Here is a 112751-nt window from a genome sequence, read left to right as displayed (position 1 = left end):
CTACGTGCTGAATGTATTCGGCAGCTGGTGCGCCGAATGCGTGCACGAACATCCGGTGTTGATGGCCCAGGCCAGCCGGCTTGGCGTGCCGCTGATCGGCTACAACTACAAGGACGTGCCCGCCGATGCCACCGCCTGGCTCGCGCGCCTTGGCAACCCGTATGCAGTGGTGATCGCCGATGAAGCCGGCCAGACCGCCATCGACTTTGGCGTCTACGGTGCACCGGAAACGTTCCTGATCGATGCCCAAGGCATGATCCGCTACAAGCACATCGGCGTGCTGACCCCGGATGCCATCGACGACGAGTTGCTGCCGGCCATCGCCGCGCTGCGCAAGGGCACACCGTGATGGCCTCGGCGCTTCAAACACGCGTGTTGCATTGGCGCTGGCATTGGCGCGCGCACGGCCGCCGTGTGCGTTTGTTGCTGGTGTTGTTGCTTGGCATGCTGCTGGCGCCCTCGCTGGCGGCGCAGGCCGTGGACCCGCTGCCGTTCAAGAACCGCAGCGAAGAAGCACGCTTCCAGCGCTTGACCGCGCAACTGCGCTGCCTGGTCTGCCAGAACGAAAACCTGGCCGATTCCAACGCCAGCCTGGCGCGCGATCTGCGGCATCAGGTGTTCGCGCAACTGCAGGCCGGCAAGAGTGATGCGCAGATCAAGCAGTACATGGTCGATCGCTATTCGGATTTCGTGTTGTACGACCCACCGGTCAAACGCGGCACCTGGCTGCTGTGGTTCGGGCCGGCGCTGATGTTGGCTGCAGGTGCCGGCGTGGTCGTCCACACCATGCGTCACCGTGCGCGTGCCGGGACGCCGGTGGCGCCGCAAGGGGAGGAAGAATGGTGATGGCGGGTTTTTATATCGCAAGTGCCGTGCTGGTGGCGCTGGCCTTGCTGCTGTTGCTGGCACCACTGCTGCGCCGCCCCACCGGCAGCGGTGATGCATGCTACCGCTGGGCAATTCTGCTGGGACTGGGCGTGCCGCTGGCCACGGCGGGCTTGTATCGGCTGGTGGGCGCGCCGGAGGCGATCGTGACGCAGGTGTATGCAGCGCAGCCAGCCCACATCGTCCCACTGCCACCGTCTGCGGCTGCGGGGCAGGCGCAATCGGCAAGCACCACTGCCGATGCGCAGGCGCAGGCGCTGGATCGCTTCATGCAGCAAGCCAAGACATTCGAGCAGAACGACCGACCCGCCGAAGCGCGCGAGGCGTATGCACAAGCGCTCAAGATCGCTCCCGATATCAGCGCCGCCATTGTGGGCTGGGTGGCGGCGGACATGGCCACGCGCAACGATTTCGCCATCGACGCCGCATCGCGCACACGCTTGCAGCAGGTGATCGCACGCGAGCCGGACAACCAGCGTGGGCTCTGGTTGCTGGGCATCAGCGATTTTCAACAGCAGGACTTCGCCGCAGCCACTGCGCACTGGCGGCATCTGCACGGTTTGCTGGAAACCGGATCGCCGATGCAGAAGGCGGTGGCAGACAAGATCGCGGTGGCCGAATCGATGGCCAGCGCGCGGCAGTCCGCGCGTGGCACGCGCTGAGCAACGCCCCCTGCGTGCTGCGGTCTGATTGCGATGGCCGCAACGCAGTGCAATTGCACAGCGCGTGCAGCATGCCAAGCAGCCGGGTCACGCGATAGACGCGGCACCTGGCGCAAACACTCCGCCTCAGCGCATCGCACAATCAAGCGCGACGCATCGTGCCGTGCAGTGGCGGCAAATCGCCGTCATCGCATTGCAGTGTCTCGCGCAACCTTGCCAGCTGGAATGCAGCCACCGAAAGGCCGTGCAATTGCGAGACAAGCAGCGCGTGACCCGAGAGCGAAAGCGACCACTCGTACACGTCGCTCCCATGCAGCATCCACGCTCAACTGGTTCGCCACATCGCGCCAGCCGTGCTCAGACCGAAGGCCCCAGCACATCGTGCAGCTTTCCGCTGAACTCGCCCAGCGTGAATGGCTTGGCGATCATGCTCATGCCTTCGCCGAGAAATTCGCCACGGTCGCGCGCCGTTTCCGCGTAGCCGGTCATGAAGATCACCGGCAGATCGCGCCGCGACTGCCGCGCGATCTCGGCCAATTGGCGTCCGTTGAGTCCCGGCAGGCCGACATCGGTGACCAGCAGGTCGATCCGGCGTGGCGAGGCAAGAATCGGCAGCGCCGCGTCCGCGTCGGCCACCACGTCGGCCTGGTAACCCAGCTCACTGAGCAGCTCGGTGACCAGCAGCCGCACCTGCTCGTCGTCTTCCACCACCAGCACCTGCTGGCCCTGCCCTGCCAGCACCGCATCGCTCTGCGTCTGCGGCGCTGCGGTCTGCGCCGCAACCCCGGCGGGCAGATACAGGCTGACCGTGGTGCCCGTGCCCGGCTGCGACTCCACCCACACCTGGCCGTTGGACTGCTGCATGAAGCCGTAGATCATCGACATGCCCAGGCCGGTGCCCTGGCCGATCGGCTTGGTGGTATAGAACGGTTCGAACACGCGTTCAAGCACGTCGGCGGGCATGCCGGTCCCGGTGTCTGCGACCGACACCACCACGTAATTCCCAGGCGCCAAGGCGATGCCACGCCCGAGTTCCAGCGGCTGATCTTCCACCTGCAGCTGCCGGGTTGCGATACGCAGCTGCCCACCGTCGGGCATGGCGTCGCGCGCGTTGATGGCCAGGTTGATCAGTGCGCTTTCCAGCTGGTTTTCGTCCACGTACGCCTGCGGCAGCTCCGCACAGAGATCGATCTCCAGACGCACCGATTCGCCCAGCGTGCGCGCCAGCAACTCCTGCAGCGACACCACCAGATCGTTCAACTGCAGATCCCGCGCCTGTAGCGACTGACGCCGCGAGAAGGCCAGCAGGCGCTGGGTAAGCGCAGCTGCGCGCAATGCCGAGGCGGAAGCCACATCCAGAAAGCGGCCCAGCCCTTCGGTGCGCCCCTGGTCGATGCGCAGCCGTGCCAGATCCAGCGCAGACAAGATGCCGGTGAGCATGTTGTTGAAATCGTGTGCGATGCCGCCGGTGAGCTGGCCGACCGCTTCCATCTTCTGCGCCTGGCGCAGTGCCGCTTCGCTGGATTCGCGCGCCAGCATCTGCTGCTGCAACTCGGCGGTCCGTTCGGCCACCTTGGCTTCCAGCAGGTTGGCCTGTTGCTGGATCGATTCCAGCGCCAGCGCACGCGTGGTCACATCGGTGGCGAACACATGGAATCCATCTACCTTGCCGTCTGCATCAAAGCGCGGCATGTAGCGGATTTCCGCATCGCGGCGCCGGCCATCGGCATGCGGCCAGCTGGTTTCGATGGTCAGGGTCTGCCCGGCCAGCGCGGCCTCGATCCAGGCGCGGCGCTGTTCGACCACCGCAGGCCCCACCACATCCACCAGCGGCCGTCCGATCACATTGGCAGGCGGCACCCCAATCCAGTCCTCGTAGGAACGGTTGGCAAAGCGGTACACCAGGTTCTTGTCGATGAAAGCGATCAGCACCGGCAGCGCATCGGTCACACGGCGCAGTTCGGCCTCGCTCTGCGCCAGCGCGGCGCGGCTTTCGGCCAACTGGGCCAGCTGGTCGCGGATGACGAACTGCTTCTGCCGTGCGCGCAACGCGGTGGAGATGGCGCTCAGCAACGAGGCCGAGCTCAGCGGCCGCTCCAACTCGATGACGTTGGTCATGTCGGCCGGCAGCCGCACCTGCCGGCGGTTGTGCGTACCACGCGGCGTACGCAACAACACGAACGGAATGTCCGACCAGGCCTGCTGGCCTTGCAGGATGTTCGACAGCGCATGCAGGTCGCCACGGATGGCTTCTTCGGTCAGCACCACCACGCCGGAGCCATCGTGCAGGTCGCCTGCCAGCGCGCCCAGCGTGGCATGGACCCGGCATATCAGTCCGCGTTCGCCAACGATGCTGGCAATGCTGTGCGCATCGCGGCCGAACGGCGCGACGATATGGACGATGGAGCCGTCCGCGTCACAGATAGTCAAGGGGACGATCCAGCAATGGGCCGTCGTCTCCGACAAACTGCGGTGTACCGGTCAACACGCCGTGGAATTTCTCCAGCGGCTCGCTCAGCTGCAGACCGCTGTTGCCGATGCGCAGTTCGCGGATCGCATCTTCGTGTGCGCCGCTGCGATTCTTGATCACCGACAACGCCTTGCGAATGCGTCCTTTCGCCTCGAAAAAGCGCAGCAAGACGACGGTGTCGGCCATGTAGGAGACATTGAGGGTGCTGCTGGTGCCCATGCTGCCGACCAGCCCCTGCTGCGGGTTGATCAGGAACGTGGTCACACCGCTCTGGTTGAGATACGACAGCAGCTCGTGCATCTGCAACATCAGCTGCTTTTCCTGCGGCATCGAGGCCAGATACCCGTTGAGGCTGTCGATCACCAGAATGCGGCATGCGCGCTCCTCCACGCTGCCACGCACCGTCCAGGCAAACTCGCCCGGCGTGACTTCGGCCGGATCCATCTGATGCAACTCCAGCAGACCCGCATCCATATATTTGCGCAGATCCATGCCCAGGCCTTCGGCACGCTTCAACAAGGTGCCGGTGCGCTCGTCGAACTCCAGCACGCAGCAATGCTCGCCGCGCTCGCACGCGGCAACCACGAACTGCAGGGCCAGATTGGTCTTGCCCGAGCCGGCTGGCCCGGTCACCAGCGTGCTGGTCCCGCGCAACGGGCCGCCGTGCAGCAATGCATCGATGCGCTCAACGCCGCTCGGTACCGGCTCGCCGACAAATGGCCGGTGGTGGTCGGAGGCGATCAACCGTGGATAGATCCGCATGCCGCCGGTGACGATGGCCAGGTCGTGATAGCCGGCGATGAAATCCACGCCACGCAATTTCTGCACCTGCATGCGGCGCCGCGCCGCGCCGAACTCCAGCGTCGTGCGCTCCAGCGAAATCACCCCGTGACACAGGCTGTGCAAATGCGCATCCCGCTCGCCGTGCTCGCCAGTGAGATCGTCCACCAGAAATACCGTGATGTTGCGCGGCGCGAAATATTGCTTGAACGCAAGCACCTGTCGACGATAGCGCAGCGAATCCTGCGCGAGCAGGCGCAACTCGGACAACGAATCGAACACCACCCGCATCGGCTTCACCCGGTCCACTTCGGCCTGGATGAGCTTGATGGTGCCATCCAGTTCCATTTCCCACGGATGCAGGATGGATTGCTGCCGCCCTTCGCCAAGGAACGCCTCTGCAGATGCCAGTTCGAAAATATGCAAGGACTCCAACGACCAATCGTGCGAGGCAGCCACTTCCGTGAGCTCGTCGATGGTTTCCGACAAGGTCACATACAGGCAACTCTCGCCCCTGGCCGCGCCATCCAGCAAGAACTGCAGTGCGAGCGTCGTCTTGCCGGCACCAGGCTGGCCTTCAAGCAGGTACAAGCGGTTGGCAGGCAGCCCACCTCGCAAAATAGTGTCGAGCCCGGTGCTGCCAGTGGTGATGCGGTTTGCGATCATTGGCGTCACGTTCTTCATAGAACTGAATTTAACACGTGCGTGGTAATCGCCGGTGGGCGCGACTGAATTGATCAGCTTGCTTTACTTGACGCGATTCACGGCATCGCTGCCGCAGGTATCGCAAATCACCACGTTTGCCGTGTCTTTTGATCATTCGCCGACGTGGCACATGACGTTGGCAGCGATGATGAATCCAACGTAGCTCAGCATCCCACGCCGCCGTCACGCGGGCGCGCCTAACGTGCGTCTGGAAGCATCGCAGCGTTGCGATCGCTCGAGGACCGCAGTGGCTCACGCATCACCCAACGCACGCATCCTGTTGGTCGAAGACGACGACGCAATCCGCGAAATGGCTGCAGACATCCTTGGCGACGAGGGCTACCACGTGGTGGCGTCCGCCGATGCCGAACATGCGCTCACGCAACTCACCAGGGCATGTCCGTTCGATCTGCTGCTATCGGACATCTGCCTGCCTGGCATGAACGGGCGCGACCTTGCCGACCAGGCGCGCAGGCTCTACCCCGCGCTGCCCATTGTCTTCATGACTGGCTACGCGGGCGAAATCGCCAGACGTGCCGACTTTCTGGATACCGGCATGCGTCTGTTGACCAAGCCATTTTCCCTGCGCGATCTGCTGGGCATCGTACACACGGCGCTCTAGGCAGGCCCAACCGCGCACGCATGCAGCATCGTTGCGCCGTGTTCGCCGCGACATGCATGTTGCAAGCCTCGATGCCGGTGCAGCCGACGACCCGCAGCACCGGCACCGATTAGCGCGCGCGCCGCTCCAGCAATTGCGCCACCCGCCGCTCCAGCTCGATGGCCTGGAAGGGCTTGGTCAACACCTCCATGCCATCGTCCAGCTGGCCCGCGTTCACCGCGGCACTGGCCGCATAGCCGGTGACGAACAGCACCGGCAGTGCAGGACGCGATTGCCGCCCGGCATCGGCAACCTGGCGCCCGTTGAGGCCGCCGGTGAGGCCGACGTCGGTCACCAGCACATCGATGTGCTCTTGCGAGCGCAAGCGCTCCACCGCCGCACTGCCCTCGGCGGTTTCGATCACCCGGTAGCCGGCCTCGGTGAGCACTTCGGAGATCAAGACACGAATCGCGGTCTCGTCCTCCACCAACAGCACCGTGCGACTGTGCGCAGCACTGCGCTGCAGCGGCGCATCCGCAGGTGCCACCTCGCCCTGCGCCAGCACGCCGGTGAAGCGCGGCAGGTACAAGGCCATGGTGGTGCCTACACCCACCTCCGAATCGATGCGTACATGCCCGCCGGATTGGCGGGTGAACCCATAGATCATCGACAGGCCCAACCCGGTGCCCTGGCCGATGGGCTTGGTGGTGAAAAACGGTTCGAACACCTTGGACATGACTTCTGCAGTCATGCCGGTTCCGGTGTCCTGCACGCTCAGGCACACGTAATCGCCAGGCGGCAGATCCAGCTGCTGGGCAGCGGCGGCATCCAGCGCGCGGTTGTGCAGACTGATGGTGAGCTGCCCACCATCGGGCATGGCATCGCGCGCGTTGATGCAGAGATTGAGCAGCGCGTTTTCCAGCTGCGGCGCATCCACCAGCACCTGCCACGCCTGGTCCGCCGGATGCAGCTGCAGCGCGATCGACGGTCCCAGCGTGCGCGCAATGATGTCGTGCATGCCGCGCACCAGCGCCTCCACATCCAGTGCGGTGGGCGCCAACGTCTGCCGGCGCGAAAACGCCAGCAGCCGCTGGGTCAGTGCGGTGGCGCGCGCCGCGCTGGATTGCGCCATTTCCACATAGCGCTCCAGCCGGTCGTACTTGCCCTGTTCGATGCGCGTCTGCAGCAGTTCCAGGCCGACACTGATGGCGGTGAGCAGATTGTTGAAATCGTGCGCCAGCCCGCCGGTCAGCTGCCCCACCGCCTCCATCTTTTGGCTTTGACGCAGCTTCTCTTCGGCCAGCAACAACGCCGCGCTGCGTTCGCGCACGCTCTTCCAGCGTCTCGGTGAGTTGCCGCAGCTGCTCTTCGGCCACGCGTTTGTCGGTGATGTCGGCAGAGGTGCCGAACCATTCGGCGATCTGCTCGCGCTCATCCAGCAACGGAATCGCGCGCATCAAGGTCCAGCCCACCTGCCCATCTGCGCCGAGCACCCGGTATTCCACATCCACACCGGACTTGGCGGCAGTCGCCTGCGCAAGCGCTTGCGCCAATCGCGCGCGGTCGTCCGGGTGCACCATCGCCTGCCAGTCGGGCGTGGCCGACACCGCGTCGCTCAGCACGCCGTCGCCCACCAATTGGCGCAAGTCGCGCCAGTGGGCACTGGCGGAAAAAATCGATTGCGATGACGCGCGTACCAGTGCGTCCAGGCGCCGCTCGCTCTTTTGCAGCGCCTCGCTGGCCAGCCGCTCGGCGGTACGGTCGCGCAACACCTTGACGAACCCGATCGCCTCGCCGGTTTCTTCGCGCAACACCATCAGCGAGCCATTGGCCCAAAACCGCTCGCCGGATTTGCGCACGTGCCAACGCTCGTCCATGCCGCTGCCGCTTTCCAGTGCGGCAGCGGCCTCGATCAGCATCTGCCGCTGCTCGACGTCTTCCGGGGTAAAGGTACGTTGCAGCGTTTCCCCGAGCATCTCGGCCTCGCTCCAGCCCAGGATGCGCCGCGCGCCTTCGTTCCACGACGTCACCCGCCCGTGCATATCGGTGGCGATGATGGCGTAGTCCATCACGCTGTCCAGGATCTGCCGGTTGCGCACTTCGGCTTCGCGCACCGCGCGTTCCAGGCTGATGCGGTCGGTGATGTCCAGGCCCTGCACGAAGATGCCGGAGATGGTGCCATCGGCGCCTGCGATCGGCTGATAGACCAGATCCAGCAAGCGCCGCTCGGTGGGACCACCGGGCACGGCTTGCACGTTGTACGGCAGCGCATTGGCCGAAAACGCGCGCCCGGACCGGTACACCTCGTCCAGTCGGCGCACATGTCCCTGTTCCACCGCATCCGGCAGCGCCTCGGCCAACGGCCGCCCGATGACGTCGCGGTGGCCGATCAGACGCGAATAACACGGGTTGGCGAACTCCACCCGATGCTGCGGCCCGCTCAGGAAGGCCATGAACATCGGCGCCTGCTCGAACAGGCGGATCAGGCGCTCGTGTTCGTCGGCCAGCCGCGCCTGCGCCAGCTTGCGCGCGGTGACTTCATTGGTGACGCAGAAGGCGCCGCCCACCCGGCCATCGTCCAGATAGATCGGCGAGAACGAGAACGTCCACCAGGTCTGCTCCGGCACGCCGTAGCGGTTCATGCCGATCGGCACTTCCTCAAAGCGCGATGCCTGGCCGACGAATGCCGCCTCGATCGGCTCGCGCACCGCTTCCCAGGCATCGGCCCACAACACACGCAACGGCGCGCCCAGCGCCTGCGCCTGGCGCGGCCCCAGGATCGGCGTGTAGGCGTCGTTGTAGAAAAAGGTCAGCGCATCGCCCCACACCACATACATGCTTTCGGGCGAACCCAGCATCAGATCGACCGCGTTGCGCAATGGCGATGGCCACTGAGCGGTGGGTCCCAGCGGGCTGGCCGCCCAGTCGTGGCTGCGCACCGCCTGCGCCATGACGCTGTTGCCGTGCGGAAATTCCGTATTCATGCAGGACGTCCCTGCATTGCGGCCACACGCAGGTCGCCGTTCCAGCACGCACCATGCACGACCGCGAGGTCGCCTGCTGCGCGCTTCTCCATCACCCATCCGTACATCATGTCCAACCGTTGAAAAGACCAGATCGCCGCAACCCATGACGCATCGGCAACACAGGAGCCGCGCGTCCTCGCCCATCATCTGGCCTATGGCAGGTGGCGTCCAGCCACTCCCGGAGGCGGCGACTGAACCAGGCAGCTTCCACGCCTGCGTGTGCGGCAGCGCGCAGCCTACGCCACGGCCGGTACGGCCGTCGACCTGCGCGCAAGGGGTTTTGCCGTCATCGGGCTGCACAGCAGCGCGGGATCGCCCTGGCAGCCAGGCCGCCGGGCGCGCGCGTTGCCGCGCAGCATCGAGCGCCATGCCGCACTGCAGGAGACGTAACATTGCCCGATGGCTCCAGGGCAACGCACGGTCTTACAGATGCTTGATCAGAATGAACTCATCCATCCGCAGGCTGCGGTCGCGCCGGGGTATCTGGCCAACCATGCGGCGCGGGTCTTCAACCGTTTGGTCGACGCCGAACTGCGGCCGCACGGCGTGTCGCTGGCGCTGATTGCTCCGATCATGCTGCTGTCCTGGAAAGGCCCGATGCTGCAGCGCGACCTGGTCATCGCCTCGGCCGTGAAGCAGCCGGCCATGGTGGCACTGCTGGACAAGCTGGAGGGACTGAAGCTCATCAAGCGCACCCCGACCCCGCAGGATCGCCGCGCCGCGCTGGTGGCGCTCACCGCCCGCGGGCGCAAGATTGCCGAACTAGGCGGCCGTGCGCTGCTGGGGATGAACGCAGTGGCGCTGGAAGGCTTTTCCGCCGACGAGGTGCAGCAGACCGTCGCACTGATGCATCGGCTGATCGCGAACATGGAGCGTCACGGCCAGGACGTGTAATATCACGCCTGATATTTCATGCCCTGGGTGACTGCAATGCCGCGTCGCATCCTCATCACCGGCGCCAGCATCGCCGGCAACACTGCCGCCTGGACACTCGCCCATCGTGGCTTCGATGTCACCGTGGTGGAACGCGCCAGCCGGTTTCGCGATGGCGGCCAGAACATCGATGTGCGTGGTGTCGGCCGAGAGGTGCTGCAACGCATGGGCCTGGAACAGGCCGCGCTGGCCCAGGGAACCGGCGAAGAAGGCACCGCCTGGATCGATGCGCAGGGCCAGGCCGTCGCCACCTTCAAGACCGAAGACGTCGATGGCGATGGCCCCACCGCCGAACTGGAGATCCTGCGCGGCGATCTGGCCCGCCTGCTCTACGATGCCGCGCGCAGCCATGTGGCATACCGTTTCGGCGACCGCATCGCCAGCATCCAAGACGCTGCCGGCAGCGATGCCGCAACCGTCACCTTCGAAAGCGGATGCAGCGAACGCTTCGACGCAGTGATCGTCGCCGAAGGCGTGGGCTCTTCGACGCGCGAACGGGTCTTCCCCGGGGAAAACGATCCGCGCTGGATGGACCTGACCATCGCCTACTTCACCATCCCGCGCAGCGCCGACGACGACCGGTTGTGGCGTTGGTACCACACCACCGGCGGGCGCAGCATCTCGTTGCGCCCCGACCGGCACGGCACCACGCGCGCCATGCTCTCGCTGCAGAAACCACCCGAAGGCGAACAGGGCTGGAGCATCGACGCCCAGAAGGCCTACCTGCACGAGCGCTTTGCCGATGCCGGGTGGCAGGCGGCGCGCGTGCTCGATGGCATGCACGGCACCGACGATTTCTACTTCGATGCCCTGCGCCAGGTACGCATGCCGCGCTGGCACAGCGGCCGCACCGTGCTTACCGGCGATGCGGCCTGGTGCGCGACGCCATTGGCCGGGATCGGGGCCACCCTGGCAGTGACCGGCGCGTATGTGCTGGCCAACGAAATCGTCCAGGCCGACACTCTGGACGCAGCCTTCGCTGCCTACGCCAGCGCCATGCGTCCGATGGTCGACCAGGCACAGGGCGTGCCGAAGATCGGCCCGCGCCTGATGAACCCGCATAGCCGGCTCGGCATCCATCTGCTGCATGGCGCGCTCAAACTCGCCAGCCAGCCAAGCGTGCAGAACCTCGCTGCAAAGTGGATGACGCCGGCGATCAAGGCGCCGGATCTCTCGCGTTACCCCTAAGCGCCCTTGACACGTACCGGTGCGCCAAGCGCGGCAGCACGGCACGCGCGCGCGAGGAGATCGCGCGGCACGCATCGAAAGCCCCACGGCACCTGAACCGGCAGACGCTGCGGCTTCAGTTTCAAAGCTAGAGGTCGCTAACGAACACGCCGAGACACCACTGCAGGGGCGGGCGTTGCGCTGGCTCCTGCGGTGTCGCGTGCGTATTCGTCTCCCTGCAGTTGCCGGGACTCCCCCGCTCTTCCGCCAGTCGGAACACCGATCGAACCCCTATGCATTTCTTCCCGAATCTGCGCATTGGACAGCGCCTGGCCCTTGGCTTTCTCGCGATCATCCTGTTGATGGTGATCCTGACCGTGGTCGGCATCCAACGCGTTCGCAGCATCGACCAGCAACTCACCGCCATCAACGAGGTCAACAGCGTCAAGCAACGCTATGCGATCAACTTCCGTGGCAGCGTCCACGACCGCGCGATCGCTCTGCGCGATGTCGTGCTGATGGACGACCCCGCGAACCGCCACGCCGCCGAACAATCGATCGACAAGCTCGCGGCCGATTACGCCCGCGCTGCGCAACCGCTGGACGACATGATCGCCAACTCGACCGATGCGAAAGAGAAGGACATTCTCCAGCAGATCAAGGCCATCGAGCAACGCACCCTGCCGCTGATCGCGCAAGTGCGCGCGTTCCGCGATGCGGCCGACAAGGCGCAGGCAGAACAGCACCTGCTGCAGCAAGCGCGCCCGGCCTTCATCGCCTGGCTGGCCAGCATCAATGCCTTCATCGACCTGCAGGAAACCAAAAATCGCCAAGCCGCGAAGCAGGCCGTTGCCACCGCGCGCGGCTTCGCGATGTTGATGGTGATGTCCACCGTCATCGCCCTGCTGTTGGGCGCCGGCATCGCGTTCCAGCTCACACGCAGTGTGGTGCTGCCGCTGCGCCAGTCGCTGCGCCTTGCCCAGCGCATCAACGACGGCGACCTGCGCAGTCAGGACGCAACGACCGGCAACGACGAATCCGGGCAACTGCTGCGCGCCATGCAGCAGATGCAGCGGCGCCTGCAGGAGGTGATCTCCGCGCAACGCAGCATGGCCGCGCGCCACGACGCCGGCGAAATCAGCTATCGCACCGACGCGCAGCTTTTTCCCGGCGAGTACGGCGACATGGTGCAAGACACCAACGCACTCGTGCACGCCCACGTGCAGACCCAGTTGCGCATGACCGAGGTCATGGGCAACTACGCGATCGGCGATCTTACCCAGGACATCGAGCAGTATCCCGGCGAAAAATCCGCCATCACCGCCACCATGCAGCAGGTCAAGCGCAACCTGCAGGCCATCAGCGCGCAGATCCAGGAACTGACCCAGGCCGCCTGCGCCGGCGACTTCGCGCAACGCGGTCAGCCGAAAAAGTTCGAGCACGATTTTCGCCTGATGGTGGAAAACCTCAACACCATGATGGCCACCTCCGACACCAACCTGGCCAGCTTCTCCGAGCTGCTGCGTGCGATCGCCGAGGGCGACCTGACCGTGCGCATGTCCGGCAACTTCCACGGCGTGTTCGCCTCCGTGCGTGACGATGCCAACAGCACCGTGCACCGCCTCACCGACATCGTCACCCGCATCCAGACAACCTCCAACAGCATCAGTTTCGCCGCAGAAGATATCGCCAGCGGCAATCAGGAGCTGGCGCAGCGTAGCGAACAACAGGCCGCCAGCCTCGAAGAAACTGCCGCCTCGATGGAAGAGCTGACTTCTACCGTCAGGCAGAATGCCGAGCACGCCACGCGCGCCAACCAGCTCGCGCGCGGCGCCGCCGCCATCGCCTCGGACGGTCGCGACGTGGTCGGCCAGGTGATTGAACAGATGTCCGGCATCGAGGCCTCGTCCAGGCGCATCGCCGACATCATTTCGGTCATCGACGGCATCGCCTTCCAGACCAACATCCTGGCCCTCAACGCCGCGGTCGAAGCTGCGCGCGCCGGCGAACAGGGCCGCGGCTTCGCCGTCGTCGCATCGGAAGTACGCACGCTCTCGCACCGCTCCTCGGATGCAGCAAAAGAAATCAAGCGGCTCATCGAGGACTCCGTACAACGCGTCGCCGAGGGCTCCACCCTCGTGCGCACCGCCGGCACCACCATGGGCGAAGTCGTCACCAGCGTCCAACATGTCACCGACATCATGGCCCACATCTCCGCCGCCTCGCAGGAACAGGCCGGCGGTATCGAACAGGTCAATCGCACCATTGCGCAGATGGACGAGACCACACAACACAATGTGCGCCTGGTCGAAGCCGCCAGCACCGCTGCGCATGCGTTGGAGCAGCACTCCACGCAACTCACCCGCGCAGTGGAAGTCTTCAAGGTCAAAGCAACGCTGCTGTGAGCCCGCACGAATAGGGTTCGATGCACACACAGCGGTTGCGGCGATCGTCTGGGCTTGGACTTAGCGCAGGCGCCTATTTGGCGGAAAACAGGCCATCCTGCCGCGGCGGATAGATCAGATCGCGCCCAGCCGGGCGCGCATCGGCGTTCAACTGATGCGGCTGCACCGCGGTGTCGCCAAGAATGTGCAGCACCTGGGTAATCCCCCCGCCCATTAGCAGACGCCAGAAGTGGAATTTTCTCGTCCCCTTTCCCGAGGAGGTTCCATGAAGAAGTCCCGCTTTACCGACAGCCAGATCATCGCCGTGCTCAAGCAGGCCCAGGCCGGTGCGCCCGTGCCGGAGCTGTGCCGCGAGCACGGCATCAGCTCGGCCACGTTCTACAAGTGGCGCAGCAAGTTCGGCGGCATGGACGTGTCCATGGTCGCGCGCATGAAGGAGCTGGAGGAGGAGAACCGCCGGCTCAAGAAGATGTACGCCGAGGCGCAGCTCAGTACCGACCTGCTGAAGGAAGCGCTCGCAAAAAAATGGTGAGGCCATCTCAGCGACGCGAGATGGCCCAATCGGCGGTCACGAGCGGGCGCACGAACATCCGCCACGCCTGCCAGACCTTCGCGGTGAGCCAGACCTGCTTCCGCTACCAGGCCAAGGCCAGCGAGGAGAACGCCCGGATCGCCGACTGGCTGATCCGCCTGACGACCGCCCATCGCGACTGGGGCTTTGGCCTGTGCTACCTGTACCTGCGCAACGTGAAGGGCTTTGGCTGGAATCACAAGCGGGTCTACCGGATCTACCGCGAGCTGGAGTTGAACCTGCGGATCAAGCCGAGGAAGCGGCTGGTGCGTGAGCGGCCCGAGCCTCTGGCGGTGCCGGAGGCTATCAACCAGGTCTGGTCGATGGACTTCATGCACGACCAGTTGGCCGACGGCCGCAGCTTCCGGCTGTTCAATGTGCTCGACGACTTCAATCGCGAGGGGCTGGGGATCGAGGTGGATCTGTCGCTGCCGTCAGCCCGTGTGATCCGATCGCTGGAGCAGATCATCGAGTGGCGCGGCAAGCCCGCCGTGATCCGCTGCGACAACGGCCCTGAATACATCAGTGGCGCGTTGCTGTCCTGGGCGCAGCGGCATGGCATCCGGGTCGAGCACATCCAGCCGGGCAAGCCACAGCAGAACGCCTACGTTGAACGCTACAACCGCACCATCCGCTACGCTTGGCTCGCCCAAACCCTGTTCGACACCATCGACCAGGTGCAGGACAAAGCCACCCGCTGGCTATGGACGTACAACCACGAGCGTCCGAATATGGCGCTCGGCGGCATCACGCCTGCCATGAAGTTGGCGATGGCCGCTTAGCTCCACTTCTGGCGACCGCTAAAAGTGGGGGGATTACCACCTCACCGCTAGAGCCTGGGCTAAAGATCACGTATGAAATAGGCAGGCCAGCGACCGGCCTTCCTTTCTCATCAAGAATCTGGAGAGAGCAGACCGCGATTTTATTATCGCTATCGAAATACTCCGGAATGCACGAAGTTATAAAATTCACATTCTCTGATCGCACATCTTGCGGATCTCGTTCAGTTGCAGGCGGGGATCGAACGCTACGACCACTAATCCAATCTTCCATTTCGCGCGCCGATGGAACGACGGCAAACCCACCGAAAGTGTCATGTGTCTTATCGAAGTCCCCAACTACATCGTAAACTACGCCAGGAGTGGACCAACTAACCGCGCGGACGCCGTAATCCACAGTCCACTGACCATTAGCATCGAGACCCTTCACTCTGCAGATAAGTATCATTTCTTGCAATCCTCTGATCCAAAGGTTCGACCCACAACCCTTCCATTCCTCAGCAAGCCTGGCTGAGATTTTTAGTCGAGACCAAATCCTAACCTTCTAAGGCCCGCAGATGATCCCTCCAAGCCCTCCAGCTTTTCACGCACTGTAAAGTCGCGGCTATAGGTTGAATGATGCTCGTCATCGAGCTCGTGACCGACGATCTGCGCCCTCAACTCGGACACCACGCCAGCGCCCTGCAACTCCTGAATAAAAGTCTTCCTGAGCGAATGGAACCCGCGCTTGGCTGGCTCCCAGCCCTTGCCCACCTCAGCCAGATGCCGACTGAACGCTTTGGTGATCCAGTTGCCTTGGCCATTCACGGCATTTGCCTTGGCAGCCGGGAACAACCTGGTTTCACCGGCCTTGTGCTTTCCACCAACCCACCCAAGGAAGCCCATTTCGAGCAGTTCGGGATGGAGGGGAACCGTGCGAAGACTCACTTCAGTCTTCACTTTTTGGTGCTCGCCCTCGTCGGACACGCGGATGCACGGGATGCCGTCTTCTTCAAACACGTCTTTGATCAGAAGCTGGCCAACTTCCGAGGCCCGCGCTCCCGTGTAAAGTCCAAGCAGCGACGCCCAGCGCGCGGACTCTGACAGCTTGGCCAAGGCTTCGGGCGCGAACAAGGCCTGGATCTGCGCCCTGTCATAGGCTTTGAAACCGAGCTTCTTCCGGGCCCGCTTCTCACGCTGTGAATAGCTGACGTGGCCACTGGCCGGATTGTCGCCCTTCGGGTAGTGGCCCGACGCCATGGCCCACTCGAAGAAGCCACCTTTGCCACCGATGTAGCTCTGCTTGTTCGTGAGCGTTGGAGTGGAAGCGCCCTTCTCACGCATGTCTTGATACCACCGCGCCAAATCTGAGCGAGTGATGGCATGGACCTTTGCCTTCGACCCCAAGAAGCTCACCAGGGATTCAACCGCCGTCTTCTTGATCGTGAAAGTTTTGGGCAGCGTCGAACCCTTGAGGGTGGCAAGGAACGCGTCCCGAGCCTTACCCAGCGTCATCGTTTCGATAGCCGGCGCAGATGATTGCCGAGCCGGGGTGGTCTGATGCGACGTTCCGAATGTGTTGAACGCGGCAACTGGGAGCCGCGGTTGAGCGGTCGCCGCACCTCTGGCTTCCAGCTCCATCAACTGGCGATACAACTTCAGGTCTCTTGGGCTGTCGATCTGCCACTGCTCGGTCACCGTCCCATCCGGTTGGCGGGTACGGCTGAGCGTCAGCTCCTGGAGGTTCTCGGCGCTCGTCAGTCGAGCAATAAGCAGGTCAGCGTCCGATTTGCTGATCTTGGACACACGTTGATCCGTCAGCTGTGCGAAGAGTCGAGCATAGCCCGCCCCCAGCACCACCGCACGCACATGCGCCTGCGCCAAGTCCTTCGTTTGCAGGGTGCGTTTGATAAGTCGGCAGCCCATCACGGTTTGCAAATCGATGGGCACACGTTGGACGAACGACCAGCGGCCAGTGGACGACCGGCTCAAATGATGAGGGATGCGCATGCGAGTGTTTCCTCTGCATGCTTCCTGCCTTCCAATCGAACCAAATCAGATTTTTATATTAAAAATCAATGACTTGGAAGAGACTGGCGGAGAGAGTGGGATTCGAACCCACGGAAGGTTTGACCCTTCGCCGGTTTTCAAGACCGGTGCCTTAAACCGCTCGGCCATCTCTCCGATGCTGCTGCGCGTGACCGCCGAAGGGATCGGATGTCACGCGGGCGCCCCGCCTTGCGCGGGTGGCCCTGGCTATCGCCGCACGAACATCCTGTGCGGCTCATTCTTCCCAGGATCGCTCCCGGGCGCGCATTCTCGCATGCCCGGGCGCGTTTTGCTCAGTGACACTACCGCAGTTGGCTGGCGCAGCGTATCGGGCCGCTCATGGTGCTCGGCCGCTACACGGTGCGGTCGGCCGAAGACACCTGAGCAGACAGGCAGCCTGCCGAACATTTGCAGCGAACTGGCTACCCGCAGCTAGCGGACTGCCAACGTATATGCCGGACAGCCTCCGCGGCCAACCCAGGCCTTGGCAGGCTTCGCCGCAGACGCTCAGCCCGCTTCGGCCACCACCAAGCGCGGCGCCGTGCCGGCGGCACGCTTGAGCTTTTCCGCTAACTCGGCGCAATTGCCGCCGCAATCCAGGCGCGAGCGTTCGATCTCCTGCGGCAGGTGTTCGGCCAGGAAGTCGATGAACACCCGCACCGCCGGCAGCAAACCGCGACGCGAGGCGAACACGGCATGGCAGATGCCCTGCGGCAGCGACCAGTGCGGCAACACCACTTCCAGCTCGCCACTGCGCACCGCTTCGGCGCACACGGTTTCCGGCAGCATGGTGATGCCGAAGCCGTCGCGCGCCATCGACTGCAGCAGCGGGAAGTCAAAGCCGGCCAGGCGTGGCTGCAGGTCGACGCGGCGCATTTCGCCGTTCGGGCCGTGCAGCTCCCAGCGCTGGTGCGCTTCGTCTTCGCTGGTGCTCATGGTGGTGTGGTTGGCCAGCTCGCTGGGGTCCTTAGGGCGCCCGGCGCGATCCAGGTATTTGGGGCTGGCAACCAGCAGTTCCTGCACCTGGCCGAAGCTGCGCATCACCAGGCTGCCATCGTCGTCCAGGCGCGAGCGCACGCGTAGCGCTATGTCGTAGCCCTCGTTGATGACATCGACGCGGCGATTGCTGATATTGAGCTGCAGCCGCACCTTGGGATACTTGGCCAGGAATTCCGGCAACAACTTGGGCAACTGGATCTGCGCAAGCGAGACAGGAACGCTCACACGTACAAGACCGCGCGGCTCGGCGCTGAGACGATCCACCACCTCGCGCGCGGCCTGGGCCTCGGCGAGCATGGTTTGCGCATGCCGGTGCACGCTGGTGCCGACGTCGGTCACCGCGAAACGGCGCGTGGAGCGCTGCAACAGGCGCACGCCCAGGTCGGTCTCGAGCTGGCTGATGCGTCGGCTCAGGCGCGATTTGGGGATGCCAAGCGCGCGCTCGGCAGCGGCAAAGCCACCGTGATCCACCACCATCGCAAAGTAATACAGGTCATTCAGGTCGTGCATGGCGCAGGTATCCATGGATAGAACGATACGTGATATTTAATCACCTTTATTCCAACAGAGCAACGACCTAGCCTGCACACCTCCGCGGCGCTGCCGCTTGCCACAGGTCACTGCCATGAAACTGCTGCACCTCGATTCCAGCGCACTGGGCGCCAATTCCGTCAGCCGCGTGCTCAGCGCCGCCGTCGTGGAGCAGCAGCGCCGGCTTCATCCCGAGGTGGACGTGGCGTATCGCGACCTCGACCGCGACCCGATTCCGCATCTGAGCGCGCAGACGCTGGCGCAGGCCGATCCGGCAGAGGCCGCGGCCGCCGAAGCGGTGATGCAGCAGTTCCTGCAGGCCGACGTCATCGTGATTGGCGCACCCATGTACAACTTCGCCATCCCCTCCACACTCAAGGCCTGGATCGATCGCATCGCAGTCGCCGGGCGCACCTTCCATTACACCGCCAATGGTCCGGAAGGCCTGGCCGGCGGAAAGCGCGTCATCATCGCCAGCGCGCGTGGTGGCATCTATGCCGAGCCGACCAACGATTTTCAGGAGCCGTATCTGCGCCAGGTGTTGGGCTTCCTGGGCATTAACGACATCAGCTTCGTGCGTGCAGAGGGCGTGGCGTATTCGCCGCAGCATCGCGCCGATGCGCTGGCCTCGGCGCTGGCCGGGCTGGGTGAGGAAGAAGAGGCTGTTGTGGGCGCGTAAGCCTGGGGAGCGACGCGTTGACGCGTCGAAAGGTCGTCATGAATGCGACATGCCGACAACGAAAAACGGGACCATCGCTGGTCCCGTTTTTTTCGCGTCAGTATCCAGTAGCCAGGGAGCTCGCACTCACGCGCTCCCGAACGCTGTGCGCCAATCGCACACGGCACTCGACACTCGCATTTGTGGCGGCTACCAACGGGCAGCGCGCGCGCAAGATGGACGTGGATCTGGCCGGGCAGCCGCAGTGCCCGAATGCTCTAAGCACACCGGACACCGCCCACACCGCCTGGTGATGAGCGCCGTCTTCCCGTCAGCCGCACTCAGCCGATGCGCTCGAGCCCGCCCATGTACGGACGCAGCACCTGCGGCACATCGATCGAGCCATCGGCGTTCTGGTAGTTCTCCATGACCGCGATCATCGCGCGGCCCACGGCAGTGCCGGAACCGTTGAGCGTGTGCAGCAACTCCGGCTTGCCGCTGACCGGGTTGCGCCAGCGCGCCTGCATGCGCCGCGCCTGGAAATCGCCGCAATTAGAACAGGACGAAATTTCGCGATAGGTGTTCTGCGACGGCAACCAGACCTCCAGATCGTAGGTCTTGATCGCGGAAAAGCCCATGTCGCCGGTGCACAGCAACACCTTGCGATACGGCAGGCCGAGTTGTTCCAGCACCACTTCGGCGCAGCGCGTCATGCGCTGATGCTCGGCATCGCTGTCTTCCGGCGCGCAGGCGGTGACCAGCTCCACCTTCTCGAACTGGTGCTGGCGGATCATGCCGCGCGTATCGCGGCCACCGCTGCCGGCTTCGGCGCGGAAACACATCGAATGCGCGGTCATGCGCAATGGCAGACGCTCGGCATCGATGATCTCCTCGCGCACGATGTTGGTCAGCGGCACTTCGGAGGTGGGGATGAGATAACGGCGCGACTCGCCCACTTCGGTCTGGAACAGATCGTCTTCGAATTTCGGCAGCTGACCGGTGCCACGCATCGAATCGGCATTGACCAGCAGCGGCACGTTGGTTTCTTCGTAGCCGTGCTCTCCCACATGCAGGTCCAGCATGAACTGCGCCAAGGCACGGTGCAGACGCGCGATAGGACCACGCAGCACGGTGAACCGCGCGCCCGACAATTTGGCTGCCGTTTCGCCATCCAGCCAACCGTGCGGCGCGCCGAGTTCCACATGGTCCTCGACGGCGAAATCGAATTGACGCGGCGTGCCCCAACGCGATTGCTCGACGTTCTCGCTTTCGTCCTTGCCAAGCGGCACATCCTCGGCCGGCAGATTGGGCAGGCCAAGCGCGATGCCCTCGAGCTTGGCGCGAATCGCATCCAGCTGATCTTCGGACGCCTTAAGCTCATCGCCGAACCCAGCCACTTCGGCCATCAGCGCGGCCACATCTTCGCCCTTGGCCTTGGCCTGCCCGATCGCCTTGGACTTGGAATTGCGCTGACTCTGCAGTTCCTGCGTGCGCACCTGGATACGCTTGCGCTCGCTCTCCAGCGACTCCAGTTCCGCAGTGTCCAGGGAGAAGCTGCGCGTGCTGCGCAGGCGCTCGGCAAGGTCGGCGGGGTGTTGGCGAAGCAGGGCCGGATCTAGCATCGGAATATGGGCGTCAGTGGAATAGCGCGAGATTATCGCCTGTTCCGCCAGCTGCTGCGATCGATTCACTACGGCTATGCAAGAATTGCGACGATTCTTCAGGTGAGCCCTATGCCCGCGCCCCGTCCTGCGTCCGATCGCCCTATCGTGCTGCGTCTGCCCCGCCATACGCTGAAAATCGCCGGCATCGCCTTCGTTGCCGGCCTGCTGTTGTTCCTGCTGGTCTGGGCCACCGGCCGCAAGGACGACTTCTATAAAGCCTCGCCGGCGCAGCCGACCGCAGGCGCGCAGGCCGACGACACCATCGCGCCGCTGCCGGCGCCGTTGCCCGCGCAGGACGGTGCCAGCGACATGCCGCAGGCCAAGCCGCCAGCTGAAACACCCACCCTCGTGGACACCGCGCCACCGTCCCCACCTGCACCGACGCCGCTGCCGGAAAATGCGGCACCCGGTGCGCCAGGTGCCGCTGGAAGCGCCGCGCCGGTCAACGCGCCGGTCGCTGGCGGCGACCGCCCGGTACCGATCCAGGGCCAGATGCCGCCGCCCCGCTATCCGTCGGCTGCGCTGCGTCGCGGCGATGCTGGCGATGTGGTGGTGCGGGTCGACGTGGATGCCGCCGGCAATCCCGGTGGCGTGACCCTGGTGCAGCGCAGCGGCTCGCGCGATCTGGACCGTGCTGCGATGGAAGCGGTGCGGCACTGGCGCTTCCACCCGGCGCAGCGCAATGGCCAGCCGGTGGCTGGCAGCATGGACATCCCATTCGAGTTCAAGCCTGCGCAATAAGCGGAACTAACCCTCGGGCATGTTGCGTGTCGCCGGATCGCGAGTGCCCGAGCCTGGCGCAGCAAGCCTTGGTTAACGCTACGCAGCACACACACCATGTGGTTTTAACTGCGCCGCAATGTCAGCTTGACTAAGCTGAACATCCAGCAAGCACCAGCGTTTCATCCGCTGGCCGCCTTAGCTGTCCCTCAGGTAGCGCCAACCAGACTGGTCACGTCATCCGCAGATGCGCCAGGAGGTCGGCCATGTCCGTCACTTCGAATCCTTCATCCGCTCACCCATCGTCGCTACCGCAACACGGCCGGCGCTCCGTGGAGCGGCCCCAGGACGTGGCGAGCGACGGCGCTTCGCCCTGGATGTGGGCAACGCTGGTTGCCTTGCTCATCGTGGTCCCCAGCTGGTGGTGGGCGCGCCATAGCGACGAGTCGTTCGCTACCGACACGCGGCCGCTGCCGGCGGCGAGTCGGCAAATCCTGCCGACGACCGATGGCCCGCGCGCGATGACGATGGTGGCGCACCAGCCTGCTCGCCCAGCCGTCAGCAGCGTTGAGGCCAAGCCGCTTCCGGGCAACGCAATGCCGAGCTACCCGGTTAGCGTGGCACGCGCCGGCATTCAAGGCAGCCGCACCGCACGTTTGCAATTGGATGTGCAGGGCCGAGTCAGCGATGTGACCATCGTCGACCGTAGCGGCAGCGACGACCCGCGGCTGGATGCAGCGGTGATGGAGAGCTTGCGTCGGTGGCGCTTCGAGCCCGCCACGCGCGACGGCCATGCAGTGGTGAGCACTGTGCAGGTGCCGGTGGAATTCACCGCGCAGCGTTGAAGATCTGCAGCGCGGCGACTTCTTTGCGGCACGTGAGAGAAGTCGCGGCGCGTTTTCTGGCTGCTGACTCGCCGGCAGAACGTTCTGCGCATCCTTGCGGATGGGCACGCGCTAGCCTGCACATCACCGGCGGTCCTGGTTTCGACCCACGTCGCGCCTCCAAGCAAGCGTGTCGCTGATGAATGATGCAAGAGCGGCACATCACGCATGCAGTGGAAGCGCTACACCATGCGGGCTATCCCCAGCCCCGCGAGCGGCCGCGTTCCTATGCCAGCCGTGCGAACCGTGAGATCCAAGCAATCGAACCGTGAGATCCAATCAATTCTGCGACGGACAAAGCGTTAGCGGTGCCCGGCGGTTTCCAGACCGAATCCGGCGCCCTGTGCCAGGGTGTCGAAGCCCGGGAACGAGGTCGCCACGTTCGCCACGTCGTTCACCTGCACCTGGCCCGTGGACAGCTGGCCGGCAATGGCGAACGCCATGGCGATGCGATGGTCGCCGTGACTTTCGATCACGCCGCTGCCGATACTGCCGCCGTGGATGGTGGCACCATCCGGCGTTTCGTCGACCCGCACGCCGAGCGTGCGCAAGCCGGTAGCCATCGCCGCCAGGCGGTCGGACTCCTTGACCCGCAATTCGGCAGCGCCGGTCACCACGGTCTGCCCGCTCGCCGCAGCGGCAGCGACGAACAAGGCCGGGAACTCGTCGATCATGTCCGGCACCAGCGCTTCGGGAATCTCCGCGCCACGCAATGGCGCGTAACGCACGCGCAGATCGGCGACCGGCTCACCGCCGTGTTCGGCATGGTTTTCTTCGCCAATATCCGCGCCCATCAGGCGCAACGCGGCCAGCAGCCCGGTGCGGCGTGGATTCAGTCCGACCGCACGCAGCACGACTTCCGAGCCAGGCACAACACTGGCTGCGACGATGAAGAACGCAGCCGACGAAAAATCCGCAGGTACCGCGATATCTTTCGCGCGCAGACGCTGTCCACCGCGCAAACGGGCCTGACCGGGCGAAAAATCGATCTCCACGCCGAACGCCGACAACATGCGTTCGGTGTAGTCGCGGGTGGGATGCGGCTCGGTCACCGAGGTCTCGCCCTGCGCATAGAGACCGGCCAGCAGCACCGCAGACTTGACCTGCGCACTGGCAACCGGCGAGACGAAATCGATGCCGTGCAGCGCCTGCCCACCGTGCACGTGCAATGGCGGCGTGCCGTCGTCCTGCGTCTGGATCCGCGCGCCCATCTGCGCCAGCGGGCCGGTCACGCGCCGCATCGGCCGCTTGGATAACGACTCGTCTCCCACCAGCACGCTGTCGAAGCGCTGCGCAGCCAACAGGCCGGCCAGCAGACGCATCCCGGTGCCGGCATTGCCGCAATCCAGTGCCTCGGTCGGCGGCTGCAGACCATCCACACCCACACCGTGCACGATGCGCCGCGACGCCGACGGCGTTTCGATGCGCACGCCCAGCTTGGCGAAAATGGCAGCGGTGGAGCGCGTGTCTTCGCCTTCCAGAAACCCATCGATCTGCGAAACGCCGTCGGCGAGCGCGGCGAACATGACCGCGCGGTGCGAAACCGATTTATCGCCCGGAATGGCCAGGCTGCCCTGCAGTGCGGTGCCGCGTCGGGCGATCCAGTGATGCGTGCTGCTGCTCATGCATGTGATCCGATGGCTACGGCATCGCCAACGCTGACGATGCGCTTTGAAGAAGGTTGCGGCGCTGCAGCCAATACAAGGTTGCGGCGCGCCAGCATGGACTGTGGAAGCGAGCGTCGACGCTCAGGGAATGGCCACCGGATACGAACCCAGCACCTTGATCTGTGCTGAGTGCGCTTTCAGCTCGGCCAGCGCCTGCTTCATCGCATCGTCTTCGACATGGCCGATCAGATCGATGAAGAAGCCGTATTCCCACTTGGCCTGATGCGAAGGCCGCGACTCGATGCGGTTCATGCTGATGCCGTGGCGTGCGAACGGGCTGAGCACGTCGAACAACGCACCCGGCTTGTCGTGGATGAACACCAGCACCGAAGTGCGATCGTGTCCGGACGAAGGAAAGATCTGCCGCCCGATCACCAGGAAACGCGTGGTGTTGTCGTCGTCGTCCTCGATCGACTTCATGATGACTTTCTTCAAGCCATACACGTGCGCTGCGCTTTCGCCGCCGATGGCCGCGGCATCTTCGGCATTGCGTGCACGGCGAGCGCCCTCGGCGTTGCTGGACACCGCGATCTTCTCCACCTTGGGCAGATGCGAGCGCAACCAACCTGCAGTCTGCGCGAAGGATTGCGAATGCGCATAGATGCGTTCGATATCTTCCAGCCGACCGTTGCGCGAGAGCAGGTACTGATGCACGCGCAGCTCGACTTCGCCGCAGATTTTCAGGTTGGAGGTCAGGAACATGTCCAGGGTGACCTGGATGGTGCCCTGCCCCGAATTTTCCACCGGCACGACGCCGAAATCGGCATTGCCGGCTTCCACTTCCTGGAACACTTCTTCGATGGTCGCCATCGGCAAGCCCACCGCCGAGCGACCGAAATGCTTGAGCACCGCCTGCTGGCTGAAGGTGCCTTCCGGGCCGAGATAACCGATCTTCAGCGGCTCCTGCTGGGCCAGGCATGCCGACATGATTTCGCGGTAGACGTGCACCAGCACTTCGTCGCTGAGCGGGCCTTCGTTGCGGTCCACCACCATGCGCAGCACCTGCGCCTCGCGCTCGGGGCGGTAGTAATCCACCGCCGCTGCAAGCTTGCCCTTGGCCTTGCCGACCTGATGGGCGAAGTTGGCGCGCTCGGCAATCAGCGCCTGGATATTGCGGTCGATCTCGTCGATCTTGGCACGCACATCGGCCAGCACCGGTGCTGCGGTCTTGATCGCAGCCTTTTCAGCCGGCGCGTTTGCAGGCTTGCTGTCTGAAGCACGCACCGATGTCTTGGTCGGCTTTTTCTTGCCGCCTGTGGCGGCCGTGGGCTTGTTGGACTTGGGGGCCATCGCGGGGCATTCCTAAAAATGGCGGCGCATGTGCGCTGTCAGCGCATGCGCCTGCGCGGCAGACGCCGCAGGTAGATAAAGACTCAGCAGTGACGCTGCTGGAAGTCGTGCATGAACGCGGCCAGCGCTTGCGCGCCGGCCACCGGCATCGCGTTGTACAGCGACGCCCGAATGCCACCGACCGCCTTGTGGCCCTTCAACGCGAGTAACCCGGCTGCCTTGGATTCGCTGACGAACAGCGCATCCAGCTGCTCGTCCGGCAGAAAGAACGGGATGTTCATGCGCGAACGCACTGCCGGTTTGATCAGGTTGCGATAGAAGCCGCCGGAGCCGTCGATGGCGCCATACACCAGCGCGGCCTTCTCGGCATTGCGACGCGCGAACTCCTGCACCCCGCCCTGTTCCAGCATCCACTTCACGGTCAGCCCGAGCAGGTACCAATTCCAGGTCGGCGGCGTGTTGAGCATCGAATCGCGCGCGGCATGCGAGGCGTAATTGAAGATGTCCGCACGCGGCTGCCCCGCGCGCTCCAGCAGATCGCGCCGCACGATCACCACGGAAATGCCGACCGGACCGAGATTCTTCTGTGCGCCGGCGTAGATCAGCCCGTAGCGCGAAATATCCAGCGGCTCGGAGGCGATCGACGAACTGAAGTCGGCAAACAACGGCAACGTGCCCACGTCCGGCGTGTCGCGAAACTCCACGCCATGGATGGTTTCGTTGGCGGTGATGTGCACATAGGCCGAATGCGGCGACAGGGTCCAGCTGCCCGCAGGGGGAATGTCGACGAAGCCATCGGCCTGCGCGTCGGCGGCGATGCGCGCGTCCACGGACGTGGCCGCCTGCTTGATCGCGGTCTTGCCCCAATGCCCGGTGATCACGTAGTCGGCCGCCTGGCCGGGCGCGGCAAAATTCAGCGGCAGCAGCGCCTGAATGGTGGTGGCGCCACCGGCGGTGAACAGGACTGCATAGTCGTCGGGAATCGACAACAAACTGCGCAGATCGGCTTCGGCAGCAGCGGCCACCGCCATGAAATCGGCGCTGCGGTGGCTGATTTCCACGATCGAGGCGCCGACGCCGTTCCACTCGACCATCTCTGCCTGCGCCTGCCGCAGGACCGATTCCGGCAATGTCGCAGGGCCGGCACTGAAATTGAACGCGCGTGTCATGGCACACCTTGGTCGAGCTAGCCTTCTAGTATGCCGCAGCGCATCGGGCTTGGCAGCGGACAAAAAAGTTGCAGCTGCATCCTTTTGACTGAGCCTGACGTAACGTAGACAGGTGCCAAGGCGAACTTTTGTCCCGGTTCGTTACTCTCACGTTGCAGCCACTGCCGGAGCCTGCCATGTCGTTTCGCGATGCTTTCAACTTGCCGTCCAGCGAGATCACCGATGAGGCCGTTTACCGCGACCGCCGCCGGCTGCTGCAGTTATTTGCGTTGACGCCCGCGCTGGGCGTGGCCGGCTGTGCCGAGGCCGACCCGCCCCCGCCCCCCAAGACCGTGGTGACGCCGGCGCAGGCGCGCAGCGGGTTTCGCACGGCCGAGGAACTGACCCGGCTGGAAGACGTCACCAGCTACAACAACTTCTACGAGTTCGGTACCGACAAGACCGATCCGTCCAAGGCGGCCAAGACCCTGAAGCTGTCGCCTTGGACAGTGAAGGTGGGCGGCGAATGCGAGAAGCCCGGCAGCCTGTCGCTGGATGAGCTGCTCAAGGGCATCGCGCCGGAAGAACGGATCTACCGGCTGCGCTGCGTGGAAGGCTGGTCGATGGTGATCCCGTGGACGGGCGTGCCGCTGGGCGAGGTACTCAAGCGCTTCGCGCCGACCTCCAAGGCCAAGTACGTCGCATTCACCACCCTGGCCGACCCGCAACAGATGCCGGGCGTGCGCTACCGTTCGATCAACTGGCCGTATCGTGAAGGCCTGCGCATCGACGAGGCGATGCATCCGCTGACCCTGCTGGCCACCGGTTTGTACGGCAAGCCGCTGCCGCAACAGAACGGCGCGCCATTGCGCCTGGTGGTGCCGTGGAAGTACGGCTTCAAGAGCATCAAGTCGATCGTGGAAATCCGTTTCGTCGAAAAAATGCCCGAGACCGCCTGGCACGATCTGCAGCCGTCCGAATACGGCTTCTTTTCCAACGTCAATCCGGCTGTGGACCACCCGCGCTGGAGCCAGAAGACCGAGCGCCGCATTGCCGGTACCGCCAGCAAGCTGTTTGCCGAGCGGATTGCGACCAAGCCCTTCAATGGCTACGCCGAGCAGGTCGCCTCGCTGTATGCGGGGATGGACCTGAAGAAGTGGTTCTAGGCAACGCACACTCTGACATCGACCCGGTATAGGAGCGCGCCCGGGCGCGGCTGGCTTTATTGGTCATGCCAGTCGCGCCCGAGTGCGCTCCTACGCTTCAGCCTCGTTTCCTTCTTCGAGATCGCATGGCCAAGACATCCACTTCCGTGATCGCCGCCAAGGCCCTGGTGCATGCCGCGGCGCTGGCGCCGATCGCCCTGCTCGGCTGGCAATTCTGGCAGGTGTGGCAAAGCGGCAGCGATGCGTTGGGCGCCGACCCGGTGGCCGAGATCGAACACCGCACCGGACTGTGGGCACTGCGTTTCTTGCTGATCACGCTGGCGATCACGCCGTTGCGCCAACTTACCGGGCAGGCCGTGGTGATCCGCTTCCGCCGCATGCTGGGCCTGTACGCGTTCTTCTACGCCAGCGTGCATCTGGCGGCTTACCTCACGCTGGACCTGCACGGCTTCTGGACGCAGATTTTCGAGGAGATCCTCAAGCGCCCCTACATCACGGTGGGGTTTGCGGCGTGGTTGTTGCTGATGCCGCTGGCGATCACCTCCACCCAGGGGTGGATGCGCCGGCTCAAGCGCAACTGGGGCCGCCTGCACATGCTGATCTACCCGATCGGCCTGCTGGCGGTGCTGCATTTCTGGTGGCTGGTGAAATCCGACATCCGCGAGCCGGCCCTGTATGCCGGCATTCTTGGAGTCTTGCTGGGCTGGCGCGTCTGGAAAAAACTCAGCGCGCGCCGAACCACAGCAAGGCGCTCAACGCCGCCGCCAGCAACACCGCGCTGAGCAGCAACCAGGGCCAGCGGGCCACCTTCACCGGTGCGCGCGTCGGCTCTGCAGCCGCACGCGGCGGCGGCAGGGGTTCGGTATCGGGCAGATCCCAGGTGGTGCTGTGGTGCGTCCGCGGCACCTCCACCACGAAGCGGTGGCGCGCATCGAACACGACCTGATCGCCAGCCTGCAGCCAGCCGTCGCGCACCTGGACGCCATTGATCCAACTCCCCTCTTCCGAGCCCAGATCGCGGATCAGCACACGGTCGCCGTGCCGTTCCAGACGCGCGTGCTGCGCCGCGAATGCCGGGTCGTCGATGACGATATCGGCGGCGGCATCGCTGCCGACCAGACGCGCGCGATCCAGGGTGAAACTGCGCCCGTGATGGCGGCCGCCTATGCCGCGCAACAGCAGGCAGACCTCGCCGAGGCTGGCCGCGTCGTCGTGGATATCGTTGGCCGGCGCACTGGATGGGGCACTGCGCAACAGCATTTCCACGCCATCGGCATAGATCGCATCGCCCGCACGCAGCAGCGCCATGCGGCGCACCGGGCGCCCATTGACGTGGATACCGCGGATTCCGTTGGCGACCTGCAGCCACAGGCCGCGTTGGTCCAGGCAAAACTGCGCCAACAGCAACGCGCCCTGCGCATCGCCGACCACCCGCACGCTGCCGGAGGGATGACGGACGATCCGGTGGACGCCGGGCTTGAGGGAATGATCCGGCTGCTGCCGGTGGGTGAAATGAACTTGCAGGTCGCGCACCGGCCGCAGCCTAGCAGGTTTGTCCCCATGCGCGGCCATCGGTCCTGATCGGAGCGTGCTGGATCGCGGGCGCGGGCGCCAGGGCCGCGCTGCTGCCGGCTGAGCAGGCGCCATGGCAGCGCAGCTCGCAGACCTGCATTTCCGACCTCGACAACACCACCGCACACGGCCGCACTTGGAGCCAAGCCCCGGCATGCGCACAATGCGCCCTCACTTTTCGCATGACCCATCGCCCCCATGTCCAGCATCGATATCCGCCACGACCATTCCTTGACGCCGGCCCAGGCCCGCGCGGCCATCGACGAGGCGGCGCGCAAGCTGGCCGATCGCTACGGCGTTGCTTCGCATTGGGAAGGCGACACCTTGCGCATCGCACGTGCGGGCGTGGACGGAGCAATCGCGCTGCTCCCGCAGCAAGTGCACGTCACCGCCGAGCTCGGCTTTTTGCTGTCGGCGATGCAGCCGATGGTGGAATCGGAAATCCGTCGCTTGCTGGCCGAGAAACTGGCCTGACGGAGCGACTGGGTCTGCGCTGCTTCAGCGTCAAGTCACCTGCCCGGGCGCCTGCGGGTAGATGCTTTCAGCTCGCCTGATCGGGCACTGTTTCACCTGCCCGATGCAGGGTCGGCACTAGGGTGAATGCAATGTCACGTTGGCAACCTACAGGAGCATCGCATGACGACCGGATACGATCAGAACGGTAACCGCGGCAACGCGGCCCAGGGCTTCCAGGCGCAGGCGGAACAGATCTCGCGCCGGCTTGGCGAATCGGCTCAGACCGTGTGGCTTGCCGGCCTGGGCGCGCTCGGGCGCGTGCAGAACGAAGGCAGCAAGCTGTTCGACTCGTTGGTACGCGAGGGCGCCGCCTATGAGCGCACCGGCCAGCGCAGGGCAGCCGAGAGCGTCGACGAATTGCGCGAAGAGGTGGAAACCCAGTTCGAGCAGGCACGCGATACCGCGGTGCGCGGCTGGGACAAACTGGGCAAGGCCTTCGACGAACGCGTGAAGGGTGTCCTGCGCACGCTCAACATCCCCGAGCAGGAAGAATTGGAAAACCTGCGGCGCGAGGTGGAGTCGCTAAAAGCCCAGGTCCGCGCCAATACGGCGGCCACCAAGCGTGCCAACCGTACCGCCAACCAAGCGGCGCAGGCCGCCAGCGAGACGACCGGCGCTGGCGGCGCGGGTGCCGGGGCGGCATCGTCGTCCGGCAACCCCTCTGCGTTCGACCCGGAATAGGCACCACGGCGAAGCAGCCGCGCTGTCACGAGGCGGCGCGGCTGTTGCCCGAGGCGAAGAGCGTCATCGCCGAGGTGCAGGTGCAAGTGCGCGCTACACGTCTGCCCACCGGCCAGCGCCTAGCACTCGCCACCTTGAGCGGTGTCACTGTCTGTTCCCCCTGCGGCGGTGCGTACAACGACCCTGAGTGGTGTGTTCGGCAGGCCGCAGCCAGGCATTGGCGATGGAACGGCATAGGATGCGGCGTTGCTGAAGGGTGATTTGGACTCGTGCAGCCTTTGTGAATCAAGGCCTTAGCACTTCAAAGCAGCCCCGCCTCCCGATGTTGCAAAGCAGCATGATTTTTTGGACAATCGGGGACGACCCGCCAGTCCTGCGTTACGAAGTCCGTTTGCTCCCCTCCCCTCACGGCTTCGGACTGGCGGGTCTTTCGCTATCTGGATCACGGCTCGCGATATCACCGCGCACGATCCATTGACGAATCTTTCGCGAAGGATTCTTCTACACGCACGATTCGTTATACGCGCCATTGCTTGATGCTCATGCCTTACTGGATTCTGGCGCCCTTGGCCGCACTGCTGCTCTGGCTGGCGGTGTCTGCCTACCTGTGGCTAGTGCGACGACGCGCCAATGAAGTGCATGAAGGCGTACGCGCGCTGGCCATCATGCACTGGCGCGATTTTTCCGCCGTGGTGCTGCGCGTTCTGCAGGATCAACGTGGATGGCAGCCCACGCAGTTGCCGCAGGATGGCCTGCCCACCGCCGATTTCATGATGCAGACCGAGCATGGCACCCGGCTGGTGGCCTGCAAGCACGGGCGCGGTTATCGCATCGGCGTGGCGGCAGTGAACGAGCTGGGCGCGATGGCGCGGCTGGCCGGTGCCAACGGCGGCGTGATGGTGACCGAAGGCCGTATGGAGCGCGAAGGCATCGCCGCCGCGGAGAAGCAATCGATCGAAGTGCTGGACGGTGTGCGTCTGTGGCCGCTGCTCAAACCCTATCTGCCTGGCGATGTGGAAGCCGGCGTGGTCGGTGCGGCGCGCCGCCGCGCGATCCGCCACAGCATCATTGCCGGTGCCGCACTGGCGACGCTGGCAGTCATGGCGGTGCTGACGCTGCGCCCGCCGGCGCCGACGCCGACGCCGGCCACATCGCGCACCGCGGCGTCTTCGCCTGTTCCTGCACCGGCCCGCGTGGTCGCGGCACCTACCGCCTCCGCCAGTCCCGCCCAGCCGACGCCCTCACCCACTCCTGCGACCCCGGCCGCGCCGGCAGCCGGCGCAGAACCGGATGCGGCCACCATCCAGGGCTATCAGCGGGACGTCTCCAAGGCCTTGGCGCAGACACCGGGACTGGTGCGCGGCATCTGGCTGACCCAGGCAACCCTGGTGGTGGATCGGACGGTGGAAGACAGCGCGGCATGGCCGCTGATTTGCCGCGAGCTGCAACGCTACCCGTACCTGCGCACGGTGCGCGTGCAGCTCAACCCCCGCCCGGGAACCGCTGAGCCGGTACGCTGGCGTCAGTGCAGCACGATTTGATACTGAGACCTTGGCTGCGGTCTTGGTGAAGCGTCGCTGCGCTTGCTCAACCGGGCACATGCCTGCGAACGCGCAGTCGCCGCCATCTCGGCGTAAAGCGACTGCAACACGGCCGATGACAATTCAGCCAACAACCGCAGTGACTCGAGCGCTGCGGTACCGCGCCCTTCGCCCGCCGACATCAGCTCAGCGCAGTCCTGGCGCGAACCGCGCCACCAGATCGTACGAACCGCCCAAGAACATCTGGCGCACGTAGGTGACCGGCAGCTCGCCGCGCCAGGTGTGGCGGTCGATCACCAGGCAGGCCGCGCCATCGTCCGCCTGGAGCTGCTTGGCCTGCGCGGCGTCGGCACTGGCAGCGCTGATGCGGTGCTCGGCACGCGTCCATGGCACGTTGCGCAATAACCAGCTGCCCGGCGCCACCTCCGTGAACGGCTGGTCCAATGCGTCGGGCACGGTGGTGATGTCGATCACCCGGCGCTCCAGCGCAAACGGGCGGCCGTCGGCCAGGTGCACGCTTTGCAATTCCAGCACCTTGCCGGTACTGCCAAGCGCACGTTCCTGCGGCACGCGCTGCCGCACGTTGCGCAGCTGCCGCGACAACAAGGAGAACCGATACGCATGGCCGCGCGTGGTCATTTCCACTTCGATGTCCGGGATCGAAAGCGCCACCTGTTCCAGATGCGGGTGCTGCCGTGCCACGAACGAGCCCGTACGGCGGCGGCGTTCGATCATGCCGGCATCGGCCAGCAAGCCGAGCACCTTGTTCACTGTCATGCGCGAACAGCCGTATTGCGCCATCAACTCGTGCTCGGGCGGCACGCGGTGCCCGGGCGGCCAGTCGCCGCTATGGATGCGTTGTTCCAGATCCTGGCGGATGCGCTGATGCAAGGTGCCAGGCACGATGGTGGTGGTGGCGGTCAAAGCACGGGTCTCCGGAAAGAGCGGCGATTCAATCGGCATGCCGCAGGGTCGGCAGCGTGCGCCAGCTGCACGTTGCGGCATGCACCATGCACGCCGCAGGGACGAGGGCACTGCGTGCACCTGCTGTGGCGACGCAGCTGCGTCTGCGCCGGCTCCAGGAGCGGCACTGCGCGCGCACCCGCTTGGAGCGATTCAGGCGCAGCCACTGGCCGTTGCGGCCGGGGCCGGTAATCGGCGGGTGTGAAGCGTACACCACGACTCCGGCGCGCCGCTGGGCATCCACCTGACCGCTCTTGCCGCCGTGCGATGGCCAATGTCACTGACCCAGCAGGCTGCGCAACACCGCGGCAAACCGTGTGGCGATACGGGCGCGGTCGACATGTTGCCCGTTGCGCACCACCCAGCGCCCGCCGCGCCAGACATTGCGCACCGCGTTGCCACGCGCGGCAAACAGCCAGCTGTCCAGCCATGCATCGTCGCTGCGCGCCTGCAGGGCCGGATGCGCCGTGTCCAATTCGATCAGATCGGCCGCTGCGCCGACACCGATGCCGGTCTGCGCAAGGCCCAGCGCCTGCGCGGCACCCAGGCCGGCCTGGTCGTAGAGCCAACGCCCGCTCGACACAGGCCCCTGCGCCAAGACATTGCGCGCCCGCAGCGTCAGGCGCTGGCCGTACTCGAGCAGGCGCAGTTCTTCGGCAGCATCGATCAGCACGTTCGAATCCGAACCCACGCCAAACCGCCCGCCCGCGGCAGCAAAGGCCTGCATCGGGAACACGCCATCGCCCAGGTTCGCCTCGGTGATCGGGCATAGACCCACCACCGCGCCGCTGGCGACAATCGCATCCAGTTCGTGTGCATCCACATGCGTGGCGTGCACCAGACACCAGCGCGCGTCCACCGGCGCGTTGGCCAGCAGCCACTGCACCGGGCGCTGCTTGGACCAGGCCAGGCAGGCGTCCACTTCACGCTGTTGCTCGGCGATATGCAGATGGATGGGGCCATCGGTAAGCGGCACCAGCGCTGCCAGTTGCTGCGGAGTCACCGCGCGCAGGCTGTGTGGCGCCAGCCCGAGCACCGCATCCGGCAGCGCTTTCAGGCTGTGCCTGCAGTGGTCCAGCAAGCGCGCAAAGCCGTCGATGTCGTGAATCAGACGGCGCTGCGCCGGGCTGGGGGCAGCACCACCGAAATCCGAGTGCGCATAGAACACCGGCAACAGGCTGAGCCCGATGCCGGTGTTGGCGGCAGCGGCGGCAATGCGCTCGGACATTTCGCCGGCCTGCGCATACGGCGCACCGCTCGCCGCGTGATGCAGGTAATGGAATTCGCCGACCCGGGTGAAGCCGCTTTCGAGCATCTCCGCATAGGCCTGCTCGGCGATCGCCTGCAGGCTCTCCGGGTCGAGCCGGTCGACGAAGCGGTACATCAGCTCGCGCCAGCTCCAGAAGCTGTCGCCGCTGCGCCCGCCCACTTCGGTCAACCCTGCCATGCCACGCTGAAAGGCATGGCTATGCAGGTTGCCCAGGCCAGGCAGCACTACCTCGCAACGCGTGTCGGCGGGGGCGGCAGGCGCATCGACCTGCACCGCGCCGATGCGGCCCTGTGACAGCGTGATCCGCACGCCGCTCGCCCAGCCGTCGGGCAACAAGGCCCGGGCTGCCCAGAACACCTGCGCCTGTTGGTCTGCCACTGGACACCCTCGATCGCCGAACTTATTGTATATACATATCAGACACCACGAGCCTGCGCCATGCATTGCGACGTTTTGTGGCACAACGCGCAACTGATGACCCTGGATGCGGCCGATGGCGGCCTGGGCATCGTGGACGATGGCATCGTCGCCTGCCGGCACGGCCATATCGTCTACGCCGGCGCGGCCGCACAGGCGCCGGCGCTGCAGTCCGACAGTGCGCACGACTGCCAGCGCCGCTGGATCAGCCCCGGCCTGATCGATTGCCACACGCATCTGGTGTACGCCGGCAATCGCGCCAATGAGTTCGAGCAACGCCTGCGCGGCGCCAGCTATGCCGACATCGCCGCAGCCGGCGGCGGCATCGTGGCAACGGTGCGCGCCACCCGCGCCGCCGATGATGCGGCACTCCTGGCCGCCAGCCTGCCGCGCCTGGATGCGCTGCTCGCCGAAGGCGTGACCACGCTGGAAATCAAATCCGGCTACGGGCTCACGCTGGACGATGAAATCAAGCAGCTGCGCGTGGCGCGCCAACTCGCCGCGCTGCGCAAGGTGGAAGTGGTGCCGACCTTCCTGGGCGCGCATGCCGTGCCGCCTGGCGGGCAGGCGCAGCACTACATCGACCAGGTCTGCACGCAGATGATTCCGGCGATCGCCGCGCAAGGGCTTGCCGAGGCGGTGGACGTGTTCTGCGAGCATCTGGCGTTCTCGCAGGCGCAGGCCGAACAGGTCTTCCTTGCGGCGCAAGCGCATGGCTTGCGCATCAAGATCCACGCCGAACAGCTGAGCAACCAGCACGGCGCGGAACTGGCCGCACGCTACGGCGCGTTGTCGGCCGACCACATCGAGTACCTGGACCCGGCCGGCGTTGCAGAGATGGCCGCCGCCGGCACGGTGGCAGTGCTGTTGCCAGGCGCGTTCTACTTCACCCGCGATACCCAGCTGCCGCCGATTGCCGCGCTGCGCACGGCCGGCGTGCCGCTGGCGCTGGCCACCGACTGCAATCCGGGCACCTCGCCACTGACCAGCCCGCTGCTGGCGATGAACATGGCGGCGACGTTGTTCCGCATGACCGTGGACGAATGCATCGCCGGGTTCACCCGCCAGGCGGCGCGTGCGCTCGGGCGTAGCGAGCGCCTGGGCCAGCTGCGCGCCGGCATGGACTGCGACCTGGCGATCTGGAATATCGATGCGCCGGCCGATCTGGTCTACCGCATGGGCTTCAATCCTCTTCATGCCCGCGTCTGGCGCGGGCATCTGTGCTGAATCCGGAGTCGTCATGAGTGTTTCTGTTGTCTTGCAACCCGGCCAGGTCACGCTGGCGCAATGGCGTGCGCTGTACCGCGGTGCCGACGTCGCGTTGGACGATGCATGCGCTGCTGCGGTGTTGCGCAGTGCGCAAACGGTGGAGGCCATCGTCGCGCGTGGCGAGCCGGTGTATGGCGTCAACACCGGCTTCGGCAAGCTGGCCAGCGTGCGCATCGAGCGCGAGGATCTGCAGACCCTGCAGCGCAATATCGTGCTCTCGCACGCCGCTGGCGTCGGCGAGCCCACGCCGGTGCCGGTGGTGCGGCTGATGATGGCACTCAAGCTCACCAGCCTGGCCCAGGGTGCGTCCGGCGTGCAGCCGGACACGCTGGCGTTGCTGGAAGCGATGCTGCGCGCCGGCATCACGCCGGTGGTGCCGTGCCAGGGCTCGGTAGGCGCGTCCGGCGATCTGGCACCGCTGTCGCATCTGGCCGCGGTGATGATCGGCGTTGGCGAAGCCTTCGTCGGCGCGCAGCGCCTGCCTGCTGCCGACGCGCTTGCACGCGCGCAGCTGCAGCCGCGCGTGCTGGGTGCAAAGGAAGGCTTGGCCCTGCTCAACGGCACCCAGTTTTCCACCGCCTGCGCCCTGGCCGGTCTGTTCGAAATCGAAACCGTGTTGCAGGCCGCGCTGGTCACCGGTGCGTTGTCGGTGGAAGCGGCCAAGGGCTCGGACACGCCCTTCGATGCGCGCATCCACGCGCTGCGCGGGCAACCCGGGCAGATCGCCACTGCGGCGGCATTGCGCGCCCTGATGGCCGATTCGGCCATTCGCGAATCGCATCGGCTGGGCGATGTGCGCGTGCAGGACCCCTACTGCCTGCGCTGCCAGCCGCAGGTGATGGGCGCGGCGCTGGATGTGATGCGTCAGGCCGCGCGCACCCTGGAGATCGAAGCCAATGGCGTTTCCGATAACCCGCTGGTCTTCAGCGATACCGGCGAAGCGCTGTCTGGCGGCAACTTCCACGCCGAGCCGGTGGCCTTTGCCGCGGACATGCTGGCGCTGGCGGTGTGCGAAATCGGCTCGATCAGCGAACGCCGCACCGCGATGCTGGTCGACCCGGCACTGTCCGGCCTGCCCGCCTTTCTCACCCCGCGCCCGGGCTTGAACTCCGGCTTCATGATTCCGCAGGTGACCGCTGCCGCGCTGGTATCGGAAAACAAGCAGCGCGCATATCCGGCCAGCGTGGATTCGATTCCGACCTCGGCCAATCAGGAAGATCACGTGTCGATGGCGGCGCACGGTGCGCGCCGCTTGCTGGCGATGGCCGAGAACGCCGCACACGTGATCGGAATCGAGCTGCTGGCCGCCGTGCAGGGCTGCGACTTCCACGCGCCGCCGCGCTCCAGCACCGCGCTGGAAGCGGCGCGTGCCCTGTTGCGCGCGCAGGTGCCGACACTGCAGGACGACCGCTATTTTCATCCGGATCTGCTGGCTGCCAGCGCATTGGTGCGCTCGGGCGCGTTGGCGCAGGCGGTAGCGATCCCATTGCCGGGTGTGGAGCAGGACGTATGAGTCGGCAGCGCTTCTGCATCGAATCAATCGCTGCATCGTCGCGGCCGCAGCTGCAGTCTTTGGCGATCTTTTCGAACACACACACCAACGGTGACGCGGCAGCGCGCACGCGACGCATCCGCAATGCACAGCAGCGCAACGCATGCCGCACGCTCGCAGCACGCTTACAGGGAGCGCAGCGATGAACGCCCTGCCCGGCTGGCTGGAACTGCACCGCGGCGACGCGCCATTGATCATCAGTTTTCCGCATACCGGCACCGAGTTACCGGAGGACGTGGCCGACCAGTTCGTGTCGCCGTGGCTGGCGCGCCGCGATACCGATTGGTGGATACACCAGCTTTACGACTTCGCGCAATCGCTGGGCGCCACCACGCTGCGGACTGCCATCTCGCGCTCGGTCATCGACGTCAATCGCGACCCGAGCGGGGCTTCGCTGTATCCGGGCCAGAACACCACCGGCCTGTGCCCGCTCACCACCTTCGACAACCAGCCGCTGTATGCCGATGGCGCGGCACCGGATCAGGCGCAGATCGCGTTGCGTCGCACGCGCTGGTTCGACCCCTACCACGCCGCGCTTGCCGAGGAAATTGCGCGCCTGCGCGCGCAGCACGCCAAGATCGTGGTCTACGACGCGCATTCGATCCGCTCGTTCATCCCGCATCTGTTCGATGGCGAATTGCCGCAATTCAATATCGGCAGCAACGAGGACCGCAGCTGCGACCGGCGCCTGGTGGATGCGGTGGAGCGCCTGTGCCGCAGCAGCGGCTCCAGCACGGTGCGCAACGGGCGTTTCAAGGGCGGCTGGATCACCCGCCACTACGCGCAGCCCGAGCACGGCGTGCACACCTTGCAGATGGAACTGGCCTGCCGCGGCTACATGCGCGAGCCGGACAGCCTGACTCCCGAAAACTGGCCAACGCCGTGGCAGCCGGTACACGCCGTGGTGCTGCGCGCAGTCCTGCGCCACGTGCTGCAGGCCTGCCTGCACTTCGCCAATGCGCCCTCTTCCGACACCGCGCCACCTGTGGCCACCCGTTGATTGCAAGGAACCTGGCATGACCCGTCACGATGCAACCCGCGTCATCCGCGCCGCCACCGGCACCAGGCTCACCGCCAAGAGCTGGCTGACCGAAGCGCCGCTACGCATGCTGATGAACAACCTGGACCCGGACGTGGCCGAGCGCCCGCAGGAACTGGTGGTCTATGGCGGCATCGGCCGCGCCGCGCGCGACTGGGAATCCTTCGACGCCATCGTTGCTGCGCTCACGCGTCTGGACGAGGACCAGACCTTGCTGGTGCAGTCCGGCAAACCGGTGGGCGTGTTCCGCACCCATGCCGATGCGCCGCGCGTGCTGATCGCCAATTCCAACCTGGTGCCGCGCTGGGCCAACTGGGACCACTTCAACGAACTCGATCAAAAGGGCCTGGCCATGTACGGCCAGATGACCGCCGGCAGCTGGATCTACATCGGCGCGCAAGGCATCGTGCAGGGCACCTACGAAACCTTCGTGGAAATGGGCCGCCAGCACTACGCCGGCAACCTGGCCGGCAAGTGGCTGTTCACCGGCGGTCTCGGCGGCATGGGCGGCGCGCAACCGCTGGCGGCGGTAATGGCCGGCGCCTCCTGCCTGGCAGTGGAATGCCGCCGCTCCAGCATCGACATGCGCCTGCGCACCGGGTATCTGGATACGTGGACCGACTCACTGGACGAGGCGCTGCGCCTGATCGAGGAGTCGTGCACCGCGAAGAAGCCGCTGTCGGTCGGCCTGCTCGGCAATGTTGCCGACGTGCTGGACGAACTGCTGCTGCGCGGGATCAAGCCGGATCTGTTGACCGACCAGACCTCCGCACACGACCCGGTCAACGGCTACCTGCCGCAGGGCTGGAGCGTGGAAGAGTGGGATGCAAAGCGCGTAAGTGCGCCCAAGGAAGTGGAAGCGGCGGCGCGCGAGTCGATGGCCAACCACATCCGCGCCATGCTCACCTTCCACGCACTGGGCGTGCCCACCGTCGATTACGGCAACAACCTGCGCCAGATGGCGCTGGAGGCCGGCATCGACAACGCGTTCGATTTCCCTGGCTTCGTGCCCGCCTACATCCGTCCGCTGTTCTGCCGCGGCATCGGCCCGTTCCGCTGGGTCGCGCTCAGCGGCGACCCGGACGACATCGCCAAGACCGACGCCAAGGTCAAGGAACTCATCCCCGACGATGCGCACCTGCATCGCTGGCTCGACATGGCAGCCGAAAAGATCGCCTTCCAGGGCCTGCCTGCGCGTATCTGCTGGGTGGGCCTGGGCGATCGCCACCGGCTGGGCCTGGCCTTCAACGCCATGGTGCGCAGCGGCGAGCTGAAGGCGCCGGTGGTGATCGGCCGCGACCATCTGGATTCGGGCAGCGTGGCCTCGCCCAATCGCGAAACCGAAGCGATGGCCGACGGCTCGGACGCGGTCTCCGACTGGCCGCTGCTCAATGCCCTGCTCAACACCGCCAGCGGCGCCACCTGGGTGTCGCTGCACCACGGCGGCGGCGTCGGCATGGGCTTTTCGCAGCACGCCGGCATGGTCATCGTCTGCGACGGCAGCGAGGCCGCCGACAAGCGCATCGAACGCGTGCTCTGGAACGACCCGGCCACCGGCGTGATGCGCCACGCCGATGCCGGTTACGCCATTGCAACCGATTGCGCAAAGGAAAAAGGGCTGGATTTGCCGGGGATTCTGGGCTGATCCAGCCCAACGGCGTCACGCTTGGCAGCACCGCTGCAGCAGCAGGGCTGCCCCGCCCGAAACTCGCTTCGTGCAGTCGCCACCCGCAGGCGCCCGCTGTCGGGCCTCTGCCGGCTACCACTTCCCGCTTCAGATCCTGTGCGCCGGCAAGCAGGCAGTTGCGGCGTCTGAGCTCGATGTCGCGGATCAGGGCATGCACCAAGGATCAGCCTCAAGTCTGCGCGTTGCAGGCCGACAAGATATGCAACGTTTCGAGGAATCCCCATGGGCATCCTGATCTACCTGGTGCCTGCCTTCGCACTCTGGGCGCTGATCGCTACCGGGCTGGCGTTCGTGCGTGGCCGCCAGCTGCGTGCCGAATCCGGCGAGCTTGCCAGCACGCAGGACAGCCTTGGCCGCTACCAGGCGGCGCTGTCGCAACTGAAGGCGCGTGCGGCGGCCACCACGCTGGAACTGGAATCGCTGCAGCGCAGTTATGCCGTGCTCAAGCAATCGCTGGACCAGCATGAGCAGAACGCCTCCGAACAGCAGGCAGCCGCGGCCGGCCAGGTGATTCCCATGGTGCTGGTGCAGCGGCTGGATATCGCCAGCGAGATCGGCACGCTGTTCGCGCATGTGGCGCGCGTGGCACGCAGCCTGCGTCGCTACAGCGCCTACAGCCGCGGCCACAACGCACCCGAGCCTGCCACCGCGCGCTACGACCTGCACTGGCTTGCCGATTGCCTGCACAGCTTCGATCAGGTTGGCCATGCGCTGGTGCGTGGCAATGTCGCTGCGCTGATCACCGCCTGCCAGGATCTGCTGTCGATGTACGAGCATTACCTGAAGGATGGCTCCGGCTACAACAGCCGCGACACCTTCCAGCGCCTGAGCAACGATGTGCCGCTGTCCGAAGCCACCGACGCAATTCGCTCCATCATCGTCAAGGCGACGCTGGCGCAGGATGTGCGCGATGCGGTGCAGGATGATGAGGTGGCGGCGAACGTTGGATGATTCGGGAATCGGGAATCGGGAATCGGGAATCGGGAAAGCGTGCGGCCTGATGCATCATGTGGGCAAGCGCTGGGCAGATCAGCGTTGTCTTGCCGAGATAGCTGAGCGCCTGACAGATGTGCTTCAAGAAAAAAGCGCACCGCTTGCGGTGCGCTTTTTCGTGCTTCAACGGTCCTGAGTCACTGACGAATGGTGCGATCCCTCGTTAGCTGCCGGCGGACGACGCGCGGGCGAAATCAGCATGTCTGCCTGCATTGCACACTCCGACTCCGGACACCAACCACGTGGCATGGCGTTTGCGTACGCGCCTGTCTTTAGCAGTCGCCCCCGCTCGTCTCCGACATCATTGCGCTTTCTGCGGTAACGCGTAGGCGATCAATGCATCGCCTGCCGGGGTCTCCATGAAGTGGTGCCCGCCGGCCATGATGACCAGATATTCGCGGCCACCGTATTCGTACACCATCGGGTTGGCCTGGCCGCCGGCCGGCAACTTGGCGTGCCACAGCTCCTTGCCGGTGGCCAGATCGATCGCGCGGATCAGGTCGTCGGTGGCTGCGGCAATGAAGATCAAACCGCTTGCCGTCACCACCGCGCCACCATTGTTCGGTGTCCCGATTTCGATCGGCAGGCCGGAACGGATGCCGAACGGGCCGTTGCCGCGCGCACTGCCGAAGGGGCGGTCCCACAGCGTCTTGCCGCTGGCCAGATCGATGGCGCGGATGCCGCCGTACGGCGGTTCCTTGCACAACAGCTTGGTGAACGGCAGACGCCAGCCGGCATTGACGTTGACCGCATAGGGCGTGCCGGACTGCGGGTCGCCTGCGCCTTCTGCACCGCCCGCATCGCCACGCACCTCATCGCGCGGTGCCCAACCCAGCTTGTCGGCCTTGGCGCGCGGCACCAGCAGGTTGTAGTTGGGCATGTCGTTGTAGTTGGCCACGATCACGCCGCGCCGCGGGTCCACTGCCACGCTGCCCCAATCCGAGCCGCCGTTGTAGCCGGGGTACTCGATCGAATGCCGGTCCGCTTCCGGCGGCGTATAGATGCCCTTGTAGCTGGCGGTGCGGAACTGGATACGGCACACCAACTGATCGATCGGGGTCATGCCCCACATGTCGCGCTCGGTCAGATCCGGCTTGCGCAGCGTGTGATACAGCGAGAACGGCTGCGTCTTGGCACGCATCTGCGGCTCCACGCCACCGCCTGGCACCGCTCGCTCTTCCACGCCCACCAGCGGCTTGCCGGTGCGCCGATCCAGGACGTACAGCTCGCCCTGCTTGCTCGGCAACAGCACCGCCGGCACGTTGACGCCGTCCTTGGGGAAGTCGATCAGGCTCGGTTGCGAGCCCAGGTCGTAATCCCATGCATCGATGTGGGTGGTCTGGAAATTCCATACCGGCTTGCCGGTGGCGACATCCAGCGCCACCAGCGAGGTCGCGTAACGGTTCTCCTGCGGCGTGCGCGAGCTGCTCCAGTAATCGGCGGTGGAATTGCCCATCGGCAGATAGACATAACCCAACTGCTCATCGGCTGCGGCGGTGGTCCACATATTGGGTGTGCCGCGCGTCCAGCTCTGCCCCGGCGGCGGTGCGCCGTTCCATTCCGGATGGGTCATATCCCAGGCCCAGCGCAACTTGCCGGTCACCGCATCGAAGCCTTCGATCACACCGGAAGGCTCGTAACGCTTCTGTCCGTCCAGCACCTGATGCCCGGTGACCACCACGCCGCGCACGATGGCCGGCGGCGAATTGATCGACACATAGCCCGGCGGCGTCTCGCCCATACCGACAGTGATATCGACCTGACCGTTGCTGCCGAAATCCGGGCACGGCGTGCCGCTGCGTGCATCCAGCGCGATCAAGCGCCCGTCGAGCGTACCTTCGATCACGCGCGTGCCGCATAGCTGCGCCGATGAGGTTGCAGCTGTTTCAGCATCCGCAGCGTTGGCAGCCGCCGGCACTTCGTAATACGAGACCCCTCGGCATGCCGCCGTGTACGGAATCGCCTCGTCCTTGACCTTGGGGTCGTAGCGCCAGCGCTGCTTGCCGCTGGCGGCGTCCAGCGCAATCACCTGGTTGCGTGCAGTACACAGGTAGAGGCTGTCGCCCACCTTCAGCGGCGTGGTTTCCGCACCCCAGCGCTTGGTGGGCAGATCGCCGGTGTGGAAAAGCCAGGCTTGCTGCAGCTGCGCCACGTTGTCGCGATTGATCTGCTGCAACGGCGAATAGCGCTGGCCAGCCTGGCTGCGTCCGTACGCGGCCCAATCGCCATCGGCAGGTGCGTTGGCCGGCTGTGCGCCGGACGCCGCGACCGGGGCGGATGTGTCGCGGGTGACCAGGCCACCGAGCACGCCTGCCGCATGCGCCAGCGCGCCGTCGGCTTCCATCACGCCATGCGGCAGGAACGCCAATGCAAACGCCACCACAAATACCACCGCCAGCGCACCGGCCAGGCTGCGCGATACGGTGCGCGACACGGGGCGCTGCAGTTTCGGCAGCAACAGCGCGAGCACCAATGCCAGGCCCACGATCAGGCCCAGACGCGGCACCCAGCGCCAGTAATCGCTGCCCGATTCCCACCACGTCCAAAGCAACGAAACCGCCACCACGCCGGCAAACCACCAGGCGCCCGCATTGCGGCCACGAAACAGCAGCGCGCCGGCAACGAGCATCGCCGCACCGGCCGGTGCGTAGTACCAGGAGCCCCCTAACGCAGCCAGCCACACGCCACCGGCAAGCAGTACCGCACCCAGTAATGCAATCACGCCTCCCAAGGTCGCCAGCGCCCAATGGCCGCGACCGGAAGGAATGGCCGCGACCGGAAGGACGATCCAGAATCGTCATCAGTTGTTCCTCTTCGAACCAGCGGCGACGCAACGCCGCCGCACCACCCGCAACCTTCGACCCGTGCCAGTGAAAGAGCTGCGATCTTTGCGGCGAACGCATGAAGACACTGCGTTGCAGATGTCAGCGCACGCCATAAAGCGTGACGCCCCAGAAACGTCGCGCATAAAAAAACGCCGGTTTTCACCGGCGTTTCTGGTCAAGTGCATGGCAGCGGCAATGCGATCACGCGTCGGCTGGCGGCGCGTCGCTCACGCTTGCGCTTGCTTCGTCCACCACCTCATCCACTTCATCCAGCGACGCATCCAGGCGTTCGACCGCCTGCAACTTTTCGCCCTTGGACAAGCGGATCAGCGTGACGCCCTGCGTGTTACGGCCCACGCGCGAGATCTCCGAACCACGTGTCCGCACCAGCGTGCCGCCATCGGAAATCAGCAGCACTTCATCGGTGGCGCCCAGCAGCACCGCACGCACCAGCTTGCCGTTGCGCTCGGTGGTCTGGATGCCGATCACGCCCTGGGTGCCACGCCCCTTGCGTGGGTATTCGGTCAGCGGGGTGCGCTTGCCGTAGCCGTTCTCGGTGGCCGTCAGGATGTAGGCCACGTTGCCGTCGTCGGCGACCTCGATCACCGCAGACTCGCCGGCATCGGTGGCTTCCACCACGTCATCGACCTCCTCGCCTTCGATGTCTTCTTCCACGCCGCCGGCACGCTCGGCCACGATCAGGCTGACCACTTCCTCGCCCTTGGTCAGACGGATACCGCGCACGCCGGTGGCGGTACGACCCATCGAACGCACGGTGGATTCGCCAAAGCGCACGGTCTTGCCGTTGGAGGCGAACAGCAACACGTCGCGGTCGCCATCGGTCAAGGCCACGCCGACCAGCGCATCGCCCTCGTCCAAATTGATGGCGATCTTGCCGCGCGCCAGGCGGAAGGCGAATTCGCTCAACGGCGTCTTCTTGACCGTGCCGTTGCGCGTGGCAAAGAACACGTAGCGGTTGTCGGCGTATTCGCGCACCGGCAGCACCGCCTGCACACGCTCGCCAGCTTCCAGCGGAATCCAGTTGATGATCGGGCGGCCACGCGCATTGGAGCCGGCTTCCGGCAACTGGTGCACCGGCAGCCAGAACACCTTGCCGCTGCTGGTGAAGGTCAGCAGCGTGTCGTGCGTGTTGACCAGCCACAGCTGGTCGATGAAATCTTCTTCCTTGGTCGCTGCGGCAGAGCGACCACGGCCACCACGGCGCTGCGCGCGATACGCGCTCACCGGCTGGCGCTTGGCATAGCCGGCGTGCGACAGCGTCACCACCACGTCTTCCGGCGCGATCAGATCCAGGATGTCCAGGTCTTCCTCGCTGTGACGGATCTCGGTGCGGCGTTCGTCGCCGTATTCTTCGCGGATATTGATCAGCTCGTCGCGGATCACCTGCAGCAGCACGTCCGGGTTTTCCAGGATGCGGATCAGGCCTTCGATGACGCCGAGCAATTGCTTGTACTCGTCGGTCAGCTTTTCCTGTTCCAACCCGGTCAGGCGATGCAGACGCATTTCCAGGATCTGCGAGGCCTGCACTTCGCTGAGCTGGTAGAAGCCCTGGATCAGGCCCACGCCCGGCGGCAGATCTTCCGGCTTGGAGGCTTCGGCACCGGCCGCGCCCAGCAACGCGCCCACCAGGCCCGGTTGCCAGGTCTTGGCCAGCATGCGCTCGCGCGCTTCCTGCGGATTGGCCGAGGTCTTGATCAACTCGATCATTTCATCGATGTTGGCCAACGCAACGGTCAGGCCTTCCAGCACGTGCGCACGCGCACGCGCCTTGCGCAGTTCGAAAATGGTGCGACGGGTGACCACCTCGCGGCGGTGGCGGATGAACGCCTCCAGCATCTGCTTGAGGTTCATCAACTGCGGGCGGCCGTCGATCAGCGCCACCATGTTGATGCCGAACACCGCCTCCATCTGGGTCTGCTGGTACAGGTTGTTGAGCACAACCTCGGCCGATTCGCCGCGCTTGACCTCGATGTAGATGCGCATGCCGTCCTTGTCGGACTCATCGCGCAGCTCGCTGATGCCTTCGAGCTTCTTTTCCTTGACCAGCTCGGCGATCTTCTCGATCAGCCGCGCCTTGTTGACCTGGTACGGGATCTCGGTAACGACGATCGCCTCGCGGCCGTTGTCGGCCACTTCCACATCGGCCTTGGCGCGGATGCGCACGCGGCCACGGCCGGTGCGATAGCCGGCGGCGATGCCGGCGGTGCCGTTGATGATGCCGGCGGTGGGGAAGTCCGGGCCCGGGATGTATTCCATCAGGCCTTCGACGTCCAGCTCGGGCGTGTCGATCAGCGCGATGCAGGCATTGATCGCTTCGGTCAGGTTATGCGGCGGGATATTGGTGGCCATGCCCACCGCGATACCGGCCGAGCCATTGACCAGCAGGCTCGGGAACCGGGTCGGCATGACCGTCGGCTCCTGTTCCTTTTCGTCGTAATTGGGCTGGAAATCGACGGTTTCCTTGTCGATGTCGGCCATCAGCTCATGCGCCAGCCGCGACATGCGCGACTCGGTGTAACGCATCGCCGCAGCAGAGTCGCCGTCGACCGAACCGAAGTTACCCTGGCCGTCCACCATCATGTAGCGCAGCGAGAACGGCTGCGCCATGCGCACCAGCGTGTCGTACACCGACTGGTCGCCGTGCGGGTGGTACTTACCAATGACGTCGCCGACGATACGCGCCGACTTGAAGTAGGCCTTGTTGCTGTGGGCGCCCAGCTCGTGCATCGCGTACAGCACGCGCCGGTGCACAGGCTTGAGGCCATCACGGGCATCGGGGAGTGCGCGGCCCACGATCACGCTCATCGCGTAATCGAGATAGCTCTTGCGCATCTCGTCTTCCAGGTTGACCTGGATGATTTCCTTGGCGGTTTCTGCCATTCGGGTTCCGTATGTGAGGTGGCGGGCGAGCCGGAAAGCCGCGTCGGGAGCGCCCTTGCATCAGGCTGCCGACCCCACGCTCCCGCCGATCGATTCAAGCGCCGGATTGTACCACGGCAGGGCCTCCCGACGCCTCCGCTTTACCAGCCAGAAACAAGCACTTGCAGGGAGTTTTGGCGGTGTTGGCAGCCGGGCGGGCGGCCCCGGGCTCAGCTGCCGAAGGCGGCCTGCATCCGCGCCAGGTCCGGCTGCGCGATCACGCCGCGTTCGGTGACGATTGCGTCGATCAGATCGCCCGGAGTGACGTCGAAGACCGGGTTCCAGGCATGGATGCCGTCGGCCACCGTCCTGACCCCGCCCACGCCGAACAGCTCGCCGGGATCGCGTTGCTCGATCTCGATCTGGTTCCCGTTGGCCGTTGCCATATCCACCGTGGACGAGGGCGCTACCACCATGAACTTCACGCCATGGTGGCGCGCGGCGATGGCCAGCTGGTAGGTGCCGATCTTGTTGGCGGTATCGCCATTGGCGCAGATGCGATCGGCGCCGACGATCACCCATTGCACCAGCCCGGATTTCATCAGATGCGAGGCCGCCGAATCGGCGATCAAGGTGGCGTCGATACCGTCCTGCTGCAGCTCCCACACGGTCAGGCGGGCGCCCTGCAGCCACGGCCGGGTCTCGCCGGCAAACACCTTGGCAATGCGTTGTTGCGCCATGCCGGCGCGGATCACGCCCAGTGCGGTGCCGAATCCGGCGGTGGCCAGCGAGCCGGTGTTGCAATGGGTGAGCACGCCGCTGCCTGGGGCGATCAGCGCGGCGCCAAGCGCGCCCATGTGGCGGTTGGCGGCCAGGTCTTCATCGGCGATGGCCTGCGCTTCGCGCGCGAGCACCTCGCGCCAGTCGGCGCCGGCCGCGCCCAGCACCCGGCGCATGCGCATCAGTGCCCAGGCCAGGTTGACGGCAGTCGGACGCGCCGCGTTGAGCCGCAGCAGCGCCGGCTCGAGCTTCTGCAGCGCAGCGCTGCCGTCGTCGGCAGCGATGTCGCGCGCGGCCAGCACCACGCCCCAACCTGCCGCAATGCCGATCGCCGGCGCACCGCGCACGGCCAGCGAATGGATCGCCTCGGCCACCGCATCGCTGCTGTCGCAACGCACATGCGCCACCTCGAAGGGCAGCTTGCGTTGGTCGAGCAGTTCAAGGGCATCGCCGGTCCACAACAGTGGCCGGATGTGGTCGTAGCGGGCGTAATCGATATGGGCGCTGTCGTTCATGCGTCCATTGTAAGGCGCGCGCAGCGCCTGCGCTGTTGCACGAACGCGCGGTCTTGGCGCGGCGAACAACACCACTGCACAGCCGGCAGGCGGGCGCGGCCGGTGCTCGTACCACGGGTACACCGGCGCTTGCTGCGCGTCGCCCCTGCCAACCGGACGACCGCACGCGATGTCGTGTTGGCTGCTCTCAGTCGACGATGAACTCGGCGCGGCAGCCGTCGTTCACCCACACCCCATCGCGGCTCCAGCCCCAGGTCTGGCCTTCCACGCATGGCGTCTTGGACATCTGCCGGCCCAGGCGCACCGCGCGTTCCACCGACACGCCGCAGGTGCGGCGCGCGCTTTTCTTCGATTCGCAGGTGACCATGCGCGGCACCGCGACGAAGCCGGAGCCGTCTTCTGCGCCCACCTCGAATTCGCCATCGCATCCACGCGAGACCCAGATTTCGTTACGGCGAACGCCCCAGGTGCGCCCTTCCTTGCACGGCCACATCGAGCGTTGCCGCAGCAGCCGCACCGGCGCGCCACGCAGTACTACCGGGCATGCCACGGTGCCCCCATTGGAATCGCAGCGCACCACGCGGCGCATCACCGTTGCGGTCTGCGCACGGGTTGCGGCGAATTCGGCGCGGCAGCCTTGTTCGACCCACACGCCATCGCGTTCGACATCCCATTCGCTACCGCGGATGCAGCTGGTTTCGGAGAGCTGGCGCACCAGTTGCACGCCTTGGGCGGTCTCCATCGCGCAGTGCACGCGCGCCAGGTCCTTGGACTCGCAGCGCACCACGCCGGCTGCGCGGTCGGACGCGCGCGCATCGGCGAGCAGCAGCAGCGGCAAGCACCACAAACCGCATAAGCTGACCAGCCACTTCATGCCGACAATCCTCACCCCGAACGATCTTCGCCGCGCCCCCGTGGACGTGAAGATGAGAGCATCATCGATGTGAAGATAGCAATACGGCGCCGATGACAGCCAGATGACTCAGGCGTGGGCGAAGTCGAACGCCAGCACGTCGGCAATCTGCGTGGTGTCGCGCAAGGCCATCAACAGGCGATCCACGCCCACCGCCACACCGGCGCAGTCGGGCAACTGCGACAACACCGCCAGCAGGCGCTCGTCCAGTGGCAGCTGCGGCAATCCACGTGCCGCACGCACGGCGTTGTCGCGCTCAAACCGCGCACGCTGCTCCTGCGCATCGTTCAGTTCGTGATAGCCATTGGCCACCTCGAAACTGCCCAGATACAGCTCGAAGCGCTCGGCCACCGGCGGGTCATCGTGGCGGATCCGAGCCAACGCACATTGACTGGCCGGCCAATCGTGCACCACCGTCAGGGTGTCGCTGGCAAAGCCCGGCTGGATGCGATGGGTCATCAGCAGGTCCAGCCAATCGTCGCGGGTCAGGCCCACGGGATCGATGGCGACGTCATGCAAGCCAGCGCGTAGCCTTTCGAGCGGGTCGCACACGGGGTCGATGCCCAACGTCTGCACAAAGAGCGCGCGATAGGTCAGCACCTGCACCCTCGCCTGGCGCCCGACCAGCGCCAGCGCGCGACGCACCAGTTCGATGGTCTCCTGCGCCAGACTGCGATCGTTCCAGCCTACCCGATACCATTCGAGCATGCTGAACTCGGGATTGTGACGGCCACCGGCTTCGCCATTGCGAAACACCCGCCCCAGCTCGTAGCAATCGCCCAGGCCGGCGGCAAGCAGGCGCTTGAGCGGATATTCCGGCGAGGTACGCAACCAGCGCAGCGGGGCGCCGGCATCGACATGGCCGGTGAAGCGCGTACTGAAACTTTCGATATTCGGCTCGGTATTGCCGGCCTCCGAAAGCACCGGCGTTTCCACTTCCAGCACGCCGCGTTCGGCGAAAAACTCGCGGATCGTGGCGTTGAGCCGCGCCCGCAACTGCAGCGCGGCCAGATCCAGCTGCGCCGTGTTCATGGCTGTTGGCCGTGCTCGCCCAGGAAGGCCAGCAGACGCGCTTCGTCCCAGATCTCCACGCCCAACGACTGCGCCTTGTCGAGCTTGGAACCGGCTTCTTCGCCGGCCACCAGGAAGGCGGTCTTCTTCGACACGCTACCGGCAACCTTGGCGCCCAATGCTTCGAGCCGCTGCTTGGCCGCATCGCGGGTCAATGCAGCCAGGGTCCCGGTGATGACCACGGTCTGGCCATCGAGCGGGCCGGTCTTTTCCTCGCCGGCCTCCGGCAGCACCGCCAGCAGCTCGGAAAGCTTTTTCTGTGCCCTGACCGCAAGCTCGTCGTTGGCCGATACCAACAGCCAGGCCGCGAGCGATTCGGCTACCGGCTGCGGTAAGCCCGCTTCTAGGAGAGGCTCAGGACCGCCGTTGCGCAGACCATCGATCGAACCGAACGCGTTCGCGATCTGTACGGCGCGGATTGGCGTGACCTTGGGAATCTCCAGATCCTCTAGCAAATTGGCAAAACTCAGCGCCTCGCGCAGCTTGGGCGAAGGCGGATGCGTATCGCCGATGCGCACGCCACGCTGCAGCAGGTCATTGATGGCCTGCTGATTGCCGGCCTGATCGAAGAAGTGCCCAAGCGAACGCGCCACTTCGCCGCCGATGTCCGGCACGCGCTTGAACAGCGGCCACGGCAGATGCCGGATCCGTTCCAGATCGCCGAACCAGACCGACAAGGCCTTGGCCGTGCTTTCGCCCACATGTTCGATGCCCAGCGCAAACAGGAAACGCTCCAGCGTGGTGTCGCGCGATGTCTCGATCGCCTCGATCAGATTCTCCGCCCACTTGGTGGCGATCTTCTTGCGATTCCAGTCGAAGCTCGGCAAGCCTGCGCGCAGCAGATCGGCCTGCCAGGTCTGCGGCACCTCGCGCTCGCCGGCCAGGTCCACGCCGATGCCGACCACGCTGGTTTCCAGCTGCGCATATGCGCCGCTGGCCAGATGGTCGCGCGCCTCGCGCAGAAACGCGTGCGGGCTCTCGGCGGTGCTGATCAGGCGCAATTGCAGCAGCTGATCCACGCTGAGCAGATACAGGTCGGCCACGCCTTTCACCAGGCCGCTATCCACCAGCACTTCGATGAATTTTTCGCCCAGACCGTCCACATCCATCGCGCGCCGCGAGACGAAATGCCGGAACGCCTCCTTGCGCTGCGCCGGGCAGGTCAATTCGCCGGAACAGCGCCAGACCGCCTGGCCTTCTTCGCGCACGATCTGCGAACCGCACACCGGGCATTGGGTCGGCATCTGCCAGGCCTGGGTACCGGGCGGGCGCTGGTCGGCCACCACAGCGGCCACTTCAGGAATGACATCGCCGGCGCGGCGCACGATCACGGTGTCGCCCACGCGCACATCCAGCCGCGCGATCTGGTCGGCGTTGTGCAGCGTGGCGTTGGTGACGATCACCCCGGCTACATGCACCGGCTTCAGTCGCGCCACCGGCGTGGCCGCACCGGTGCGGCCGATCTGGATCTCGATCGCCTCCACCGTGGTGGACTGCTCCTGTGCGGGGAACTTGTGTGCAATCGCCCAACGCGGTGCGCGCGAGACGAAGCCCATTTCGCGCTGCCCGGCCAGATCGTCGAGCTTGTACACCACGCCATCGATATCGAAGGCCAGCCCGTCGCGCGCCTCACCGATGCGCTGGTAATACGCCAGCAAACCGTCGCTGCCCTGCACCACCTCCACCAGCGCGCTGACCGGAAAGCCCCACGCGCGCAACTGCGCCAGGATCGCCGAATGTGTCTGCGGCAGTGCGCCTTCGCTCACTTCGCCGACGCCGTAGGCAAAGAAACTCAACGGGCGCTGCGCGGTGATGCGTGCATCCAGCTGCCGCAGCGAGCCGGCCGCGCCATTGCGCGGGTTGGCCAGCACCTTGCCGCCCTGCGCACGCATCTGTGCGTTGTAGGCTTCGAACGCGGCGCGCGGCATGTAGACCTCGCCGCGCACTTCCAGCACTTGCGGCCAGCCCTCGCCACGCAGCCGCAACGGAATCGCCTTGACGGTGCGCAGGTTGGCGCTGACATCCTCGCCGGTGGCGCCATCGCCGCGCGTGGCGCCCTGCACGAACTCGCCATTCTCGTAGCGCAGGCTGATCGCCAGGCCATCGAGCTTGGGTTCGGCCGAAAACAGCGGTTGCTTGACCTCCAGCCGCTCGCTGATGCGCCGCACGAACTCGGTCACTTCCTCATCGCTGAAGGCATTGCCCAACGACAGCATCGGCAAGGCATGACGCACTTCGGCAAACCGCGAGGCGGCCAGATGGCCGACGCGCTGGGTTGGCGAATCGGCACTGGCCAATTCCGGGTGCGCGCGCTCCAAGGCCTCCAGCTCACGCATCAGCTTGTCGTAATCGGCATCGGCCATCTGCGGCTCGTCGAGCACGTGATACCGGTAGTTGGCGTCTTCGATGCGACGGCGCAGTGCATCGATGCGCTGAGCGGGATCCGGGCTGGCAGTCATACGATCGCAGGGCTGGCTCTGGGCCGCCCATTCTAACGGGCGATGCCGATGCCAAGGTCAGCGGCGCGGATACCGTTCGTGATGATTGAGCGATGGATGAAGTCGTTTGCGTCGAGACGCACCAGGTGCCCCCGCACCCATCGGCATCCGGGCCGACAGCGAGCCCGGCAGGCGCCCGGTCATCGCCGCCAGCTGCCGTCGCGCCACTTGCCCTCTGCCCTCCAACGCCTGCAAGCGCGTGTCGAACCAGTTTTATGGCAATTCCCCGATAGGCAGACAGACACAAACCGGCTAGCGTGGCGCCCTCTTTGCCCGCCGCCTCTGGAGTTCGCCCGTGTCGTTGCCCGTCTCGCGCCGTTCGTTTCTCAGCCTCGCTACCACCGGCGTGGCGGTTTCCGCACTGGGGCTGGCACCCGCGGCCGGGGCGGCCCGCAAGCGCGCCGCGGCGCCGGCCACGCCCGGCGTGGCCGCGGCGGCCGGCACGGTCTACCTCAACCTCAACGAGCATCCGCTCGGGCCTGCCCCGGCCGCCTTGGACGCTGCCACGCGTTCGCTGGCACGCGCGGGCCGCTACCTGGTCGAGATGGAGCAGGATCTGCGCAACCTGATGACCGGCGAACTGCAGCTGCCCAACGATCATCTGTCGTTGTTCCCCGGTTCGCGGGACGCGCTGAACCGGGCCGGCAGCCTGTTGACGTCCGCGCGTGCAGGGCTGGTGGTGGCCGACCCGAGCTTCGACCCGCTGATCGAAAGCGCCACCGCCCGCGGCGTGGCCGTGCGCAAGGTGCCGCTGCGTGCCGACGGCGCACACGACGTCAAGGCGATGGCCAAGGCCGATCCGACTGCCGGCATGCTGTATCTGTGCAACCCCGGCAACGCCACCGGCGCCATCACCCCGCGCGCCGACATCGAATGGTTGCTGGCCAACAAGCCGGCCAGCGCCGTGCTGGTGGTCGACGAGGCGTACATCCACTACAGCAACGAGCCCTCGGTGGCCGATCTGGTGCGTCAGCGCCAGGATCTGATCGTGCTGCGCAGCTTCTCCAAGCTCTACGGCCTGGCCGGCCTGCGCCTGGGTGCCGCCCTGGCCCCGCCTGGCTTGCAGACCAAACTTGCCGCCTTTGGCAGCAACCCGTTGTCGGTTCCGGCGATGGCCGCCGGCATCGCCAGCCTGCGCGACCCGCTGCTGGTGCAGACCCGCCGCGCCGAGAACTCCCGCGTACGCGAGGAGACCATCGCCTGGCTCAAGGGCAAGGGCTACACCTGCCTGCCCTCGCAAGCCAACTGCTTCCTACTGGACGTCAAACGCGATGCGAGCGTGTTCGCCGATTCGATGCAAAAGCAGGGCGTTATCGTCGGCCGCAGCTGGCCGATCTGGCCCAAGCGCGTGCGCGTCAGCGTGGGGACCGAAGCGGAAATGCTGCGCTTCCGTGAGGCATTCGGCAAAGCCAAGCGTTGAGCACCAAGCACTGAAGGGTAAATCCTTCTTCCCTCGGAACATTGTCCTCCTTCATGGGGGAGAAGGTGCCCCGAAGGTGGATGAGGGTGCGCACGAAGCCTGGCGTTGTCCGGCTGCACGAGGGCTTCGCCCCGTACCCTCACCCACCCCTCTGGCGCAGGAGAGGGGCTTTAAGTTCCTAGCGATCCAACACCTCAGGCTCCGGTGCGCGCAGCGTACGGCGGATCCAGAGATAGCTGATGACGAAGGTCAACGCCATCGAGCCCGCGTTCCACAGCAGCAGCTCGTGCAGCATCGGCGGGCCTTGCAGGATGTGCAGGTAATAGCGGCGATCCAGCAGTGCGATGGCGTGCGGCATGAACACGCTGACGAAAGGCGTTGGCACCGGCGCGACCAGCAGCGTGATCGCGGCTGCAAAGCCCACCACCAGCCAGGGCGAATGGCGCGGCCTTTTGCGCAGGCGCGCGGCGATCCTGGTGAAGATCCACAACAACGGCATCGCCAAGATCGCCCACAGCACCAGCAGCAACGCCACCGCCAACACGCCCTGCAGGCTCAACATGTCAACTCACCAGCGTGGCGACTTGGTCAGCGGCGGTGCCTGGTGCTGGCGATCGTAGGCGCGGAGCTCGTCGCGGATATGCGCAACACGCTGGCGACCCAACGCATTGCGGCTGTCGTCCAACACCACGCCATCCAGCAGTTCGGCCATGCGCTGCACGGTGGGCAGCATTTTTTCCCAGGCATCCAACGCAGTCATCGGCGCCGGCAACGTGAGGAAGAACGCAATCGCCGGCGTCTGCATCTCGCGGATATTGGCCATGTCGAAACTGCCGGGCTTGAGGATGCTGGCCATGCTGAAGATCGGTCCGCGCTCCGGGTGGCCTTCCACCAGGCGGTGGAATACGTTCATGTGACCGAACACCAGCCCGGTCTTCTCGGCGGCCACCACCACATCTTCGCCGCGCAGCACCTGGCCTGCCTTGGCGGCCACGAACAACGACACGATCTTGTCGAAATCCTGGTTCGGGCGCTTGCCCACCTCGTTGCCGCCGGCCGCATCCTGCCCTTCCAGGTTGAGCTCGCTCTGCTCGACGCCTTCTGCGCGCTGCGCAGTTTCATCATCCACGCCGAACTCGCTGGAAATTACCGGTTCGCGCCGTTCGCGCGGCTGGCCCTCGTCCTTGTCGACCCGGCGCCCTTGCGGCGATTTCTTCGGGCGACCAAACAGGAAGATGGCCGCGACCAGCAGCAGTCCAGCGATCAGGATCCCGATCCGGATCATGGCCATGTCGGACATTCAGCGTGCCTCCGCATAAGAGTGACAGGTGTCGATATTCCAACAAGCATGGCACGTCATGCCGCACCCGCCAAACGTGCGGCCTCTTCCAGGTCCACGCTGACCAGGCGGCTGACGCCCGGCTCGCGCATGGTCACGCCGGAGAGCTGGCGCGCGGCTTCCATCGTGGCCTTGTTGTGGCTGACGAACAGGAACTGCACCTTCTCGCTCATCTCGCGCACCATGTTGGCAAGACGGCCGACATTGGCTTCGTCCAGCGGCGCGTCCACCTCGTCGAGCAGACAGAACGGCGCCGGGTTGAGCTGGAAGATCGCAAATACCAGCGCCACCGCGGTCATTGCCTTCTCGCCGCCGGACAGCAGCGAAATGCTCGACACGCGCTTGCCCGGCGGGCGCGCCATGATGGTGACGCCGGTATCGAGCAGGTCTTCGCCGGTGAGTTCCAGATACGCATGGCCGCCACCGAACAGGCGCGGGTACAGCGCCTGCACCCCGGAATTGACGCGGTCGAAGGTGTCCTTGAAGCGGCCGCGGGTCTCGCGATCGATCTTGCGAATGGCCTCTTCCAGCGTTTCCAGCGCAGTGTTGAGATCCAGGTTCTGCGCGTCCAGGTATTCCGAGCGTTGTGCGGCCTCGCCGTATTCCTGGATGGCGGCCAGGTTCACCGGCTCCAGGCGACGCATGCGCGCGTCGATCTGGCCAACGGCCGCTTCCCATTCGGCCACGTTGGCCGCCTCGGGCAACCCGTTGACGACGTCTTCCAGCACGAAGCCGGCCTTGACCACCGCCGCTTCCAGTTGCTCGGCGTTGAGCACCAGCGCCTGTTGATCGAGCTTGCGTTGGGAAATGCGCTCGCGCTGCGCCAGCGCCTGTTCGTCGCGCTGCTGGCGGGTCTGTTCGAAGCTGCGCAGCTCGCTGTCGATGCTGTCGAGCAGGGTGCGCGCTTCGCCCAGCGCGCGCTCGGTGCGCACGCGTTCGCTCAACGCGGCCTGATGTTCGTGTTCCAGCGTTTCCACCGGCGAATCGCCTTCGCTCAGCTGGGCGACCAGATCTTCCAGGCGCGTATCGAGCTGCCCGCGCTGGCTGTCCATGCGTTCCAGGGTCTGGCTCAGCGATGCGATCTGGGTGCGCTGCGACTCCAGCGTCAGCGCCAAGGCATGCATTGCATCGCGCACGCCGCGCGCGGCATCGCGCGCCTGATCGCGTGCATCGGTGAGCTGGCGGCGCTCGCTTTCCAGCGCTTCGCGCGTGCCTTGCAGATCGCCCATCAAGGTGACCGCATCTTCGAGTTTGGCGCGCGCCTCGCGTGCCTGCTCACGGCTGGTATCGAGCGTTTCCAGTAGTTGCGCCAGCTCGGTTTCGATGCGCTCGATGCGCGTGCGCGCGGCATCGACCTTGCCCTGCTGACTCTGCAATTGCCCAGCCAGTTCGGAAACGCTGCGGTGCGCCATGTACAGCTGCCGCTGCGCGTCTTCACGCTGCTGCTCTGCCGCCAGCAGTTGTTCGCGGAAGCTGGAGAGCTGGTGCTCAAGCTCGGCTTCGCGCTCCTGCAAGGTTTCGATCTGCGTACGGAGCTCTTGAATCTCGCGCTCGCGCAGCAACGCGCCCTGCTTGGCCGCGCCCGAGCGCGAGACACGCACCCAGCCTTCGCCCAGCCGCTCGCCAGTGCGGGTGATCACCGAATCGCCTTCGGGCAGGCTGCGTTGCAGCGTGCGCGCAGCGTCCAGGTCCTCGGCGGTGTGCAGACGCGCAAGCAGCCGACGGATCGCGATGGGCCCCTGCACTTTGGTGGCCAGCGAGGTCGGCGCGAAGCTCGCATCGTCAGTCGCACTGGACACCAGCGCGATGCGGCCATCGCCCAACTCGCCCAGCGCGTCGACCAATTGTTCCGGCGCTTCCACCAGCACGCCTTCGATCAACTGCCCCAAGGCGCCTTCGACCGCGTTTTCCCAGCCACTCTCGACGCTGATGCGCTCGCCCACGCGCGCGGCCGAATCCAGTCCGCGCGACTTCAGCCACGCCACTGCGGCGCCCTGCTCCTGGCCAAGCGCGGCCTGTTGCAAGGTTTCCAGCGACGACAGCCGGCCACGCGCCGCCTGCGCCTGCTTGCGCACTTCGGCCAGCTCGCCCTGGCTGGCGCGTTGCTGTTCCTGCAGCCCGGCAAGCGCGTGCTTGCGCGCCTCGACCTGCTCGGTCAGGCCGTCCAGCGAGGTTTTCTGGGTTTCGTGGCGCAGTTCGATCTGCTCGAACGCCTCGGCCAATGCGTCCAGGTCCAGCCCGGCACGCTCGTTGACCAACGCTTCGCGGCGGCGGTCGGCTTCCAGCGCCTGGCGGTCCAGATAATCGACGCGCGTGCGCTCCACTTCACCGGCACGCGAGGCCTCGCCGGTGTCGCGGTTATGGGTTTCCCAGCGCTGCTGCCAGTCGGCCAGCCGCGCTTCTGCTTCGCGCAGCGACTCCTGGCGGAATTCGTGGTCTTCGCGCAGTTGCTCCAATTGCGGTTCGGCAGACGCCACCGCTTCGCGCAGCACGCTCAATTTGGCCGAGTCGCCGCTGATGTGCTGGGTCAATTCCTGCAGCTGGCTCTGCGCCTCATCGCGCGCCTTGTGCAAGCGATGCGAGAGTTCGCGTTGGTGCTGGATCTGCTGCTCGATCCGTGCCAACGCGCCACCGACCTGGTAGACATCGGCTTGTGCCTTGGCCACCGCTTCGGCGGCTTCTTCGCGGCGCACCCGGCCGGTTTCGATGCGTGCTTCGGCATCGCGTTGCTCGGCAATCAATTGCTGCAGGCGCGTCTCTTCCTGATTCAACTTCTCGCGCAGGCCCTGCAGCCGACCATCCAGGCCACGGTATTCCAGCGCCTTCCACTCGGCATCCTTGATCCGGCGCTCTTCCTGCAATGCCTGGTACTGCTCTGCCTGCCGCGCCTGGCGCTGCAGATGCGCCAGTTGCTTGGTGATTTCTTCGCGCAGATCGCTCAGACGGTCGAGGTTTTCGCGCGTATGCCGAATACGCGTTTCGGTTTCCTTGCGGCGTTCCTTGTACTTGGAAATGCCGGCGGCTTCTTCCAGATACACGCGCAGGTCTTCCGGGCGCGCTTCGATGATCTGGCTGATCATGCCCTGCTCGATGATCGAGTAGCTGCGCGGCCCAAGGCCGGTGCCCAGGAACAGATCGGTGATGTCGCGGCGCCGGCACTTGGTGCCGTTGAGGTAGTAGGCGCTATTGCCGTCGCGGCTGACCAGGCGCTTGACCGAGATCTCGTTGAACGAGGCGAACTCGCCACTGATGGTGTGGTCGGAGTTGTCGAAGATCAGCTCCACCGTCGCCTGCGACACCGGCTTGCGCGCCGAAGAGCCGGAAAAGATCACGTCGGTCAACGAATCGCCGCGCAGGCGGCTGGCCGAACTTTCGCCCATCACCCAGCGCACCGCGTCGATGATGTTGGACTTGCCGCAACCATTGGGGCCGACGATGCCGGTCATGTTGGTGGGCAGGTGCAACGTGGTCGGGTCGACGAACGACTTGAAACCGGACAACTTGATCGTGGACAGGCGCATGGGGGCTGGAGATTCCGGGCACCGCGCGGACGAGGCCGGCAGGCACTTTTCCTGTGAAGCCAGCGCCCAAGCCCTTGATCCATAAGATCTGCAGGCCGTGGAACCGGCAATGGGGCATGAGTATAACGGGCATGCCAGTGCTGGCGGCGGCGCCCCAAAAACGAAGGGCGCCTAACAAGGCGCCCTTCGGGTGACACATGCGGCCTGGATCAGGCGTCGGACTCGACGATGACCTTGACCGTGGTTTCCACATCGGCGTGCAGGTGCAGCACAACGTCGTATTCGCCGACATTGCGGAATGCGCCTTCGCCCAGGATCACTTCGCTCTTTTCCAGCGGCAGGCCGGCGGCAGTGAACGCCTCGGCGATGTCGCGCGGGCCAACCGAGCCGTACAGCTTGCCTTCGGTCGACGCATGCGCACCGATGGTGACGCTGGCGCCTTCGAACTTGGTGGCGCGGCTCTGTGCCTCGGCCAGGATGCTGTTGGCCTTGGCTTCGTACTCGGCGCGCTTGGTTTCGAACGCTTCAACGTTGGCAGCGGTGGCCGGCACGGCCTTGCCCTGCGGCACGAGGAAGTTGCGGCCGTAACCCGGCTTGACGCTGACCTTGTCGCCCAGGTTGCCCAGGTTGGTCACTTTCTGCAGAAGAATCAGATCCATGGTGGTACTCCGTTATTCGTTAGCGCCGGCATGTGGCCGGCGCAACGGGTGCTGTCCGAAAAGACGGGATTCGGGAATCGGGATTTGGGAATCGCAAAAGCACGATCAACACCGCATCTCCAATCACCAGGCGTCTATCAATTTAATCACCCGCACATGGATGTGCGGGCTCTTCCGAGGGACTCGGATTAAACGTCGTGGTTGTCCGTGTACGGGATCAGCGCCAGGAAACGCGCGCGCTTGACGGCCGTGGCCAACTGACGCTGGTACTTGGACTTGGTACCGGTCACGCGGCTCGGCACGATCTTGCCGTTCTCGGTGAGGTACTGACGCAGGGTGTTGAGATCCTTGTAGTCGATCTCTTTGACGCCCTCGGCGGTGAACTTGCAGAACTTGCGACGACGGAAGAACTTGGACATGACAGCGCTCCTTAAGCGGCTTCGGCGTTGTCGCCGTCGTTATCGTTGGCGGCGGGCGCTTCGCCCTCTTCGTCGTCACGACGACGACGCTCGCTACGCTCGGGCTTGTCGCCCTTCTCGTCCTTGCTCTTCATGATCAGCGACTGCTCGGTGTCGGCGCCATCGCGCTTGACGACCAGGTGACGCAGCACCGCATCGTTGAAGCGGAAGCTTTCCACCAGCTCGCTCAGCACGGCCTGGTCGACTTCGATATTGAGCAGTACGTAGTGCGCCTTCACCAGGTTCTGGATCGGATAGGCCAGCTGACGACGGCCCCAGTCTTCCAGACGGTGGATGGTGCCGTTACCGCCCTCGATCAGCGACTTGTAGCGCTCGATCATGGCCGGGACCTGCTCGCTCTGGTCCGGATGGACCAGGAACACGACTTCGTAATGACGACTCATGTTGTTTTACCTTTCGGATGTGGCCACGTGGGCCGGACAGCTCCCCGGTGGTCCGCGCAAGCGGCCGGTGGAGCAAGGGTTCCCGCCCGGAATCGGGCAGGAAGCAGGAAAGTATGGCAGTTCAGGCCTTTAGCCGCAACCAGCCGCCTGGCAAGGACATTCCAAAGCCCCTCTCCCGCCGTGGCGAGAAGGCACGGCTTACGCGCCACTGGGGCGTGTGCCTTGGGGCACCCGCGCCTCGCGCGCGGGCCGGGCCGCGGAGGCGGGGGTTGAGGTGAGGGTCCGGGCGAGGCAGCGGAGCAGTCGGTGATTCAATTCTGACGGCGCGTGGCGACGCGTTTGCCATGACAGACGCTGACAGGTTCCGAGGCGCACCCTCATCCGCCCTTCGGGCACCTTCTCCCCATGAAGGGGGACAATGTCCGATGGGAGAAGGAATAACGCGCGCGGCCGGCTCAGCGATGCTCGTCTGCAGTCGTGAAGCTCTCACCGCAGCCGCATTCGGCCGTGGCGTTGGGGTTGCTGAAGGTGAAGGTTTCGCTCAGGCCGTGCTTGCCGAAGTCGATGCAGGTGCCATCCACCAGCGGCAGGCTGGCAGGGTCGACGAAGATGCGTACCCCGCCCTGCTCGAAGACCACGTCGTCGTCACGCGCCTCGCGTGCCAGGTCGGTGACATGGCCCCAGCCGGAACAACCGGTCTTGGTCACGCCAAAGCGCAGACCCAATGCACCCGGGGTCTGCTGCACGAAACGCTGCACGCGCTCCAGCGCGGCGGGGGTGAGGCTGACGGCCATGAGGGCACTCCAAAACGATGGTGGCAAGTATAGCGAGGGCGCAACAACCAGGCGGAATGCTCAGTGGCGGCGTCCGCAACAGATGGGGGCAGCACGCGCCTGCAACAAGCGCCGCGCCCGGCAAGCGGTTCAGATGCTCGCGCCGGCGCAGCCGCAGCCAGTAAACTCGCAGGCCATTCAAGGTCGCTACGGCGAGGAACAGTCATGACGGTGGTCAGCGTTGAACATGCGCTTGCGGGCAAGCTCCCGGAAGGCGGCGAAGTCACGGTACGGGGGTGGGTGCGCACCTTGCGCGGATCTGCCGGACTGGCCTTCATCAACGTGACCGACGGCTCGTGCTTCGCTCCGATCCAGGTGGTGGCCAACGACACCCTGCCCAATTTCGATGAGATCAAGCGGCTGACCAGCGGCTGCTCGCTGATCGCCAAGGGCGTGCTGGTCAAGTCGCAGGGAAAGGGCCAGTCGTTCGAGATCCAGGCCAGCGGCGTGGACATCGTCGGCTGGGTCGAAGACCCGCTGACCTACCCGATCCAGCCCAAGCCGATGACCCCGGAATTCCTGCGTGAAGTGGCGCACCTGCGCCCGCGCACCAACCTGTTCGGTGCGGTGACCCGCATCCGCAACTGCCTGGCGCAGGCGGTGCACCGCTTCTTCCACCAGAACGGCTTCAACTGGATCAGCACACCGATCATCACCACCTCCGATGCGGAAGGCGCCGGGCAGATGTTCCGCGTCTCCACGCTGGACATGGTCAACCTGCCACGCGATGCCAGCGGCAATGTGGATTTCAGCCGCGACTTCTTCGGCAAGGAAACCTTCCTCACCGTGTCCGGCCAGCTCAACGTGGAGGCGTATTGCCTGGCGCTGAGCAAGGTCTACACGTTCGGCCCGACCTTCCGTGCCGAGAACAGCCACACCACGCGCCACCTGGCCGAGTTCTGGATGATCGAACCGGAAATCGCCTTCGCGGACCTGGCCGAAGACGCGCGCCTGGCCGAACAGTTCCTCAAATACCTGTTCCGCGCGGTGCTCGATGAGCGCGGCGATGACCTGGCGTTCCTGGCCGAGCGCGTGGACAAGAACGCGATCACCAAGCTCGAAGCGTTCATCAATGCGCCGTTCGAGCAGATCGACTACACCGACGCAGTGAAGCTACTGCAGAACGCCGGCAAGAAGTTCGACTTTCCGGTCGAATGGGGCCTGGACCTGCAGACCGAGCACGAGCGCTGGCTCACCGAAGAACACATCGGCCGCCCGGTGGTGGTGACCAATTACCCCGAGCACATCAAGGCGTTTTATATGCGCTTGAACGACGACGGCAAGACCGTCGCGGCGATGGACGTGCTGGCGCCGGGCATCGGCGAAATCATCGGCGGCAGCCAGCGCGAAGAGCGCCTGGATGTGCTCGACGCGCGCATGGCGCAGTTCGGCCTGGATAAGGAGCACTACAGCTGGTACCGCGATTTCCGTCGCTACGGCTCGGTGCCGCACGCCGGCTTCGGCCTGGGCTTCGAGCGGCTGGTGGTGTACGTGTGCGGGTTGAGCAACATTCGCGACGCGATCCCCTACCCGCGTGCGCCAGGCAGCGCGGAGTTCTAAGGTGACGACCGCGCAGGCCACGGTCACGATGTACCGCCCGCTGGGGCCGGAGGAATACGCATTGGTGCGCGATTCCGGCTTCCGACGCTGGCCGCCGCGGTTGCCGGAGCAACCGATCTTCTATCCAGTCACCAACCAGCGCTACGCCGAGGAAATCGCGTCGCGCTGGAACGTCAAGGACAGCGGGGTTGGCTATGTTGCGCAGTTCGAGGTACGCGCAGCGTTTGTCGAACAGTACGCCATTCAAAAAGTCGGCGGCGCGCACCACACCGAGTGGTGGATTCCTGCCGAAGCCCTGGATGCGTTGAACGACAATAGCGTTGGCCTCATCGACATCATCGGTCACTACGATGCCCCGCCTGCGGAGCACAGTGCATGACGCTGTTTTTCGCACTGTGTTTTGTCGGTGTCGCCGTTGCAGGCCTCACCGCACTGCTGATCTTCTGGCCGCTGACCCTGGTGCACATGCGCGACCGCCACCCGGAGGCGTTGGCCAGCTTCGGCGAAACGGCCTTCATCAGTCCCGTGGCGTTGCGCTGGTTGTTGGCGCGCCGTTACCGCAGCTATCGCGACAGTGCACTGTCCGGTCTGGCCACACCCGCCTGGCTCTCGCTGCTCACCATCTTTTTCGGCCTGGGCATGGCGGCCCTGCTCGGCCTGCTTTCCAAGGTAATGCAATGACGAACTACGACGACACCCTGCAGGGCGCCCGCGACTCCTGGTGGCTGGCCACGATCGGCCGCACGCTGATCTGGGCACGCCTGCGCGTCAACGAAGCCGGCACCGCCGAGGTACTGGACAGCGACGGCAAGCCGCTGCCCTACGACAGCGAAGACAGCGCACGCGCAGCCTTGTTCGATGCCGAATTCGTGGCACTGGACGGGCTGGACGAAGAAGACGCGCTCATCCGCGGTTTCTCGCTGCATGAAGTCTCGCCGCCCCAAGGTAACGAAGATGCCGAGCTGCGTGCGCGCATGGTCGTGAACATGGGCGGCCGCGCCTGACATGTACGCCCCGCGCGCATTCGCGCAGACCGATCTGGCCCTGCTGGACTGGCTGTTCGCGCGCGATGCATTTGTCACCCTGATCAGCCAGGGCGAGGATGGGCAGCCGGTGATCTCGCACCTGCCGGTGCTGTATCGGCGCGATGACCAGGATGTCGTGATCGAAGGCCATTGGGCACGCCCCAATCCGCAGGCACGCACTTTCGGCGATGCGGTCATGGTGTTGCAGGGCCCGCATGCCTATGTCTCGCCCACCTGGTACTTGGACAAGGACGCAGCTGCGCGCGTGCCCACCTGGAATTACGCGGTTGCGCACCTGCATGGACGCTGCAGCCAGGTGAGCGATGAAGACGCGTTGGGCAGTTTGATTGCGCGCATGAGCGCGCACTTCGAGCAGCGCGTGGGCAGCGATTGGCAGTTCGAAATGGAGCGCGACAGTCATCGCCGACAATTGCGCGGGCTGGTCGGCTTCCGCTTCGTTCCAAGCCGCATCGAGCTCACCTTCAAGCTGAGCCAGAACCATCCGGCCGGCAATCAACGCAGTGTCGCCCAGTTCCTGACGCAGCAAGCCGACCAAGACGCGCACGCGATCGCAGCATTGATGCAGGCGGCGATTGACGCCGATACGACGCGCTGAGGCGGCCGCATTTACACCTCGAACGGCCAGTCACCAAACGGCTGGGGCGCGTCGGCCACACGGCCGACCGACGCCTGCATCGGCCCGCGCACAGGTCATTGCAGGTGTCCCCCACTTCGCCAGAAATCGCCCTTCGCGACGCTCATGGCATGAGCAGTAGTTTGCCGGCCCGGTCATGTCGAGCATTCGCTCCAGCCATCGAATCGACTCCAGACTGCCGCCTTGCGCGCCGGCAACGGCATCTTTCGACATACTCATCTGCAGCGCCTGCACTGCGCCCTTCGCGTTCGAATGCGAGCCTGTTCTCGTACATGTTCACCAAAACCGATAGCTCTCCAAGAGCAGCTAAAAAAGCGTAGCGAGCAGCCGTCAGGTGGGCGCGGACGGCGCGCTCAGAACCCCAGTGTACGAGTGGCACACGCCGATCCCGAGCACCAGCCGCGCCCGCCTAGTGGCTACGCAGTGGTTTTGTCAGCTGCTCTAAATCGACGTGCTTTTGCGCGAAGACTGCCTGCATCGCGCGTTCGATCGGCTCAGAACGCGCGGCCTCGCAGATCAGACACCACGCTCAGCCAGTCGTTCATGGCGGCCTTGCCATTGCCGGCCCTGGAGAGCGCGCCAGCCGAATCGGCGCTTTTGGCGCTCAGAAATGTGTCCACGCCGATGTACCGCAGTGCATTGCCAGGACGCCTCAGCCAGCACGGCGCATGTGCTGCGCTACGCATCCCTCGGATGACTCGCCGCTACCGTCGATCGCTGCTTCAAGCGGAGAAAGGCCCTGCGCGATCGCATAACGGGTCAACTGCGCGATGCTTTGGATATTGAGCTTCAACATGCAGTTTTCGCGATGCGTCCCCACCGTCTTCACGCTCAGATGCAAGCGGTTGGCGATCTGCCTGGTGGACAGACCCTCCGAATAGAGCTGCACGATTTCCCGCTCGCGTGAGGTCAGTCGGGTGTAGGCAGAATCGGCCTTGGCAGCTCGACGCAACCCGGCGATCAGCGAACGCGACATCTGCGGGCTGATGTAGGTCTGATCCTGGATGACGCATTGAATCGCCCGCAGCAATTCGGCGAAGCGGCTGGTTCGCGCCAGATACGCCTTGGCGCCAGCTTCGAAGACTGCGCTGGCCTGCGTACAGGCATCGGACGGAGCGATACAGATTGCCCGGCTATTGGGGCTGCGCTGCATCAAGCGCCGCGTCAGATCGATACCATTGAGGCCGGGCAGCAGCACATCCACCAGCACGATATCAGGCTGCTCTCTGGCGGCGATCTGAAGACATGCCAGGCCGTCTTCCGCATGCCCTACCACTTCGATACCGGGAACCTTTTGCAGCAAAGCGACCATCCCCTCCACAAGGATGGTGCGATCGGCAGCGACGACGATACGTGTCTTCATCATACCCTCTGGTGCACGAATGGGGACCGCGCTGTGCAGCGGCTTGCATGCGGCGCGCTGCAGCGAATCGGCAGATGCTCGGCAGGAGCACTTGAGCGAGCTTGTCACACGCTCATCTCCGGGCCATCGGTCTTGAACTGATTTGGCGAGCCTCGGATGCTGGTATCGACAGCGCTGCAGATCTCGCTGAGGCACCGTGACGGGTGCGCCTGCCTGAAGTGTGTTATGCAATTTGCGCAACCGCCGAAGCGAGCTATGCCGCACGACGCGAAAGCGTGCTGCCACCTGATGTCCGGCAGGCTGTGGCAAACCGCACTCCACGGACGGCCAGAAAAAAGCGCATGCGCGTGATGAGCGCATCTCATGCGCGAAAGATCACGAATCGTCTGACATCATCTGCCTGGCAAGGCCGGTCAGTTGCTGGCGCACCTGATCCAGGCGCGGATCCGCCTGCATCTCACGCTGCAGGTCCAGCAGACCTGCGGCAAGTTCGCCCCGCGCACGGATGCTCTCCGATTCGGCCGACACACGCTGCGACTGCATCGCGGCGGCTTGTTGGCCGGAATCGCCGCGCACGACCGTTTCCATGACCTCGACCATGCGTTGCAGCAGGCGATACACCGCGCTTGCCGAGAAGCCGCCCATCATCGCCAATGCGGGCTTTCCGAATGCGCCCAGGCTGCTTTCGGCAAAGAGATTCTCCGGAAGCAACTCCACCAGGATCAGGCCAGCGATGAGACCGAGGATCATACGTGCGGCATAGGAGGAATCGAAGCGCGGGTCGTATGTCGCGTCGGCAACGTAACGATGGGCCTGGAACAACGCGGAAAACGCTGCACCGAGTCCGGCGCAGGCCAGGATGAACATCACATTCCAGCCTAGCGTGCTCCCCGAGGAATCGAGGAAGCCCAACGTGATGTTGCGCTCGTTCACCAGGCTGGACATCGCCAGCCCGACCACTGAGGCCAGGCAACCGACCGAGGTCAAGGTCAAGGTGCGGATCAACGGAATCGGCCCCAGCCAGCGCAACCAACCGCCGCGCAGGCGCTCGCGCTCGATCAGCACCACCGCCTGCGGCGTTGCCGGCTGGATCGCACGCACCAGCTGTCGGTGCAGACCGGCCAATTCGCGCGCGCCAGCTTCGCCGTGCAAGGAAGCGCCAGGCATCACGCGCAGCTCTGCCAGCCGGCCAGGCAGATCGGGAGACATTGCCAGCCCTTGCTTCAGTGCGTAAGACACCATCGCCCGGCATTCGAGCTCCAGTTGCTCGAGCACGCTGGAAAATGCCGGCCCGCCGACTTCCGCCGGCGGGACCGGGCGGGCCACTGCGCGTTGTCGTAGGCCGCCGCGCCTATTGGCTCGCTTCCACATAAATGAGGTCCTTACTGGCAGCCACGCAGCTGCGACACCTCAAGGCATCCGTTCGAACAGCGTCGTCTCTCGCTGCCCCTTCAACAGCAATGCAAGCTCGGCACTGCCATCTGCACGAACCTGCAGACTGGCCAGGGCGTCACTGAGCTGGCGGCAATAGCCTCTATCGTTGGCCACGACCCAGGCATTCAACGCACCTGCGGCACGCCCGGCGTAGCGCACTTCCACCTGGCAATCCCGTGGCGCGCCATAACGCAGGCGACCGAGAACGTCTCCCGGACGGACGCTGGTGGCCACGATCTCCAGCTGCGCGGAAATCAGCCCCGCCGCGCGCCAGCGCCCGGCTTCGGCCAATCCGGCACTGCTCTGATTCAGGGCAACGACCAACGGCGAGGCGCTGCCAGGCAAGGTGAGCTGCACCCCGGGCGCGCCACTCTCCGCTACCTGGAGTTGGGCAAGCCCGCCGGCCAGCGCGTCGCAGAATTTGCCGCCATTGCGCGACAGCAACGCGTACCCGTCCGGCTGCGCGCGTAACTCGAGCGCGCAATTGTAGGGAGGCCCGAATCGCAGATCCGCCACCTGGGCACCCTCGACTCCAGGCGCGCGCGCACTCAGACGGACGTAGACCGGGCCGGTACTGCCGCTGGCGGACAGGATGCCGCGCCAGTCACCCGCCGGAATCCCGCCCGCGGGAGCTGCCTGCGCCGCAGTCAGCGAAAGACACAGGGCAAGCGCCGAGGTGATGCGCAAAATGTGATGCCGATACCGATGTTGACCAGACATGAAAAAGCTCCGAGAAGAAATTGGAAACAGCGGAAAGATCGATCACGCTGCCGCTCAGCACACCGAACGCAGCGATGACCAGCACAATAACCAGGCAAATGATGAAGATGGATCGCAGCTTGCGCCGGGACTGCCGACGGAGATCTGCGTGCAGGGTGGCCACATCGGTCCCCAGCCGCTCGGCGACCGCCCGGGCGTCGGCGTCCGATAGCAGCAGCCTCACCGCTGCGCTCCTGGATCGGATAGTGGCACGTCCATGAACGGATGCAGCGTCCACTCCTTCAATGCGACACCATCGAACCAAAGCACGCCATGCGGACGCTCGGTTCCTTGGTAGCTGATCTTCAGCGTATGCCCCGGCGTACGGCCATCTGGCGGCGCAACACGCAATGCCAACCCCGGGGCACCGTCGGTCTGCGTGACCGGCTCTATCTGCACTTGCAGCGTCAACGAAAACTCGCTGATTTGCTGCAGCCGCAGCGCACGCAATTGGCAGACGGGAATGGAAAGCAGGGTTGCCGTTTCGGACTGCACCGTTTGCTCACCGTCCACGCACTGCACCCACAGGTCGCAGGCGGCCACCGCGGCATTTACAACTGCGGCGTGCCGCTGGCGGCACCGCTGTTGCGCGCGTCGAACAGCCTGGTCGAGCAGCTCCACGAAAGCGTCAAGGCAATAGCTTGCACGTGCCATCTAAGCCTCCGTCAGCCAGACCGGCTTGCGCTTGAACCCGACGTGGTAGCACAACCATTGCAGCACGACCTGGTGCTCGCCCAACTGCAGGATATTGAAGCTCTTCTCGACCCCGAGAATCGCTCCCCTGGGCGCTTCGCTGAGACAGCGATTGAGTAACTGCTGCGCGGCCTCGACTTGCTCGGCAGTCTGCATTTTTGCCGGGTTGTCGCTGCCGACGACGATGCGCTTGATGAAACTGACTTCTGACAAATCCATCATCGGCAACGACTCGGGTTAGGAAAAGTACGGGACGCAACAGCGACGCTTACGGAACCGGCACGGGCGCGGTGACTTTGCGTGGGGCCGCAGCGGTCTGCAGGATGTCGAGCACACGCGACAGGCCTTCGGGCGTGCCGCGATCTTCGGCGTGCAGCGCGACGTGATACTTGGCCGAGTTATCCGAAGAGCGGGTATTTTCCTTATGGCTGGACACAGAGCCCTGCACGTTGACCTTGGCCTTGAAGACGCCCCAGCCGACGCTGGCCTCCAGATCCACCTTAAGACTCTTGTCTTCGGCTTCCTTCTCCGAGAAAGAGGATTTGACTTCCATATCGAAGGTCACGTCCACGGTCTGAATGCTCAGGTTGGGGACGTTGACAAGGGTCAGCAGCGGCACGACGATCTCGACTTCTTCCTCGGCCATCCCGGTGCCGCTGGGGTCTTCGACCGGGCGCTTGAATTTGAACTGCGCGGTGCGCGTGCCGCCGTTCCCGTTGGGATCTGCAGGGTCGGTCGGCGGCAGAAAGCCGATGACCTTGATGAAGTCGGCGGTGGCCCGTGCCAGCATGACCTGCGCATCGCAGGCTGCACGCAACGGGGCGCCGATCAGGTCTGCCATCGGCAGGCCCTTGAATTGGTCGGACATGTTGACGATATCGCTCATGGTGTTCTCCTGAAGAACGGTTGTTTAGGAAAAACGGTAACCGCGGGAGCTACTCCCCCTTGACCGTCTTGAACACACCTTGCGATTGCGCAAGGCGATTGATGAGACGTGCCACGCCCTCGGTCGGCTCGCTGCCTTCCACGCGCAACACGACGTGAACCGCGCTGTTTCGCGCATTTTTTGCGTTGGAGCCGAGGTCGATGCCGATCTGGCCCGGCAGCGCCGGCGGCTTGGGATGCCAGTCTTCGACGGCGGCCGGAACCGCCAGCGAGTCCGGCAATACGGCTTCGTCCAGCTCGCTGAGTTCGCCGAGCTGTGCATCGAAACTGATCTCTACATCCTTGATCCGCAGGACGTTGGACGACACCAGCGGCAACAGCGGTGCCCGATACAGGTCTTCATCGTTCTCACCCGCTTCCGGGTGCTGCGACGGCAAGCGGATCAAGACGCTTCTGGGGCGGTTGTCTTCGTCGAAGAACGCACCCAGGTTGGCCATCTGGTGTTGCTCGATCCGATCCTGGGCATCGATGACCGCGCCGGCCAGTGCTTCGATCAGATCATTGAGGGATATCTGCGCCATGTCGGGCTCGTCAGTCGGAAGTGTCGCTGGCCGTTACCGGCTCAGACCGAATCGGGAAAGGAATCCACGCGCGCCAGCCAGCCTTTGAGAAACTTGCCAAGCGCCGGTCGCGCGGCGACGAGCCGGTGGTAGTAATCCTTGCGGCCGGCCTTGTAGCGTGCATACAGGTCTTGCTGGTTGCTGGATGCCAGCGCCGCGAAGGTGGCGGGCCCCATGCGGCCGTCGGCGACCAACCCGCCGCCGGTCTGGCTGTTGAGCACGGTCTGCAGCAATTTGATCGCGTTGTTGCCCGCGTTGACGTAGAAGTCGAACACGATGTTGGCTAACGGCTGCAGCGCGATCTGATCGGCGCGCAGCCGGTCCCAGTACTGCGCCTTGTAGATGACCCCCGCCTGCGCATCGGTCAACGCGCGCAGGTTCGCCAGGCTTGGCTCGATGCCGAGCAGGTTCTGCGCGCAGGCCTTGAAGGTCAACAGGGTGATGCCCTTGTTGGTGGCGCCGCCCGGATCGACGGGATCGTTGACGAAACCGCCTTCGTGTTTGAGCAAGGTCGGAAAGAACGCGTTGAAGTCGGCCATCGGCGCCACCTGTTGAGTTGATCGGTGGCGCCAGTTTCCCCAGGGGTGCACTGGCCGGACATCGGTCGTTCGCCGAGACTGGGAAGCCTGAAAGCTGATTCATCCTGGGCGCTCACAGAAGCCGCCACGACCACATTTTCTGGAATACTGCACGCATGAACGAGCTTAACCACTTGCTTGAAAACAACCGCGCCTGGTCCGAGCGTATCCGCCGCGAGGATCCGGAATTCTTTTCCAAGCTCTCGACCCAGCAGACCCCGGAATATCTGTGGATCGGCTGCTCCGATTCGCGCGTGCCTGCCAACCAGATCATCGACATGGCGCCGGGCGAGGTGTTCGTGCACCGCAATATCGCCAACGTGGTGGTGCATACCGATCTGAATTGCCTGTCGGTGATCCAGTTCGCGGTGGATGTGCTCAAGGTCAAGCATGTGCTGGTGGTCGGCCATTACGGCTGTGGCGGCGTGTTCGCCAGCCTGACCCAGAAGCGCATGGGCCTGGTCGACAACTGGATCCGCCATGTCACCGACGTGGCCGACAAGCACGAAGCCTGCCTGCACAACGCCGGCGAGCTGTCGGTGCAGCACGCGCGCCTGTGCGAGCTGAACGTGCTCGAGCAAGTGGTCAACGTGTGCCGCACCACCATCGTGCACGATGCCTGGGAGCGCGGCCAGCAATTGAGCGTGCATGGCTGGGTCTACAGCCTGCGCGATGGCCGCGCGCACGACCTGGGCATGTCGATCGACCGCCCCGAGCTGCTGCAGGAACGCTATGACACAGCGCTGGCGCAGATCCAGGCCGATCACGCCGAGCGCTGAGCCGAACGCACCCGTGGCCGGCCGCAGCGTCCATCGGACATCGGCGGCCGGCTGAGCCGGATACCTTCTTTGCCGAGGAACGTCGATGCTGATGCCGCCAATCAACCTGCATGCCTGGATCGAGGAACACCGCCATCTGCTCAAGCCGCCGGTGGGCAACAAGTGCATCCAGCAGGATGGCTTCATCATCATGGTGGTCGGCGGGCCGAACGCGCGCACCGACTATCACTACGACGAAGGCCCGGAGTGGTTCTTCCAGCTCGAAGGCGAGATGGTGCTGAAGGTGCAGGACGAAGGCGTGGCGCGCGACATTCCGATCCGTGCCGGCGAGGTCTTTCTGCTGCCGCCCAAGGTGCCGCACTCGCCGCAACGCGCGGCCGGCTCGATCGGCCTGGTGATCGAACGCGAGCGCCTGCCCAACGAACGGGACGGCCTGCAATGGTATTGCCCGCAATGCAACCACAAGTTGTATGAAGCGATGTTTCCGCTGAAAAACATCGAAACCGACTTCCCGCCTGTGTTCGATCGCTTCTACCGTTCGCTGGCGCTGCGCACCTGTTCGCAATGCGGGCATCTGCATCCTGCGCCCGAGCGCTATGCGACGATCGAAAACTGATAGCGCGATGGCATGCGATTGCGCGCAGCAGGCTCGCCGCGCGCATGCTCTGAAACCGGCACCATGCTGCGCGCACTGATCGACCTCAAACCACGCGACGTGCCCTTGCGCGTTGCGCTGCGCAACACCCTTGCAGTCGTCCTGCCGCTGGCGATCGGCGTGGCGACCGGGCAGGTTGCCGCCGGCCTGGCGGTGTGCAGCGGCGCGCTCAATACCATGTTCTCCGACCAGCCCGGGCCGTATCGCGCGCGTCTGCAACGCATGTTGATGGCAGCCCTGGCAGCCGGCCTGGCTGCCTTGCTCGGCATCTGGGTCGGCCACAATACGCCGGCGCTGGTGCTGGCCGGCCTGTTGCTCGGCCTGGGCGGCGGCCTGCTGGTGGCGCTCGGACCGGTCGCCGCGCGGGTGGGCCTGACCAGCATGATCCTGCTGGTGGTCAGCGCAGACATGCGGCTGCCGGTGCAGCAGGCACCCGGTGTGGCCGCGCTGATTTTCGCTGGCGGCCTGCTGCAGGTGGCGCTGGCGTTGGCGGCGTGGCCACTGCAGCGTTATCGCCCGGAACGCTTTGCATTGGCAGACCTGATGCGCCAGCTGGCCGGCATCGCGCGGCAGCGCCCGGATGCCAGTGCAGCGCCGCCGGCGACGCAGGAAGTGCTCGACGCGATGGTGATGCTGCACGGCGAGCATCGCTCGCGCGCGATCGCGGTGCAGAGCTTTCGCATCATCGCCGAGCTGTGCGATCGCGTGCGGCTGGAGCTGCTGTCGTTGGCCGATGCCGAGACGCGCCTGACCGACTCGCAGGCGCGCCCGGCAATCGAACGGGTGCTCGAGCGTAGCGCCATCGTGCTGGAACAGCTCGCGCACGCGATGACCATGGGCGAAGACCCGCAGGCAGCCAATGCCTCGATGACGGGGTTCGACGATCTGGTCGGCGCCTTGGCACAGTTTCAGCACGACAACGCCGACACGCGCGAACGCCGCCTGGTGCGTGTCGCCGTCGCGCGTGCGCAAGGCCTGGGCGGCCAGCTGCGCGCGCTGGTCCGCAACGCGCACTGGGCCAGCAGCCGTGGCGAAATCCAGGCGCAACTGGCCGAAGCGCGCCTGCCGTCGGCGCTGCGGCCGGCCGCGACCTGGGCCACATTGCGCGCGAATCTGGACCTGTCGTCGGTCGCCTTCCGGCACGCGTTGCGTTGCGGCGTGTGCCTGGCGTTGGCCATCGCTTTCCAGCGCTGGCAGCAGATTCCGCACGGCTTCTGGATTCCGATGACCACCGCCATCGTGCTCAAGCCCGATTTCGGCGGCACCTTCAGCTTTGGCGCGTTGCGCGTGGCCGGCACCTTCGTCGGGCTATTGCTTGCCACCTTGCTCGCGCATCTGGCCATGGACGGCGCCAGCGTCCGCATGGCCCTGCTGGCGCTGTTTTGCCTCGGATTTCGTTTGCTGACACAGGTGAACTACGGCATCGGCGTGGCGTTCTTGACCGGCATGCTGGTGCTGCTGTTGTCCTTCGAAGGGGTGGCACCGGGCGAAGCGGTCGGCGCGCGCCTGCAGGCGACAGTGGCCGGCAGCGCGCTGGCGCTGGTCGCCTACGCGATGTGGCCAACGCGCGAACGCCGGCAGATTCGCGCCTCGCTGGCGCAGTTGCTCAGCGCATATCGAGACCACCTGCGCCATGTGCTGCTCGGCCAGATGGAGGGCCTGAGCGATACGCGTGCCGCCGCGCGTGTTGCACGCACCAATGCGCAGGCTTCGATCGAGCGTTTGCGTGGCGAACCGCGCAGCCGCCGCAACCTGCAGGAGCTCAAGCTGGCCGAATCGCTGCTGGCCAATGGCAACCGGCTGATCCGCGCCAGCTTGTTGCTGGAAGCGGCGCTGCGCGATGGCCATCCGTTGCCCACGCTGGATGCGTTGCCCATCTTTGCGCAGCAGGCCGATGAGGCGCTGTCTGCGGTGATCGACTGCCTGCGCACTGGCGGCACCCCTGCCGCGGCGACCTTGCGCAACGCCGAGCGCCAGCTTTCCGATGCGTTGGCCGCATTGCCCGACAGTTCCCCGACCACCGCCGCGCTGGCCGACACCATCGACCGCGTCACCGACAGCATCGGCACGCTCACCCACCTGCTGCGCCCCGCCCGACCGGCCTCGGCCGATGCGTCAGCCGTGCATGACGGCGTGCACGATGCCGGCAGGTAAACTGCCGCCCTGATCCGTGTTGCGAGCCCGACGATGACCGACCTGCTGTCCCGCGCCCATGCTGCTGCACTGGATGCCGCCGACCCGCTGCGCAACCTGCGCGATGCGTTCGTGTTCCCGCAACACGGCGATGGCGATCAGACCTATTTCGTCGGCAATTCGCTTGGCCTGCAGCCGCGCGCAGCACGTGCGATGGTGGAGGAAGTGCTCGACCAGTGGGGCGCACTGGCGGTGGAAGGTCACTTCACCGGCCCGACCCAATGGCTGACCTACCACCAGCTGGTGCGCGACGGCCTGGCGCGCGTGGTCGGCGCGCAACCCGGCGAAGTGGTGGCGATGAACACCCTCAGCGTCAATCTGCACCTGATGATGGCGAGCTTCTATCGTCCCACTGCCGAGCGCGGCGCGATCCTGATCGAAGCCGGCGCATTTCCATCCGACCGCCACGCGGTGGAATCGCAGCTGCGCCTGCACGGGTTGGACCCGACTACGCATCTGATCGAAGTGGACGCCGACGAACCCAACGGCACCGTGTCGATGACGGCCATTGCCGAGGCCATCGCGCAGCATGGCCCGCGCCTTGCCCTGGTGCTGTGGCCGGGCATCCAGTACCGCACCGGGCAGGCCTTCGACCTGGCCGAGATCGTGCGGCTGGCGCGCGCGCAGGGCGCGGCGGTGGGTTTCGATCTGGCGCATGCGGTGGGCAATCTCCCGCTGACCCTGCACGACGACGGCGTGGATTTCGCGGTGTGGTGCCACTACAAATATCTCAACGCCGGCCCCGGCGCGGTGGGCGGTTGCTTCGTGCACGCGCGGCATGCAAAGAGCGACCTGCCGCGCATGGCCGGCTGGTGGGGACACGAGCAGCAGACCCGCTTCCGCATGGACCCGCAGTTCGTGCCCTCGCCCGGTGCCGAAGGCTGGCAGCTAAGCAATCCGCCGGTACTGGCGCTGGCACCGCTGCGCGCCTCGCTGGCGGTGTTCGACCAGGCCGGCATGGCTGCATTGCGCACCAAGTCCGAACAGCTCACCGGGCATCTGGAGCAGTTGATCCACGCGCGGGTGCCGCAGGTGCTGCAGATCGTCACCCCGGCCGAACCGGCACGACGCGGTTGCCAGCTCTCGCTGCGGGTGGCCGGCGGACGCGCGCAGGGGCGCGCGCTGTTCGAGCATCTGCACGCGGCCGGCGTGCTCGGCGACTGGCGCGAACCGGACGTGATCCGGATTGCGCCTGTGCCGCTGTACAACCGTTTCAGCGATCTGCACACCTTCGTGGAGCAGGTGGAAGCCTGGGCGGCTGCTTGAGCGCGGCAGTCTGACTGCCGTGCCACCGGAGCGCCTGTGCGGCACGCGGAATCGCCGCGCGCCCACGTACACTTCCCGCCCGGCGTCGCCGCCACGGCCGCCGTCGTTGCCAGTCGCTGTCTTCCCCTTTTCGCCGGCGCTGCGTCCGGCTGCTGCCGGACATTGCATTGAGCCCAGTTTCTCCGCGTTCCCTGACCCTGATCGGCGCCGGTCTGGCCGGTTGCCTGCTGGCCATCCTGCTGTCGCGTCGCGGCTGGCAGGTCACCGTGTACGAACGGCGTGGCGACCCGCGCATCAAAGGCTACGAGTCCGGCCGTTCGATCAACCTGGCGCTGGCCGAACGCGGCCGGCATGCGCTGCGCCAGGCCGGTGCCGAAGATGCGGTGATGGCCAAGGCGGTGATGATGCGTGGACGCATGGTGCACCCACTGGTCGGGCAACCGCAGCTGCAACGCTACGGGCGCGACGACAGCGAGGTGATCTGGTCGATCCACCGCGCCGCGCTGAATGTCGCCCTGCTCGACCTGGCCGAACAGGCCGGCACGCGCGTGCATTTCTACCGCCGCCTGCATACCGTGGATTTCGACGCCGGCTATGCGCGCTTCATCGACGACCGCGACGACCAGCCGCACGAGATCCACTTCCAGAGCCTGATCGGCAGCGATGGCGCCGGCTCGGCCTTGCGTGCGGCGATGCAGCGCAAATCGCCGCTGGGCGAACGCACCGAATTCCTCGATCACTCGTACAAGGAACTGGAAATTCCGCCGCAGCCGGGTGGCGGATTCCGGATCGAAGGCAACGCACTGCACATCTGGCCGCGCGGGCGCTACATGTGCATTGCGCTGCCCAACGATGGCGGTACGTTCACCGTCACCCTGTTCTTGCCCAACGCCGGCGAGCCGAGCTTCGCCACCACGCGGACCGGCGATGAAGCATTCGCCTTGTTCGCACGCGATTTCCCGGACGCGTTGCCGCTGATTCCCCAGCTCAAGGAGCATTGGGAAGAGCATCCGCCCGGGCTGCTCGGCACCCTCACCCTGGATCGCTGGCATCTGGATGGCCGCGCATTGCTGATCGGCGACGCCGCCCATGCGATGGTGCCGTTCCATGGGCAGGGCATGAATTGCGCGTTCGAAGATTGCGTGGCGCTGGCAGATCAGCTGGACGCGCACGATGATCTGGCCAGCGCGTTCGCGGCGTTCGAAGCTGCGCGTCGCGACGATGCGGCCGCCATCCAGCAGATGGCGCTGGAGAACTACCTGGAAATGCGCGACCGCGTCGACGACCCCGACTTCCTGCTGCAGCGCGAGCTCGAACAACAACTGCAGGCGCGCTGGCCCACCCGCTTCGTGCCGCACTACACCATGGTGACGTTCCTGCGCACGCGCTATTCGATTGCGCTAGCGCGCAGCGAGATCCAGCGCGAGATCCTGGTGGAGGCCACGCGCGGGCACAGCGATCTGTCGCGCATCGACTGGGCTGCCTTGAAAGCGGTTGTGCACGCACGCCTGGAGCCGCTGGACGGCGCGCATTGACGCCTGCCAGGCGCGGACGGCATGAATGCTTGAGAGGGCGACGGTGACGTGCCGGCTTGCGATGGGCGCCCGGTCGAATGCCTTTTCGGCGCGGTGCCTGCCGCTGCCAGGCCCTTGCAACCGCTCCATGGGTGGTCGCTAGGACCGGGCAACGCCGCACCCGGCCCGCTTCGCGAATGCTTCGCCGCTGGAGGTGGCTCGCCTCCCGCACGGCCACGCCTTGGAGCGGCTAACAAAACGTAGCGAGCAGTCGTCAGGTGTGCGCGGACGGCGCGCTCAGAACCGCAGTGTACGCGTGGTACATGCCGATTCCGAGCACCGGCCGCACCCGCCTGGCGGCTGCGCAGTGGTTTTGTTGGCCGCTCTTAGCGTGACGTTGCCGCGATGAGGGATACTGGGCGGCATCGGCAGCGCATACGCCGTGCGCTGCGCATCTGGATGTCGCACCCGCATGCCTGACAGCTTTCTCTTCTACGACCTGGAAACCTTCGGCCAGGATCCACGCCGCACCCGCATCGCACAGTTCGCTGCGGTGCGCACCGATGCGCAGTTGCGCTTGATCGAAGAGCCCATCAGCTTTTTCGTGCAGCCGGCCGACGATCTGCTGCCCTCTCCGTACGCCACCATGGTCACCGGCATTACCCCACAGCACGCGCTGCGCGAGGGCGTCACCGAAGCCGAGGCGTTCGCCCGCATCGCCGAACAGATGGGCCGGCCGCAGACCTGCACGCTGGGCTACAACTCGATCCGCTTCGACGACGAATTCGTCCGCTGCGGCCTGTTCCGCAATTTCTACGACCCGTACGAGCGCGAGTGGCGTGGCGGCAATTCGCGCTGGGACCTGCTGGATGTGCTGCGACTGGTACATGCGCTGCGCCCGGACGGCATCGTCTGGCCACAGCGCGACGATGGCGCTACCTCGTTCAAGCTGGAGCACCTGGCCGATGCCAATGATGTGCGCGAAGGCGATGCGCACGAAGCCTTGTCGGACGTGTACGCCACCATCGGCATGGCGCGCAAATTCCAGCAGCACCAGCCAAAGTTGTGGGACTACGCGCTGCGCCTGCGCGACAAGCGCTTTGCCGCCACCTTGCTGGATGTCATCGCGATGCAACCGGTGCTGCATATCTCGCAGCGTTACCCCGCCTCGCGCCTGTGCGCTGCGGCGGTGTTGCCGCTGACGCGCCACCCGCGCTTCGACAGCCGCGTGATCGTGTTCGATCTGGACGGCGACCCGGAGGTGCTGTTGCGGCTGAGCCCCGACGATATCGCCGACCGTCTGTACATCCGCGCCGCAGATCTACCGGAAGGCGAACAGCGCATTCCGTTGAAGGAAGTGCATCTGAACAAGTCGCCTGCGCTGGTGGCCTGGCAGCATCTGCGCGCTGCAGACTTCGAGCGCCTGGGCGTGGATCACGACGCGGTAGTGGCCAAGGCGGCACGCTTGCGTGCATTGGGCCCCGAACTTGCCGAGAAGGTGCGCCAGGTCTACGGCAGCGAACGCGCCGCGGCCACGGCGGTCAACGATGCCGATGCCTCGCTCTACGATGGATTTCTGGCCGAAGGCGACAAGCGCCTGCTTGCGCAGGTCCGCGCCAGCGCGCCGGACGAACTGGGCGCGCTGGAAGCGCGCTTTCGCGATCCGCGCCTGATCGAACTGCTGTTTCGCTACCGCGCGCGCAACTGGCCGCAGACCCTCTCGTTCGAGGAACAGGAGCGCTGGAACGTGTATCGCCGCCAGCGCCTGCTCGAAGACCGCGGCCTGGGCGAAGTCACCCTGGAGCAATACCACGCGCAGATCGCGGATTTACGGCGTACTCACCCCGACGATGCTACCAAGCAAGCCCTACTCGACCAGCTCGCCGCCTGGGGTTCGGACCTCCAACGCACGCTATGACCACCTATTTTTCCGACGCCAGCTTCAAGTTCCTGCGCGCCCTGGCCCGCCATAACGACAAGACCTGGTTCAACGACCATCGGCATCAGTACGAGGCGCATGTGCGCCAGCCGTTCCTGCAGCTGATCACCGATCTGCAGCCGGCACTGGCACAGGTCAGCGAGCACTATCGCGCCGATCCCAAGACCCAGGGCGGCTCGCTGTTTCGCATCTATCGCGATGCGCGGTTTTCCAACGACAAGTCGCCGTACAAGAACTGGCAAGGCGCGCGCCTGTTTCATGAGCGCCGCCGCCAGATGCCGGCGCCCTCGTTCTATATCCATCTGCAGCCGGGCGAAAGTTTTGTCGGCGCCGGCCTGTGGCATCCGGAGCCGGACACACAGCGCAAGCTGCGCCAGTTCATTTTCGACAACCCCGGCAGTTGGAAGGCCGCCGCGCACAACCCGAAACTGCTGCGCAAATTCACCATGGACGACAGCGAAAAGCTGGTGCGCGCACCGCGTGGGTTCCCCAACGACTTCGAGTTCATCGACGATCTCAAGCACCGCAACTGGGCGTACTTGCGTCACCTGGACGACAGCATCATGACCGGGCCGCGACTGCGCCAGACCATCGAGGCGGACCTGGCGATCCTGGCGCCGTTCGTCGATTACCTGTGTGCGGCCTTGGACCTGGAATTTTGATGACGCACCTGGCACGCGAATCGTGCTGCGCTGCGCCGATCCTGCGTGCACCGCCGCGACGTTACGCAGCCCTCGCCTGTCTGGCGACCACTCTCCTGGCTCCAACAGCGCCGGAATGCTCACGATGAGAAGGCGTTGGTTGCTGCTTCCGGTGCTGGCCATCGTGCTGCTGACCGGATACGTCGTTGGGGGGCCATATCTGGCCATCCGCGGCATCAGCCAGGCAGTGGCCAACCGCGATGCCGGACAGCTGGAGCGACATGTGGATTTCCCGAGTCTGCGCGTCAACCTCAAGGCGCAACTGGACGACTACCTGGTGCGCCAGGCCGGGAACGGCCTGCAATCGAGCCTGCTCGGCGGGCTCGCCTTGCAGCTCGCCAGCGGCATCGGCGGTGCGGGAGTGGATACCCTGGTCACGCCAATTGGGATCGGCGCGCTGCTGCAAGGCCACAGCGTCTGGAACCGCGTCACCGGCGACACCGTCAGCGCCGACACCTATGCCGCGCCAGCGCCCGCGCGGCCGCTGCAAGGCGCAGAACAACGCTTCGAGTCCACTCACCGCTTTACCGCAACTACGCATACCGCCACTGGCGCGCCGGTGGTGTTCGTGTTGACCCGGAAAGGCCTGCGATGGCGGCTGACCGATATCCGCCTGCCGTTGGCTAACGCGCAAGCTGGCCAGGGACGCTAGGCGTTGCGCCACTGCATCTACGGTGGACTGCCGCGTGGTTGATCGATTGAGTGTGTCCAAGCGCTCGAAGGACAGCTGCCGAGACAGTGGTTGATGCGCATCGGCTGCGCATATGGCACTAGAGGCAACGATTCGCTGTCAGCGCACTATCGCGTCCAATCCGCTCCGCAGGTCGCACGATCCATTCGCGATCACGCTTCAGGCAGCAATGCGCCAGTTCGACAAGCGGGCCAATCCCATCGAAGCTTCGCAACGCTGCCCACGCCAATGCACGGCAGGCGCTGCAACCACAGCGCGGCCAGGATGCTGCACGTATCCGTCGGCAGCAACCGATGCGACGCCTAGCGATACGCGCGCCTATAGGTGTCCCGTCATGACGACCATTTGCCGCATCCGCCAGCGCAAACGCCACGCAGCCCGTCTTGGCGTGCGTGGGTGTGTGGTTCAGGCAAACGGCGGATCGTTGGCCACGCCGTGCGGCACATGCCCGGCGGCCACGTGCTGATGCTGGCGCGCACTGTCGATGTTGTGCTGCGAGTCGTCGAAGAAGATGTCCGCACCAAATGCCTGCAGGAACGGGCCCTTATGACGCCCGCCCAGGAACAGCGCCTCGTCCAGGCGCACGCCCCACTCGCGCAAGGTGCGGATCACCCGCTCATGCGCCGGCGCCGAGCGTGCGGTGACCAGCGCCGTGCGGATCGGCGAGGCCTGACCCGGCGGAAAGGCCGCCTGCAAGGTGTGCAGCGCCGACAGGAAATTACGGAACGGCCCCACCGACAATGGCTCGCGTGCGCGTTCGCGCTCGTGACGTCCGAAGGCTTCCACGCCCTGCTCGCGCGAGATGCGTTCGCTCTCGTCGCCGAAAATCACCGCATCGCCGTCGAAGGCGATGCGCAGCTGCGTCGACAAACGGCTTTCGTCGTTGTCCACGATTGCCGCCGCTGCCTCGGCGCGTTCGCCCAGCGCGCGCGGCATGATGGTCGCCGCCGCGATGCCATGACTCAGCGCACGCCGCACCGATTCCGGATTGGCCGAGAGAAACAGATCGGTCCCGAATGGCTTGACGTACGGCCAGGTCGGCTCGCCCGAGGTGAAGGTGGCACGCACGATGCCCAGGTTGTAATGCTGGATCGAGTTGAAGATGCGCAGACCGGTATCGGCGGAATTGCGTGACAGCAGGATGACTTCCACCCGCGGCGCGTCCTCGGGCACATCGTGGTTGAGCGCCAGCAGCTTGCGCACCACCGGGAACGCAACGCCAGGTTGCAGGATGTCGTCCTCATGCTCGCGCTGGAACGCCGAATACGCCTCCACTCCATCGGCCTCGAACAGTGCATGGCCTTCTTCGAGATCGAACAGGGCGCGCGAGGTCACCGCGACGGTCAATAACCTTGGGGAGTTGTCGGGCATTGGGGGGCCGGGATTCGTGATTGGGGATTCGGGATTGTTTGGAGCAGCGATCGAGAAGGTGAGATCAGGCGTTGAATGACGTGCGCTGCATCGTAGCGGGTCGGCACGCTCATAGGCGGGTGGCAAGACATGCCGTTGACGTTACCAATACCCGATCCACACTGCCCAATCCCCGCCCCTCACACCGCAAACTGCTCGCTGAAGATGCGCTCTTCCAGATTGTGTTCGGGATCGAACAACAGCGTGACCTGGCGCTGCGTGGATTCGCGGATGGTTACTTCGACCACGTCGCGGATTTCGTGCGAGTCGGCGGTGACGCTGACCGGGCGCTTGTAGGGGTCGAGCACGCGGAAGCGCACCTCGGTATCTGCCTTGAGAATGGCGCCGCGCCAGCGCCGCGGGCGATACGGCGCGATCGGCGTCAGCGCCAGCGTATGCGAGCCAAGCGGCAGGATCGGCCCGTGCGCGGAATAGTTGTACGCCGTGCTGCCGGCCGGCGTGGCCACCATCACGCCATCGCCGATCAGCTCGGCGATGCGGGTCTGGCCGTTGAGATCCACGCTCAGATGCGCGGCCTGCCGGGTCTGCCGCAGCAGCGAGACCTCGTTGTAGGCCAGCGAGCCGGCACTGGCACCGGATTCGGTCTGCACCTGCATCTCCAGCGGCCGCAGATACGCCGGTTCGGCGCGCTGCAGGCGCTCGAGCAGGTCGTCCTCGTTGTCGCGGTACTGGTTCATCAAAAAGCCGACCGAGCCCAGCTTCATGCCGAACACCGGCTTGTCGGAGGCGCCATGGCGGTGCAGCGTCTGCAGCATGAACCCGTCGCCGCCCAGCGCACAGACGATGTCGGCGCTGTCCAGGGCATGGTCGCCATAGCGCTGCGTAAGGCGCGCGCGCGCGGCCACCGCCGGCTCGGCGGGGCTGGCAAGAAAAGCGATGCGAGGTGATGCGGTCATGGTTGACTCCAGAACATGCGAATCAGCATACCGCAGCCCTGTGCCGGGCTTGTTGTGGGTGCGTTGCGATCATGCCCGCCGGCTCTCCGCGTGCACGGCAGCGGTCGCGTCGTCGCGAGCACGCGCTGCTGAGCCTGTACGCATGGCACCTTGGCAACTGCCTGCGCTGGCGCCTAGGCGAGCCAAGCCGGCGCGCCGTCGGACGCAAACGGCGCGAACTCAGGCGGTCAACCGCCAGGCGCGATGAATGCGCGCATGCCGCTCGAAATCCGGGTCGATGGTGCGCGGGCTGATTTCTTCGCACTGCGCGAATTGCGCCACCGCTTCCTCGTCCAGCTTGAAGCGACGGAAATTGTTGGAGAAATACAGCACCCCACCCGGCGCCAACCGCGCCACCGCCGCGCGCAAAAGACGCACGTGCTCGCGCTGGATATCGAAATCTTCTGCGCGTGCAGAGTTGGAGAAGGTCGGTGGGTCGCAGAAGATCACATCGAAGTGCGCACGCTCGGCTTCCAGCCAGGCCAGTGCATCGGCCTGCACCAGCTTGTGCTTGCTGCCGGCCAGCCCGTTCAATGCAAGATTGTCGGCGCACCACTGCAGGTACGTTGCCGACAGATCCACGCTGGTGGTGGACGCGGCACCGGCCACTGCCGCTTCCACGCTGGCCACGCCGGTGTAGCAGAACAGGTTGAGGAAACGGCGCCCCCTGGACTGCTGCGCCATGGTGCCGCGCAGCGGGCGATGGTCCAGGAACAGCCCGGTATCCAGATAATCGAACAGGTTCACGCGCAGCAGCGCGCCGTGTTCGCGCACGTGGACGATTTCGTTGCGCTGTTCGAAGCGGCCATACTTGCTGCCGCCCTTGCCGCGCTCGCGCGACTTCAGCGCCAAGCGCTCGGCAGGCACCTCGAAGACCTCGCGTGCGGCGGCCAGCAATTCGTTGAGACGACGGCGCACATCGGCCTCGGGAATCGTCGCCGGCGCTGCGTATTCCTGCACATGCAGGAAGATGCGCCGGTCGCCGTCGGCCTGCTGGTACACGTCGATGGCGGCCGAATATTCCGGCAGGTCGGCGTCGTAGGCGCGGAAACATTCGATGCCTTCGCGCGCGCGCCACTTCTTGAATTTCTGCAGATTCTTGCGCAGCCGGTTGGCCACCATCTGCGCGCCTTCGCTGAGCGCGGTGGGCGCTGCCAGCGGGGTGCGTCGCGGCACCGCGATCGGGTCGCAGACGATCAACGCGCATTCGATCGCGCCGTTGAACAGCTGGTATTTCTTGCCCGCGCGCAGGCCGGTGGCATACGCCAGCTCGGCATTGCCGCACAGCAGGCTGGCACGCCACTGCGGCACGACGCGCTGCAAGGTGTCGCCCAGGCGGCGATACAGCGCCGCATCGGCGGCCAGGCGCTCGTCGTAGGGCGGATTGCACACCACCACGCCGGTGGCCTGCGACGGCGTCTGCAACTCCCCGACCTCGCGCACGCCGAACCAGATCGCCTCGGCCACGCCGGCCACTTGCGCGTTCTCTTTCGCGGCGCGGATGGCGTGTGGATCCATGTCGCTGCCATGGATCACCTGCTTGAGCGCAGCACGGCCGACGCTGTCGCGTTCGCGCGCCTCAGCGACCAGCTGCTGCCAGGTCTCGCGGTCGAAACCGCGCCAGCGGCTGGGTACATCGCTGCCGTAGCGCTGCAGACCCGGCGCGACGTCGGCGGCCATCAGCGCGCCTTCGATCAGCAGCGTGCCGCTGCCGCACATCGGGTCGAGCAAGCCGCCGCCATCGGCATGGGCGCGCGGCCAGCCACCGCGCATCAAGACCGCTGCGGCCAGATTTTCCTTCAACGGCGCTTCGTTTTGCGCCATGCGCCAGCCGCGGCGATGCAGCGGGCCGCCGCCCAGGTCCACCGAAAGGGTGGCGCGGCCTTTGCGCAGCGACAGGTTCAGGCGCAGGTCCGGGTGTTCCACGTCCACCGACGGGCGCTCCAGGCCCTGCCGCCGCATGGTGTCCACCACTGCGTCCTTGATGCGCTGCGCCGCGTAGCGGGCGTGGGTGATGGCGGTCCCGGACACGTGCGCGTCCACCGACAGCGTATGCCCCACCGACAGGTGCGCCTCCCATGGCAGTTCGGCTACGCCGGCGTACAGCGCGTCTTCGTCCGGGCAATCGAATTCGGTCAGCGGCCACAGCACGCGGCTGGCCAGGCGCGACCACAGCACGGCGCGCTGCGCATCGCGCAGTTCCCCTTCGACGTTGACGCCGGAAATAGTGGCAGTGGCCTTGCTGGCGCCGAGCGCGAGCAGCTCGTCGGCAAGCAGGTATTCCAGGCCCTTGGCGCAGGATGCGAAGAATTTCACGTAGGCAGGTATCGATAAAGACGCTGGCCGCGGCGGCGAGCGTGAAAGCAGGACAGCGGGCCGGCGCCTGGGTAGGCAATGCCGCGGCCGCCGTGGACGGGCCGCAAATGGTCGGCCATCGCGGCCGGCATTACCAGCCCGGCGCCCGGATCGCCCGCCGCACGGTTCACCACGGCGCCAGCCGCCACTGCGCCTGCGCGGTGTCCAGGCGCTGCTGCAGGCCCAACCGTTGCAGGAAGGCCGCATCGTGCGAGGCGACCACCAGCGCCCCCTGGTGGCGACGCAGCAGCGCCTCGATCGCTTCCACCGAGGCCAGATCCAGGTGGTTGGTCGGCTCGTCCAGCAACAGCAGTTGCGCCGGCCGTGCCCGGTACAGCGCGCAGGCCAGCGCCGCCTTGAGTCGCTGGCCACCACTGAGCTGGCCGCAGGGCGAGTCGGCCCGCGCCTGGTCCAGCCCGAGCAGCGCCAGGCGCAGCCGCTGCACGTGGGCCGGCGCAGCCGGGTTCGCCTCCTGCAGCTGCGCAACGGCCGAGCGCGCCGGGTCCAGCAGCGCCAGGTCCTGATCCAGATACGCCACCGGCACGTGCACCCGGCAATGCCCCGCGCTGGGCTGCAGGCGCCCGGCCAGCAGCTGCAACAATGTGGATTTGCCGCTGCCGTTCGGGCCGACCAACCCAATCCGCGGCCGTCCCTGCAGCAGCAGATCCACCCGCCGCCCGCCCAACCGCGCGTGCGCCACTTCCACCTGCCGCAGTGTCGCCAGGCGCCGCAGCGTGTTGGCCGGCAAGGTCGGCGCCAACACAGCGATCGCCGGATCGATCTGCACCTGCGCTGCAGCCTGCACTACTGCCTCGCGCAGCCGCGCCTGTTCGGCCCGACCTTGCTGTTGCAGCCGGCCTGCGCTGACTTCGCTGCGTTGCCTCTGCCCGCCAAGCAGGATCGCGGCCTGATTGGCCTGCCCCGCAGTACGCGCGCCGCGTGCCTGGCGCTGCTGTTGACGCTGCAGCTGCGCGCGCAACACCTGCTCGCCGCGTGCGCGTGCATGTTTGCGCTGGGCCAGCAGATCGCTGGCGGCCTGCTGCTCGCTCGCGCGCTGCTGCGCATAGAACGTGTAGTTGCCCCCGTAGCTGCGCAGCCCCTGTCCTGACAACTCCAGGATGCGCTGCATCGCCTCGAGCAAGCCGCGGTCGTGGCTGATCACCAGCAGGCCGCCGCGCCACGCCAGCAATTGATCCATCAGCCGCCGGCGTTGCGGACCATCCAGGTGATTGCCGGGCTCGTCCAGGATCAGGACATCCGGCTGGCTCATAAACGCACCGGCAAGCGCCACGCGCATCGCTTCGCCGCCGCTCAGTTGCGCGGCCGGTGCATGCGGATCGCGTCCACCCAGGCCTTGCCGTTCCAGTTCGGCGGCAAAGTGCGCATGCGCAGTCCAGCGCTCGCCCACGCATTCAAAATCGGCGGGCGCCACACTGCCGGCGGCGATGCGGTCCAACGCATCCAGCAGCGGCGCGACACCGGCCAGGTCGGCAATGCGCTGGCCCGGCACAACGCTCACCCGTTGCGGCAGGTAATGCACGCTGCCACTGCGCACGCACCGTCCGGCACTGGGAAGCAGCTCGCCGGCCAGCAGGCGCGCAAGTACGCTCTTGCCCACGCCATTGCGCCCGACCAAGCCGGTCACGCGTTGGTCGATATGGATGTTCAGATCGGAAAATAGCGGGCTGCCATCGGGCAGCGCATACGCAACGCCTTCCAGCGTCAGCGACGGACAGGTCATACGGGTCTCCATTGCATGCCAGCACACGTGCCGATCCAAGCGGACCAGCAGCGGGTCAGGCCGTCATCACGACGGCGGCATCAATGGCGCATCGGACCAATCCTCAAAAGATGAAGCGCGCCCAGTCTAACCCGCTGCGCTGGCAGCGACACCCGCGCAACAGGCCCGGCGCATGCAGCCGGCGCTCAACCCAGCCCGAACGCCGGGGCGTAAGAGACATCGGCCAGCGGCAGCAGCCGGTCGCCGAAGGCCAGGGCTTGCAATTCCGATGCAGGCACTCCGGGCAACACCAGGCCAGGTTCGATCGCAAAGCCCAAGCGGCGAAAAAACGCCGGCTCGCCCAGCGCCAGGCAGCCTGCGGCGCCGCGCTCGCGCAACGTGGCAAGCGCGGCCTGCACCAGCCGCGTCCCCAGTCCTTGCCGTTGATGGCCAGGCCCCACGGCCAGCGGGCCAAGCGCGAACCAGCCGGGCGAATCGTCCGACAACGCCACCGGCGAGACGGCCAGATGCCCGACCACGTAGCCGTCGTGGTCGGCGACCAACGACAACGCCAGGGCGCCGTCCTGGCGCAAACCGGCAATCACCTGGTGCTCGTCATGCCGGCTGTGTTCGGCGCGCATGAAGGCCACCATGGTCAGCAGTTCGATGGCAGCGGCGTCGCCTTCGGTGGCTTCGCGGATCAACACGTTCATCGCTGGCACCGCGCGCCGCCATCGCTGGGAACCGCGCGCATCACAGGCTCTGCAACAACTCTGCGAACGCGCGTGCCGACGCGTCGACGTGCGAGGCCAGGCGATGGTCGTCGTCGACCAGCAGCAGGCGCGCACGCCTTGCCTGCGCCCAGGCGATCACGTCGGCGGCCGGAATCAGCTCGTCGCGCCAGGCATGCACGATCGAGATCGGCACCGGTGCGGCGTCCAGTACCGGCATTGGGCCCATCTTGGTCGGCGGCACCATCAAAAACAGGCCGCGCGTGGGCACCTGCAACGACACCATCCCGGCGATATACGAGCCCAGGCTGGAACCGACCAGCACCACCGGCCCCTTCTCGGCCGCCGCCCGCGCAATGTCCAGCAGGCGCTGCAGCCGGCCTCGCACGTCGCCCAGCGTACTCACCTCGCGGCGTGCATCCAGGTCGGTGTAATCGGGGCGCTCATGGGTCCAGCCCAACTGCTCGGCCACGTTGGCCAGCGCGGTCACCTTCAAGGCGTCCGGGCCACTTTCGAAGCCGTGCGAAAGGATGCAATGGCCGCGACTCATAGCGCCTGCACCGTGTCGCCGATGCGCAGCACGCCGCCGCGCAAGACGCGTGCGCACAGCCCACCGTGGCCGCGCATGGCGTTGTAGCCGCCCGCACCCAGGGCATCTTCCATGCGCGAACATGGGTCGCACGGGTCGGTGCCTTCCAATTCAATGTCACCGATTCGGAATCGCCGCCCTTTCAGCGTGATCAACGCAATGCCGGACACCACCAGGTTGCGCCGCAGCGTCGCCGGGGCGATGGTGGCGTGTCCTGACAGCGCCGCGATCACCGGTAAATGCTCGGCCTGGATCAGGGTCACGCCGCGCTTGCCGCTGCCACCCTTGTAGCGGTCTCCCACAAGGCCCATACCGGTGCTGACCTGCGCCACGTCCACCTCCAGCATCGCCACATCACGCGCCGGACGCACGCCGATCCAGGTCACCTGACCGGTCTGTGGCAGCGTCGCCATCAATTTGCCCAGGGGGCTGTCGGGATTCAAAGGCATCGGGCAATGCTAGCATCCGCTCCATGTCCGATGCCGTCTTGCCGTCGCCGCCAATCACCTACGCGCCGCTGTGCTACGAATCGCGGTTGGCCAAGCGCGCGCTCACCCAGATCGACATGGTGGTCATCCATTGCACCGAATTGCCGGACATGGCGATGGCACGCGAATACGGCGAACGCGTGCTTTATGACAGCGGCACCGGCAACAGCGGACATTACTACCTCGATCGCAACGGCAGCATCCAGCAATACGTCGCGCTGGAGCGCGTCGCGCATCATGTGCGCGGCCACAACCCGCATACGCTGGGCATCGAACTGGTCAACCGCGGCCGTTATCCGCACTGGCTGGATTCGCGGTATCAGCAGATGACCGAACCGTATCCCGAAGCCCAGATCGCCGCGCTGATCACCTTGTTGCAATGGCTGCAGCAGCAGCTGCCTTCGGTGCGGCGCATCGCCGGCCATCAGGCGCTGGATACCACCCAGGAAGCTGCCAGCGACGACCCGGCCCGCAAAATCCGGCGCAAGCTCGATCCCGGCCCACTGTTCCCGTGGCCGCGCATCGAAGCGGCAGTCAGCTGGTCGCACGCGCCGCGTTAGAAGGCGTTTTTAGAAACCGGGCCACGCACCCCTCGCGGCAGGTGCTTGCCGGATCGGCATCCACTCGGCAAACCGCGCGTGCGGCCGCGCGCAGCCTGGATCTGCAGTCCTAGATCTGGCATGCCGATTTCAGCGTTGCGGTCTTGGCGCAGAACATCGGCAGGCAAACACTCCGGCTCATGCACCTTAGTTACAGCCAGTGACGAGGCACCGCGTTACGTCGGTCATGCCCGGTCATGCCCGGTCGCGCCCGACAGCGCAGACAGCAGCGACACGCGATTCAACCTGCGTGCCCGCCGCGCCCTCGAAAGACAGCGACGCCCGGACAACACGCACGTGACAGCTCTCGGATGCTTGGGTGACCCATCGCAAACACCTCATCCTTCGCACACCGTCCGCCCATTGCCGCGCGCTCAACGCTCGGTTGCACGGTAGGTCTTCTCGCCGGCATTCACTGCCACGTCCAAGCGGTTTTCAGGCGGCGCGATGGGGCAGACCACATGGGGCGTCAGTGCGCATGGCGGGTTTTCGGCCAGGTTGAAATCCAGGACCACCTGACCATCGCGGGGCGCTGCGGCAAACAGATAACGCGCGCCGCCATAGCTTTCCTTGCCGCTGGTGCGGTCGGCGAACAGGAAGAACAGGCCCTGGCCATCCTCCTGCAGCAGCGGCCGCAAGCGGTAGTGGTGGCCGTTGCGCGAAAACACGGCTTCTCCCGGCACCTCCACGGTGAGCGGCGTACCGATCGAGGTCAGCAAGGTGGTCGTGCGCGGCGTGGGATAGGGTTGCCACTGCGCCTGGATGCGCCACTGCGGATCGGTGGGGAAATATTCCAGCCCGTCGAACTGCGTCAGCGCCGGCGCTGCCGGGTCGCGGAAGCGCCAGCCGTACAAGGCGCCGGTTTGCACCAGGTAGAACTGCCGGCCGCCCACGTCCAGCCGGTCGCCGCGCTGCCCGGCCTGCTCTGGTTGCAGACGTACGTCGCCGATGCGCTGTCCGTTGAACGTCACCGCGGCGGAGCCATCTGCGCGAAAGCGTATTTGTCCCGCAGCATCCAGCGTCAGTTGCCCCAGCTGCGCAGGGCCGGCAGGCAGGACGATATCGCTGTGCGGGTCGCTGCCCACACGGTACTGGCCGGCGCGCACGCGCCCCGAACCGGTATAGCTCAGCCACCCATCGGGCGCACGCAGCTGCCTCAACCGCTCCGCACGCGCCTGTTCCAGCGCGACCTCGTACGCATCGTGCTGCGCCGCATTTCGATGAGCGGCAACAGGCGTATCGCTGACATCGGCGGAGGATTCCGCCGAACAGGCAGCCAGCGTCCACACCGCGACGCACAGCGCGCCAACCCGTAACTGCAACCGCATGGCTCACCCAGCACTGCAAGAAACTGCGCTCCGCGCAGCGAACCTGCGTCCCCACAGGTCACCGTTCCTGCCGCCATTGTGCCTGCAATCAGGCGCCGGTCGCGACCGGACGCGAGGCGTCTTGCAGCCAACCGCTCCAGGAACCGGCGTAGACGCGCGCTCCTGATAACCCGGCCACTTCCAATGCCAGCAACAGATGGCATGCCGTCACGCCGGATCCGCACATCACCACCGCCTGCTCGGGCCGGTACGCACCCAGCAATGCGGACAACTCGGCGCGCAGTTCGGCAGCTGGCTTGAAGCGGCCATCACGCAGGTTCAGCCCCAGCGGGCGACTCACCGCTCCGGGCACGTGCCCGGCCACCGGGTCGATCGGCTCGACTTCGCCACGGAAACGCTCGCCTGCGCGCGCGTCCAGCAACCAGCCCGGCGCCTGCTGCAGGCGCTGCACGATCTGCTCGGCATCCACCACCGCTGTGGCGTCGAAATGGCCGGGATACGCGGCGCCGCTGCGCAAGGCAGGTGATTCGGTGCTTTCCGCAAAGCCAGCCGCCCGCCACGCGGCCAGTCCGCCGTCCAGCACCGCCACCCGGCGATGGCCCATCAGCCGCAACATCCACCACGCGCGTGCGGCCGCCATGCTGCCATCGGCCGCGTCGTAGACAACGACCTGGCTCTGCGGATCGATGCCCCATTCGCCGAGGCGCCCTGCAAAGGCCTGGCTATGCGGCAACGGGTGCCGCCCCTGCGCCGGCCGCGACAGATCTGCAAGGTCGTGGTCAAGATCGGCATAGTGCGCGCCGGGCAAATGGCCCTGCGCGTACGCCTTGCGCGCTGCGTGCGGGTCTGGCGCGGTCGGTGGCGCGGCACGCGCATCCAGCAGACGCAGCTGTGGATGCTGCAACGCGGCCGAAAGCGTGGCGGCATCGACCAACGTGGTCCAGTTCGGATCGGCACTCATGCAACCTGCTCCAGGCGACGACGAAGATTGAGAAGAATGGCGGCGGTGGCGCCCCAGATGCGGTGGGCAGGCCAGTCGTATTCGAGCACGCGCCGCGGGCGTCCGCGGAACTCCAGTTCCACACTGCGCAGATTGTCCGGGTCCATCAGATAGGCCAGCGGCACTTCGAAGACATCGGCCACTTCATCCGGCTGCGGCACCGCCACGAACGCCGGGTCGATGACCGCCACCACCGGCGTCACCCGAAATCCGCTCACCGTCACAAACGGATCCAGATACCCGATCGCATGCACATGCTGCGCGCCCAGCGCGATTTCTTCGCAACTCTCGCGCAGCGCCGCAGCGGCAGCATCGGCATCGGACGGCTCCATTCGCCCGCCGGGGAAGCTGACCTGCCCGGCGTGATGGCGCAGGCTGTCGGTGCGCCGCGTCAGCAACACCGTCGTGCCCTGTTCGCGCGGCACCAGCCCACACAGCACCGCCGCTTCGGCAGACGCGTCGCCGTCGGTCAGGTCGATCAGCTCGGCATGGTTCCAACCCGGCCCGGCTGGCGCTGTATCCAGCGGATACAGCGCCAGCCTCAGCTGCGCGTATTCGGGCAGACGTGCCGTCAGCGCGCGTGCGGGCAGCACCGTGTGCAGATAGTCCTGGCGTTCGGCGTCGCTCATGCTCATCCAGCGTGCAATCTCATCCAGGCTGCGCAAGCAGCCGACGCAGTGCGACTGCGCGTCCAGCGAACATACACCGATACACGGACTGGGCAGAGGGCCGGCAGCCAAACCGGGATCCGCGTCGGATCCGACATCGTTGCCGCTCATCGCTGGGTCCTGCGGCCGCTGCATCGTTGCATCGTTCTCTTCAGACAATCGCCAGACCAAAACGACAACGCCGGCCTGGTGGCCGGCGTTGTCGCAGCAACATCACATGCAATTACTTGACGCTGACCAGCTTGATCTCGAACTGCACGGCCACGTTCGGCGGGAACGGGGTACGCGGGTCGGCACCGTAGGCCTTTTCCGGCGGCAGGGTCACTTCCCACTTCGAGCCGGCCGGCATCTGCAGCAGCGTGTCGCGCATGGCCTGCATTTCGACTTCGCTGACCTTGATGGCCGGGATCTGCTGCGCCGGACGTGCCTTCTCGCGGTCGCCGAACGGGAACGGACCGGCCACTTCCAGCTGCACGGTGCTGGCCTGGGTCGGCTTGGCGCCCTTGCCGGCTTCGATCACGCGGTACTGCACGCCGCTCGGCAGCGTCTGCACGCCGGCGGTGCTCTTGTTCTTGGCCAGGAACGCATCGCTCTTGGTCTTGTTGGCTGCAGCGGCCTTGTCGTACTCGGCCTTGGCCTGCTGGGCACGGCCCTGCTCGCGCTTCTGGAACGCTTCAACGGCCGGCTTCAGCTGGTCGGCAGTGATCGCCGGCTGCTTCTTGGCATAGGCGTCCTGCAGACCCTTGACCACCGAGTTGATGTCGAGCTGCTCGCCGCGACCGGTAAGCTCGGCAAGGTTGTTGCCGTAGTCGTAGCCGAAGTAATAGCTCAACTTGCCCTTCTCGGACGTCGTGTCCTGGGCCAGTGCATTGCCCGTCAGGGCCAGGGCCGCCACAGCGACCGCGATAGAACGCAACTTCATCAAACAATTCTCCAGGGTGGTGGCACAGGACGGGTCTGCCGCCTGAGATGACGCGCTAGGATAGCGGCCGCGATACCGAACCGCTACTTATCGCGAAAGCTAGGACCAGCAAGGCTTTTGGAAGTTCCGTGTTTACTATTTTTTTACGTTCGTAAGGGTTCACATGTCCAATCACGTCATTCTGATCGCCGATCACGCCAGCGTCCGGACGATTACGGTCAACCGGCCGGACAAACTGAACGCATTGAACCAGCAGACCATGCAGGCACTGGATCGGGCGTTCCAGGACGCAGCCGCTGCTGACGATGTCCGTGCCGTCATCCTCACCGGCGCCGGCCCAAAGGCCTTCGTGGCGGGCGCGGATATCGCGGAAATGAATGATCTGTCGGCGATTGAAGGCCGCGAATTCTCATTGCTGGGCCAGCAGCTGATGCGCCGGATCGAGCGCATGCCCAAGCCGGTGATCGCGATGATCAATGGCTTTGCGCTGGGCGGCGGCCTGGAGCTGGCAATGGCGTGCCACCTGCGCATCGCCGCAGCAACCGCGCGCCTGGGGCAACCGGAAATCAATCTCGGCCTGATCCCCGGCTTTGGCGGCACCCAGCGCCTGCTGCGTCTGACCGGTCGCGCCGCAGCGTTGGAACTGTGCCTGCTCGGCCTGCCGATCGACGCAGCCCGCGCACTGCAGCTTGGCCTGGTCAATCGCGTGGTCGAAGCCGATGTGCTGCACGAAGAAACCCTGGCGCTTGCGCAACGCCTGGCAACTGCAGCGCCGCTGGCACTGCGCGGCATTCTCGATGCGGTGGTATTCGGCGGCGAATGCGCCATCGAAGAGGGCCTGCAGCTGGAAACCGCGCAATTTGCGTTGTTGTTCGCCACCGACGACATGCGCGAGGGCACGCGCGCATTTCTAGAAAAACGCCCCGCCCAGTTCCGCAATCGTTGATATCGCCATGACGCTCGACCTCATTCCTGCATCGCGTCCGTTGCCGCTGCTGTTGTTCGATTGTGTGCAGGCCGACGATCTGGATCGTGCGCTGGCACTCGGCTTGATGGCGTATCTGCCCGACCCGCAGCACGATGCGCTGGACGCCAACTGCCCGCAGGTCTGCGCCACGTTGCTGAGTGCGCAACGCCGCTTACAAGACGCCTGGGCCGCGCGCGAACGCTATCGCGCGCGCGCGGCGCGCCTGCAACGCCGCGCCGCCGAACGCGATGCGCGCAGGGCTCCCGCCCCGGCAACCAGCCAACCGGCAACGCCCGCACTGCCGCCGCTGGCCGCTGCCATCCTGGCGCGCGCGAAGGCGAAGGCCGCTGGCGGAGCGCAGCCATGAACACCCCTCAGGCAACGGTACCGGCGCGTCGCGGCAGCAGCATGCGCAAGCCCGAAATACAGGAAATGTTCGAGCGCCTGCGCGAACTCAATCCGCACCCCACCACCGAGCTGGAATACACCGCTCCATTCGAGTTACTGATCGCCGTGCTGCTGTCGGCGCAAGCCACCGATGTCGGCGTCAACAAGGCGACCCGCAAGCTATATCCGGTGGCCAACACCCCGCGCGACATTCTCGATCTCGGCGAGGAGGGCCTGAAGCGGTACATCTCCACCATCGGCTTGTTCAACGCCAAGGCCAAGAACGTCATCGCCACCTGCCGCATCCTGCTGGAGCGCTATGGCGGCGACGTGCCGCACGATCGCGCCGCGCTGGAAGCGCTGCCCGGCGTGGGCCGCAAGACCGCAAATGTGGTGCTCAACACCGCCTTCGGCGAGCCCGCCATGGCCGTGGACACGCATATCTTTCGCGTTTCCAACCGCACCGGTCTTGCGCCAGGCAAGGACGTACGCGCCGTCGAAGACAAGCTGGTCAAGGTGATTCCGGCCGAGTTCCTGCACGATGCGCATCACTGGTTGATCCTGCACGGACGCTACGTCTGCAAGGCACGCAAACCAGATTGCCCGGGCTGCGTCATCCACGATCTGTGCCGCTACCGTGACAAGACGCCACCGACGCCTGAGCGGCAGACAAAAACCAAGGGCTGATGCAGCAGTAGCGCCGAAGTAACGACGCAACCGCGGCCCGGATCCACACGCAGCAAACGCAGCGCCACAAGCTTTTCGAATCTCGAATCTCGAATCTCGAATCCCGGCCCCAAAAAAAATCGCGACCGGATGATGCGTCTTTCGGCGCCATGCATCACCCGATCACGATGGGGGTCACCCGGCGCGAGCGCCGGGCGCTTACAACACGTTACGCAGCTTTCGCCTGCTCGACGCGCTGTTCCACCAGCACGCCATCCACCCTGGGCTGGCCTTCGACACGTCGATCCAGCTCCTTCCAGTCCACCACCAGTTCGCAGCCGCGCGAGGCCGCATTGCGGCTCCAGTCGCGCAACAACTCGATGCAGGCATGATCGACGTGGTGCAGCTTAGCCACATCCAGGTGCAGCGCAGTGTTCGGCGGCACACTTTCCAGCGTCCGCGCCATCGCAGGCACCTTCAGGAAAGTGGCCGAACCCTGCAGGGTCAAATGCATTTCGTCCTTCCTGTCGGCGTGCTCGCGCACTTCGACCTTCAGACGCGAAGAATGCAATGCCAGGCGGAACAGCGACAGACCGAAGCCGATCAGCACGCCGGTCAGCAGGTCGGTGGCCACGATCGCGAAGGTGGTCGCCAGGTAGATCGCGGCCGTTCCGCGGCCATAGGTCGCCAGTTCCTTGACCTGCCCGATCTTGATCATCTTCACGCCCGTGTAGACCAGGATGCCGGCCAGGCACGCCACCGGCGTCATCCGCAACAGCCACGGCAACAGCATGGCGAATACCAGCAGCCAGCTGCCGTGCAGGATGGTCGATGCACGCGTTGCCGCCCCGGCCTGCACGTTGGCCGCACTGCGCACGATCACGCCGGTCATCGGCAATGCACCCAGGAAACCGCAGAGCATATTGCCCACGCCCTGTGCCGCCAGCTCACGGTCGTACTGGGTCCGCGTGCCCTGATGCATGCGGTCCACCGCCGCCGCCGACAGCAAGGTTTCGGCGCTGGCGATGAAGGCGAAGGTCACTGCCGAGACCAGCAAGGTGTGGTTGAACACGCCGAAGATGTCGGAAATGCTGGGGATGCTGATCGCAGAGAACAGGTTGGTCGGGACATCGACCTTGTTGACGTTCAAGCCCTGCAACTGCACGGTCGCAGTGACCGCCACCACCGCGATCAATGCACCCGGCAGAAAGCGCAGACGCTGCGGGCGCAGCTTGTCCCAGGCCAGGATGATCCCGATCGTCGCCAGACCCACGAACAGCGCGTTCCGGCCGGCTCCTTCGCTGATGGCCTGCCACAGCACGCCAGGCAATGCAGCGAAGTTTTCCAGGCCGCGGGCATTGGGCGCGGCATCCATCAACACGTGCGCCTGCGAGGCGACGATCAGGATGCCGATGCCCGACAACATGCCGGCCACCACGGCCGGCGATGTCATCCGGAACCAGACGCCTGCGCGGCACAGACCGGCAATCAGCTGAATCGCGCCGGCCACCAAGATCACCGGCCCGAGCGCGACAGCGCCATGCTCCCGGACCAGTTCGAACACCAACACAGCCAGGCCGGCGGCCGGCCCGCTCACCTGCAGCGGGGAACCCGCCAGAAAGCCGACGACCAGACCACCAACGATGCCGGTGATCAGGCCTGCGGCGGGCGGCATGCCGGATGCGATCGCGATACCCATGCACAGCGGCAGCGCGACAAGAAAGACCACTACAGACGCCAATAAATCACGCCCAAACAGTCCCTGACGGAAATATCCGCCGATACCTGATGTGTTCATGGCAGGCTCCGTCAGGCGAGTTCAGCGCGCACGACTTGCTGCAGTCGCGGGCGTGGGGTGGCTTCGGGGGTGCTTTCGGCCAGCAGTGGCCGGAAGCCACCCTTCTCGGCATCGAAGGCGCGGATCTCCCCATGGGCGATATCGTAGATCCAGCCGTGGATGCGCAAGGTGCCTGCCGCCAGGCGTGCTGCCACCACCGGCTGCGTGCGCAGGTGGTCCAGCTGCGAGACCACGTTCTCCTCGGTCATGCAGCTCAGCGCCTCCTGGCTCTGCGGATCGTGCCCGTGATGCGCGGTGACATGGCGCGCCGCATCGGTGTGCTTGAGCCACGCTGCCACGGAGGGCACGTCTTCCAGCGACTCCGGCTTGAGCACGGCTTTCATCGCGCCGCAGTCGGTGTGACCGCAGATCACGATATGGCGCACGCCCAGCACTGCGATCGCGTATTCGATCGCTGCCACCACGCCACTGACATGCTGCGAGTACGGCGGCACCACATTGCCGATGTTGCGGTAGACGAACAGCTCGCCTGGCTGCGCGGAGAAGATCAGCTCCGGCATGACGCGTGAATCTGCGCAGGTGATGAACAGCGTATGCGGGCTCTGGCCGCCTGCCAGTTCCTGAAAGCGCGCACTCTGGCGCGGATACACTTCCTTACGGAAATGACGAAAACCTTCTAGCAAACTTTCCATGGGAGATTCCTCTAGGCAACGAATGGCCATCCGCGGCAAAACCGCGAATTGCAAAGACAAACAAATCAATTGGGAATCCGGCGCGGAACGCACCGGGTGCAGCGACAGCGTGGATCAGCCAAGCAGTGCGTTTGGAGGGCGCAGCTGTGGGATCAGGTCGCGTTTTTGATTTGCCGGCGCGTGATGCGCGTGCCACGAGGGGGAATACCGCGCCAGCATCGGCCATGCTTGGGAGAGCAAGGGGATATCGTCTGCAGGCTGTGTGTCGACTTGGCTCTGTGCTTCGCCGTCGTCCTGCGGATCTTCTGCTGCATCGCGTTCTTCGCCAGCATCCACCATTACCGCCAGGCCGTCGCCCACGAACGCATCATGCATGCGCGCGTGCGCGTTGGCTGCCGACCACGCGGAGAGCGCGAGCAGGCAGACCAACAGCATTTGGAGGAATCGAGGAAACATGGCCTCGAAGCTAACAATTTTGACGCCGCGTATGCAAGTGGTGCGCCGCACAAACCGACGCGTGTGTTCATGCTGACGTGGCTCCAGTTCAGGCCGTCAGCGGGCCAGCCCGGATATTCAAGGTTTTGAGGTCGGCGCCGGGCGCTGTCATAAACCGCCTCCGTTCAGCTTCTTGACACACAATGACATAGTTGAAACGCACGTAAACTATTGTCTTTATTGGCAAAAATCACGTATTACGTTTCTGTTGTTTTGTCACATTAACGCAACCTTCACACCCTAGCCTGCGCCCACTTTCTCAGGTCGCAAGGCATCTATGAAACTCGCTCCCACCCTGCTTGGTTCCGCGCTGCTGCTGGCCTTGGCCGCCCCCGCAGCACACGCCGAGATCGCCATCGATGTTATCGGTGGTTCGGAAATCGCGCTGGAAGGCCTGGTCCAGGCCGACGGCAACTGGTTCCACAACGATGTGCAGGACCTCAACGGCCCGATCGGCGCCAATGGCGACAACTCCGAATTCAGCATCCGGCGCGCCGAGCTGGTCCTCAAGGGCAAGGGCCCGGGCAACTTCGAATGGGTCGCCGGCTATGACCCGAGCGTGCTGAAGGAAGTCACCATCCGTGGCACCACCATTCGCAGCACCGGCCGCTTTCTGGATAACAACATCAAGTACAAGTTCGGCGGCAACGCGAACAATTACCTGCAGATCGGCCAGTTCAAGCAGCCCAACAGCCTGGAAGAACTGTCCAGCACCAAGAACAACGACTTCGTCTCCAAGGCGTCGGTGACCAACACCTATGGCATCTCGCGCCGGTTGGGCGTGGCCTACGGCATGGGCGACAACAACTGGAGCGTGACCGCCAGTGCATTCGGCCGCGAGCTCACCCGCAATCAGGCGCACGGCAACGGCTATGGCGCACGCGGCACCTGGGCGCCGATCAACGAGACCGGCAACGTGCTGCACTTCGGCCTCAGCTACCTGGCCTACGACACCGACGACGACACCTTGCGCCTGCGCGCACGCCCCGACGCGGACCTGACCACGGTCCGCCTGATCGACAGCGGCGCCATCACCAATGTGGACAACGTCGGCGTGGCCGGTGCCGAGGCGATGTGGATCACCGGGCCGTTCAAGCTGCAGAGCGAGTACTTCCAGGAAAACGCCAACCGTATCGGTGCCAATGCGCACGACTATAAGAGCGACGGCTGGTACGTGAGCGGCGTCTGGAACCTCACCGGCGAAACCTGGGGCTACAAGGCTGGCGTGCCGACCACCCCGCTGCCCAACGAGCCGGCATCGGGCATGTGGCAGCTGGCGGTGCGCTACGACACCCTGGACCTCAACGATGGCCACCTGGTCGCCAACGGCAATACCCCGTTCGTCGATGGCGTGCTGGGCGGCAAGATGAACATCTGGACGGTCGGCGCCAATTGGTACTGGCGCTCCAACTTCAAGCTGGCGCTCGACTACGCCAAGGTCGACAGCACGCGCTACAACAGCACCACGCGCGGCCTGGTCGACGATAACCCGTCGATCATCGAAGCACGCGCGCAGTTCTACTGGTAAGTGCGTCGCCACCACGTGCGCTCGGTCAAGCGCACGCGGTGGCAGCCGCCACTTCCTGCCGGCTTGAACATCCGACGGCGCAACGCCGTCATCGGCCTGTCATTTCCCAGACACCGCATGGTCATGCCGTTGCCCTGCAATGGCACCACGGCGGGACGTCCTCATCCCTTCGCTACAGGAGCTGTTCCGTGATCCACTCCTTCAAGACCCGTCTGGCCGTCGGCGTCCTCGCCGCCTCGCTGGCACTGTGTGCCCAGGCTGCCGATGTCACTGGCGCCGGTGCGTCGTTCATCTACCCGGTGATGTCCAAGTGGTCGGCCGACTACAACGCCGCCACCAAGAAGCAGGTCAACTACCAATCGATCGGTTCGGGCGGCGGTATCGCCCAGATCAAGGCGGCCAGCGTGGACTTCGGCTCGTCCGATGCCCCGCTCAAGCCGGAAGAACTGGCCGCTGCCGGCCTGGCGCAGTTTCCCTCGGTGATCGGCGGCGTGGTGCCGGTGGTCAACGTTCCGGGCGTCGCTGCCGGTACGCTCAAGCTGGACGGCAAGACCCTGGGCGACATCTTCCTGGGCAAGGTCAGCACCTGGAACGATCCGGCCATTGCCGCGCTGAACCCGGGCATGAAACTGCCGGACGGCAAGATCACCGTGGTGCACCGCTCCGATGGTTCGGGCACCAGCTTCAACTTCACCAACTACCTGTCTAAGGTCAACCCGGACTGGAAGAGCAAGGTTGGCGAAGGGACTGCCGTGCAATGGCCGACCGGCATCGGCGGCAAGGGCAACGAGGGCGTGGCCGCCTACGTGAAGCAGATCAAGGGCGGCATCGGCTACGTCGAGCTGTCGTACGCGCTGCAGAACAAGATGGCCTACACCGCAATGAAGAACGCGGCCGGCAAGTTCGTGCAGCCGTCGGATGAAACCTTCGCCGCCGCTGCCAACAGCGCCGACTGGGGCACAGCCAAGGACTTCTACCTGGTGATGACCAACGCGGCCGGCGATAACGCCTGGCCGATCACGGCGACCAATTTCATTCTGGTGCAGAAAAAGCCGAAGAACCCGGCGGGCCTGAAGAACACGCTGGACTTCTTCCGCTGGGTCTACACCAAGGGCGATGCGCAGGCCAAGCAGTTGGACTACGTGCCGCTGCCGGACACGCTGGTGACCCAGATCGAGGCGTACTGGGCCAAGAATCTGCCGCACTAAGGACGCCGCAGGCCCCTGATATAGCGGCCAAGGTGGGGCAAGCCATGCTTTAAAACCGCATGGGCGGTTTTCTGGTGCATGCCGGCGACCTGCATGGCCACCTGAAATGGCCACCAGGTGCCCTGCACTAAGGCCCGGCGGCAAGCACGAAAACGCGTAAAGGAACGACGCCGTCTCTCTCCCCGGCGTCGGCCCCGGGACGCGGATCCCGGAGGGCGCCACGCCCTCCGCGGTCCGCGTCTTTTTTTTGTGATGCATTGGCCAGAAGGCGCTGTCATGCAGGTGTAACAAAAACATCATTTCATAGTGTGGTCTGCCGGAGACACCGGCCAATCCAGCCTCGGAGCTTCCATGAAATTGCAGTCGGCCAGCCTGACCGCCCTGTCCCTCACCATCGCCCTCGCCCTGGCCGCGTGTTCGCCCGGCAAGGACGCGCCGTCCGCAGACGCCGCAAAGGGCGCGCCGACCGCAGGCGCCACCGCCAGCGACAGCAAGGGCGCTGAGATTTCCGGCGCCGGTGCTTCCTTCATCTACCCGCTGGTGTCCAAGTGGTCGGCCGACTACAACGCCGCCACCGGCAACAAGGTCAACTACCAGTCGATCGGCTCCGGCGGCGGCATTGCGCAGATCAAGGCCGGCACGGTGGATTTCGGGTCGACCGACAAGCCCCTGGACAGCACGGAACTGCAACAGGCTGGCCTGGGCCAGTTCCCGTCGGCCATCGGCGGCGTGGTGCCGGTCGTCAATCTGGAAGGCATCGCCCCGGGCAAGCTGCGCCTGACCGGCGCCTTGCTGGGCGACATCTTCCTGGGCAAGGTCACCATGTGGAACGACGCGGCCATTGTCGCGGCCAACCCGGGCGTGACCCTGCCCGCCACCAAGATCAACCTGGTGCATCGCTCGGATGGGTCGGGCACTACCTTCAACTTCTCCAACTACCTGTCCAAGGTCAGCCCGGAGTGGAAGAGCAAGGTCGGCGAAGGCACCTCGGTGCAGTGGCCGGGTGGCGTAGGCGGCAAGGGCAATGAGGGCGTTGCCTCGTACGTGCAGCAGATCAAGGGCTCGATCGGCTATGTCGAGCTGGCCTACGCGCTGCAGAACAAGATGCCGTACACCTCGCTGCAGAACGCGGCCGGCCAGTGGGTCGAGCCGAATGCGGAAAGCTTCGCCGCTGCCGCTGCCAGCGCCGACTGGGCCAACGCCCGTGACTTCAACCTGGTGATCACCAATGCACCAGGCGAGAAGGCCTGGCCGATCACCGCCACCAACTTCATGTTGATGCACAAGCAGCCCAAGGACGCCAAGCGCAGCAAGGCGACGCTGGACTTCTTCAAGTGGGCGCTGGAAAGCGGCCAGGCCCAGGCCAGCGAATTGCACTACGTGCCGCTGCCGCCGGAGCTGGTGAAGCAGATCGAAGCCTATTGGGGCAGCGAGTTCAAGTAATGCCCTGCACCCGCCCATGCGGCGGGCTGCGCTGCGGCGAGGTACCTGAAGGTGCCTCGCCGTTCCTGCTGTCTCACGCTGCCGCCGTTGCGCGGGTGACGAGTCCAATCGAATGAATGCCACCGCCATTCCCGAAGCGATGACCGCGCCACGCGGCCGCGACCTGCGCGACGCACGCGCCGATCGCCTGTTCAAGCTTGCGCTGGCCGCCACGGTCGTTTTCGTCCTGTTGGCGCTCGGCAGCGCGGCACTGTCGATGCTGTGGGGCGGACGCCATGCCTTGCAGATGCAGGGCCTGAGTTTCTTCTATTCGGCCGACTGGAATCCGGTCGAAAACAAATACGGTGCGCTGGCACCGATCTACGGCACCCTGGTCACCGCAGTCATCGCGATGCTGATTGCGGTGCCGGTGAGTTTCGGTATCGCGTTCTTTCTGACCGAAGTGGCACCGCGTTGGTTGCGTGGCCCGGTGGGCACCGCCATCGAATTGCTGGCCGGCATCCCGTCGATCATCTACGGCATGTGGGGCCTGTTCGTGCTGGTGCCGGTGATGACCGAACACGTCACACCATGGCTCAACGATCATCTCGGCACGCTGCCGCTGATCGGCCCGTTGTTCCAGGGCCCGCCGTTGGGCATCGGCCTGCTGACGGCCGGCTTCGTGCTGGCAATCATGGTGATTCCCTTCATTTCCTCGGTGATGCGCGAAGTGTTTCTGACCGTGCCCACGCGCTTGAAGGAATCGGCGTACGCGCTGGGCTCGACCAAATGGGAAGTGAGCTGGGACATCGTGCTGCCCTACACCCGCTCGGCGGTGATCGGTGGCGTGTTCCTGGGGCTGGGGCGTGCGCTGGGCGAAACCATGGCGGTGGCCTTCGTGGTCGGCAACACGGTACGTCTATCGCCGTCGCTGCTGGAGCCTGGCACCACCATCGCGGCGTTGATCGCCAACGATTTCGGCGAGGCCACCGAAACCTACCGGTCGGCATTGCTGCTGCTGGGCTTCGTGCTGTTCATCGTGACCTTCATCGTGCTGGCCATCGCGCGCTTCATGCTGATGCAGTTGTCGCGTCGGGAGGGTAACTGATGTCCGCCGCTTCGGTGTCGCAATCGCTTTACAACCGCCGCCGGGTCACCAACGCCATTGCGTTGCTGCTCTCGTGCGTCACTGCATTGTTTGGCCTGTTCTTCCTGGCCTGGATCCTGTGGACGCTGGTGTCCAAGGGCGTGCCGGGCATCGACCTCAACCTGTTTACCAAGATGACGCCGCCGCCGATGCAGGAAGGCGGCCTGCTCAACGCCTTCTTCGGCAGTGCGGTGATGTGCGGGCTGGCGCTGGCCATCGGCACGCCGCTGGGGATTGCAGCCGGCACCTGGCTGGCCGAGTACGGCAACGCGCGCAAGGCCGGCGTGGTGGTGCGCTTCGTCAACGACATCCTGTTGTCGGCGCCGTCGATCGTGCTGGGCCTGTTCGTCTACACCTTGTACGTGATGCAGACCGGCGGGCGCTTTTCGGCATTCGCCGGTGCGCTGTCGCTGGCCTTCATCGTGCTGCCGGTGGTGGTGCGCACCACTGACGAGATGCTGCGGTTGGTGCCGGCGCAGATGCGTGAAGCGGCATTGTCGTTGGGCATTCCCCAATGGAAAGTCACGGTGCAGGTGCTATACCGCAGCGCCTCGGCAGGCATCGTCACCGGCGTGCTGCTGGCGCTGGCACGCATCAGTGGCGAAACCGCACCGCTGCTGTTCACCGCGTTCGGCAACCAGTACTGGAACAGCAACATCTTCCAGCCGATGGCCAGCGTGCCGGTGATCATGAACCAGTTCGCCGGCAGCCCGTACGAGACCTGGCAAACGCTGGCCTGGGCCGGCGCGCTGGTACTGACCGTGTTCGTGTTGCTGGTCAGCCTGGGTGCGCGCGCCCTGCTCTTGCGCAACAAGATCTCCAATGACTGACCTTTCCTTCCGGACACCCGACATGAACGATCTCCAAAACGCCAAGCCGATGCATCGCATCGCTGTTCCGGCCGCCACGGGGGCGCCGACGGCGCAGGCGCCGGTGAAGGTGGCCGCACGCAATCTGGATTTCTATTACGACAAGTACCACGCGCTCAAGAGCATCAACATCGAGATCCCCGAAAAGCGCGTCACCGCGTTGATCGGTCCCTCCGGCTGCGGCAAGTCGACCTTGCTGCGCATCTTCAACCGCATCTACGCGCTGTACCCGAAGATGGAAGCGCGCGGCGAGGTCTTGCTGGACAACGAAAACATCCTGTCGCCGAAGTACCCGATGAACCGCCTGCGCAGCAAGGTGGGCATGGTGTTCCAGAAGCCGGTGCCGTTTCCGATGACCATCTTCGAAAACGTGGCCTACGGCATCCGCCACCACGAAAAACTCTCCAAGGCCGACATGCAGAACCGCGTCGAGCAGGCCTTGCGTCAGGGCGCGCTATGGGACGAGGTGAAGGACAAGCTGGGGCAGAGCGCGCTGGGGCTGTCCGGCGGCCAGCAGCAGCGCCTGTGCATCGCACGTGCGGTGGCGCTGCGCCCGGATGTGTTGTTGCTGGACGAACCGACGTCCGCGCTGGACCCGATCTCCACCAGCCGTATCGAGCAACTGGTGGAAGAGCTCAAGCGCGACTACACCATCGTGATCGTGACCCACAACATGCAGCAGGCCGCCCGCGTCTCCGACTACACCGCCTTCATGTATCTGGGCGACCTGATCGAGCACGACCGCACCGAAACCATTTTTTCGCAGCCCTCCAAGCAGCAGACCGAGGACTACATCACCGGCCGCTTCGGTTGATGTAAGGCGCGCCAGCGCAACGCCGCATTGACGCAGTTCCGCCGCACCGCCCGGCACGACATTTGCATCGTCTGCCATGTCGCCAAGGTAACGGCGGACATCCACCACTGCCACGAATCGAGATCACGATGAACCAGCACCTCAACGACCATATCGTCAAAAGCTACGACGAGGAGCAGCACCGTCTCGTCGCCGAGATCGTGCGCATGGGCGAGACGGCGGTGGCGCAGCTGGAAGCCGCACTGGATGTGGTGGAGCGTCGCGATGACAATGCCGCGCACCGCATCGTGGTCAACGACGAGGCGATCGACGCGCTGGAGCACGCGATCAGCCACGACGTGATGCGACTTGCATTGCGCGGCCCGATGGCGCGCGATCTGCGCGAAATTCTTGCAGGCCTGCGGATTCCGGCCGATATCGAACGTATCGGCGATTACGCGGCCAACGTGGCCAAGCGCTCGATCGCGCTCAATTCCGCACCGCCGCTGCCGCAGACCGTGGGCCTGCGCGCGCTCGGCCAGATGGCGGCCGATGCGGTGCGAGAAGCCGTACAGGCGTATCGCAACAAGGATGCCGATGCGGCGATCCGCGTCCGCGACGAAGATGCACGCCTGGATGCGCAGTACACCGCGTTGTTCCGCGAACTGCTCACCTACATGATGGAAGACCCGCGCAATATCACCCCGTGTACGCATCTGCTGTTCATGGCAAAGAATCTGGAACGCATTGGCGACCACGCCACCAACATCGCCGAGAACGTATGGTTCCTGGTGCATGGCGAGCAGCCCTTGCCTCCGCGGGTGAAGCGCGACGACACCAGCAGCACCGGCGTCATCTAGACCGCGCCGACGGTCGTGCCGGCGAGGTGTCGTAAGGCCTTCTCATTACGTATTCAGCTTGGAACTTCTAGGGTGCAGGTGCACAGGCATTTCCTGTGAAGCAGGAGTCCGCTGATGAAACGCTTCATTGGATCTTTCATGGCCTTGACGCTGCTGACCTCTGGCGCAGCGTTTGCAGCGCCGCAGCAGCACGACCTCGATCACGACCGTGACCGCGACGCGCAGCGTCACGACGACCATGGCCCTGACCGTCGTGACGACCATCGCGACGACCGCCGCAACGCACATCACGACGATCATCGCAACGACCGGCGCGGCCCGCCGTATCGCCGCGGCGAGCGGCTGGCGCCGGACCATCGTGGCAGCCGCGTTGCCGACTACCACAAGCATCATCTCAAGCCGCCGCCGCGCGGGCACGAATGGCGTCGGGTGGACAACACGTACGTGCTGATCGCAGTGGCCACCGGGCTGATTACCAGCGTCGTCGCGGCTCGCTAAGCGCTCGCTCACCGTGTCGTTAGGGAGGCCCGGTCCGGCAACGCGGATCGGGCCTCTTCGTTTCGGTATGGGGCGACTGGCGCTGCGTGGTCTGCAGTCGCCCGGCTCGAGAAACACGCTTGCAGACAGTGGGGCGGCAATGCATGCCAAGGCCAGTGGCGTTAGGTCATGTACCGGATCGCGTGGGGCGGCGCTGCCGCCGGTGTGAGCGTGCCAGCTGCAGCCAGGGCAGAGCCCGGCGTGCGACCTGCTAGGCTATGCGGATGAACGAACCGGTCGATGCACAGCCTGCCCCCTCCTTTTTGCCGATGTCGCGCCGCTTTCGTGGCTATCTGCCCGTGGTGGTGGACGTGGAAACCGGCGGGTTCGACTGGAACAGGCACGCACTGCTGGAGATCGCCTGCGTGCCGATCGAAATGGATGCCGATGGACGCTTCTTTCCCGGCGAGACCGCCAGCGCCCACCTGGTACCGGCGCCCGGGCTGGAGATCGACCCGAAGTCGCTGGAAATCACCGGAATCGTGCTCGACCACCCGTTCCGCTTCGCGAAACAGGAAAAGGACGCGCTGGATCATGTGTTCGCGCCGGTGCGCGCGGCAGTGAAGAAATACGGCTGCCAGCGCGCAATCCTGGTCGGCCACAACGCCCATTTCGACCTGAATTTTCTCAACGCGGCCGTGGCGCGCGTGGGCCACAAACGCAACCCGTTTCATCCTTTCAGCGTATTCGACACGGTGACGTTGGGTGGCGTGGCCTACGGCCAGACCGTGCTGGCACGCGCCGCCCAGGCCGCAGGACTGGACTGGAATGCCGCCGACGCCCACAGCGCGGTCTACGACACCGAACAGACCGCACGCCTGTTCTGCAAGATCGCCAACGCCTGGCCCGGGCCGGTGTGAGGACGGGATGCGGGAGTGGGCATTCGGGATTGGCAGAAGCGTCGTGGTTTCTGGATTGAAGCGGCCAATCGCGTACGTTTACCAAGCACGAGCCGCAACCGTCTGATCACGACGCAGCACTGCTGCTTGCTGCCGTACCCTCATCCGCTCTTCTGGGCACCTTCTCGTGCAGGAGAAGGAACGCCTGCACTGCCGTTGCGAATCCCAAATCCCGATTCCCGAATCCCGAATCCCGGCGTCTAACCCACACAGATCCGATCGCGGCCGGCGCTCTTGGCTTCGTACAAGGCATGATCGGCGCGCTGCATCAGCGACGAGCCGGTGTCGTCGTCGCGCAGCGCGGCAACACCGGCGCTGAAGGTCACCTGCAAGCCCTCGACGCTGGCCCAGTTGTGGCGGGCATGGAAGAGCGCGCGGATGCGCAGGCAGAGCGCCTGTGCCTCATCCAGTGTGGTGTCGGCCAATAGCAGCGCGAATTCTTCGCCGCCCAGGCGTGCCGGCAGATCCGAGGCGCGCGCGGCCGCGGTCAGGAGCACTCCCACCTCGTGCAGGACCGCATCGCCACTGGCGTGCGAATAATGGTCGTTGATGCGCTTGAAGTGATCGATATCCAGAATCGCCAGCACCAGCGGCCGCGCACTGCGCCGTGCACGGCTGATATCGCGCGCCAGTGCTTCGTCGAAATGGCGACGGTTGGGCAGCCCGGTCAACGCATCTTCATGCGCCTGGCGCTCGAACACATCGGACTTGATGCGCAAACGCGTCAAGAGTTCGCTCTTTTCCTGGTTGGCCTGCAGCAAACGCTGCGCCTGCCGTTGCAGGTCTTCGGTGCGCTTGCGCACCAGCTCGGCCAGGCGCGCGTTGTGGGTCTTGTAGCGATGCAGCAATACGCGATACAGCAAGGCCAGCAACAAGAGCGTCCCCAGCGCCACGGCCAGGCGCACATCCTGGCGTTGCCACCACAGCGGCAATACCTCGAACGCCCACACCGCTTCGTGCGGACTCCATGCCCCACCCGGATGGCGCGCAGCCACGTGCAGACGATACCGGCCTGGCGGCAGGCCGATGAATTCCACGCTGCGCTGCCGGCCGCGCTCGGTCCAGCTAGTGTCCAGACCCTCCAGTCGGGTGCGGTACTCGATTCGCTCCGGCAGCAGAAAGCTCATGCCGACGTAGGACACGTTCAAGCGATGCCCGCCAGCCAGTTGTGCGCGCTGGCGCCACACCAACGGCTGACCATCCTGCTGCACGTTCTCGATCACTGCCGGCGGCGGGCGACGTTAGCGAAAGCGCTGCAGGCGTGAGGGGGCGACCCTGCTCACACCGCCAGCTGTCACCACCCACACCGTGCCGTCGGCACGCCGCAGCAGGCTGGGGCCGGAACTGCCATTGGCTTGCGCATTGCCCATGCCATCGATCTCGCCATAGCGTTCGGTCGCGAGCGTGCCATGCCCGTCGGCAACGGCATTGAGGGTCTTGAGTTCGGTACGCAGCACACCGCGATTGCTGCTGATCCATGCATTGCCACGCCGGTCGTCGATGAGCTGGAACACCGTATCCACCGGCATGCCCTGCTCCAGACCCACGCGTGCAAGCACGCCATCGCGCTCGCGATACAGGCCGCGGTCGGTGGAGATCCACACATCGCGGCCGATGGTCTGAAAACCGAACACGCTGCGCGCGCCGCCCAGTTTTTCCAGATTCAACTGGCGCAGCTTGCCGTTGCGTAGCACTGCCGCACCATCGACCGAACCGATCCACAACGCACCATCGACGCTGGTTAATGCGGTCACCACGCTGGCAGGCAGGCCTTCGATCGCCAACGGCCCGCGCCTGCCATCCACTAGCTGCACCACGCCACGCTGGGTTGCCAGCCATACCGCATCGTGGTCGTCGATCACGATCGCGCGGATATGCCCGCTGGGAATGCCCTCGGCCTCGCCGTAATGGCGCAGCACGTGCCCAGCGCGCAACACGAAGACGCCATCGGCATAGGTGCCCACCCAAAGATCGCCGTGCCGGTCCAACGCCAGACTGAGCACCGAAAGGCGTCGCCCGGAGGGTGTGACCACCGGCACCGGTACGATGCGCCCGTCCGGCAGCATCCGGTCCAGGCCGACGGTTCCGGCGATCCATAGACTGCCGTCGCGGTCTTCCAACATGGCGCGGCTGTAGTCCCCGCTTAATCCATCGCGCTGGCTGTAGCTGCTGAACAGGGTCTCGCGCAGCCGGAACAGACCGCCATTGGCGCCGACCCAGATACTGCCTTCGGCGTCCTCACGCAGGCTGACGATGCGTCCGGTCGGCAGGCTGCGGCCGGCCGGCCGGCCGGCAGATGCTCCACGCCGTACGGCCCGATCCGCAGCAGCCCCTGGTTTTCGCTGCCCAGCCACAGATCGCCGTGGCGATCCTGCAGCATCGCGGTGAAGTGGCCCTGCCCCGGCACCCGATGCACCAGCTCGGCGCGCTCGCCCTGCAGGCGAAACAGCTGATCGCCCGCAACCACCCACACCGTGCCGTCCGTCGCGCGATACGGCCATGCCAACCCTGGTGGAAACCCGAATGCAGCCGGCGCGCGGTACATGCGGCCATCCGGTTCGCGGTAGATCAATCCATCGAAGGTGCCGATCAACAAGCGCCCCCGCGCATCGAACACCATGCGCGGAAAGCTGCTCTGCAGCGGCGCGTCATCGTGCGGCGGGAAATAGTCGAAGCGCCCATCCGGCCACAGACAGCCCAGCCCATGCCCTTCGAACAATAGCCACATGCGGCCTTCGGCGTCCATGGTCATGGCATGGATCAACGCCTGCGGCCACTGCCCCTGCCGCTGCCACTGCCACTGCCGCCATTGCCCATCGGCAGCATGCCGGACCAGGTTGCCACGCGCATCGCTCAGCCACAGCGCGCCATCGCGATCTACGTAGAGTGCGCCGACGCCGTTATCGGGCAGCCCCGGGCGCGTGCTGCGGTCGATCACGCTGAATTCCAGCCCGTTGTAGCGCACCAGGCCTTCCCAGGTGGCGAACCACAGATACCCGTCGCGGGTCTGGGCGATGTCGCGCAGGGAGTTGTGCGGGAGCCCGTTGCGCGAACTCCAGCTGTCGATGGCGTAATCGCGCAAGCGTGCCGTTCCGGCCGGTGAGGCAACCGCAACAAGCGAACACAGCGCCAACAGCAGGCAGGCGCCGACACCGAGCCAGCGCTGCTGGCGTCTGTTGTTTCGTCGTGCTGACGCCTGGACGCCGCAACTGCTCTCGCCTGTTTGCCAGGCGCCCACCCCATCGTTCATCACACACAACGCGCCGTTCGCTGGCGATATGGTAGGCAAAAACGTCGCACTGCGTTCGACCATGTCTGCGCAGGTCTGGAAAGCCTTGCTGCAACTCCCTGCGCGTGCGCCTGGCAGCGCCCCGCGACCTGCATCTGCGCGGAACATTGCGCAGTTGCCCATCGGCAATGCATCGATCAAGCGTTGGCGCTGCGGTGCATCGCGTAACGCGCGTGCGATACGTAGACCGGCACGCCTGCGCCCGCACCTGATGCATGCAGGCCGCTAGGTGCCCAGGCGCTGGCGCACGGCCTCGAACAAGGTCACACCGGTCGCGACCGACACATTGAGGCTTTCGATTTCGCCGGGCATTGGGATCTTGACCAGGCCATCGCAGTGCTCGCGGGTGAGACGGCGCAGGCCATCGGCCTCGCCACCCAGCACCAGCCCGACATTGCCGCGCAGATCCACGCTATACAACGAAGCCTCTGCTTCGCCGGCCAAGCCATACAACCACACTCCCTGCTTCTGCAGGTCGCGCAGGCAGCGCGCCAGGTTGGTCACCGCCACCACCGGAATGCGGTCGGCCGCACCGGCGGAGGTCTTGCGCACGGTGGCGTTCACCGTGGCCGACTTGTCCTTGGGAATCACCACCGCGGTGACGCCCGCCGCTGCCGCACTGCGCAGGCATGCGCCAAGGTTGTGCGGGTCCTGCACGCCATCGAGGATCAGCACCAACGCGCGTCCTTCGGCGGCCTCGACCAACCCTTCCAGCTCGTTCTCGGCCCACAGCCGCGCGGCGGCATAGCGTGCGGCCACGCCCTGGTGGCGCACCTGCCCGCCCACGCCGTCCAGCGCCTGCGTGTTGACCCGGCGCACGTCGATGCCCTTGCGGCGCGCCTGTTCCTCGATCTCGGTCAGGCGCGGGTTCTTGCTGCCGGCCTCGATCAACACCTCGCGCACGTTGTCGGCGTCGTTCTCGACGGACGAGGCGACAGCATTGACGCCGACGATCCACTGGTTCTGCTTGCTCATTGCGCGGGCATACGAAAAGGTAAAGGGGAATGGTAGGGCTTGCGGCCTGTCACGTCACGGCCGGGGCATGCAGCACGGCGATGCCAACGACGCGATGCGGCGATGGCACTGGTACTGGACGCGCAGCGCCCGAGGTCGATGGCGCATGCCTGCATTGGACCGCATGCTGGCCGCGCCCCCCCTTGTGCCGATGGATGCCTGCCAGTCGGTGCACCTGCGCGTCTTGCCGCGGCGAGTGGCAGCCGCGAGCGAGGTTTCACCGTTACTGCTCGCATGCCGCGATCAGCAGCACACTCAAACCAGGGCGATGTCTCACGCAGGCCAATGCGCAGTGTCGTGATCCGGATGCTGCCGCGACACCACGCTGGCCAAAAAAGCCTCCGCGGCGGCATCGTCCTCGGGTGGACGCGTGGGCAGCTGCGCCAGGCCATCGACGAAGGGCAGCTTGCGATCCAAACCATATTGGATATGCGGCGGCAGCCGCTCCGGCATATCGAAGGCACCTGCCGCAACTGCCACGCCGTCGGGTGCCTCATACGTCAATGGCGTGCCGCAGTCGGCGCAAAAACCGCGCTGCACGACGTTCGACGATGCGAAGCGCCTGGGCTCGCCACGGGTCCAGCGAAACTCGGTGCCTCGTACTGACACCAGCGGCGCGTAATACGCGCCGAATGCCTTCTGGCACATGCGGCAATGACAGATCGAAGCGTCCACCAACGCACCACGCACGTGAAACCGCACCGCCCCGCACTGGCAGCCACCGCTATATTCGCTTGAAGTGTCCATGC

The 112751-nt window shown here is 65.4% G+C and carries 101 protein-coding genes, 1 tRNA gene, 2 other RNA genes and 2 pseudogenes (1 of these 106 running past the window's edge); 49 read left to right on the top strand and 57 right to left on the bottom strand.

The features are described from left to right. The 3 genes in view from ACCQ00_RS08625 to ACCQ00_RS08615 are tightly spaced (each overlapping or abutting the next) and all read left to right on the top strand, a layout consistent with a single transcriptional unit that may run on beyond the window. Positions 1-349 carry the 3' portion of a DsbE family thiol:disulfide interchange protein gene (locus tag ACCQ00_RS08625; RefSeq protein WP_017155056.1) on the top strand. It extends 194 nt beyond the left edge of the window, so 349 of the gene's 543 nt are visible here — the last part of the coding sequence; the start codon falls outside the window, past its left edge; its stop codon occupies positions 347-349. After that, on the top strand, positions 349-846 hold the full coding sequence (locus ACCQ00_RS08620; RefSeq protein WP_017159160.1) for a cytochrome c-type biogenesis protein: 498 nt from the start codon (positions 349-351) through the stop codon (positions 844-846). The genes ACCQ00_RS08625 and ACCQ00_RS08620 overlap by 1 nt, the downstream gene beginning before the upstream one ends. Next, the gene (locus ACCQ00_RS08615; protein ID WP_039569285.1) at positions 840-1547 is read left to right on the top strand and encodes a tetratricopeptide repeat protein; all 708 of its coding nucleotides are present in this window, start codon (positions 840-842) and stop codon (positions 1545-1547) included. The genes ACCQ00_RS08620 and ACCQ00_RS08615 overlap by 7 nt, the downstream gene beginning before the upstream one ends. A gap of 357 nt (positions 1548-1904) precedes the next feature. On the opposite strand, the gene ACCQ00_RS08610 is transcribed toward ACCQ00_RS08615, so the two are convergent. Together ACCQ00_RS08610 and ACCQ00_RS08605 are read right to left on the bottom strand one after the other, a co-directional pair. After that, a complete protein-coding gene (locus ACCQ00_RS08610; protein WP_039569283.1) occupies positions 1905-3977 on the bottom strand; it encodes an ATP-binding protein in 2073 nt (690 codons plus the stop codon). Continuing rightward, positions 3964-5481 carry an ATPase domain-containing protein gene (locus tag ACCQ00_RS08605; RefSeq protein ID WP_039569282.1) on the bottom strand — a complete coding sequence of 506 codons (1518 nt, stop codon included), beginning with the start codon at positions 5479-5481 and terminating at the stop codon, positions 3964-3966. Before ACCQ00_RS08605 ends, ACCQ00_RS08610 begins: the two co-directional genes overlap by 14 nt. Positions 5482-5779: 298 nt before the next feature. On the opposite strand from ACCQ00_RS08605, the gene ACCQ00_RS08600 reads away from it, so the two are divergent. Further along, positions 5780-6124, top strand: a complete 345-nt coding sequence (locus ACCQ00_RS08600; RefSeq protein ID WP_017155051.1) for a response regulator — start codon at positions 5780-5782, stop codon at positions 6122-6124. 109 nt (positions 6125-6233) lie between these two features. Here ACCQ00_RS08600 and ACCQ00_RS08595 read toward each other — a convergent pair. Further along, positions 6234-9087: pseudogene (locus ACCQ00_RS08595) on the bottom strand (hybrid sensor histidine kinase/response regulator). Between the two features lie 471 nt (positions 9088-9558). Between ACCQ00_RS08595 and ACCQ00_RS08590 the strand changes: the two are divergent. The 3 genes from ACCQ00_RS08590 to ACCQ00_RS08580 all read left to right on the top strand — a co-directional run bounded on the left by ACCQ00_RS08590 (position 9559) and on the right by ACCQ00_RS08580 (position 13634). Further along, the gene (locus tag ACCQ00_RS08590) at positions 9559-10023 is read left to right on the top strand and encodes a MarR family winged helix-turn-helix transcriptional regulator (RefSeq protein WP_039569278.1); all 465 of its coding nucleotides are present in this window, start codon (positions 9559-9561) and stop codon (positions 10021-10023) included. A gap of 36 nt (positions 10024-10059) precedes the next feature. Beyond that, entirely contained in the window at positions 10060-11250 is a 1191-nt protein-coding gene (locus ACCQ00_RS08585; protein ID WP_039569276.1) for an FAD-dependent monooxygenase, read from the top strand. A gap of 272 nt (positions 11251-11522) precedes the next feature. Further along, positions 11523-13634, top strand: coding sequence for a methyl-accepting chemotaxis protein (locus ACCQ00_RS08580; protein WP_039569274.1), 2112 nt, complete (start codon positions 11523-11525; stop codon positions 13632-13634). A 73-nt stretch (positions 13635-13707) separates the two neighbouring features. On the opposite strand, the gene ACCQ00_RS08575 is transcribed toward ACCQ00_RS08580, so the two are convergent. Beyond that, a complete protein-coding gene (locus ACCQ00_RS08575) occupies positions 13708-13848 on the bottom strand; it encodes a hypothetical protein (protein ID WP_157926048.1) in 141 nt (46 codons plus the stop codon). Positions 13849-13899: 51 nt separating this feature from the next. Between ACCQ00_RS08575 and ACCQ00_RS08570 the strand changes: the two genes are divergently transcribed. Beyond that, positions 13900-14987, top strand: a protein-coding gene (locus ACCQ00_RS08570) for an IS3-like element ISXac2 family transposase (RefSeq protein ID WP_099770626.1) whose coding sequence is annotated in 2 segments (ribosomal slippage) — positions 13900-14152 and positions 14152-14987 — 1089 coding nt in all. Because the reading frame shifts where the segments join, the coding sequence is not laid out codon by codon here. A gap of 516 nt (positions 14988-15503) precedes the next feature. Here the strand turns inward: ACCQ00_RS08570 and ACCQ00_RS08565 are convergent. The 3 genes from ACCQ00_RS08565 to ACCQ00_RS08555 all read right to left on the bottom strand — a co-directional run bounded on the left by ACCQ00_RS08565 (position 15504) and on the right by ACCQ00_RS08555 (position 18536). Then, positions 15504-16973, bottom strand: a complete 1470-nt coding sequence (locus ACCQ00_RS08565; protein WP_039569253.1) for a site-specific integrase — start codon at positions 16971-16973, stop codon at positions 15504-15506. A gap of 84 nt (positions 16974-17057) precedes the next feature. Further along, positions 17058-17147 (bottom strand) — tRNA-Ser (locus tag ACCQ00_RS08560). 372 nt (positions 17148-17519) lie between these two features. After that, complete coding sequence (locus ACCQ00_RS08555; protein WP_003485786.1) at positions 17520-18536, bottom strand: LysR family transcriptional regulator; 1017 nt, start codon at positions 18534-18536, stop codon at positions 17520-17522. 100 nt (positions 18537-18636) lie between these two features. On the opposite strand from ACCQ00_RS08555, the gene ACCQ00_RS08550 reads away from it, so the two are divergent. Further along, positions 18637-19221, top strand: a complete 585-nt coding sequence (locus ACCQ00_RS08550; protein WP_039569251.1) for an FMN-dependent NADH-azoreductase — start codon at positions 18637-18639, stop codon at positions 19219-19221. 320 nt (positions 19222-19541) lie between these two features. Here the strand turns inward: ACCQ00_RS08550 and serS are convergent, their stop codons facing one another. Next, positions 19542-20822 carry a serine--tRNA ligase gene (gene serS, locus ACCQ00_RS08545; protein ID WP_372354106.1) on the bottom strand — a complete coding sequence of 427 codons (1281 nt, stop codon included), beginning with the start codon at positions 20820-20822 and terminating at the stop codon, positions 19542-19544. Between the two features lie 111 nt (positions 20823-20933). Between serS and ACCQ00_RS08540 the strand changes: the two genes are divergently transcribed. Both ACCQ00_RS08540 and ACCQ00_RS08535 read left to right on the top strand, forming a co-directional pair. Further along, entirely contained in the window at positions 20934-21605 is a 672-nt protein-coding gene (locus ACCQ00_RS08540; RefSeq protein WP_017158431.1) for an energy transducer TonB, read from the top strand. A gap of 356 nt (positions 21606-21961) precedes the next feature. Continuing rightward, the gene (locus ACCQ00_RS08535; protein WP_039569248.1) at positions 21962-22429 is read left to right on the top strand and encodes an energy transducer TonB; all 468 of its coding nucleotides are present in this window, start codon (positions 21962-21964) and stop codon (positions 22427-22429) included. A gap of 341 nt (positions 22430-22770) precedes the next feature. On the opposite strand, the gene aroA is transcribed toward ACCQ00_RS08535, so the two are convergent. From aroA to serC, 3 genes are all read right to left on the bottom strand, one after another. Beyond that, a complete protein-coding gene (aroA, locus tag ACCQ00_RS08530; RefSeq protein ID WP_039569246.1) occupies positions 22771-24093 on the bottom strand; it encodes a 3-phosphoshikimate 1-carboxyvinyltransferase in 1323 nt (440 codons plus the stop codon). A 123-nt stretch (positions 24094-24216) separates the two neighbouring features. After that, positions 24217-25425: a prephenate dehydratase gene (gene pheA / locus ACCQ00_RS08525; RefSeq protein WP_039569244.1), complete on the bottom strand. Its 1209-nt coding sequence runs from the start codon at positions 25423-25425 to the stop codon at positions 24217-24219. 83 nt (positions 25426-25508) lie between these two features. Then, positions 25509-26594, bottom strand: a complete 1086-nt coding sequence (gene serC / locus ACCQ00_RS08520; RefSeq protein ID WP_372354105.1) for a 3-phosphoserine/phosphohydroxythreonine transaminase — start codon at positions 26592-26594, stop codon at positions 25509-25511. Between the two features lie 176 nt (positions 26595-26770). Here serC and msrP point away from each other — a divergent pair, with 176 nt between their 5' ends. Together msrP and msrQ are read left to right on the top strand one after the other, a co-directional pair. Further along, positions 26771-27739 carry a protein-methionine-sulfoxide reductase catalytic subunit MsrP gene (gene msrP / locus ACCQ00_RS08515; RefSeq protein WP_017158178.1) on the top strand — a complete coding sequence of 323 codons (969 nt, stop codon included), beginning with the start codon at positions 26771-26773 and terminating at the stop codon, positions 27737-27739. Between the two features lie 125 nt (positions 27740-27864). After that, complete coding sequence (gene msrQ / locus ACCQ00_RS08510; RefSeq protein WP_039569240.1) at positions 27865-28521, top strand: protein-methionine-sulfoxide reductase heme-binding subunit MsrQ; 657 nt, start codon at positions 27865-27867, stop codon at positions 28519-28521. Here msrQ and ACCQ00_RS08505 read toward each other — a convergent pair. Beyond that, positions 28463-29272, bottom strand: a complete 810-nt coding sequence (locus tag ACCQ00_RS08505; RefSeq protein ID WP_372354104.1) for an FHA domain-containing protein — start codon at positions 29270-29272, stop codon at positions 28463-28465. The genes msrQ and ACCQ00_RS08505 overlap by 59 nt on opposite strands. Before the next feature lie 237 nt (positions 29273-29509). Between ACCQ00_RS08505 and ACCQ00_RS08500 the strand changes: the two genes are divergently transcribed. The 3 genes from ACCQ00_RS08500 (at position 29510) to ACCQ00_RS08490 (ending at position 32049) form a co-directional block, all read left to right on the top strand. Then, a complete protein-coding gene (locus ACCQ00_RS08500; RefSeq protein ID WP_017158175.1) occupies positions 29510-29785 on the top strand; it encodes a polyhydroxyalkanoic acid system family protein in 276 nt (91 codons plus the stop codon). Positions 29786-29947: 162 nt separating this feature from the next. Next, positions 29948-30508 (top strand): phasin family protein, encoded by a 561-nt coding sequence (locus tag ACCQ00_RS08495; RefSeq protein ID WP_039569238.1) that lies wholly within the window; start codon positions 29948-29950, stop codon positions 30506-30508. 536 nt (positions 30509-31044) lie between these two features. After that, positions 31045-32049 carry a restriction endonuclease gene (locus ACCQ00_RS08490; protein ID WP_039569236.1) on the top strand — a complete coding sequence of 335 codons (1005 nt, stop codon included), beginning with the start codon at positions 31045-31047 and terminating at the stop codon, positions 32047-32049. Positions 32050-32235: 186 nt separating this feature from the next. Here the strand turns inward: ACCQ00_RS08490 and hutC are convergent, their stop codons facing one another. Genes hutC through ACCQ00_RS08475 form a run of 3 tightly spaced genes read right to left on the bottom strand, consistent with a single transcriptional unit; the run spans position 32236 to position 34660 of the window. After that, a complete protein-coding gene (hutC, locus tag ACCQ00_RS08485) occupies positions 32236-33012 on the bottom strand; it encodes a histidine utilization transcriptional repressor HutC (RefSeq protein ID WP_017158172.1) in 777 nt (258 codons plus the stop codon). Beyond that, entirely contained in the window at positions 33002-33229 is a 228-nt protein-coding gene (locus tag ACCQ00_RS08480) for a hypothetical protein (protein ID WP_039569233.1), read from the bottom strand. The genes hutC and ACCQ00_RS08480 overlap by 11 nt, the downstream gene beginning before the upstream one ends. 60 nt (positions 33230-33289) lie before the next feature. Next, positions 33290-34660 (bottom strand): formimidoylglutamate deiminase, encoded by a 1371-nt coding sequence (locus ACCQ00_RS08475; RefSeq protein ID WP_039569230.1) that lies wholly within the window; start codon positions 34658-34660, stop codon positions 33290-33292. A gap of 60 nt (positions 34661-34720) precedes the next feature. Between ACCQ00_RS08475 and hutI the strand changes: the two genes are divergently transcribed. The 5 genes from hutI to ACCQ00_RS08450 all read left to right on the top strand — a co-directional run bounded on the left by hutI (position 34721) and on the right by ACCQ00_RS08450 (position 41197). Then, positions 34721-35926, top strand: coding sequence for an imidazolonepropionase (gene hutI / locus ACCQ00_RS08470; protein WP_039569227.1), 1206 nt, complete (start codon positions 34721-34723; stop codon positions 35924-35926). A gap of 13 nt (positions 35927-35939) precedes the next feature. Beyond that, complete coding sequence (gene hutH, locus ACCQ00_RS08465; RefSeq protein WP_039569225.1) at positions 35940-37481, top strand: histidine ammonia-lyase; 1542 nt, start codon at positions 35940-35942, stop codon at positions 37479-37481. Between the two features lie 181 nt (positions 37482-37662). Continuing rightward, positions 37663-38520 (top strand): N-formylglutamate deformylase, encoded by an 858-nt coding sequence (gene hutG, locus ACCQ00_RS08460; RefSeq protein WP_039569219.1) that lies wholly within the window; start codon positions 37663-37665, stop codon positions 38518-38520. Positions 38521-38536: 16 nt separating this feature from the next. Then, on the top strand, positions 38537-40204 hold the full coding sequence (gene hutU, locus ACCQ00_RS08455) for a urocanate hydratase (protein WP_039569217.1): 1668 nt from the start codon (positions 38537-38539) through the stop codon (positions 40202-40204). Between the two features lie 264 nt (positions 40205-40468). Continuing rightward, positions 40469-41197 (top strand): hypothetical protein, encoded by a 729-nt coding sequence (locus ACCQ00_RS08450; RefSeq protein ID WP_017158165.1) that lies wholly within the window; start codon positions 40469-40471, stop codon positions 41195-41197. A 343-nt stretch (positions 41198-41540) separates the two neighbouring features. On the opposite strand, the gene ACCQ00_RS08445 is transcribed toward ACCQ00_RS08450, so the two are convergent. From ACCQ00_RS08445 to ligA, 6 genes are all read right to left on the bottom strand, one after another. Then, a complete protein-coding gene (locus tag ACCQ00_RS08445; RefSeq protein WP_046736002.1) occupies positions 41541-43961 on the bottom strand; it encodes a membrane-bound PQQ-dependent dehydrogenase, glucose/quinate/shikimate family in 2421 nt (806 codons plus the stop codon). Positions 43962-44265: 304 nt separating this feature from the next. Continuing rightward, positions 44266-46965: a DNA gyrase subunit A gene (gyrA, locus tag ACCQ00_RS08440; protein WP_039569213.1), complete on the bottom strand. Its 2700-nt coding sequence runs from the start codon at positions 46963-46965 to the stop codon at positions 44266-44268. A 209-nt stretch (positions 46966-47174) separates the two neighbouring features. After that, positions 47175-48239: an S-methyl-5-thioribose-1-phosphate isomerase gene (gene mtnA / locus ACCQ00_RS08435; protein ID WP_017158163.1), complete on the bottom strand. Its 1065-nt coding sequence runs from the start codon at positions 48237-48239 to the stop codon at positions 47175-47177. Between the two features lie 187 nt (positions 48240-48426). Further along, positions 48427-49113 (bottom strand): DUF3011 domain-containing protein, encoded by a 687-nt coding sequence (locus ACCQ00_RS08430; RefSeq protein ID WP_005914882.1) that lies wholly within the window; start codon positions 49111-49113, stop codon positions 48427-48429. 108 nt (positions 49114-49221) lie between these two features. Next, entirely contained in the window at positions 49222-50184 is a 963-nt protein-coding gene (gene epmA, locus ACCQ00_RS08425) for an EF-P lysine aminoacylase EpmA (RefSeq protein ID WP_017158162.1), read from the bottom strand. Next, positions 50181-52682 carry an NAD-dependent DNA ligase LigA gene (gene ligA / locus ACCQ00_RS08420; protein WP_039569205.1) on the bottom strand — a complete coding sequence of 834 codons (2502 nt, stop codon included), beginning with the start codon at positions 52680-52682 and terminating at the stop codon, positions 50181-50183. The genes epmA and ligA overlap by 4 nt, the downstream gene beginning before the upstream one ends. A 334-nt stretch (positions 52683-53016) precedes the next feature. On the opposite strand from ligA, the gene ACCQ00_RS08415 reads away from it, so the two are divergent. Continuing rightward, a complete protein-coding gene (locus tag ACCQ00_RS08415) occupies positions 53017-54141 on the top strand; it encodes a pyridoxal phosphate-dependent aminotransferase (RefSeq protein ID WP_039569203.1) in 1125 nt (374 codons plus the stop codon). 178 nt (positions 54142-54319) lie between these two features. On the opposite strand, the gene ACCQ00_RS08410 is transcribed toward ACCQ00_RS08415, so the two are convergent. From ACCQ00_RS08410 to ACCQ00_RS08380, 7 genes are all read right to left on the bottom strand, one after another. Further along, positions 54320-54703: a hypothetical protein gene (locus ACCQ00_RS08410; RefSeq protein WP_039569201.1), complete on the bottom strand. Its 384-nt coding sequence runs from the start codon at positions 54701-54703 to the stop codon at positions 54320-54322. A gap of 6 nt (positions 54704-54709) precedes the next feature. Then, positions 54710-55441: a cell division protein ZipA gene (gene zipA / locus ACCQ00_RS08405; RefSeq protein WP_017158158.1), complete on the bottom strand. Its 732-nt coding sequence runs from the start codon at positions 55439-55441 to the stop codon at positions 54710-54712. A 56-nt stretch (positions 55442-55497) separates the two neighbouring features. Then, on the bottom strand, positions 55498-59001 hold the full coding sequence (smc, locus tag ACCQ00_RS08400; RefSeq protein ID WP_017159149.1) for a chromosome segregation protein SMC: 3504 nt from the start codon (positions 58999-59001) through the stop codon (positions 55498-55500). Between the two features lie 209 nt (positions 59002-59210). Then, positions 59211-59660 carry a 50S ribosomal protein L9 gene (gene rplI, locus ACCQ00_RS08395; RefSeq protein ID WP_003485864.1) on the bottom strand — a complete coding sequence of 150 codons (450 nt, stop codon included), beginning with the start codon at positions 59658-59660 and terminating at the stop codon, positions 59211-59213. A 188-nt stretch (positions 59661-59848) separates the two neighbouring features. Next, on the bottom strand, positions 59849-60079 hold the full coding sequence (gene rpsR / locus ACCQ00_RS08390; RefSeq protein ID WP_002804494.1) for a 30S ribosomal protein S18: 231 nt from the start codon (positions 60077-60079) through the stop codon (positions 59849-59851). An 11-nt stretch (positions 60080-60090) separates the two neighbouring features. Further along, the gene (rpsF, locus tag ACCQ00_RS08385; RefSeq protein WP_003485869.1) at positions 60091-60522 is read right to left on the bottom strand and encodes a 30S ribosomal protein S6; all 432 of its coding nucleotides are present in this window, start codon (positions 60520-60522) and stop codon (positions 60091-60093) included. 455 nt (positions 60523-60977) lie between these two features. Beyond that, positions 60978-61316, bottom strand: a complete 339-nt coding sequence (locus tag ACCQ00_RS08380; protein ID WP_039569194.1) for a HesB/IscA family protein — start codon at positions 61314-61316, stop codon at positions 60978-60980. 204 nt (positions 61317-61520) lie between these two features. Between ACCQ00_RS08380 and asnS the strand changes: the two genes are divergently transcribed. Genes asnS through ACCQ00_RS08355 form a run of 5 tightly spaced genes read left to right on the top strand, consistent with a single transcriptional unit; the run spans position 61521 to position 64556 of the window. Beyond that, a complete protein-coding gene (gene asnS / locus ACCQ00_RS08375; RefSeq protein ID WP_017158155.1) occupies positions 61521-62915 on the top strand; it encodes an asparagine--tRNA ligase in 1395 nt (464 codons plus the stop codon). After that, entirely contained in the window at positions 62890-63294 is a 405-nt protein-coding gene (locus tag ACCQ00_RS08370; RefSeq protein WP_039569191.1) for a hypothetical protein, read from the top strand. The genes asnS and ACCQ00_RS08370 overlap by 26 nt, the downstream gene beginning before the upstream one ends. Then, positions 63291-63596: a hypothetical protein gene (locus ACCQ00_RS08365; protein ID WP_017158153.1), complete on the top strand. Its 306-nt coding sequence runs from the start codon at positions 63291-63293 to the stop codon at positions 63594-63596. Before ACCQ00_RS08370 ends, ACCQ00_RS08365 begins: the two co-directional genes overlap by 4 nt. Next, positions 63593-63919 (top strand): hypothetical protein, encoded by a 327-nt coding sequence (locus ACCQ00_RS08360; RefSeq protein WP_039569189.1) that lies wholly within the window; start codon positions 63593-63595, stop codon positions 63917-63919. Before ACCQ00_RS08365 ends, ACCQ00_RS08360 begins: the two co-directional genes overlap by 4 nt. A 1-nt stretch (position 63920) precedes the next feature. Then, positions 63921-64556 (top strand): FMN-binding negative transcriptional regulator, encoded by a 636-nt coding sequence (locus ACCQ00_RS08355; RefSeq protein WP_039569186.1) that lies wholly within the window; start codon positions 63921-63923, stop codon positions 64554-64556. A 343-nt stretch (positions 64557-64899) separates the two neighbouring features. Here the strand turns inward: ACCQ00_RS08355 and ACCQ00_RS08350 are convergent. The 5 genes from ACCQ00_RS08350 to ACCQ00_RS08330 all read right to left on the bottom strand — a co-directional run bounded on the left by ACCQ00_RS08350 (position 64900) and on the right by ACCQ00_RS08330 (position 68079). After that, positions 64900-64976, bottom strand: a non-coding RNA gene (locus ACCQ00_RS08350) — sX9 sRNA. Positions 64977-65089: 113 nt separating this feature from the next. Continuing rightward, on the bottom strand, positions 65090-65281 hold the full coding sequence (locus ACCQ00_RS08345; RefSeq protein ID WP_017159147.1) for a hypothetical protein: 192 nt from the start codon (positions 65279-65281) through the stop codon (positions 65090-65092). Further along, the gene (locus ACCQ00_RS08340) at positions 65248-65961 is read right to left on the bottom strand and encodes a response regulator (protein WP_017155885.1); all 714 of its coding nucleotides are present in this window, start codon (positions 65959-65961) and stop codon (positions 65248-65250) included. The genes ACCQ00_RS08345 and ACCQ00_RS08340 overlap by 34 nt, the downstream gene beginning before the upstream one ends. Before the next feature lie 372 nt (positions 65962-66333). Next, positions 66334-67200, bottom strand: a complete 867-nt coding sequence (locus ACCQ00_RS08335) for a hypothetical protein (protein WP_017155884.1) — start codon at positions 67198-67200, stop codon at positions 66334-66336. Positions 67201-67368: 168 nt separating this feature from the next. Next, positions 67369-68079, bottom strand: a complete 711-nt coding sequence (locus ACCQ00_RS08330) for a hypothetical protein (RefSeq protein WP_039569258.1) — start codon at positions 68077-68079, stop codon at positions 67369-67371. Between the two features lie 31 nt (positions 68080-68110). Between ACCQ00_RS08330 and ACCQ00_RS08325 the strand changes: the two genes are divergently transcribed. Continuing rightward, complete coding sequence (locus tag ACCQ00_RS08325) at positions 68111-68323, top strand: hypothetical protein (RefSeq protein WP_017155882.1); 213 nt, start codon at positions 68111-68113, stop codon at positions 68321-68323. Between the two features lie 8 nt (positions 68324-68331). Here the strand turns inward: ACCQ00_RS08325 and ACCQ00_RS08320 are convergent, their stop codons facing one another. Genes ACCQ00_RS08320 through ACCQ00_RS08300 form a run of 5 tightly spaced genes read right to left on the bottom strand, consistent with a single transcriptional unit; the run spans position 68332 to position 70888 of the window. After that, the gene (locus ACCQ00_RS08320) at positions 68332-68805 is read right to left on the bottom strand and encodes a hypothetical protein (RefSeq protein ID WP_039569182.1); all 474 of its coding nucleotides are present in this window, start codon (positions 68803-68805) and stop codon (positions 68332-68334) included. Then, the gene (locus ACCQ00_RS08315) at positions 68806-69066 is read right to left on the bottom strand and encodes a hypothetical protein (protein WP_017155880.1); all 261 of its coding nucleotides are present in this window, start codon (positions 69064-69066) and stop codon (positions 68806-68808) included. A 46-nt stretch (positions 69067-69112) separates the two neighbouring features. Beyond that, complete coding sequence (locus ACCQ00_RS08310; RefSeq protein ID WP_003485902.1) at positions 69113-69730, bottom strand: DUF2589 domain-containing protein; 618 nt, start codon at positions 69728-69730, stop codon at positions 69113-69115. Positions 69731-69779: 49 nt separating this feature from the next. Beyond that, positions 69780-70310, bottom strand: coding sequence for a DUF2589 domain-containing protein (locus ACCQ00_RS08305; RefSeq protein ID WP_017155879.1), 531 nt, complete (start codon positions 70308-70310; stop codon positions 69780-69782). A gap of 41 nt (positions 70311-70351) precedes the next feature. Beyond that, on the bottom strand, positions 70352-70888 hold the full coding sequence (locus ACCQ00_RS08300; RefSeq protein WP_017160313.1) for a glycoside hydrolase family 108 protein: 537 nt from the start codon (positions 70886-70888) through the stop codon (positions 70352-70354). Between the two features lie 155 nt (positions 70889-71043). Between ACCQ00_RS08300 and can the strand changes: the two genes are divergently transcribed. The 5 genes from can to ACCQ00_RS08275 all read left to right on the top strand — a co-directional run bounded on the left by can (position 71044) and on the right by ACCQ00_RS08275 (position 77355). Then, positions 71044-71706 carry a carbonate dehydratase gene (gene can / locus ACCQ00_RS08295; protein ID WP_017155877.1) on the top strand — a complete coding sequence of 221 codons (663 nt, stop codon included), beginning with the start codon at positions 71044-71046 and terminating at the stop codon, positions 71704-71706. A gap of 85 nt (positions 71707-71791) precedes the next feature. Continuing rightward, positions 71792-72322, top strand: coding sequence for a 3-hydroxyanthranilate 3,4-dioxygenase (locus ACCQ00_RS08290; protein WP_039569180.1), 531 nt, complete (start codon positions 71792-71794; stop codon positions 72320-72322). Between the two features lie 12 nt (positions 72323-72334). After that, the gene (locus tag ACCQ00_RS08285; RefSeq protein ID WP_039569178.1) at positions 72335-74515 is read left to right on the top strand and encodes an FUSC family protein; all 2181 of its coding nucleotides are present in this window, start codon (positions 72335-72337) and stop codon (positions 74513-74515) included. 33 nt (positions 74516-74548) lie between these two features. Further along, positions 74549-75820 carry a kynureninase gene (gene kynU / locus ACCQ00_RS08280; protein ID WP_039569174.1) on the top strand — a complete coding sequence of 424 codons (1272 nt, stop codon included), beginning with the start codon at positions 74549-74551 and terminating at the stop codon, positions 75818-75820. A 167-nt stretch (positions 75821-75987) separates the two neighbouring features. Continuing rightward, a complete protein-coding gene (locus ACCQ00_RS08275; protein WP_039569172.1) occupies positions 75988-77355 on the top strand; it encodes an FAD-dependent oxidoreductase in 1368 nt (455 codons plus the stop codon). A 227-nt stretch (positions 77356-77582) separates the two neighbouring features. Here ACCQ00_RS08275 and ACCQ00_RS08270 read toward each other — a convergent pair. Next, positions 77583-77659: non-coding RNA, sX9 sRNA (locus ACCQ00_RS08270), on the bottom strand. Between the two features lie 147 nt (positions 77660-77806). Here ACCQ00_RS08270 and sbcB point away from each other — a divergent pair. From sbcB to ACCQ00_RS08255, 3 genes are all read left to right on the top strand, one after another. Then, positions 77807-79252, top strand: a complete 1446-nt coding sequence (sbcB, locus tag ACCQ00_RS08265; protein ID WP_039569169.1) for an exodeoxyribonuclease I — start codon at positions 77807-77809, stop codon at positions 79250-79252. After that, complete coding sequence (locus tag ACCQ00_RS08260; RefSeq protein ID WP_017155871.1) at positions 79249-79935, top strand: DUF2461 domain-containing protein; 687 nt, start codon at positions 79249-79251, stop codon at positions 79933-79935. Before sbcB ends, ACCQ00_RS08260 begins: the two co-directional genes overlap by 4 nt. A gap of 124 nt (positions 79936-80059) precedes the next feature. Next, complete coding sequence (locus ACCQ00_RS08255) at positions 80060-80626, top strand: DUF2939 domain-containing protein (RefSeq protein ID WP_039569167.1); 567 nt, start codon at positions 80060-80062, stop codon at positions 80624-80626. 444 nt (positions 80627-81070) lie between these two features. Here ACCQ00_RS08255 and ACCQ00_RS08250 read toward each other — a convergent pair whose 3' ends face one another. The 8 genes from ACCQ00_RS08250 to ACCQ00_RS08215 form a co-directional block, all read right to left on the bottom strand. Further along, positions 81071-82036: a 5'-nucleotidase gene (locus tag ACCQ00_RS08250; RefSeq protein ID WP_039583411.1), complete on the bottom strand. Its 966-nt coding sequence runs from the start codon at positions 82034-82036 to the stop codon at positions 81071-81073. A gap of 179 nt (positions 82037-82215) precedes the next feature. Next, positions 82216-82992, bottom strand: a complete 777-nt coding sequence (locus ACCQ00_RS08245; protein WP_017155868.1) for an NAD kinase — start codon at positions 82990-82992, stop codon at positions 82216-82218. A gap of 219 nt (positions 82993-83211) precedes the next feature. Beyond that, positions 83212-85347: a bifunctional 23S rRNA (guanine(2069)-N(7))-methyltransferase RlmK/23S rRNA (guanine(2445)-N(2))-methyltransferase RlmL gene (rlmKL, locus tag ACCQ00_RS08240; RefSeq protein ID WP_039569162.1), complete on the bottom strand. Its 2136-nt coding sequence runs from the start codon at positions 85345-85347 to the stop codon at positions 83212-83214. Next, entirely contained in the window at positions 85344-85535 is a 192-nt protein-coding gene (locus ACCQ00_RS08235) for a hypothetical protein (RefSeq protein WP_039569160.1), read from the bottom strand. Before ACCQ00_RS08235 ends, rlmKL begins: the two co-directional genes overlap by 4 nt. Continuing rightward, positions 85514-87127: an ABC-F family ATP-binding cassette domain-containing protein gene (locus ACCQ00_RS08230; protein ID WP_039569157.1), complete on the bottom strand. Its 1614-nt coding sequence runs from the start codon at positions 87125-87127 to the stop codon at positions 85514-85516. Before ACCQ00_RS08230 ends, ACCQ00_RS08235 begins: the two co-directional genes overlap by 22 nt. 185 nt (positions 87128-87312) lie before the next feature. Next, positions 87313-87819, bottom strand: a complete 507-nt coding sequence (locus tag ACCQ00_RS08225) for a GNAT family N-acetyltransferase (RefSeq protein WP_039569156.1) — start codon at positions 87817-87819, stop codon at positions 87313-87315. 40 nt (positions 87820-87859) lie between these two features. Next, positions 87860-88387, bottom strand: a complete 528-nt coding sequence (locus tag ACCQ00_RS08220; RefSeq protein WP_039569154.1) for an alpha/beta hydrolase — start codon at positions 88385-88387, stop codon at positions 87860-87862. Next, the gene (locus ACCQ00_RS08215) at positions 88384-88875 is read right to left on the bottom strand and encodes an MOSC domain-containing protein (protein WP_039569152.1); all 492 of its coding nucleotides are present in this window, start codon (positions 88873-88875) and stop codon (positions 88384-88386) included. Before ACCQ00_RS08215 ends, ACCQ00_RS08220 begins: the two co-directional genes overlap by 4 nt. 23 nt (positions 88876-88898) lie before the next feature. Here ACCQ00_RS08215 and ACCQ00_RS08210 point away from each other — a divergent pair, with 23 nt between their 5' ends. Then, positions 88899-89474 (top strand): N-acetylmuramoyl-L-alanine amidase, encoded by a 576-nt coding sequence (locus ACCQ00_RS08210; RefSeq protein ID WP_017155861.1) that lies wholly within the window; start codon positions 88899-88901, stop codon positions 89472-89474. A 413-nt stretch (positions 89475-89887) separates the two neighbouring features. On the opposite strand, the gene ACCQ00_RS08205 is transcribed toward ACCQ00_RS08210, so the two are convergent. The 4 genes from ACCQ00_RS08205 to ACCQ00_RS08190 all read right to left on the bottom strand — a co-directional run bounded on the left by ACCQ00_RS08205 (position 89888) and on the right by ACCQ00_RS08190 (position 93431). Further along, a complete protein-coding gene (locus ACCQ00_RS08205; protein ID WP_039569150.1) occupies positions 89888-90841 on the bottom strand; it encodes a DUF1684 domain-containing protein in 954 nt (317 codons plus the stop codon). Between the two features lie 88 nt (positions 90842-90929). After that, on the bottom strand, positions 90930-91802 hold the full coding sequence (locus ACCQ00_RS08200) for a sulfurtransferase (protein ID WP_039569147.1): 873 nt from the start codon (positions 91800-91802) through the stop codon (positions 90930-90932). Beyond that, a complete protein-coding gene (locus ACCQ00_RS08195; RefSeq protein WP_039569144.1) occupies positions 91799-92620 on the bottom strand; it encodes a CoA pyrophosphatase in 822 nt (273 codons plus the stop codon). Before ACCQ00_RS08195 ends, ACCQ00_RS08200 begins: the two co-directional genes overlap by 4 nt. Before the next feature lie 112 nt (positions 92621-92732). Further along, positions 92733-93431: an FKBP-type peptidyl-prolyl cis-trans isomerase gene (locus ACCQ00_RS08190; RefSeq protein ID WP_004429231.1), complete on the bottom strand. Its 699-nt coding sequence runs from the start codon at positions 93429-93431 to the stop codon at positions 92733-92735. 163 nt (positions 93432-93594) lie between these two features. On the opposite strand from ACCQ00_RS08190, the gene ACCQ00_RS08185 reads away from it, so the two are divergent. Genes ACCQ00_RS08185 through nth form a run of 3 tightly spaced genes read left to right on the top strand, consistent with a single transcriptional unit; the run spans position 93595 to position 95472 of the window. Then, on the top strand, positions 93595-94377 hold the full coding sequence (locus tag ACCQ00_RS08185) for an enoyl-CoA hydratase-related protein (protein ID WP_039569142.1): 783 nt from the start codon (positions 93595-93597) through the stop codon (positions 94375-94377). Positions 94378-94384: 7 nt separating this feature from the next. Beyond that, entirely contained in the window at positions 94385-94765 is a 381-nt protein-coding gene (locus ACCQ00_RS08180; RefSeq protein ID WP_039569139.1) for a hypothetical protein, read from the top strand. Then, positions 94762-95472: an endonuclease III gene (nth, locus tag ACCQ00_RS08175; RefSeq protein ID WP_039569137.1), complete on the top strand. Its 711-nt coding sequence runs from the start codon at positions 94762-94764 to the stop codon at positions 95470-95472. The genes ACCQ00_RS08180 and nth overlap by 4 nt, the downstream gene beginning before the upstream one ends. Before the next feature lie 208 nt (positions 95473-95680). On the opposite strand, the gene ACCQ00_RS08170 is transcribed toward nth, so the two are convergent. The 3 genes from ACCQ00_RS08170 to ACCQ00_RS08160 all read right to left on the bottom strand — a co-directional run bounded on the left by ACCQ00_RS08170 (position 95681) and on the right by ACCQ00_RS08160 (position 98376). Continuing rightward, entirely contained in the window at positions 95681-97249 is a 1569-nt protein-coding gene (locus tag ACCQ00_RS08170; RefSeq protein WP_039569134.1) for a SulP family inorganic anion transporter, read from the bottom strand. An 11-nt stretch (positions 97250-97260) separates the two neighbouring features. Continuing rightward, positions 97261-97941: a carbonic anhydrase gene (locus tag ACCQ00_RS08165; RefSeq protein ID WP_017155853.1), complete on the bottom strand. Its 681-nt coding sequence runs from the start codon at positions 97939-97941 to the stop codon at positions 97261-97263. A gap of 114 nt (positions 97942-98055) precedes the next feature. Beyond that, complete coding sequence (locus tag ACCQ00_RS08160) at positions 98056-98376, bottom strand: hypothetical protein (RefSeq protein WP_017155852.1); 321 nt, start codon at positions 98374-98376, stop codon at positions 98056-98058. A gap of 337 nt (positions 98377-98713) precedes the next feature. Between ACCQ00_RS08160 and ACCQ00_RS08155 the strand changes: the two genes are divergently transcribed. The 9 genes from ACCQ00_RS08155 to rnt all read left to right on the top strand — a co-directional run bounded on the left by ACCQ00_RS08155 (position 98714) and on the right by rnt (position 107660). Next, on the top strand, positions 98714-99964 hold the full coding sequence (locus ACCQ00_RS08155; RefSeq protein WP_039569131.1) for an OprO/OprP family phosphate-selective porin: 1251 nt from the start codon (positions 98714-98716) through the stop codon (positions 99962-99964). 188 nt (positions 99965-100152) lie between these two features. Then, positions 100153-101172 carry a phosphate ABC transporter substrate-binding protein PstS gene (pstS, locus tag ACCQ00_RS08150; protein WP_017155850.1) on the top strand — a complete coding sequence of 340 codons (1020 nt, stop codon included), beginning with the start codon at positions 100153-100155 and terminating at the stop codon, positions 101170-101172. A gap of 351 nt (positions 101173-101523) precedes the next feature. Next, complete coding sequence (gene pstS, locus ACCQ00_RS08145) at positions 101524-102615, top strand: phosphate ABC transporter substrate-binding protein PstS (protein ID WP_017155849.1); 1092 nt, start codon at positions 101524-101526, stop codon at positions 102613-102615. Positions 102616-102727: 112 nt separating this feature from the next. Then, positions 102728-103702, top strand: coding sequence for a phosphate ABC transporter permease subunit PstC (gene pstC, locus ACCQ00_RS08140; protein ID WP_003487154.1), 975 nt, complete (start codon positions 102728-102730; stop codon positions 103700-103702). Beyond that, on the top strand, positions 103702-104571 hold the full coding sequence (gene pstA, locus ACCQ00_RS08135) for a phosphate ABC transporter permease PstA (protein WP_017155848.1): 870 nt from the start codon (positions 103702-103704) through the stop codon (positions 104569-104571). The genes pstC and pstA overlap by 1 nt, the downstream gene beginning before the upstream one ends. 22 nt (positions 104572-104593) lie before the next feature. Beyond that, positions 104594-105424: a phosphate ABC transporter ATP-binding protein PstB gene (gene pstB / locus ACCQ00_RS08130; RefSeq protein WP_005913798.1), complete on the top strand. Its 831-nt coding sequence runs from the start codon at positions 104594-104596 to the stop codon at positions 105422-105424. Positions 105425-105552: 128 nt separating this feature from the next. Beyond that, positions 105553-106263, top strand: a complete 711-nt coding sequence (gene phoU, locus ACCQ00_RS08125) for a phosphate signaling complex protein PhoU (protein ID WP_008572166.1) — start codon at positions 105553-105555, stop codon at positions 106261-106263. A 114-nt stretch (positions 106264-106377) separates the two neighbouring features. Next, positions 106378-106761, top strand: a complete 384-nt coding sequence (locus tag ACCQ00_RS08120; protein ID WP_039569126.1) for an RcnB family protein — start codon at positions 106378-106380, stop codon at positions 106759-106761. A gap of 257 nt (positions 106762-107018) precedes the next feature. Further along, complete coding sequence (rnt, locus tag ACCQ00_RS08115; RefSeq protein ID WP_080949032.1) at positions 107019-107660, top strand: ribonuclease T; 642 nt, start codon at positions 107019-107021, stop codon at positions 107658-107660. Positions 107661-107899: 239 nt separating this feature from the next. Here the strand turns inward: rnt and ACCQ00_RS08110 are convergent. The 3 genes and pseudogenes from ACCQ00_RS08110 to ACCQ00_RS08100 all read right to left on the bottom strand — a co-directional run bounded on the left by ACCQ00_RS08110 (position 107900) and on the right by ACCQ00_RS08100 (position 112749). Beyond that, positions 107900-110949, bottom strand: a pseudogene (locus ACCQ00_RS08110) (diguanylate cyclase domain-containing protein). A 264-nt stretch (positions 110950-111213) separates the two neighbouring features. Continuing rightward, positions 111214-111963, bottom strand: a complete 750-nt coding sequence (gene rlmB, locus ACCQ00_RS08105) for a 23S rRNA (guanosine(2251)-2'-O)-methyltransferase RlmB (RefSeq protein ID WP_011346992.1) — start codon at positions 111961-111963, stop codon at positions 111214-111216. A 312-nt stretch (positions 111964-112275) separates the two neighbouring features. Further along, a complete protein-coding gene (locus ACCQ00_RS08100; RefSeq protein WP_033473818.1) occupies positions 112276-112749 on the bottom strand; it encodes a GFA family protein in 474 nt (157 codons plus the stop codon). Positions 112750-112751 lie beyond the last annotated feature (2 nt).

Source organism: Xanthomonas sp. NCPPB 3761 (assembly GCF_041475705.2).
GTDB classification, from domain to species: domain Bacteria; phylum Pseudomonadota; class Gammaproteobacteria; order Xanthomonadales; family Xanthomonadaceae; genus Xanthomonas; species Xanthomonas phaseoli.
Note: the sequence above shows the minus strand (reverse complement) of the source record. Positions and strands in the feature narration are given on the sequence as shown.

What these genes read in the sequence shown, in the direction of transcription:
- ACCQ00_RS08220 (WP_039569154.1), bottom strand. Translation starts at nt 88,387, where the DNA reads ATGAGTCGCGGCCATTGCATCCTTTCGCACGGCTTCGAAAGTGGCCCG.
- ACCQ00_RS08605 (WP_039569282.1), bottom strand. Translation starts at nt 5,481, where the DNA reads ATGAAGAACGTGACGCCAATGATCGCAAACCGCATCACCACTGGCAGC.
- ACCQ00_RS08100 (WP_033473818.1), bottom strand. Translation starts at nt 112,749, where the DNA reads ATGGACACTTCAAGCGAATATAGCGGTGGCTGCCAGTGCGGGGCGGTG.
- ACCQ00_RS08540 (WP_017158431.1), top strand. Translation starts at nt 20,934, where the DNA reads ATGCCCGCGCCCCGTCCTGCGTCCGATCGCCCTATCGTGCTGCGTCTG.
- ACCQ00_RS08585 (WP_039569276.1), top strand. Translation starts at nt 10,060, where the DNA reads ATGCCGCGTCGCATCCTCATCACCGGCGCCAGCATCGCCGGCAACACT.
- rpsF (WP_003485869.1), bottom strand. Translation starts at nt 60,522, where the DNA reads ATGAGTCGTCATTACGAAGTCGTGTTCCTGGTCCATCCGGACCAGAGC.
- ACCQ00_RS08225 (WP_039569156.1), bottom strand. Translation starts at nt 87,819, where the DNA reads ATGAACGTGTTGATCCGCGAAGCCACCGAAGGCGACGCCGCTGCCATC.
- ACCQ00_RS08300 (WP_017160313.1), bottom strand. Translation starts at nt 70,888, where the DNA reads ATGGCCGACTTCAACGCGTTCTTTCCGACCTTGCTCAAACACGAAGGC.
- ACCQ00_RS08335 (WP_017155884.1), bottom strand. Translation starts at nt 67,200, where the DNA reads ATGGTGTCTTACGCACTGAAGCAAGGGCTGGCAATGTCTCCCGATCTG.
- ACCQ00_RS08260 (WP_017155871.1), top strand. Translation starts at nt 79,249, where the DNA reads ATGACCACCTATTTTTCCGACGCCAGCTTCAAGTTCCTGCGCGCCCTG.
- ACCQ00_RS08500 (WP_017158175.1), top strand. Translation starts at nt 29,510, where the DNA reads ATGTCCAGCATCGATATCCGCCACGACCATTCCTTGACGCCGGCCCAG.
- ACCQ00_RS08155 (WP_039569131.1), top strand. Translation starts at nt 98,714, where the DNA reads ATGAAACTCGCTCCCACCCTGCTTGGTTCCGCGCTGCTGCTGGCCTTG.
- ACCQ00_RS08215 (WP_039569152.1), bottom strand. Translation starts at nt 88,875, where the DNA reads ATGCCTTTGAATCCCGACAGCCCCCTGGGCAAATTGATGGCGACGCTG.
- ACCQ00_RS08340 (WP_017155885.1), bottom strand. Translation starts at nt 65,961, where the DNA reads ATGATGAAGACACGTATCGTCGTCGCTGCCGATCGCACCATCCTTGTG.
- ACCQ00_RS08535 (WP_039569248.1), top strand. Translation starts at nt 21,962, where the DNA reads ATGTGGGCAACGCTGGTTGCCTTGCTCATCGTGGTCCCCAGCTGGTGG.
- ACCQ00_RS08315 (WP_017155880.1), bottom strand. Translation starts at nt 69,066, where the DNA reads ATGATGGATTTGTCAGAAGTCAGTTTCATCAAGCGCATCGTCGTCGGC.
- sbcB (WP_039569169.1), top strand. Translation starts at nt 77,807, where the DNA reads ATGCCTGACAGCTTTCTCTTCTACGACCTGGAAACCTTCGGCCAGGAT.
- ACCQ00_RS08210 (WP_017155861.1), top strand. Translation starts at nt 88,899, where the DNA reads ATGTCCGATGCCGTCTTGCCGTCGCCGCCAATCACCTACGCGCCGCTG.
- ligA (WP_039569205.1), bottom strand. Translation starts at nt 52,682, where the DNA reads ATGACTGCCAGCCCGGATCCCGCTCAGCGCATCGATGCACTGCGCCGT.
- ACCQ00_RS08310 (WP_003485902.1), bottom strand. Translation starts at nt 69,730, where the DNA reads ATGAGCGATATCGTCAACATGTCCGACCAATTCAAGGGCCTGCCGATG.
- ACCQ00_RS08410 (WP_039569201.1), bottom strand. Translation starts at nt 54,703, where the DNA reads ATGTTGAGCCTGCAGGGCGTGTTGGCGGTGGCGTTGCTGCTGGTGCTG.
- phoU (WP_008572166.1), top strand. Translation starts at nt 105,553, where the DNA reads ATGAACCAGCACCTCAACGACCATATCGTCAAAAGCTACGACGAGGAG.
- ACCQ00_RS08230 (WP_039569157.1), bottom strand. Translation starts at nt 87,127, where the DNA reads ATGACCTGTCCGTCGCTGACGCTGGAAGGCGTTGCGTATGCGCTGCCC.
- ACCQ00_RS08170 (WP_039569134.1), bottom strand. Translation starts at nt 97,249, where the DNA reads ATGAACACATCAGGTATCGGCGGATATTTCCGTCAGGGACTGTTTGGG.
- msrQ (WP_039569240.1), top strand. Translation starts at nt 27,865, where the DNA reads ATGGCCAAGACATCCACTTCCGTGATCGCCGCCAAGGCCCTGGTGCAT.
- ACCQ00_RS08200 (WP_039569147.1), bottom strand. Translation starts at nt 91,802, where the DNA reads ATGAGTGCCGATCCGAACTGGACCACGTTGGTCGATGCCGCCACGCTT.
- ACCQ00_RS08580 (WP_039569274.1), top strand. Translation starts at nt 11,523, where the DNA reads ATGCATTTCTTCCCGAATCTGCGCATTGGACAGCGCCTGGCCCTTGGC.
- rlmB (WP_011346992.1), bottom strand. Translation starts at nt 111,963, where the DNA reads ATGAGCAAGCAGAACCAGTGGATCGTCGGCGTCAATGCTGTCGCCTCG.
- ACCQ00_RS08205 (WP_039569150.1), bottom strand. Translation starts at nt 90,841, where the DNA reads ATGCGGTTGCAGTTACGGGTTGGCGCGCTGTGCGTCGCGGTGTGGACG.
- pstS (WP_017155849.1), top strand. Translation starts at nt 101,524, where the DNA reads ATGAAATTGCAGTCGGCCAGCCTGACCGCCCTGTCCCTCACCATCGCC.
- zipA (WP_017158158.1), bottom strand. Translation starts at nt 55,441, where the DNA reads ATGTCCGACATGGCCATGATCCGGATCGGGATCCTGATCGCTGGACTG.
- hutI (WP_039569227.1), top strand. Translation starts at nt 34,721, where the DNA reads ATGCATTGCGACGTTTTGTGGCACAACGCGCAACTGATGACCCTGGAT.
- rpsR (WP_002804494.1), bottom strand. Translation starts at nt 60,079, where the DNA reads ATGTCCAAGTTCTTCCGTCGTCGCAAGTTCTGCAAGTTCACCGCCGAG.
- ACCQ00_RS08365 (WP_017158153.1), top strand. Translation starts at nt 63,291, where the DNA reads ATGACGCTGTTTTTCGCACTGTGTTTTGTCGGTGTCGCCGTTGCAGGC.
- pstA (WP_017155848.1), top strand. Translation starts at nt 103,702, where the DNA reads ATGTCCGCCGCTTCGGTGTCGCAATCGCTTTACAACCGCCGCCGGGTC.
- ACCQ00_RS08550 (WP_039569251.1), top strand. Translation starts at nt 18,637, where the DNA reads ATGAAACTGCTGCACCTCGATTCCAGCGCACTGGGCGCCAATTCCGTC.
- pheA (WP_039569244.1), bottom strand. Translation starts at nt 25,425, where the DNA reads ATGGCCCCCAAGTCCAACAAGCCCACGGCCGCCACAGGCGGCAAGAAA.
- pstB (WP_005913798.1), top strand. Translation starts at nt 104,594, where the DNA reads ATGAACGATCTCCAAAACGCCAAGCCGATGCATCGCATCGCTGTTCCG.
- ACCQ00_RS08355 (WP_039569186.1), top strand. Translation starts at nt 63,921, where the DNA reads ATGTACGCCCCGCGCGCATTCGCGCAGACCGATCTGGCCCTGCTGGAC.
- ACCQ00_RS08305 (WP_017155879.1), bottom strand. Translation starts at nt 70,310, where the DNA reads ATGGCGCAGATATCCCTCAATGATCTGATCGAAGCACTGGCCGGCGCG.
- epmA (WP_017158162.1), bottom strand. Translation starts at nt 50,184, where the DNA reads ATGAACACGGCGCAGCTGGATCTGGCCGCGCTGCAGTTGCGGGCGCGG.
- serS (WP_372354106.1), bottom strand. Translation starts at nt 20,822, where the DNA reads ATGCTAGATCCGGCCCTGCTTCGCCAACACCCCGCCGACCTTGCCGAG.
- ACCQ00_RS08345 (WP_017159147.1), bottom strand. Translation starts at nt 65,281, where the DNA reads ATGCGTAGCGCAGCACATGCGCCGTGCTGGCTGAGGCGTCCTGGCAAT.
- ACCQ00_RS08490 (WP_039569236.1), top strand. Translation starts at nt 31,045, where the DNA reads ATGCTCATGCCTTACTGGATTCTGGCGCCCTTGGCCGCACTGCTGCTC.
- msrP (WP_017158178.1), top strand. Translation starts at nt 26,771, where the DNA reads ATGTCGTTTCGCGATGCTTTCAACTTGCCGTCCAGCGAGATCACCGAT.
- ACCQ00_RS08565 (WP_039569253.1), bottom strand. Translation starts at nt 16,973, where the DNA reads ATGCGCATCCCTCATCATTTGAGCCGGTCGTCCACTGGCCGCTGGTCG.
- ACCQ00_RS08590 (WP_039569278.1), top strand. Translation starts at nt 9,559, where the DNA reads ATGCTTGATCAGAATGAACTCATCCATCCGCAGGCTGCGGTCGCGCCG.
- ACCQ00_RS08255 (WP_039569167.1), top strand. Translation starts at nt 80,060, where the DNA reads ATGAGAAGGCGTTGGTTGCTGCTTCCGGTGCTGGCCATCGTGCTGCTG.
- hutU (WP_039569217.1), top strand. Translation starts at nt 38,537, where the DNA reads ATGACCCGTCACGATGCAACCCGCGTCATCCGCGCCGCCACCGGCACC.
- ACCQ00_RS08285 (WP_039569178.1), top strand. Translation starts at nt 72,335, where the DNA reads ATGCGATTGCGCGCAGCAGGCTCGCCGCGCGCATGCTCTGAAACCGGC.
- ACCQ00_RS08620 (WP_017159160.1), top strand. Translation starts at nt 349, where the DNA reads ATGGCCTCGGCGCTTCAAACACGCGTGTTGCATTGGCGCTGGCATTGG.
- ACCQ00_RS08120 (WP_039569126.1), top strand. Translation starts at nt 106,378, where the DNA reads ATGAAACGCTTCATTGGATCTTTCATGGCCTTGACGCTGCTGACCTCT.
- smc (WP_017159149.1), bottom strand. Translation starts at nt 59,001, where the DNA reads ATGCGCCTGTCCACGATCAAGTTGTCCGGTTTCAAGTCGTTCGTCGAC.
- ACCQ00_RS08320 (WP_039569182.1), bottom strand. Translation starts at nt 68,805, where the DNA reads ATGGCACGTGCAAGCTATTGCCTTGACGCTTTCGTGGAGCTGCTCGAC.
- ACCQ00_RS08430 (WP_005914882.1), bottom strand. Translation starts at nt 49,113, where the DNA reads ATGAAGTGGCTGGTCAGCTTATGCGGTTTGTGGTGCTTGCCGCTGCTG.
- serC (WP_372354105.1), bottom strand. Translation starts at nt 26,594, where the DNA reads ATGACACGCGCGTTCAATTTCAGTGCCGGCCCTGCGACATTGCCGGAA.
- ACCQ00_RS08495 (WP_039569238.1), top strand. Translation starts at nt 29,948, where the DNA reads ATGACGACCGGATACGATCAGAACGGTAACCGCGGCAACGCGGCCCAG.
- ACCQ00_RS08190 (WP_004429231.1), bottom strand. Translation starts at nt 93,431, where the DNA reads ATGAAGTTGCGTTCTATCGCGGTCGCTGTGGCGGCCCTGGCCCTGACG.
- kynU (WP_039569174.1), top strand. Translation starts at nt 74,549, where the DNA reads ATGACCGACCTGCTGTCCCGCGCCCATGCTGCTGCACTGGATGCCGCC.
- gyrA (WP_039569213.1), bottom strand. Translation starts at nt 46,965, where the DNA reads ATGGCAGAAACCGCCAAGGAAATCATCCAGGTCAACCTGGAAGACGAG.
- ACCQ00_RS08450 (WP_017158165.1), top strand. Translation starts at nt 40,469, where the DNA reads ATGGGCATCCTGATCTACCTGGTGCCTGCCTTCGCACTCTGGGCGCTG.
- ACCQ00_RS08555 (WP_003485786.1), bottom strand. Translation starts at nt 18,536, where the DNA reads ATGGATACCTGCGCCATGCACGACCTGAATGACCTGTATTACTTTGCG.
- ACCQ00_RS08615 (WP_039569285.1), top strand. Translation starts at nt 840, where the DNA reads ATGGTGATGGCGGGTTTTTATATCGCAAGTGCCGTGCTGGTGGCGCTG.
- rnt (WP_080949032.1), top strand. Translation starts at nt 107,019, where the DNA reads ATGCGGATGAACGAACCGGTCGATGCACAGCCTGCCCCCTCCTTTTTG.
- ACCQ00_RS08250 (WP_039583411.1), bottom strand. Translation starts at nt 82,036, where the DNA reads ATGCCCGACAACTCCCCAAGGTTATTGACCGTCGCGGTGACCTCGCGC.
- ACCQ00_RS08185 (WP_039569142.1), top strand. Translation starts at nt 93,595, where the DNA reads ATGTCCAATCACGTCATTCTGATCGCCGATCACGCCAGCGTCCGGACG.
- can (WP_017155877.1), top strand. Translation starts at nt 71,044, where the DNA reads ATGAACGAGCTTAACCACTTGCTTGAAAACAACCGCGCCTGGTCCGAG.
- ACCQ00_RS08245 (WP_017155868.1), bottom strand. Translation starts at nt 82,992, where the DNA reads ATGACCGCATCACCTCGCATCGCTTTTCTTGCCAGCCCCGCCGAGCCG.
- hutG (WP_039569219.1), top strand. Translation starts at nt 37,663, where the DNA reads ATGAACGCCCTGCCCGGCTGGCTGGAACTGCACCGCGGCGACGCGCCA.
- rplI (WP_003485864.1), bottom strand. Translation starts at nt 59,660, where the DNA reads ATGGATCTGATTCTTCTGCAGAAAGTGACCAACCTGGGCAACCTGGGC.
- aroA (WP_039569246.1), bottom strand. Translation starts at nt 24,093, where the DNA reads ATGAGCAGCAGCACGCATCACTGGATCGCCCGACGCGGCACCGCACTG.
- ACCQ00_RS08180 (WP_039569139.1), top strand. Translation starts at nt 94,385, where the DNA reads ATGACGCTCGACCTCATTCCTGCATCGCGTCCGTTGCCGCTGCTGTTG.
- pstC (WP_003487154.1), top strand. Translation starts at nt 102,728, where the DNA reads ATGAATGCCACCGCCATTCCCGAAGCGATGACCGCGCCACGCGGCCGC.
- asnS (WP_017158155.1), top strand. Translation starts at nt 61,521, where the DNA reads ATGACGGTGGTCAGCGTTGAACATGCGCTTGCGGGCAAGCTCCCGGAA.
- hutH (WP_039569225.1), top strand. Translation starts at nt 35,940, where the DNA reads ATGAGTGTTTCTGTTGTCTTGCAACCCGGCCAGGTCACGCTGGCGCAA.
- ACCQ00_RS08325 (WP_017155882.1), top strand. Translation starts at nt 68,111, where the DNA reads ATGAAAAAGCTCCGAGAAGAAATTGGAAACAGCGGAAAGATCGATCAC.
- ACCQ00_RS08380 (WP_039569194.1), bottom strand. Translation starts at nt 61,316, where the DNA reads ATGGCCGTCAGCCTCACCCCCGCCGCGCTGGAGCGCGTGCAGCGTTTC.
- ACCQ00_RS08575 (WP_157926048.1), bottom strand. Translation starts at nt 13,848, where the DNA reads ATGGGCGGGGGGATTACCCAGGTGCTGCACATTCTTGGCGACACCGCG.
- ACCQ00_RS08360 (WP_039569189.1), top strand. Translation starts at nt 63,593, where the DNA reads ATGACGAACTACGACGACACCCTGCAGGGCGCCCGCGACTCCTGGTGG.
- ACCQ00_RS08195 (WP_039569144.1), bottom strand. Translation starts at nt 92,620, where the DNA reads ATGAGCGGCAACGATGTCGGATCCGACGCGGATCCCGGTTTGGCTGCC.
- ACCQ00_RS08165 (WP_017155853.1), bottom strand. Translation starts at nt 97,941, where the DNA reads ATGGAAAGTTTGCTAGAAGGTTTTCGTCATTTCCGTAAGGAAGTGTAT.
- mtnA (WP_017158163.1), bottom strand. Translation starts at nt 48,239, where the DNA reads ATGAACGACAGCGCCCATATCGATTACGCCCGCTACGACCACATCCGG.
- ACCQ00_RS08290 (WP_039569180.1), top strand. Translation starts at nt 71,792, where the DNA reads ATGCTGATGCCGCCAATCAACCTGCATGCCTGGATCGAGGAACACCGC.
- hutC (WP_017158172.1), bottom strand. Translation starts at nt 33,012, where the DNA reads ATGCCGATTGAATCGCCGCTCTTTCCGGAGACCCGTGCTTTGACCGCC.
- ACCQ00_RS08160 (WP_017155852.1), bottom strand. Translation starts at nt 98,376, where the DNA reads ATGCTGTTGGTCTGCCTGCTCGCGCTCTCCGCGTGGTCGGCAGCCAAC.
- nth (WP_039569137.1), top strand. Translation starts at nt 94,762, where the DNA reads ATGAACACCCCTCAGGCAACGGTACCGGCGCGTCGCGGCAGCAGCATG.